Origin of the sequence: Halogranum rubrum (assembly GCF_900114455.1) — an archaeon.
Lineage (GTDB): Archaea > Halobacteriota > Halobacteria > Halobacteriales > Haloferacaceae > Halogranum > Halogranum rubrum.
The window spans coordinates 85,269-200,611 of record NZ_FOTC01000004.1; the positions used below are offsets into that span (position 1 = coordinate 85,269).

Annotated in this window: 86 protein-coding genes and 1 pseudogene (1 of these 87 only partly in view); 55 read left to right on the forward strand and 32 right to left on the reverse strand. The window is 61.1% G+C overall.

Going from position 1 to position 115,343, the window contains the following annotated elements; all coding sequences use genetic code 11:
* The first annotated feature begins 2 nt into the window (after positions 1 to 2).
* From BM083_RS16450 to BM083_RS16475, 6 genes are all read left to right on the forward strand, one after another.
* Positions 3 to 1,088 carry a mandelate racemase/muconate lactonizing enzyme family protein gene (locus BM083_RS16450; RefSeq protein WP_089870698.1) on the forward strand — a complete coding sequence of 362 codons (1,086 nt, stop codon included), beginning with the start codon at positions 3 to 5 and terminating at the stop codon, positions 1,086 to 1,088.
* Between the two features lie 128 nt (positions 1,089 to 1,216).
* Positions 1,217 to 1,948 (forward strand): aspartate/glutamate racemase family protein, encoded by a 732-nt coding sequence (locus tag BM083_RS16455; RefSeq protein WP_089870699.1) that lies wholly within the window; start codon positions 1,217 to 1,219, stop codon positions 1,946 to 1,948.
* 138 nt (positions 1,949 to 2,086) lie between these two features.
* Positions 2,087 to 3,043: an ABC transporter permease gene (locus BM083_RS16460; RefSeq protein WP_009377289.1), complete on the forward strand. Its 957-nt coding sequence runs from the start codon at positions 2,087 to 2,089 to the stop codon at positions 3,041 to 3,043.
* A gap of 2 nt (positions 3,044 to 3,045) precedes the next feature.
* Positions 3,046 to 3,930, forward strand: a complete 885-nt coding sequence (locus BM083_RS16465; protein WP_089870701.1) for an ABC transporter permease — start codon at positions 3,046 to 3,048, stop codon at positions 3,928 to 3,930.
* Positions 3,930 to 4,994 (forward strand): ABC transporter ATP-binding protein, encoded by a 1,065-nt coding sequence (locus tag BM083_RS16470; RefSeq protein WP_245756915.1) that lies wholly within the window; start codon positions 3,930 to 3,932, stop codon positions 4,992 to 4,994. Before BM083_RS16465 ends, BM083_RS16470 begins: the two co-directional genes overlap by 1 nt.
* On the forward strand, positions 4,991 to 6,028 hold the full coding sequence (locus tag BM083_RS16475) for an ABC transporter ATP-binding protein (RefSeq protein WP_089870703.1): 1,038 nt from the start codon (positions 4,991 to 4,993) through the stop codon (positions 6,026 to 6,028). The genes BM083_RS16470 and BM083_RS16475 overlap by 4 nt, the downstream gene beginning before the upstream one ends.
* A gap of 7 nt (positions 6,029 to 6,035) precedes the next feature.
* Here BM083_RS16475 and BM083_RS16480 read toward each other — a convergent pair whose 3' ends face one another.
* From BM083_RS16480 to BM083_RS16490, 3 genes are all read right to left on the reverse strand, one after another.
* A complete protein-coding gene (locus tag BM083_RS16480) occupies positions 6,036 to 7,217 on the reverse strand; it encodes an amidohydrolase family protein (protein WP_089870705.1) in 1,182 nt (393 codons plus the stop codon).
* Between the two features lie 128 nt (positions 7,218 to 7,345).
* On the reverse strand, positions 7,346 to 8,092 hold the full coding sequence (locus BM083_RS16485; RefSeq protein ID WP_245756916.1) for an aspartate/glutamate racemase family protein: 747 nt from the start codon (positions 8,090 to 8,092) through the stop codon (positions 7,346 to 7,348).
* A gap of 190 nt (positions 8,093 to 8,282) precedes the next feature.
* A complete protein-coding gene (locus tag BM083_RS16490) occupies positions 8,283 to 9,935 on the reverse strand; it encodes an ABC transporter substrate-binding protein (RefSeq protein ID WP_245756917.1) in 1,653 nt (550 codons plus the stop codon).
* A gap of 234 nt (positions 9,936 to 10,169) precedes the next feature.
* Between BM083_RS16490 and BM083_RS16495 the strand changes: the two genes are divergently transcribed.
* A complete protein-coding gene (locus tag BM083_RS16495; RefSeq protein ID WP_089870710.1) occupies positions 10,170 to 11,960 on the forward strand; it encodes a M28 family metallopeptidase in 1,791 nt (596 codons plus the stop codon).
* Between the two features lie 8 nt (positions 11,961 to 11,968).
* On the opposite strand, the gene BM083_RS16500 is transcribed toward BM083_RS16495, so the two are convergent.
* From BM083_RS16500 to BM083_RS16515, 3 genes are all read right to left on the reverse strand, one after another.
* Positions 11,969 to 13,144: a dipeptidase gene (locus BM083_RS16500; RefSeq protein ID WP_089870712.1), complete on the reverse strand. Its 1,176-nt coding sequence runs from the start codon at positions 13,142 to 13,144 to the stop codon at positions 11,969 to 11,971.
* 1,691 nt (positions 13,145 to 14,835) lie between these two features.
* Entirely contained in the window at positions 14,836 to 15,747 is a 912-nt protein-coding gene (locus tag BM083_RS16510; protein WP_089870716.1) for a bile acid:sodium symporter family protein, read from the reverse strand.
* 305 nt (positions 15,748 to 16,052) lie between these two features.
* Entirely contained in the window at positions 16,053 to 18,371 is a 2,319-nt protein-coding gene (locus BM083_RS16515) for an arylsulfatase (protein ID WP_089870718.1), read from the reverse strand.
* A 466-nt stretch (positions 18,372 to 18,837) separates the two neighbouring features.
* On the opposite strand from BM083_RS16515, the gene BM083_RS16520 reads away from it, so the two are divergent.
* The 3 genes from BM083_RS16520 (at position 18,838) to BM083_RS16530 (ending at position 22,260) form a co-directional block, all read left to right on the forward strand.
* Positions 18,838 to 20,112, forward strand: coding sequence for an AI-2E family transporter (locus BM083_RS16520; RefSeq protein WP_089870720.1), 1,275 nt, complete (start codon positions 18,838 to 18,840; stop codon positions 20,110 to 20,112).
* A gap of 229 nt (positions 20,113 to 20,341) precedes the next feature.
* On the forward strand, positions 20,342 to 20,812 hold the full coding sequence (locus tag BM083_RS16525; RefSeq protein WP_089870722.1) for an LURP-one-related/scramblase family protein: 471 nt from the start codon (positions 20,342 to 20,344) through the stop codon (positions 20,810 to 20,812).
* A gap of 68 nt (positions 20,813 to 20,880) precedes the next feature.
* On the forward strand, positions 20,881 to 22,260 hold the full coding sequence (locus BM083_RS16530; RefSeq protein WP_089870725.1) for a TIGR00341 family protein: 1,380 nt from the start codon (positions 20,881 to 20,883) through the stop codon (positions 22,258 to 22,260).
* A 178-nt stretch (positions 22,261 to 22,438) separates the two neighbouring features.
* Here the strand turns inward: BM083_RS16530 and BM083_RS16535 are convergent, their stop codons facing one another.
* A complete protein-coding gene (locus BM083_RS16535) occupies positions 22,439 to 23,029 on the reverse strand; it encodes an HdeD family acid-resistance protein (protein ID WP_245756918.1) in 591 nt (196 codons plus the stop codon).
* Positions 23,030 to 23,233: 204 nt separating this feature from the next.
* On the opposite strand from BM083_RS16535, the gene BM083_RS16540 reads away from it, so the two are divergent.
* Together BM083_RS16540 and BM083_RS16545 are read left to right on the forward strand one after the other, a co-directional pair.
* Positions 23,234 to 23,698 (forward strand): DUF1269 domain-containing protein, encoded by a 465-nt coding sequence (locus BM083_RS16540; RefSeq protein WP_009377328.1) that lies wholly within the window; start codon positions 23,234 to 23,236, stop codon positions 23,696 to 23,698.
* A gap of 407 nt (positions 23,699 to 24,105) precedes the next feature.
* Positions 24,106 to 24,597 (forward strand): annotated as a pseudogene (locus tag BM083_RS16545) (class I SAM-dependent methyltransferase); the annotation flags it as partial.
* Between the two features lie 497 nt (positions 24,598 to 25,094).
* Here BM083_RS16545 and BM083_RS16550 read toward each other — a convergent pair.
* Complete coding sequence (locus tag BM083_RS16550; RefSeq protein WP_089870730.1) at positions 25,095 to 25,979, reverse strand: fumarylacetoacetate hydrolase family protein; 885 nt, start codon at positions 25,977 to 25,979, stop codon at positions 25,095 to 25,097.
* Between the two features lie 134 nt (positions 25,980 to 26,113).
* Complete coding sequence (locus BM083_RS16555; protein ID WP_089870732.1) at positions 26,114 to 27,355, reverse strand: mandelate racemase/muconate lactonizing enzyme family protein; 1,242 nt, start codon at positions 27,353 to 27,355, stop codon at positions 26,114 to 26,116.
* A 187-nt stretch (positions 27,356 to 27,542) separates the two neighbouring features.
* On the opposite strand from BM083_RS16555, the gene xacF reads away from it, so the two are divergent.
* Entirely contained in the window at positions 27,543 to 28,991 is a 1,449-nt protein-coding gene (gene xacF / locus BM083_RS16560) for a 2,5-dioxovalerate dehydrogenase (RefSeq protein ID WP_089870734.1), read from the forward strand.
* Positions 28,992 to 29,369: 378 nt separating this feature from the next.
* On the opposite strand, the gene xacR is transcribed toward xacF, so the two are convergent.
* Both xacR and BM083_RS16570 read right to left on the reverse strand, forming a co-directional pair.
* Positions 29,370 to 30,125, reverse strand: coding sequence for an HTH-type transcriptional regulator XacR (gene xacR / locus BM083_RS16565; protein ID WP_089870736.1), 756 nt, complete (start codon positions 30,123 to 30,125; stop codon positions 29,370 to 29,372).
* Positions 30,126 to 30,482: 357 nt separating this feature from the next.
* Complete coding sequence (locus BM083_RS16570) at positions 30,483 to 31,265, reverse strand: SDR family NAD(P)-dependent oxidoreductase (protein ID WP_089870739.1); 783 nt, start codon at positions 31,263 to 31,265, stop codon at positions 30,483 to 30,485.
* A gap of 291 nt (positions 31,266 to 31,556) precedes the next feature.
* Between BM083_RS16570 and BM083_RS16575 the strand changes: the two genes are divergently transcribed.
* The 3 genes from BM083_RS16575 to BM083_RS16585 all read left to right on the forward strand — a co-directional run bounded on the left by BM083_RS16575 (position 31,557) and on the right by BM083_RS16585 (position 35,831).
* Positions 31,557 to 32,951, forward strand: a complete 1,395-nt coding sequence (locus BM083_RS16575) for a GntP family permease (RefSeq protein ID WP_089870742.1) — start codon at positions 31,557 to 31,559, stop codon at positions 32,949 to 32,951.
* A gap of 395 nt (positions 32,952 to 33,346) precedes the next feature.
* Positions 33,347 to 33,793, forward strand: a complete 447-nt coding sequence (locus BM083_RS16580) for a universal stress protein (protein WP_089870744.1) — start codon at positions 33,347 to 33,349, stop codon at positions 33,791 to 33,793.
* A 544-nt stretch (positions 33,794 to 34,337) separates the two neighbouring features.
* The gene (locus tag BM083_RS16585; RefSeq protein ID WP_089870746.1) at positions 34,338 to 35,831 is read left to right on the forward strand and encodes an alpha-N-arabinofuranosidase; all 1,494 of its coding nucleotides are present in this window, start codon (positions 34,338 to 34,340) and stop codon (positions 35,829 to 35,831) included.
* A 66-nt stretch (positions 35,832 to 35,897) separates the two neighbouring features.
* On the opposite strand, the gene BM083_RS16590 is transcribed toward BM083_RS16585, so the two are convergent.
* The gene (locus BM083_RS16590; protein ID WP_089870947.1) at positions 35,898 to 36,941 is read right to left on the reverse strand and encodes a zinc-dependent alcohol dehydrogenase; all 1,044 of its coding nucleotides are present in this window, start codon (positions 36,939 to 36,941) and stop codon (positions 35,898 to 35,900) included.
* 97 nt (positions 36,942 to 37,038) lie between these two features.
* On the opposite strand from BM083_RS16590, the gene BM083_RS16595 reads away from it, so the two are divergent.
* The 3 genes from BM083_RS16595 to BM083_RS16605 all read left to right on the forward strand — a co-directional run bounded on the left by BM083_RS16595 (position 37,039) and on the right by BM083_RS16605 (position 41,877).
* A complete protein-coding gene (locus BM083_RS16595; protein WP_089870748.1) occupies positions 37,039 to 37,812 on the forward strand; it encodes an SDR family NAD(P)-dependent oxidoreductase in 774 nt (257 codons plus the stop codon).
* 622 nt (positions 37,813 to 38,434) lie between these two features.
* A complete protein-coding gene (locus BM083_RS16600; RefSeq protein ID WP_089870949.1) occupies positions 38,435 to 40,261 on the forward strand; it encodes a rhamnogalacturonan lyase in 1,827 nt (608 codons plus the stop codon).
* A 179-nt stretch (positions 40,262 to 40,440) separates the two neighbouring features.
* Positions 40,441 to 41,877 (forward strand): sulfatase family protein, encoded by a 1,437-nt coding sequence (locus tag BM083_RS16605; RefSeq protein WP_089870951.1) that lies wholly within the window; start codon positions 40,441 to 40,443, stop codon positions 41,875 to 41,877.
* Positions 41,878 to 41,882: 5 nt separating this feature from the next.
* Here the strand turns inward: BM083_RS16605 and BM083_RS16610 are convergent, their stop codons facing one another.
* Positions 41,883 to 43,805 (reverse strand): ABC transporter ATP-binding protein, encoded by a 1,923-nt coding sequence (locus tag BM083_RS16610; protein ID WP_089870750.1) that lies wholly within the window; start codon positions 43,803 to 43,805, stop codon positions 41,883 to 41,885.
* Positions 43,806 to 43,973: 168 nt separating this feature from the next.
* Between BM083_RS16610 and BM083_RS16615 the strand changes: the two genes are divergently transcribed.
* Both BM083_RS16615 and BM083_RS16620 read left to right on the forward strand, forming a co-directional pair.
* Positions 43,974 to 46,841 carry a glycosyl hydrolase 115 family protein gene (locus BM083_RS16615; RefSeq protein WP_089870752.1) on the forward strand — a complete coding sequence of 956 codons (2,868 nt, stop codon included), beginning with the start codon at positions 43,974 to 43,976 and terminating at the stop codon, positions 46,839 to 46,841.
* An 82-nt stretch (positions 46,842 to 46,923) separates the two neighbouring features.
* Positions 46,924 to 47,991: a mannonate dehydratase gene (locus tag BM083_RS16620; protein ID WP_089870754.1), complete on the forward strand. Its 1,068-nt coding sequence runs from the start codon at positions 46,924 to 46,926 to the stop codon at positions 47,989 to 47,991.
* Between the two features lie 19 nt (positions 47,992 to 48,010).
* Here the strand turns inward: BM083_RS16620 and gfo6 are convergent, their stop codons facing one another.
* On the reverse strand, positions 48,011 to 49,096 hold the full coding sequence (gene gfo6 / locus BM083_RS16625; protein WP_089870757.1) for a D-xylose 1-dehydrogenase Gfo6: 1,086 nt from the start codon (positions 49,094 to 49,096) through the stop codon (positions 48,011 to 48,013).
* 165 nt (positions 49,097 to 49,261) lie between these two features.
* Positions 49,262 to 51,091, reverse strand: coding sequence for a DUF2264 domain-containing protein (locus tag BM083_RS16630; protein ID WP_089870759.1), 1,830 nt, complete (start codon positions 51,089 to 51,091; stop codon positions 49,262 to 49,264).
* A 134-nt stretch (positions 51,092 to 51,225) separates the two neighbouring features.
* Between BM083_RS16630 and BM083_RS16635 the strand changes: the two genes are divergently transcribed.
* From BM083_RS16635 to BM083_RS16645, 3 genes are all read left to right on the forward strand, one after another.
* Entirely contained in the window at positions 51,226 to 52,167 is a 942-nt protein-coding gene (locus BM083_RS16635) for an alpha/beta hydrolase (RefSeq protein ID WP_089870761.1), read from the forward strand.
* An 87-nt stretch (positions 52,168 to 52,254) separates the two neighbouring features.
* Entirely contained in the window at positions 52,255 to 53,247 is a 993-nt protein-coding gene (locus BM083_RS16640) for an SGNH/GDSL hydrolase family protein (RefSeq protein WP_089870762.1), read from the forward strand.
* A 57-nt stretch (positions 53,248 to 53,304) separates the two neighbouring features.
* Positions 53,305 to 54,180, forward strand: coding sequence for an amidohydrolase family protein (locus tag BM083_RS16645; protein WP_089870764.1), 876 nt, complete (start codon positions 53,305 to 53,307; stop codon positions 54,178 to 54,180).
* A gap of 499 nt (positions 54,181 to 54,679) precedes the next feature.
* Here BM083_RS16645 and BM083_RS16650 read toward each other — a convergent pair whose 3' ends face one another.
* Entirely contained in the window at positions 54,680 to 55,711 is a 1,032-nt protein-coding gene (locus BM083_RS16650; protein WP_089870766.1) for a zinc-dependent alcohol dehydrogenase, read from the reverse strand.
* A gap of 111 nt (positions 55,712 to 55,822) precedes the next feature.
* A complete protein-coding gene (locus tag BM083_RS16655; protein WP_089870768.1) occupies positions 55,823 to 56,821 on the reverse strand; it encodes a Gfo/Idh/MocA family protein in 999 nt (332 codons plus the stop codon).
* 108 nt (positions 56,822 to 56,929) lie between these two features.
* On the opposite strand from BM083_RS16655, the gene BM083_RS16660 reads away from it, so the two are divergent.
* The 4 genes from BM083_RS16660 (at position 56,930) to BM083_RS16675 (ending at position 63,349) form a co-directional block, all read left to right on the forward strand.
* Positions 56,930 to 59,818: a glycoside hydrolase family 2 protein gene (locus tag BM083_RS16660; protein ID WP_089870771.1), complete on the forward strand. Its 2,889-nt coding sequence runs from the start codon at positions 56,930 to 56,932 to the stop codon at positions 59,816 to 59,818.
* 148 nt (positions 59,819 to 59,966) lie between these two features.
* Positions 59,967 to 60,938 (forward strand): Gfo/Idh/MocA family protein, encoded by a 972-nt coding sequence (locus BM083_RS16665; protein WP_089870773.1) that lies wholly within the window; start codon positions 59,967 to 59,969, stop codon positions 60,936 to 60,938.
* Positions 60,935 to 61,723, forward strand: coding sequence for a hydroxypyruvate isomerase family protein (locus tag BM083_RS16670; protein ID WP_245756919.1), 789 nt, complete (start codon positions 60,935 to 60,937; stop codon positions 61,721 to 61,723). The genes BM083_RS16665 and BM083_RS16670 overlap by 4 nt, the downstream gene beginning before the upstream one ends.
* Positions 61,724 to 61,897: 174 nt before the next feature.
* Positions 61,898 to 63,349: a family 4 glycosyl hydrolase gene (locus BM083_RS16675; protein WP_089870775.1), complete on the forward strand. Its 1,452-nt coding sequence runs from the start codon at positions 61,898 to 61,900 to the stop codon at positions 63,347 to 63,349.
* Between the two features lie 35 nt (positions 63,350 to 63,384).
* On the opposite strand, the gene BM083_RS16680 is transcribed toward BM083_RS16675, so the two are convergent.
* Positions 63,385 to 64,740 carry a rhamnogalacturonan lyase family protein gene (locus tag BM083_RS16680; RefSeq protein ID WP_089870777.1) on the reverse strand — a complete coding sequence of 452 codons (1,356 nt, stop codon included), beginning with the start codon at positions 64,738 to 64,740 and terminating at the stop codon, positions 63,385 to 63,387.
* A 100-nt stretch (positions 64,741 to 64,840) separates the two neighbouring features.
* Between BM083_RS16680 and BM083_RS16685 the strand changes: the two genes are divergently transcribed.
* From BM083_RS16685 to BM083_RS16695, 3 genes are all read left to right on the forward strand, one after another.
* Positions 64,841 to 65,737, forward strand: coding sequence for an SMP-30/gluconolactonase/LRE family protein (locus tag BM083_RS16685; protein WP_089870779.1), 897 nt, complete (start codon positions 64,841 to 64,843; stop codon positions 65,735 to 65,737).
* A gap of 142 nt (positions 65,738 to 65,879) precedes the next feature.
* On the forward strand, positions 65,880 to 67,703 hold the full coding sequence (locus tag BM083_RS16690; RefSeq protein WP_177197671.1) for an ABC transporter substrate-binding protein: 1,824 nt from the start codon (positions 65,880 to 65,882) through the stop codon (positions 67,701 to 67,703).
* 132 nt (positions 67,704 to 67,835) lie between these two features.
* On the forward strand, positions 67,836 to 68,285 hold the full coding sequence (locus tag BM083_RS16695; protein WP_089870780.1) for a universal stress protein: 450 nt from the start codon (positions 67,836 to 67,838) through the stop codon (positions 68,283 to 68,285).
* A gap of 681 nt (positions 68,286 to 68,966) precedes the next feature.
* Here the strand turns inward: BM083_RS16695 and BM083_RS16700 are convergent.
* Positions 68,967 to 71,681, reverse strand: coding sequence for a family 78 glycoside hydrolase catalytic domain (locus tag BM083_RS16700; protein ID WP_089870783.1), 2,715 nt, complete (start codon positions 71,679 to 71,681; stop codon positions 68,967 to 68,969).
* A gap of 109 nt (positions 71,682 to 71,790) precedes the next feature.
* Between BM083_RS16700 and BM083_RS16705 the strand changes: the two genes are divergently transcribed.
* Complete coding sequence (locus BM083_RS16705; RefSeq protein ID WP_089870785.1) at positions 71,791 to 73,422, forward strand: glycoside hydrolase family 28 protein; 1,632 nt, start codon at positions 71,791 to 71,793, stop codon at positions 73,420 to 73,422.
* Between the two features lie 390 nt (positions 73,423 to 73,812).
* Here BM083_RS16705 and BM083_RS16710 read toward each other — a convergent pair whose 3' ends face one another.
* Positions 73,813 to 75,030, reverse strand: a complete 1,218-nt coding sequence (locus BM083_RS16710; protein ID WP_089870787.1) for an oligogalacturonate lyase family protein — start codon at positions 75,028 to 75,030, stop codon at positions 73,813 to 73,815.
* Positions 75,031 to 75,166: 136 nt separating this feature from the next.
* On the opposite strand from BM083_RS16710, the gene BM083_RS16715 reads away from it, so the two are divergent.
* The 8 genes from BM083_RS16715 to BM083_RS16745 all read left to right on the forward strand — a co-directional run bounded on the left by BM083_RS16715 (position 75,167) and on the right by BM083_RS16745 (position 82,942).
* Positions 75,167 to 75,391, forward strand: a complete 225-nt coding sequence (locus BM083_RS16715; RefSeq protein WP_089870789.1) for a hypothetical protein — start codon at positions 75,167 to 75,169, stop codon at positions 75,389 to 75,391.
* Between the two features lie 279 nt (positions 75,392 to 75,670).
* Complete coding sequence (locus BM083_RS16720; protein ID WP_089870791.1) at positions 75,671 to 77,422, forward strand: ABC transporter substrate-binding protein; 1,752 nt, start codon at positions 75,671 to 75,673, stop codon at positions 77,420 to 77,422.
* Between the two features lie 67 nt (positions 77,423 to 77,489).
* Positions 77,490 to 78,509 (forward strand): ABC transporter permease, encoded by a 1,020-nt coding sequence (locus BM083_RS16725; protein WP_089870794.1) that lies wholly within the window; start codon positions 77,490 to 77,492, stop codon positions 78,507 to 78,509.
* Entirely contained in the window at positions 78,502 to 79,506 is a 1,005-nt protein-coding gene (locus BM083_RS16730; RefSeq protein WP_089870797.1) for an ABC transporter permease, read from the forward strand. Before BM083_RS16725 ends, BM083_RS16730 begins: the two co-directional genes overlap by 8 nt.
* Positions 79,507 to 79,568: 62 nt before the next feature.
* Positions 79,569 to 80,615: an ABC transporter ATP-binding protein gene (locus tag BM083_RS16735; RefSeq protein ID WP_089870799.1), complete on the forward strand. Its 1,047-nt coding sequence runs from the start codon at positions 79,569 to 79,571 to the stop codon at positions 80,613 to 80,615.
* On the forward strand, positions 80,608 to 81,675 hold the full coding sequence (locus BM083_RS16740) for an ABC transporter ATP-binding protein (RefSeq protein ID WP_089870801.1): 1,068 nt from the start codon (positions 80,608 to 80,610) through the stop codon (positions 81,673 to 81,675). Before BM083_RS16735 ends, BM083_RS16740 begins: the two co-directional genes overlap by 8 nt.
* 124 nt (positions 81,676 to 81,799) lie before the next feature.
* Positions 81,800 to 82,030, forward strand: coding sequence for a hypothetical protein (locus BM083_RS22910; RefSeq protein ID WP_143085758.1), 231 nt, complete (start codon positions 81,800 to 81,802; stop codon positions 82,028 to 82,030).
* 114 nt (positions 82,031 to 82,144) lie between these two features.
* The gene (locus tag BM083_RS16745) at positions 82,145 to 82,942 is read left to right on the forward strand and encodes an SDR family NAD(P)-dependent oxidoreductase (RefSeq protein ID WP_089870803.1); all 798 of its coding nucleotides are present in this window, start codon (positions 82,145 to 82,147) and stop codon (positions 82,940 to 82,942) included.
* 96 nt (positions 82,943 to 83,038) lie between these two features.
* On the opposite strand, the gene BM083_RS16750 is transcribed toward BM083_RS16745, so the two are convergent.
* The 5 genes from BM083_RS16750 to BM083_RS16770 all read right to left on the reverse strand — a co-directional run bounded on the left by BM083_RS16750 (position 83,039) and on the right by BM083_RS16770 (position 87,697).
* The gene (locus BM083_RS16750; protein ID WP_089870805.1) at positions 83,039 to 84,058 is read right to left on the reverse strand and encodes a TIGR03560 family F420-dependent LLM class oxidoreductase; all 1,020 of its coding nucleotides are present in this window, start codon (positions 84,056 to 84,058) and stop codon (positions 83,039 to 83,041) included.
* 2 nt (positions 84,059 to 84,060) lie between these two features.
* Entirely contained in the window at positions 84,061 to 85,266 is a 1,206-nt protein-coding gene (rhcD, locus tag BM083_RS16755; RefSeq protein WP_089870807.1) for an L-rhamnonate dehydratase, read from the reverse strand.
* Positions 85,267 to 85,355: 89 nt separating this feature from the next.
* The gene (locus BM083_RS16760; protein ID WP_089870809.1) at positions 85,356 to 85,658 is read right to left on the reverse strand and encodes an L-rhamnose mutarotase; all 303 of its coding nucleotides are present in this window, start codon (positions 85,656 to 85,658) and stop codon (positions 85,356 to 85,358) included.
* A 257-nt stretch (positions 85,659 to 85,915) separates the two neighbouring features.
* Positions 85,916 to 86,761, reverse strand: coding sequence for a fumarylacetoacetate hydrolase family protein (locus BM083_RS16765; protein WP_089870811.1), 846 nt, complete (start codon positions 86,759 to 86,761; stop codon positions 85,916 to 85,918).
* Between the two features lie 174 nt (positions 86,762 to 86,935).
* Positions 86,936 to 87,697 carry an IclR family transcriptional regulator gene (locus BM083_RS16770; protein ID WP_089870957.1) on the reverse strand — a complete coding sequence of 254 codons (762 nt, stop codon included), beginning with the start codon at positions 87,695 to 87,697 and terminating at the stop codon, positions 86,936 to 86,938.
* Positions 87,698 to 87,887: 190 nt separating this feature from the next.
* Here BM083_RS16770 and BM083_RS16775 point away from each other — a divergent pair, with 190 nt between their 5' ends.
* Entirely contained in the window at positions 87,888 to 89,291 is a 1,404-nt protein-coding gene (locus tag BM083_RS16775) for a glycoside hydrolase family 28 protein (RefSeq protein WP_089870813.1), read from the forward strand.
* A gap of 120 nt (positions 89,292 to 89,411) precedes the next feature.
* Positions 89,412 to 90,812: a nickel pincer cofactor-dependent isomerase, group 22 gene (locus BM083_RS16780; RefSeq protein ID WP_245756921.1), complete on the forward strand. Its 1,401-nt coding sequence runs from the start codon at positions 89,412 to 89,414 to the stop codon at positions 90,810 to 90,812.
* Positions 90,813 to 90,878: 66 nt separating this feature from the next.
* Here the strand turns inward: BM083_RS16780 and BM083_RS16785 are convergent, their stop codons facing one another.
* The gene (locus BM083_RS16785) at positions 90,879 to 92,027 is read right to left on the reverse strand and encodes a Gfo/Idh/MocA family protein (protein ID WP_089870815.1); all 1,149 of its coding nucleotides are present in this window, start codon (positions 92,025 to 92,027) and stop codon (positions 90,879 to 90,881) included.
* Between the two features lie 176 nt (positions 92,028 to 92,203).
* On the opposite strand from BM083_RS16785, the gene BM083_RS16790 reads away from it, so the two are divergent.
* Both BM083_RS16790 and BM083_RS16795 read left to right on the forward strand, forming a co-directional pair.
* Complete coding sequence (locus tag BM083_RS16790; protein ID WP_089870817.1) at positions 92,204 to 93,310, forward strand: Gfo/Idh/MocA family protein; 1,107 nt, start codon at positions 92,204 to 92,206, stop codon at positions 93,308 to 93,310.
* Between the two features lie 162 nt (positions 93,311 to 93,472).
* Entirely contained in the window at positions 93,473 to 94,240 is a 768-nt protein-coding gene (locus BM083_RS16795; protein WP_089870819.1) for an IclR family transcriptional regulator, read from the forward strand.
* Positions 94,241 to 95,643: 1,403 nt separating this feature from the next.
* On the opposite strand, the gene BM083_RS16800 is transcribed toward BM083_RS16795, so the two are convergent.
* Positions 95,644 to 96,906 carry a Cdc6/Cdc18 family protein gene (locus BM083_RS16800; RefSeq protein WP_089870821.1) on the reverse strand — a complete coding sequence of 421 codons (1,263 nt, stop codon included), beginning with the start codon at positions 96,904 to 96,906 and terminating at the stop codon, positions 95,644 to 95,646.
* 812 nt (positions 96,907 to 97,718) lie between these two features.
* Here BM083_RS16800 and BM083_RS16805 point away from each other — a divergent pair.
* The gene (locus BM083_RS16805; RefSeq protein WP_089870823.1) at positions 97,719 to 98,249 is read left to right on the forward strand and encodes a DUF7342 family protein; all 531 of its coding nucleotides are present in this window, start codon (positions 97,719 to 97,721) and stop codon (positions 98,247 to 98,249) included.
* Between the two features lie 8 nt (positions 98,250 to 98,257).
* Positions 98,258 to 98,692: a toxin-antitoxin system TumE family protein gene (locus tag BM083_RS16810; protein ID WP_089870824.1), complete on the forward strand. Its 435-nt coding sequence runs from the start codon at positions 98,258 to 98,260 to the stop codon at positions 98,690 to 98,692.
* A gap of 86 nt (positions 98,693 to 98,778) precedes the next feature.
* On the opposite strand, the gene BM083_RS16815 is transcribed toward BM083_RS16810, so the two are convergent.
* A complete protein-coding gene (locus tag BM083_RS16815; RefSeq protein ID WP_245756922.1) occupies positions 98,779 to 98,940 on the reverse strand; it encodes a hypothetical protein in 162 nt (53 codons plus the stop codon).
* 730 nt (positions 98,941 to 99,670) lie between these two features.
* On the opposite strand from BM083_RS16815, the gene BM083_RS16820 reads away from it, so the two are divergent.
* The 5 genes from BM083_RS16820 to BM083_RS16840 all read left to right on the forward strand — a co-directional run bounded on the left by BM083_RS16820 (position 99,671) and on the right by BM083_RS16840 (position 107,119).
* Positions 99,671 to 100,813: a DegT/DnrJ/EryC1/StrS family aminotransferase gene (locus BM083_RS16820; protein ID WP_089870829.1), complete on the forward strand. Its 1,143-nt coding sequence runs from the start codon at positions 99,671 to 99,673 to the stop codon at positions 100,811 to 100,813.
* A complete protein-coding gene (locus BM083_RS16825) occupies positions 100,810 to 102,234 on the forward strand; it encodes an oligosaccharide flippase family protein (RefSeq protein ID WP_089870830.1) in 1,425 nt (474 codons plus the stop codon). Before BM083_RS16820 ends, BM083_RS16825 begins: the two co-directional genes overlap by 4 nt.
* A gap of 340 nt (positions 102,235 to 102,574) precedes the next feature.
* Positions 102,575 to 104,347 (forward strand): asparagine synthetase B family protein, encoded by a 1,773-nt coding sequence (locus BM083_RS16830; protein WP_177197672.1) that lies wholly within the window; start codon positions 102,575 to 102,577, stop codon positions 104,345 to 104,347.
* Complete coding sequence (locus tag BM083_RS16835) at positions 104,347 to 105,957, forward strand: alkaline phosphatase family protein (protein WP_089870835.1); 1,611 nt, start codon at positions 104,347 to 104,349, stop codon at positions 105,955 to 105,957. The genes BM083_RS16830 and BM083_RS16835 overlap by 1 nt, the downstream gene beginning before the upstream one ends.
* A gap of 112 nt (positions 105,958 to 106,069) precedes the next feature.
* Positions 106,070 to 107,119, forward strand: a complete 1,050-nt coding sequence (locus tag BM083_RS16840; protein ID WP_089870837.1) for a lipid II:glycine glycyltransferase FemX — start codon at positions 106,070 to 106,072, stop codon at positions 107,117 to 107,119.
* Between the two features lie 607 nt (positions 107,120 to 107,726).
* Here the strand turns inward: BM083_RS16840 and BM083_RS16845 are convergent.
* On the reverse strand, positions 107,727 to 108,995 hold the full coding sequence (locus BM083_RS16845) for a M14 family zinc carboxypeptidase (RefSeq protein WP_245756923.1): 1,269 nt from the start codon (positions 108,993 to 108,995) through the stop codon (positions 107,727 to 107,729).
* A 227-nt stretch (positions 108,996 to 109,222) separates the two neighbouring features.
* Here BM083_RS16845 and BM083_RS16850 point away from each other — a divergent pair, with 227 nt between their 5' ends.
* Together BM083_RS16850 and BM083_RS16855 are read left to right on the forward strand one after the other, a co-directional pair.
* Positions 109,223 to 110,575 (forward strand): NRAMP family divalent metal transporter, encoded by a 1,353-nt coding sequence (locus tag BM083_RS16850; RefSeq protein WP_089870839.1) that lies wholly within the window; start codon positions 109,223 to 109,225, stop codon positions 110,573 to 110,575.
* Entirely contained in the window at positions 110,572 to 111,135 is a 564-nt protein-coding gene (locus tag BM083_RS16855; protein WP_089870841.1) for a hypothetical protein, read from the forward strand. Before BM083_RS16850 ends, BM083_RS16855 begins: the two co-directional genes overlap by 4 nt.
* Before the next feature lie 434 nt (positions 111,136 to 111,569).
* On the opposite strand, the gene BM083_RS16860 is transcribed toward BM083_RS16855, so the two are convergent.
* Positions 111,570 to 111,905, reverse strand: a complete 336-nt coding sequence (locus BM083_RS16860) for a DUF6788 family protein (RefSeq protein ID WP_089870843.1) — start codon at positions 111,903 to 111,905, stop codon at positions 111,570 to 111,572.
* Positions 111,906 to 112,327: 422 nt separating this feature from the next.
* Here BM083_RS16860 and BM083_RS16865 point away from each other — a divergent pair, with 422 nt between their 5' ends.
* Positions 112,328 to 112,735, forward strand: a complete 408-nt coding sequence (locus BM083_RS16865) for a TRAM domain-containing protein (RefSeq protein ID WP_089870961.1) — start codon at positions 112,328 to 112,330, stop codon at positions 112,733 to 112,735.
* Between the two features lie 465 nt (positions 112,736 to 113,200).
* Here the strand turns inward: BM083_RS16865 and BM083_RS16870 are convergent, their stop codons facing one another.
* Positions 113,201 to 113,413: a heavy-metal-associated domain-containing protein gene (locus tag BM083_RS16870; RefSeq protein ID WP_089870845.1), complete on the reverse strand. Its 213-nt coding sequence runs from the start codon at positions 113,411 to 113,413 to the stop codon at positions 113,201 to 113,203.
* A gap of 339 nt (positions 113,414 to 113,752) precedes the next feature.
* Here BM083_RS16870 and BM083_RS16875 point away from each other — a divergent pair, with 339 nt between their 5' ends.
* Positions 113,753 to 114,310 carry a hypothetical protein gene (locus tag BM083_RS16875; protein ID WP_089870848.1) on the forward strand — a complete coding sequence of 186 codons (558 nt, stop codon included), beginning with the start codon at positions 113,753 to 113,755 and terminating at the stop codon, positions 114,308 to 114,310.
* A gap of 97 nt (positions 114,311 to 114,407) precedes the next feature.
* Here BM083_RS16875 and BM083_RS16880 read toward each other — a convergent pair whose 3' ends face one another.
* Positions 114,408 to 115,343, reverse strand: the 3' portion of a protein-coding gene (locus BM083_RS16880) for an ABC transporter substrate-binding protein (RefSeq protein WP_089870851.1). It continues 306 nt past the right edge of the window; only the last 936 of its 1,242 coding nucleotides appear in the window; the start codon falls outside the window, past its right edge; it ends in the stop codon at positions 114,408 to 114,410.

Genomic DNA, 115,343 nt, shown 5'->3' on the forward strand with positions numbered 1-115,343 from the left:
CGATGGAGATAACGGACGTCGACGTCGTCGGCCGCGATATTCCGCTCGCGGACGACTTCCCGGTGAGTTACGAGGACCACCTGACGACCGACCACGCGTTCGTCCGTCTTCACACCGACGACGGAGTCACGGGATACGGCGAGGGAACCGCACTGCCGTGGTTTACCGGCGAGACGACGCGTAGCATGGTCGCATTTCTCGACGACTGGCTCGTCCCGCGCATCGAGGGAGCGACCCTGGACGACGCCGCCCGGGAACTCGCCACCTTCGGGAGCGACTTTCCGCACAACGCTGGCGGGAAAGCCGCGGTCGAACTCGCGATTCTCGACCTACAGGGTAAGCGCGCCGGCGTTCCCCTGTGGGAGCTACTCGGTGTCAGGCATCGGGAGACAGTTCCCTGCGTGTATCCGGTTCCCGGCCTCTCACCGGAGCGCGCCCGCGAGGTGACCGAGACCGGCATAGAGGCAGGCTACCGTCGATTCAAGATCAAGGCGACCGGCGACGTCTCTGCCGACGTTGCGCGGATCGACGCAGTGCTCGATCAGCTCCCACCCGACGCGACTGCTCGCGTCGACGCAAACACCGGGTGGGAGTCGTATCCGAAGGCGAAAGCGGCAATCGGAGCCATCTCCGACCGCTCGAAGATAGAGTACTTCGAACAACCCGTCGCTCCTGACCGTCCGGAGGACCTCCTGAAGCTCTGGGAGGATACCGGTATCCCGGTCTACGCTGACGAACTCGTGCACACCCCCAGCGATGTCGAACTGATCGGGCGGAAGGGCCTCACACGTGGCTGTCACCTCAAACTCGCCAAGACGGGGTCGCTCCGCATCATGGCAGACATGGCGCGGACGGCCAACCGACACCGGCTGAACGCGACTGCTGTCAGTGCCTTCGGAACCTCTCTGGAGGCGAGCGCGATTCTTCACCTCGCCGCCGTCATTCCCGCCATCCCGTTGGCGTGTGAACTCGACCCCGCGTTGCTCGCCGAGGACCCGACGGACGAACCGCTCGTCGTCGGTCCGGAGACACCCGTCCCCGACGGGCCGGGAATCGGCGTCGAACTCGACGACGACCTGTTCGAGTGACGGTTCTCGGCACGAGACAGCCGGAGCATCTGTATTCACGTCTTTCGTGGTGGAGTCGCGAGGGTGGAACTGCGGCGGGGTTCGCGAGGTGGCGTAGTTATTTATAATCGAGTTCCCCTCTCGTATCTATGGCAGATATCGCGTACCTGCTCTCTAGTGTCGGACATCACGACGAAGAGATCGAACGACGGGAACGTGTCGCGAACGAACTGGTTCCGGACGGCGACACCGTCCAACTGGTCACACCGTCGGACGCACCGCTCTCGGTCGAGTCCACAGTCGAAGAACAGTGGGCGGCCACCGAACTCGTGCGGTCGGTCGAAGCGCACGAAGACGAGTTCGACGCGTTCTTCGTCGGCTGTTTCGGTGAGCCAGGGCTCTCTGCCGTCCGAGAGATGACTCGAAAGCCGGTGGTTGGGTCGGCGACGGCGACGTTCCACACGGCCGCACAGGTGGCCGACAGATTCAGCGTGCTGACGATTCTCGACTCGACCGAACCGATGGTCCACCGGCAGATCCACGAGGCCCATCTGGACGACCGCCTCGCATCCGTCAGGGTGGTGGAGGCACCGGTGTTAGACATCGATCACTCCTCGGACTCACTGGTCCAAGACATGATCACGACGGGTCGAGATGCCGTCACGGAGGACGGAGCCGAGGCGCTCATCCCCGGATGCATGAGCCTCTCGTTCATGCAGGTCCACGACGGCATCGCCGCAGAACTCGGTGTCCCGTTTCTCGATCCCGTTCGAATCGGGCTCGGAACGGCATCGATGTGGGCTCACTGGAACGTCACACAGAGTCCCGTCACGTACCCGACCCCAGACCGGTCGAAGCTCGGGGATCTCTTCTACAGCTAACCTGGGGCCGCTCGAGACGCTCGAACACCTGCCGGGCGACGGCCGAATGTCTGACAGGCGTATTTTTGCCCCCACTGCGTTGGTGTGGTAATCGATAGCATCACAATGCTTAAGCACGAATCCCTGTAGGGAGCTAACATGGAATGGTATGAATACGTCCTCAAGCGTCTCTTGCTGTTCGTCCCCACGCTCTTCGGCGTGTCAGTCTTCGTGTTCTATCTCGTCCATCTCGTACCTGGGAGTCCGGCGGTCGCGATGCTCGGTGTCCGGGCGACCGAGGAGCGAGTGCAGGAGATCGAGCGGGAACTGGGTCTACACGAGCCTCTCCCGGTCCAGTACGTCGATTGGTTCTCCGGCGTCCTCGTCGGCAACCTGGGACAGTCCTACTCGTTCAACGGACCTGTGGCGCCGATACTGGCCGACCGCTTCTTCGTGAGTCTCGAGCTAGTGCTGCTCACGCTGCTCGTGTCGCTCTCCGTGAGCATCCCGCTCGGCATCGTCGCCGCACTGAACAAGAACAGTGCTGTGGACTACTTCAGTATGGGAGTCGGAATCACGGGCGTGAGTGTGCCGACGTTCTTCTCCGGGGTCGTGTTCATCGCCATCTTTGCGGTCGGCCTGAGCTGGTTCCCGGTCAGCGGCTACGTTGCGCCGACGGAAGACCTCGTGGAGAATCTCCGGCACATGGTGCTGCCCACGCTCACGATGACGTTGGTGGCCGTCGCGGTGGCGATGCGGATGATGCGGTCGTCGATGATCGAGACGCTGGGAGAGGAGTACATCCGGTTCCTGAAGGCGAAGGGGCTCCGCTCTCGGTCGATCTTGTTCGGTCACGCGCTGAAGAACAGCTTCATCCCCGTGATTACGGTCATCGGCCTGCAGTTCGGCTACATGTTGTCGGGTGCAGTCGTCGTCGAACAGATCTTCGCGATTCCCGGACTCGGGCGGACAGTCCTTCAGGCGGTTCTACAGCGGGATTACCCGCTCGTGCAGGGGTCGGTACTCCTACTCGCACTGTGGTTCTCGGCAGTCAACCTCGGTACCGACCTGATAATCTCGTATCTCGATCCGCGCATCATGGAGGAGGAGGCCTAACAATGGCAACAGAAATCGAAACCCAACAGACGACCGGTCGCGACGAATCACAGCTCCGTCAGTTCGCCGAGAGCTTCCTCGAGAACAAACTCGCAGTGTTCGGACTGTTCCTCATCCTGTCGATCGGCGTGATCACGCTGTTTGCGCCACAGATTGCGCCGTACGAACCACGGACGCAGAACTACGACGCAATCCTGGAAGGCCCTTCAGCGGAGCACCTGTTTGGGACCGACAATCTGGGTCGCGATATCTTCTCTCGCGTGCTGTACGGCTACCAGACTGTGATGACGATTACCCTCGGTGGGGTGATGATGGCGTTCGTCTTAGGGACGTCAATCGGGCTGACGGCCGGATACCGCGGCGGCTGGACTGATCAGGCGATGATGCGCGCAGTGGACGTGTTGATGGCCTTCCCGTCGCTCATCCTCGCGCTGGCGTTGATCTCGGCTCTCGGTCCGTCGAAGTGGGGTGTCCTACTGGTACTCGGCGTCGCGTACACGCCGATCTTCGCCCGCGTCGCCAGAAGTGAAGCCGTCTCGCTCCGAGAAGAACAGTTCGTCAAGAGTCTGGAAGTGCGAGGGGCAAGCCAGTCTCGCATCGTCTTTCGGCATATCCTCCCCAACGCAGTCGGGCCGCTCATCGTCACCATCACACTGCAGTTCGCCTTCGGAATCCTGACGACGGCCACGCTGTCGTTCCTCGGCGTCGGCGTCCAGCCCCCGGACCCGTCGCTCGGGCGGATGCTCACTGAGGGGAAGGACTACCTCGCCACCGCGTGGTGGTACAGTATCTTCCCCGGTCTGGCGATCATGATTCCGGTGATCGGCTTCAATACGATCGGCGACGGACTGCGTGACACCTTCGACCCGAGGCAGGTGAACCGCTGATGACGAGCCCACGCCTCAGTGTGCGCGACCTCCAAGTGACGTACACGACGAAACACGACGAGGTCAACGCCGTGGATCGGGTGTCGTTCGACGTCCAGAACGACGAGATCTTCGGCATCGTTGGCGAGTCCGGGTGTGGTAAGAGCACGCTCGCGAGCACGATCCTCCGGTTGCTCGACGACAACGGTGAGATAACGGGCGGCGAGATCCGGTACGGCGATTGGGATCTCGCAGCCATGTCCGAGGGCGAACTCGCCAAGCAGATTCGAGGGAGGGAGATCAGCATGGTGTTCCAAGACCCCAACACCAGTCTGGACCCGGTGTACACGATCGGTCGTCAGTTGATAGAGACGATCCGTCAGCATCTCGATGTCTCGAAACAGGAGGCCCGGAAGCGAGCGATCCAGTCGCTCGCGGACGTCGGCATCCCCAGCCCCGAAGACCGACTCGACGATTATCCCCACCAGTTCTCGGGCGGAATGCGTCAACGTGTAGTCATCGCAATCGCGCTCTCGTGTGATCCGGGCCTGCTCATCGCCGACGAACCGACGACCGGACTCGACGTCTCCATCCAAGCGCAGATTCTCGATCTACTGGAGGACATCAACGCCAACCACGACACATCGATCATCCTGATCACGCACGACCTCGGTGTCGTAGCGGAGGTCTGTGATCGCGTGGGAGTGATGTACGCGGGCAATCTGGTGGAAGTCAGCCCGGTCGACGTCGTCTACGACGACCCGAAGCATCCGTACACAGAGGACTTGCTACGGTCCATCCCGGAGACCCACGAGATGAAATCGGAGCTCACGGTCATCAAGGGGACGCCCCCGGACCTCCGGGAGCCACCTTCGGGCTGCCGCTACCACCCTCGGTGTACGAAGGTGTGTAGCGACGCTTGTGAGACCGGTGACATCCCGCAGGAGTACCGAGAGGACGGCTCGGTCGTCCGGTGTTACCTGTACGATCCAGCCGAGAACCCCGAGTACGAGGGCTCCGCAAAGGTCGACGAGGGACAACGGGACGGCCAACTCGAGAGCCCCGAACGGGGGGATCAGCTGTGACCGACCCGATACTGGAGGTCGACGGACTCACGAAGCAGTTCGCCCTGAACAGCAGCGTGCTCTCACGCCTTCTGGGGAACACCCGGACGCTCACTGCCGTCCGCGACGTCTCCTTCGAGGTCGGGAGGGGTGAGACGCTCGCGCTCGTCGGCGAGAGTGGGGCGGGCAAGTCGACCGTCGGCAACATCGTCACCCGTATCCACCAGCCGACGTCGGGGGCGGTTCGCTACCGCGGCGACGACATCCACGAACTGTCCAACGAAGGTCTGAGAGAGTACCGACAGTCCGTCCAGATGGTGTTTCAGGATCCGTACTCCAGTCTCGACCCACGCTACCGAATCGGTGCGACGATCGCCGAACCGCTGAAGATCCACACGGATCTCTCGAAAGCGGACCGTCGCGAGCGCGTCGCCGAGCTGTTGGAGACGGTCAATCTGGATCCGGACTTCGCAGACCGGTACCCACACGAACTGAGCGGCGGCCAGCTACAGCGTGTCTCGATCGCGACTGCGCTGTCGGTCGACCCGGAGTTCCTCATTCTCGACGAACCCGTCTCCGCGCTGGACGTGTCCGTCCAGGCCCGGATCCTGAACCTGCTCATGCAGCTCCAGCGCGAGCGGAACCTGTCGTACCTGTTCATCTCTCACGACCTCGGCGTGGTCAAACATCTCAGCGACCGGGTCGCGGTGATGTATCTCGGAGAGATCGTCGAACAGGGTGAAACCGCCTCCTTGTTCGAGAGGCCAGCCCACCCATACACCGAAGGACTGCTGGCCTCCGTCCCCCAGGCGAATCCACACGTCCGCCGCCGCGGACAGCGACTGACGGGAGAGATTCCGTCGCCGATCAACCCACCGAGCGGCTGTCCGTTCCACCCGCGCTGTGAGTATGCTACCGAGGAGTGTGAGAGCGACCACCCGCCGCTGGAATCGGTCTTCGAAGGGCGTGAGGCTGCCTGCCACCACTGGGAGGAAGTAAGCGCGTTCGAGCACGTCGGCGAGATGTCGGCAGAAGAACGTCGGGAAGCTAACTGACAGGTGGTCAGGCCACCCGGACGCCGTCTTTGAACACTCCGGCCGGATTCTCGAGAGCGCTGATGTCTGCTGTCGGGTCGTCGTCGAGCAACACGAGGTCTCCTCGCTTGCCAGGGGTGACGCTGCCGACCTCGTCCTCTCGATCTATCGCGCGCGCTGCGTCGAGCGTAGCGGCGTTCAACGCCCGCTCCGTCGTCGCGCCGAGCTCGACGATTTTACCAGCCTCGTAGTACATGTACCCGTGCATACTGTCGGTCCCGATGGCGATGTTCACGTCGGTCTCGAGGATCTGCTGCCAGGCATCGGCACTCTTCACTCTCGACTCTCTGAGCTTCGCCATGATCGCCGGGTTGTCGGCGTCTCCTGTCTCGATTCCGCGGGGGTGAGAGCCAATCGCGAAGTTGCCCACGACGTACTGGTCCGACCCCTCCAGCATGTCGATCTCCTCGTCGCCGAAGAGGTTCGCGTGTTCGATCGTGTCGACTCCCTCCTCGATGGCCATCCGTGCCCCAGCACCACCGTGGGCGTGGGTTGCGACGTGTTTTTCGTGCCGGTGCGTCTCGTCGACAATCATCTGTATCTCCTCACGCGAGTACTGAGACTGTCCCGGTGACCCCGTATCCGAGGAGATACCGCCTGTAGCGAAGAACTTGGTGTGCGTCGCCCCCTCTCGCATGTTCTCCCGGATGCGACGTCGGATCTCCTCGACACCGTCGGTCGCGCTGTGGACCATCCCGTGCCCGTCGGTCGGCGTGAGGTGGATTCCGCTCGGTAGGAGCCGTGGGCTCTCGATTTCGCCCGACTGTTCGGCCTCGGCCAGCCTGACGTCGAGGTAGCCTTCCTCGGCCATCAGTCGCATCGTCGTCGTTCCCGCTTCGAGATCGGTTCGGAGGTTGTTCACGGCCTTGACCGTCGCCGTGGTTCGGTGGGCACCGAGTTGTCCGATCTGGTCGCCCTCCCACGGTCGGATCGTGGCGTGAGAGTGGGCATCGACGAGTCCGGGAATCGCCACACCGTCGTGGTCGGCGACGAGGGGAACATCGTTCGGGACGTCGTCTCGAAGCTCACTCACGCGGCCCCCCTCGAACACGACCACGGTCTTGTCGTAGTCGCGGCTCTCGGGGTTGTAGATGCCCTTCGTTCGTACTGCTCGCAGTTCAGCGCTCGTCTCAGTGTCTAGGTCGTTCATGTCGATAGTGGGTGGTCCGTCGGGTAGTCGAGTTCGCACGCAGACGGTCCGGACGGACCTGACGTCGGACGCCTGCCGTGATGCTGTGATAGTCTGCTGTGCCGTGGCCGCCGGAGAGCCGTTTCCCGTCAGTCGTCCGCTGTGAGGGGTCCCGATCCCAGCAACCCGTCGAGCTTACTCCGGTCGGCACTGGGGTACGTCTCTCGACTGTGTGTCATCCCGTGTCGAGCCCACGTGCTCGCGGTTTCGAGACTGACGGTCACCGGATCGATAAACGGCACGCCCACGGCATCGGCGATTTCGTCGTGAACCTGCATAAAGGAGAGACTCATACAGCCCGGGACGAGTGCTTCCGCACCGTCGTCTGCCACCGCGTCCCGACCTGCATCGATCATGTCCTGAACGATAGCATCCGACCCGTGGTCGATATCGAGTACCGGCGCCTCCACGACCGGGACGCTCGCCAGTCGGTCGCCCAGCCCGTACTCGTGTACGAGCCGTCGTGTGAACGGTTTCGTCGACTCGAGGATGGTGAGACAGGAGAAGCGGTCGGCGAGTTGCACAGCCGTGTGAAACGACGCCGCGGCCGGTCCGACGATAGGCGTGTCTGTCAGTTCACGGGCCGCAGCCAACCCTGGGTCACCGAAACAGCCGACGACGAATGCGTCGACGTCGGCTTCGTGCTCGGCGACACTTTTCATCACGCCGACGGTGCTCCACTCCTCTTCGACCGTACTCTCGATCGAGAGTGGCCCCTCTCCTGCCTCGATGACTCGGACGTCGTCCGTCACGAGGTCGTTGGCGATCGCTTCTCGGCGGTCGAGCTCTTCGTCGTCGAGGCCGACACCTGGCACAAGGTATGCTATCGAAGGCATATGTGTGATAAACCCACACACCGGTATAAATCCATGCATAGCGGGTTCAGCGAGGGCAAATCGACAGCACGACAGACGCCGACCCGGTGGTACGAGACAAGATCGTAACTCCACCGCTTGACGAGGCGCGATAGAGACCGGTTGCGTCGAAACGACGACAAAAAAGCAGAGAGTGGTCGGCGAGCGGCTACTACATGTTCTGGTCGAGCCAGACCTGCTCGAACCACCACTCCTGGTCGAGAAGCGGGTGGTAGTTCTTGACGCGCGGATGCATCGCCTGGACGGCGTGGTCCCAGTACGGGTAGTACTTTCCGGCGTCATCGATGTACTGCTGCATGATCTGTCCGTACAACTCCTCACGCTGGGCTCTGTCGGTCGTCTGGCGTGCCTGTGGAACCAGTTGCTGAATCTCGTCGTTGACGTAGCCGCCGTAGTTGAAGAACGCCCCGTCGACCAGGTTCACGCTGAACATCTGATCGGGATCGAACATCCCGTTGAATCCGGAGACGGTGAAGCCAAAGTTGTTGTTGCTCTGTTCTTCGAAGACGACGCTCCCGTCGGCGATTTGAATGTTGAAGTTCATCCCCAGGTTCTGGTTGAGCATCTCCTGTAAGAGCTCCTGCATCGTGATTCGGATGTTGTCGCCCCGGGTGACGAAGTTGGTGAACTCGACGGTGTGATCGACCTCGGCTTCAGCGAGGAGTTCTTCGGCCCGTTCTAAATCTTGGCCCTGGTATGGGTCTTCGACGTCGAGGTCCCACCCCGCCTGTGGCGGAATCGGGAAGTTGTCGGCCCGACTCGCGACCCCATGAAACGCCACCTCGAGAACGGTATCCCAGTCCATCGCGTGGAGAACAGCCTTCCGGACGTTCGGATCACTGAACGGCGGCGCGGTCGTGTTGAACTGCATGATGCCCATGAACGCCCCCTGGCCGCTGTCCTGTGTGACCAGCGTGTCGTGGTTACGGATGCGTTCGACTTCCCGGCGGGGCACGAGGTCGATCCAATCCAGTTGGTCTTGTTCCAACGTGGTGAGTTTCGTGTTGACGTCGGGGTAGATGGTGAACTCGATGCGGTCCAGATACGGGAGTTGGGTGCCCTCCTCGTCTTCCTTCCAGTAGTCGTCGAACTTGTTCACGTAGACGTGGTCGCCGTCGACCCACTCCTCGAACACGAACGGGCCGGATCCGACGGGATCTGTCGACATGTCGCCTTCCTTGTCGGCTTTCTCGTTGATGATGCCGACGATGAACCCCAGCGTCGACTCCAGCGAGGCGAACGGCTGCTCACCAGTATCGAACTCGACAGTGTGTTCGTCTCGGGCAGACACCGTAACGTCCTGAGCAAAGAGCAGAGAGGCGGTATACTGCGGCTGATCGTACAGCGTGTCGAATGTGTAGGCCACGTCGTTGGCGGTTACCGGTTCGCCGTTGTGGAACACGGCATCCTCGTTGAGAGAGACCACGAGTGTCGTGTCGTCTTCCCACTCCCACTCGGTCGCCAAGTCACCCACTAACACGAGTTCGTCGCCGTCACGCCGCCACCGCATCAGCTTCGAGTAGATGTTGTAGAAGACCTGGAACGACTGGAGTCCGGTCACGGACCGTCCGTCCATCGTCTCGATACCGACTTTCATCCCCGCGTTCAACGTGCCGCCGGTCTGCGCCTGTGACGAGGACTGTGTCGTTGTCGATGCGGTGTCTCCATCGCCGCCACCACCACCGTCGCCGCCATCTTCACCACCATTCTCTCCCCCGAGACATCCCGCCAGTCCTATCGCCGCCGCCGCGGGACCAAGCGTCTTGATTACGTCCCGGCGAGACATCTCTGAGAGGTTTACCATTGTCTTCTCCATCGGCTTCTCGGGCATGACTACTGCGATGGGGGTAACGGGGAGATATAAATCCTGTGGTGAAATACCATACCAAGGTCAGTTATTCTCGGCAAATCACCGGCAGAATACGACAAAATGCTGGAGCACTACCACTTAGCGGGTAGATAGTCTCCAATCGAGCGGACCGGTCTGTCGGCTGCCGCTTACACAACGTCTTTATACTCTATTCGGGTCCACTACGGCATGAGCCACCGAATTGCCAACGAGTCCGCACTGTCGGATCTGGAGCGGCGTGTCGTCGAGGACATCGACGACGAAGAGCCGTGGGCGCTCTTGGAGCGGTTCGCCGACCTCGAACGCATCTCCGGAAGCGACGACGAGGTCGCTGCTGCCGAGTACATTACCGACCGTCTGGACGCGTTCGGCGTCGAGTACGAGCGATACGACCCCGAACTGTACCTCAGCCAACCCCACGATGCGTCGGTCAGCGGCGTCGATCGCGATTTCGAGGGGAGTTTCGTCAAGACCGTCTCGTTCGCGGCCGACGCGACGGTTACAGGGTCGGTAGAGTACGTCGGCTCGGCTGGTCCGAGCTTCCTCGACGATCCGGACCCCGACGAAATACAGTCGGAACCGTACGCCGACGTCGGTGACCTCACTGGGAACGTCGCCTTGACCGCGGCTGGCAGCCTGTCGATTCGGGCAACTCGAACGCTCGAAGACAAAGGTGCAGAAGCAGTCATCGCGATCCACCAGCACGAACGAGAGCCGCACAACGGCATCGCGACGCCGATCTGGGGTGGCATCCCGGAACTCGACGAGCAGGACCTCATTCCGGACATCCCGATAGTTCACGTCACTAAGCCCGACGGTGCCCAGTTGCGCGAGTGGGCAGAGTCGGACGACGGAGTGACGGTCGAAGTCTCGACGAACCTGACGACCGGCTGGTTCGAGTGTCCACTCGTCGTCGCCGAGATCGCCCCGTCAGACGTTGATACAGACGAGTTCGTCCTGCTCCACGGTCATTACGACTCGTGGCACGTAGGGATCACCGACAACGCGACGGGGGATGCGGGTCTCCTCGAACTGGCGCGGGTGCTCGACAGTCACGCCGACGAGTTCCAGCGGAGTATCCGGATCGCCTGGTGGCCCGGACACTCCACGGGCCGGTATGCGGGTTCGACGTGGTATGCCGACGCGTTCGGTCTCGATTTGGCACGCAACTGTGTGGCTCACGTGAATATGGACAGTCCCGGAGCGAAGGACGCGACGGAGTATACGGACATGTCCTGCTGGACGCCGGAGGCGCACGGCCTCGTGACGGATGCCATCGACGACGTGACTGGCGCCCCCTCACAGGAGCGGTTCCCGTTCCGAGCAGGCGACTACTCGTTCGACAATCTCGGTATCACCGGCTTCTTCATGCTGTCTTCGAACATTCCCGAAGCAGTCCGCAAAGAGCGAGGCTACCACACGGTCGGCGGATGCGGCGGCAACTCCGACGCGTGGCATCTTACGACGGACAGCCTCGACAAGGCCGGTCGCGAGGAACTCGTCCGCGACATCCGCGTGTACGCCGTGAGTCTCCTACGAGTCCTCACGGCCGACGTCCTCCCGTTCGATCACGGACGCAACGCTGCGAAGATTCACTCGGCAGTGCAGCGGTACGACGACGCTGCGGGTGAGCACTTCGACTTCTCGCCGACACTCGAGACGCTCACTCGGCTTACGACAGAAATCGAGGCGTTCGAGACCGCCGTGTCGTCCGGTCAGGTCGCCCCCACCGTCGCCAACCGAACCATCACGGAGCTCTCGCGGGTCCTCACCCGGTTGAACCTCGTCCAAGAAGGCCAGTTCGAACAAGATCCTGCAGTATCCAGACAGCCCGTACCGCGCTACGCGCCGGCCGAGCAGTTCGACACCGGCACACTCGATGCAGACGAGCGTCGCTTCCTGACACGCCAGTTGCAGCGCGAACAGAACAGCGTCGTCTACGAGATCGAACAGGCGCTCGAAAAGATTCCGACCGTCTGAATCGGTACCTACCAGACTTCGTCGAGTACGCGGATGACGTTGCCACCGAGCACCTTTCGAATGTCCTCGTCGGAGTACCCCTCTCGCACCAGCCACCGGGGGATGTTGTTCCAGGCCTCCGTGGGATTCTCGAGTCCCTTCACGTAGGGGTTCTGCATCGTGCTCTCCGGTAGTTTGACACCGTGGAACTCTCCCAGTACCTCGAGTAACGAGGTGTGGTCGCCGTAGAGCACGTCCGGCCCGAACGCGACGTGGTCGATTCCCACCAGGTCAACTACGTACTCGAAGTGCTCCATGTAGGTCTCGATGTCTGGTAGGTGGGTCGAACAGAGGATTCCGATGACGCCGCCGGTGTCGGCGATGGCACGTAGCTCTTCGTCCGAGGAGCCACGCTGGCCCATTCCGCCGGTCTGAGCGAGCGCGTGGGTGTCGAAGATCGGTCGCTCGGTGACCTCACACACGTCGAGGGTCGTTTGCGGGCTGGAGTGGCTGGTCGAGACAGCCATCCCGACCGCGTTCATCCGCTGGACGGCGTCGACCCCGAAGGCGGTGAGTCCGCCATCACGCTCGTAGATATCACCCTGTCCCGTCCCGAGTGAGTTCGACGCGTTGTACGTGATTCCCATGCAGCGGACACCCATTCCGTAGAGGAGTTCGATCCGATCGAGTTCGTTTTCGATCATCGCCGCCGACTCCAGTGCGGGAACGATAGCGATCTTCCCCTCTTCGTGTGCACGGAAGATGTCGTCGACGTCGCTACACCGCATCGCGTAGTCCGAATGGGCGATATCGCACGCCCGCATCGAAACGTCGTGGACGATGTCGTCCCACTTCCACCCGTGCTTCGAGTGGATACCCGAAAGTCCGTCGAGATGCATGTCGAACGCCGCATCGAGCGGCGTCTGTGCGAGGAATTCGTAGGCGGTGTGGACTCTCCCTTCGCGGACGTAGTCCCAGAGGTTCTCGTGGACGTCCTCGGGGAAATAGAACGGGTGGTCGTGGAGAGAGACTACGACCTCGTCTGCGACGAGTGACTCCATTCGTGCCTGCTCGTCTTCCGAGAGCGGTATTTCGTGTGCGTCGTATCCGGAGAACATCTCCGCCAGTTCGAAACTGGCGTAATCCTCGTCTTCTTCGAGGTAGTCGTACGACTGGTAACCGTCATACTGCTTGTCCGAACCCATGCGCTAACAAGGAGCACCCGCTGTAATATACTTTGACGTCGGCTCTGTGTTCCTTCTGAGTGAGAGACCATCTCAGGAGTTCGCGATTACAAATCGTCTCGCACAGGACGAGTGGCAGTGGCCACTCGTGAACTATCTCGACGAGATTACTGTCGAGGAACTTCGGTGGACGATTGACGAACTCGAAGAGGATGAGCCAACACAACGGTGTACCACAGCGATTACGCACAAACGATGTCACAGAGACCGAACTTGTCGAGTGGTACAGTGTCCAGAGGCGAACGTGTTACAGTCAGCTCAATCGACTCGAAGGGAGAACTGTTCGAGCAGGCTGTGCAGGATGGTCATCGCTCCGAAGTGCCGTGCGAAATATAGGTCATAATTAACTAGATACATTCAAACACTGACTAACTGAGACGAGAGTCGACGCGCTAGCGTGGGCGCCGGTACTTCTCGACGATTCTTCTCGGTGAGAAACCGTCGACATCAAGTCCTCACGCGCCAGTTATCGTCGGTTGGTGAAAACATGGATTAGTTCGCGTAAAGCCCCCTCGAACAACTGTCGAAGCAGAGTCGGAAGACTGAGGCGAGTTCCACGGCGAACTCGCAAACTGAGAGTGAACATAGGTAGTTCGTATCGACTAGAACAAGAGAAACGTACGATTCGGGCCGTTTACTGGGTGTTTTCTACACTCCAGGCACCCATCGGTCGAACGTTCTAGCCAACGTGACGAGTACTGGGCCTGACCGTCTCTTGTCACGGTTTGAAGGTGTGCGACCGCCGGTCACGCGAATCCGTCATTCTCACGCGACGCATAAGTCCAATTAAATGCGATTCCCACACTCGACGGGACACAATCGTCAGCGTCAGAGATAACCCAACAGCTACGGGGATGTTTCCAGAGTATAGCGTGCTATGGATAATTAGGGTTTATCTGTCGAGAGATGTGTCGAATTCGCTCGATGGATGAGTGAGCTACGGACTCCTTCGATGTAATCGAGAGTAGCCTGCCACTGTGTCCACGCTGTGGGCTCAGTGAATGAGGTGAACGGTGGCGTCCGTTACCCGTTCGACTCGGTTATTATCGAGTCGATAGGTGTTCTGTTCGCGTGGGTCTGCCCATCCGAGTTTATCTAGTAGAGTGTCTCTGAACTCGGAGTCTGGGTTGACGTACGCGCCTCCCGGTATGACTTTGACAATCCGACCGACGTCGTTTCCGCGAGCACTTATCACACGCTTCCCCTCGTCAGCCTCAGTGAGCACGGCTTTCTCCGTCATCGCATCGAACGATGGTTCGGAGAGAGATGAGCGTGTTCCTTGTAGGACACCGTCTGAACGAGTCTGTTTGGCGTCACGTGAGATATCTCCGGTCTCCAACTGAAGACGTGTCAGCAAACGATTCGCCAACCGACGCTCTCCGATGCCTAGTACGAGGTCATCGAGAAACCCTCGACATAGGTTACTTCACTTCCGAACACCGCGTCGCCGGTGAGTGTCCCCAGTCGTTGGTGGGCGTGGCAACGAAGAAGAGTTGATAGTCACGTATGAAGACGACTGGAAGCGAATCTTTTCCTTCGAGTCAGCGGGAGGCCAAGGCGGACCCACCCGACGAATATCGACAGGGTGGCAAACCGCTGGCGAGACGACCCCGACAGTCCCTTTTGACAGGTCCTCGCCCGAGACGAACCGGTCAATCTTCGGTGGGCGCCGGAGAGAGCGATGCCGTCTCCTCTTCTCCGGTCCCTTCTCCGGCCCCTAGTCGGCTGACGCTTCGCTTCCCGAACTCGCCGCCGGCGACCAACAGTACCACCAACATCAGTAGCGCCCCAACCAACAGCGTGACCACCACGTCGGGGTCCGCGAAGTTCCCCGCGCCGACGACGAGCGCCGCGGAGATGTTTCGTTGGGCGGTCCCGAGTCCGACGACGGACTTGGTCTCTCCGGTCGGGCCACCCAAGAGATACCCCACGACGAGTGAGAGAACGACGAGCGACAGCAGCGCGACTATCAGTCCCGTCCCGACGACGCCAACGATGTTCCAGAAGTTCAGTACCAGCATGAGCACGACCAGAAGTACCAACGCCGTGTTCGACGTCTGTGCCATCTTCGGCTGGACCGTCGCCGCCACGTCGGCGTACCGCGCCCTGACGGCCAGCCCTACCGCCAGCGGCAGGAGCATCAGCACGACGAGAGAGCCAGCGATGTCGAGCGGGTTCACTTGCACACCCGGAAGTAACAGCGGCAATACCAGTGGAACGTACGCCACCGTCACCACCATCAGCAAGACCATCAGTCCGACGCCGAAGGCCACGTCGCCCTTCGCGGTCTGTACCAACACCGGGAGAAATGGTGCGCCGGCCGCAGTCGCGAGCAGTACGAGACCAACTGACTGAGGCTCCGAAAGAGGGACGACGAAGAGAATCACGAACGCAATCACCGGGACCACGACGAAGTTCGCGAGGAGCGCAGTTGCGACCCGCCTCGCATCCCGGAGCGGACCGAGTATCTGGCTCACAGTCAGGTTCAACCCCATCGCGAGCATACTCGTCACGACGAACACGAGCACTGCCAGCGTGGCCACCGATTCGAGAACGACTGCCATCGTTCGCTACGCTCCTCGGAGTCCGTCAGTAGAGTGGTCAGTCGGGCGGTCTGTCGTCTCCTCTCGGTCGTCAGATGTCATGGGTTGGTCCTCCCCTCCGCTGCAGGAGTCGATACAGGAACTACGGCGTCGAGTCGTATAAACACGACTTCGACTTGGTCTGAAATCACCGCCCCGAGCGTCGACGTGCTCGCTCCTTCACCGCAGTCGAGTCAGCCTCCGACGATAAACTTCAGTTCCGTGCCGATTCACGGTCGTCGATAGGTGTTCGACTCGCTTCGGTCAGGGACAGTGGTTCCCGCTCGTCACTCTCGTGCCATGAGGATGTCCATCTCGGCTTCCTCGTGGACGAACGGTTCGCCGCTGACGTCGACGGTCACCCGAGAGATGTCGCCGGTGAACGCGAACGGCGTCTGCTCACGGTACTCGGCAGCGACCGCGTTCAGGGCATCACGGCCACAGCTCAGTCCGGCCGTGAGACCGGTCGTGATGGGCAACGTCACCGGAATCTCGCCCTCGCCGACCTGCTCGTCACCGTGGTAGAGCCGGACGACACCGGGGGCCCCCTTGCCCTCACCCGGGGTTGCCTCTCCGGTGGTCTCGAACTCCATCCGAAGCTGCACTGCTCCCTCGGGGATTGGCTCGTCGGCGACGACTTGGTACTCCTCGGCGCCGACGTAGTTGTGGACGTACCGAAGTCGGTCGCCCATCACGTACAGCGAGTAGCCGCCAGAGCGCGACCCGTGTGCGAGGAGGACGCCTTCGGCCCCGCCGTCGGGGACGGTCACGTCGGCGGTGATACTGTGGTCGCGGTTGAGTACCTTGACCGCCGCGTTCTCCGGGATGTACTGACCACCCGGGTAATAGACGTATCTGTCGCGGGGTTTGCCGGGCTGTGGCCGTGGCTCGGCGAGCCGCTGGGTGGCGCGACCATCGAGCGGTAGGACGTCGTGCTTGCCCGCCTCCGTCCACCACAGTTGGGCGAGTTCGAGCACCTTCTCGGGATGCTCGCTCGCTACGTCGTGGGCCTCAGAGAAGTCTTCGGCGACGTGGTACAGCTCCCAGCCGGAGTCGTCCAGCGTGGTCGCTGAGAGGTCCGCGGCCGTGATGGGCTTGCCGAGCGGCCAAGGGTGAACCGCTCGCCAGCCGTCGTTGTAGATGCCACGGGTGGCGAGCATCTCGAAGTACTGTGTAGTGTGCTGTTCGGGGGCGTCAGGTTCGTCGAACGTGTACGCGAAACTCGTCCCCTCGATGGGAGACTGGGCGACGCCCTTCACGTCGTCGGGAGTGTCGATACCGATGACTTCGAGCACCGTCGGGACGAGGTCGATCGCGTGGACGAACTGTGTTCGAATCTCGCCGCGGGCGTCGATGCCGTCCGGCCACGAGACCACCATCGGGTCACTCGCGCCGCCGCGGTACGTCTCGCGTTTCCAGCGGCGGAACGGGGTGTTGCCGGCCCACGTCCACCCCCACGGGTAGTGATTGAAGTACTTCGGACCGCCGAGTTCGTCCATCGCCGCGAGGTTGTCTTCGAGGTCCTCCGGGACGTTGTTGAAGAAGCGGTTCTCGTCGACCGACCCGGTCGGACCACCCTCGGCACTCGCACCGTTGTCCGAGACGAGCATCACGAGCGTGTTGTCGAGTTCGCCGAGTTCTTCGAGGTAGTCGAGAATCTTCCCGATCTGCGCGTCGGTGTGTTCGAGGAAGCCCGCGAACACTTCCATCATCCGGGCGTAGAGTTTCTTCTCGTCGTCGGACAGCGAGGCCCACTCCGCTACGTCCTCGTTGTGTGGAGAGAGCTCCGTGTTCTCGGGGACGATACCGAGTTCTTTCTGTCGTTCGAGTATCCGCTCGCGCGCTTCGTCCCAGCCCATGTCGAACTTCCCGCTGTACTTGTCGGCCCACTCTTTCGGGACTTGGTGGGGCGCGTGACACGCGCCGGGACAGAAGTACGTGAAGAACGGCTTGTCCGGGTCGACCTGCTTTGCATCCCCGATGAACTCGATGGCACGCTGGGCAAGATCTTCGGTCAAGTGGTACCCTTCCTCGGCGGTCGCCGGGGGCTCGACTTGATGGTTGTCGTAGATGAGCGACGGTGTGTACTGGTCGGTGTCGCCGCCGAGGAAACCGTAGTACCGTTCGAAGCCTCGGCCCAACGGCCACTGGTCGTACGGTCCCGCGGCGCTGTTGGACTCGGCGGCGGAGAGATGCCACTTCCCCAGAGCGAGGGTAGTGTACCCTCGTTCGACGAGCGTTTCCGAGAGGAAGCCGTTCTCGTGGGGGATGTGACCGTTGTATCCGGGGAACCCCGTCGAAATCTCCGTGATGCCGGCCATCCCGTTGGAGTGGTGGTTCCGACCGGTCATCAGACAGCTTCGCGTCGGCGAGCAGAGCGCAGTCGTGTGGAAGTTGCGATACTGTAGACCGTTCTCGGCGATTCGGTCGATGTTCGGGGTGTCGATTAGGCCGCCGTAGCAGCCTAACTGGCCGAAGCCGACGTCGTCGAGGGTAATCAGCAGGACGTTCGGGGCGTTCTCGGGGGGCCTGATCTGTTCTGGCCACCACGGTTCTGATTCGTCGTACGTGCGGCCGATTCGGCCGTGGAATTCCTTTGTTGTCATCTGTTGGCTAGTTGCTCGTCGGTTGTGGGGTCGACGTGACCTGACGGTTCTCGGATAGAAGGAGGCTCTTCTGCCGGATGCGAGTACGTCGCAGTTCATCGTCGAACGGGGGCCGGAATCGCCTTCGTGGTGTCGGGTTCCAGTGCAATTCGGCAGGCCATTCGACCTGAATCACGACACTGGACCGCTTCTCTCCGATACGTATCAAACCACTGTATCGGATATAGCACTAGCCATTGGTGAGTGGAGCTGAACGTCCGAATTTCGGGACGATACTGGGCCTCTCGACGGTTTCGGCGGACACGAAGTCGACCGGAAGCCCGGGACAAAGAGACGAAACGATGCCGTCACAGCCCGAGGGAGCTAGGCGTGACTCTCCGACGACGAGGCGAGCGAAAGACTATCTTTCGACGCGGCTCTATATCGTAGTACGACTGGCCGAGAGCGAGTCGGCGGAACAACTGCCATGGCCGAAGAACCCACCGAGACATCGCCGGTAGCGGACCCGACAGAGAACCCCACCGTCCAGCATACCACGACGACACTGGAGTGGGTCCCGCTGGACCGTAAGCGGGCCGCGCTCTGGGGTGTCACTGTGGTGTTTTTCCTCGTGCTTCTCTACGTCGGGTGGCGATACGTCGGGACTGCAGTCATGGGTATCTTCGTGTACTACGTCGCACGCCCCGTGTTCCGACGCATCCACACCCGAATCGCGAGCCGGACGCTCGCCGTCGGAGTGACCCTGTTGGTGGTCGCTCTCCCACTGCTCGTCATCGTCGGCTGGGCGTTCGCTATCCTGGCCAACGCGCTGGGCGACCTCCTCGGGTCGGATGCGTTCGTGGAGGTCGAAACGTTCCTTCAGCCGTACATCGGTCTCTTCTCGGAGGTCGAGGCGTTCGTCGACGACGTGCTCGCAGACCCCACTCGACTGGCTGACCTCGAGTTCGGACCGCTTCTCAACGACCTGCTGAACTCGTTAGTCGTCTGGGTGGGTGCCGCGTTCAACGTCGGTATCCACGGATTCATCGTGCTCATCGTCGTCTTCTACCTCCTCAGGGACGACTACCGCCTCGCCCGCTGGGCGCGCAGCACGTTCGTCGAGGAGGGTGGAGTACTGGAGTCGTACTTCACGACCGTCGACCGCGACCTTCACAACGTCTACTTCGGGAACATCCTGAACGCACTCATGACCGGTCTGCTCGCAGCGGTAGTGTACACCGTCCTCAACCTGTTCGCACCGCCGGTCAGTCGAATTCCCGAGGCAGCCTTCCTCGGGATGCTCGTCGGCGTAGCGAGTCTCGTCCCGGTCGTCGGCATCAAGCTCGTCACGTGGCCAGTCGGAGCGTATCTCTTGGGCCGCGCGCTCTGGCTGGCTCCCGAAGCGGTGTGGTTCCCCGTCGTGTTCCTCGTCGTCTCGTTCGTCATCGTGGACTACATCCCGGACCAACTGCTCCGGCCGTACGTCAGCGGTCGAACGCTCCACGTCGGAGCGGTGATGCTCGCGTACACCCTCGGACCGCTGCTGTTCGGGTGGTACGGCATCTTCCTCGCGCCGCTCCTGTTCGTAGTCATCTTCGAGTTCGGTCGCATCGTGTTCCCGTGGCTGCTCGACCCGGACCGATCCGACGCGACACTCGCAGACCGCACGACAGACCCGGTGGAACCGGAGATGGAGGCGAGTGAGCAACAGTCGGTCGACACCGACGACTGGAGCCCGAACGAACGCCTCGAACCCCGCTAAACGTCCGTGTGTCCGCTGGTCGGCACACCTCGCCAGTCGGTGCGTAACCGCACGGCGTACTATGGTCGTAGACCGGTCCGCCGAGGAGACCGTTCCAGCACTAGTGATACGAGTAGATATCCCGAGAGAGTATATTGTACTCATGGCTCCAAGAGCGGACCGGCGAAAGCACCGTCGCGGCCCCCTCGGACGACGAACCGACGAGGCAGGGAAGCCTGAGCGATACCAGATGACACAGAAGCTCGTCTCTATCGGCGACGATTACTTCGTCGAGAACGCGGCCGGCGAGCGAGCGTTCCGAATCGACGGGAAGGCACTCAGAGTCCGTGAGACGCTCCTGATGGAGGACTTACAGACCGGCGACGAGTACCGACTCCAAGAGAAACTGCTCCGCGTCAAGGACTCGATGACGGTAACGAAAGACGGGCAGAGAGCCGCAGTGGTCAAGAAAGCTATCGTCAGTCCCATCCGTGACCGATTCACCGTCTCTATCTCGGGCACGGGGGATCTGAAAATCAAGGGAAACGTGCTCGACCACGAGTACCGTCTGATGCGGGACGGTGACCGGGTTGCCGAGGTGTCGAAGAAGTGGTTCCGGGTCCGAGACTCCTACGGCATCGAAGTGGAACCCGGGATGGACGCCGGCCTCGTCGTCGCCTGCACCGTCGCACTCGATATGATGGCCCACCAGGGTCGCTGAACGATAGACTCCGGTCGTAGTGGCTAACCTGTCATCCTGTTCATATTCTTGTGCGTTGTACACATGGTATGCGCTTAGTGCAAGTGTTGATTCCGGAAGGGACGCGCGCGAGCGTCGTGGCCACACTCGACGAGCAGGGTATCGATTACGCGATTTTCGACGAAGTCGGCCGCGGTGATTTCGAGGCGATGGTACAGTTTCCCGTCCCGCCGAGCGGCGTCGAGTCGGTGCTGGAAGAGCTAACGGCGGCAGGGATCCGAGAAGAGGCTTACACTATCGTCCTGCCGACCGAGACTGTCGTCTCGGAACGACTCGCCGCACTGAACGAACGCTTCCCTGGGCTGCGAATCTCGCGTGACGAACTGTACGCGCGAGCCCAAGACCTCGCACCGGCGAACTCCACCTTCTTCGCGTTCCTCCTGTTGAGTACCGTCATCGCGGCCACCGGTCTCTTGCTCGACTCGGCGGCGACCATCATCGGAGCGATGGTGGTCGCTCCGCTCATGGGACCGGCCATCTCTGCGAGCGTCGGGACGATTCTCGACGACCGCGATATGGCCGCCCGAGGGGTACGGCTCCAAGTCGTCGGCCTACTCGCCGCAATCGCGACTGCGGCGGTTCTGGGTTGGTTACTACAGCAGACGTTTCTCATCCCGCCCGGTCTCGATATTCGAACCATCTCACAGGTCGCAGAGCGAACCAGTCCAAACTTCCTGTCGCTGTTCCTCGCGCTCGGTTCGGGCATCGCGGGGGCCATCAGCATCATGCGCGGGTCCGGGTCGACACTCGTCGGAGTGGCCATCGCCGTAGCCCTCGTTCCGCCGGCGGCAACCTCTGGACTCGGCCTCGCGTTCGGTCTGCCGGGTGTCGCACTCGCCGGCGCCGTACTCGTCGTCGTCAACCTGCTCGCGATCAACCTCTCGGCGCTCATCCTCTTCTACGTGGCTGGGTTCAAGCCGCTCGACGCCGGGAAGTACGAAGGCGTCAGGTCGTCGCTCGTCTCCCGCGTCACCACCATCGCAGTCGGCATCGCGGTCCTCTGTATCGTCCTCGGAGCGGTCACCGTCTCGACGTACCAGACACAGTCCTACGAACGGCAGACACAGGTAATTCTCGAACAGGAGTTCGAGCAGGCGAACGTCGAAGGCGTCGTGCTGGTGAGTGTCACTGTCGACTACACGCCCGTCGACTTACTGATCGATGAAGACCCGGTCGTCGACGTACTGGTCGGTATTCCACGCGACCTTCAGGCCCCGCCGGACCTCGCGCAACGATTCGACGATACGCTGACCGAACAGCTCGGTCGAGACGTCGTCGTTCGCGTCGGGTTCGTCGAGGCGCAGGTGTCGGACGGGGAGACGCCGACCAGCCCGCTCGCGTCCAGTCCGCGAATTACATCGGGAGGAAGTATCGCCCTCGCTTCGAGTGCTCCCGCTCTGAGTAGCTAACCCTTTCTGGGTGTCGCGTTCGTCGCCGATAACTTGGACGAGTGTGGGCTCAAGGCTCGGAGCCGGGAACGCAGCGACTCCGCGCCGTCAGTCCCCCTACCAACTATCCAATTGCAACAAAGAGTAGCACGAACAGGGACAGTAACAGTATCTCCCTACGACGGTCACGGACGTCCGATTAGACGCCGCCAACCCCGGTTGCAGGCTCCGCGTCTGACGGGGTGGCGAGACCACGTGCACCGAGGGCGAGTGCAATCATCGAGCCACCGGTGACGAGGAGGTTGACACCGAACAGGACGCCGACGGCCCACAGAGCAGTCGAGGGGAATCCGATCCACAGCATCACGGCGAGAGCGATACCGATGAGCCCGCTCACGATGCTCAATCCCCAGTACCTCTCACCACGGAGCTGTATCCCCATCACGACCTCGACCACACCGGAGGCGAGGAGATAGCCGATGACGAGCAGCGTCAGCGTCATGAGACCGAACATCGGGTTCAACAGGACCGCTGCGCCAGCGATCAACGTGACGACACCGAGCGCGATCTGCCAGACGAACCCCTTCCATCCCCGTCCCCTGAACGCGCCGATGAAGTGGAATACGGCGCTCCCGACGAGGAGGACACCGACTAACAGCGCGATCGAAATTCCGACGAGGAACGGGGCGAGCGTCGCGACGAGTCCGAGTACCGTGACGGCGATTCCCGCGATGAGTAGCATCCGCCAGTTAGACTGGAGCGTACTCGTTAGTGAGTCATTCGATCCCATGATATCCGCGTCACTTGTGGCCATAGTACGAGTGTAGAGTCGCTGTGTGCCAGCATAAAGTGCTGTTCGTGCCCGAGCAGAGGGTCCCACCGTTTGGAGACTCCATCGTTCCCGAATTCCCGACGTTCCGTGAACTGCATTGATGTTTCTCCACGGCAATATACTGCTGCGATGAGTAGTTTAGTAGTACTTGCCTTCGACAACATGACCGGCGCAAAGGACGTACGTGACAAACTGTACGAACTGCAGAAAGAGGAGCTAATCAAGCTAGAGGACGCCGCGGTGGTCGTCCGCGACGAGGACGGGAAAGTAAAAGTCGATCAAGCCGTCGGCCTCGTCGGCAGCGGTGCTCTCGGCGGCGCCTTTTGGGGGATGCTCATCGGACTCCTCTTTTGGGCGCCGTGGCTCGGGATGGCCATCGGGGCGGTGACCGGCGCCATCTCCGGGAAGTTCGCCGACATCGGTATCGACGACGACTTCATCGAGAGCGTGAGCGAGTCCATCGGACCGGGTAACTCGGCGATCTTCCTGCTCATCCGCGACGTTCAGAAAGAACGTGTCATGGAGGAAATCGAGGGGTACGCACCCACCGTCCTCCGAACCAACCTCTCTCCCGAGCAGGAAGAGAACCTTCGCGAGGCCTTCGGAACGGAAGCCCCACCGGCCTGATCGGTGCTCAACCGCCGAGTGCGCCACTGCTCAACAGCGGTTGCGCTCGGAGGTATTCACATCGACTCTCACACGGCGGACTGAGTCTCACGATGAGAACAGAGAGCGTATCGACCAAGTGTTCGACCAGCTGGACGAGTGCCTGAAAAGAGGAGGAAACAATCCCGCCAACAGGAGTTTGTCATCCTCACATCTGCGGAGTGTATGAGAAAATTGCTGTCGGAAGTGCGCGTTTAATTGGACAATATTCTCGTACATCTCCAAATACAGTATCGAGTACGGTATTATCCGGTCGTTGTAGAGCCTCTGACGTTGTGGTTCGTCGGTGCTCACGGACGCAGGAGTAGGAACTACTGATCTAACTCGGACGAGCGGCCCTCACCGTACGTATCTCGAAATCCCTGAATGGTCTGGTCGCACTCGCGTTGGCCGAAAGTACCGGACACGTCGTCGGCCGTGACATCAGTGACGGAATGATCACCTAGACGCGGTCGAAAGCGGCCGACAGCGGTATCGAGAACGTTGAATTCGGCTACGGTGAGTTCCGAGATCCGAAGTACGACGGCAAAGTGGACATTGTCGTCTCGAACTTCGCCCTCCATCATCTCCCTGACGACGAAAAACGCGAGGCTATCGAGGTCATCGCCGACCTCGGTCCGCGTCGGTTCGTCCTCTGTGATGCGATGTTCTTCGGGTCGACAGATTCCGACGAACCACTGTTCGGCCACGGCGTCGATGGGGCGACCGTCGGGATGCTCGTGGACGTCCTCACCGACGTCGGGTTCGTGATCACTGCAGTCAAGCGCGTACACGACCAAGTGGGTGTTCTCGTCGCCGAACGGGTCGGTGACGAGGCGGGTACAAACACACTCTCCTCAGAGGCCATATCCGAGCGATAGTCTAACATTACAATCGTATTGTTGTAATATCTCAGTCAGTCACGCTTCAACAAAGTCTCTGGATACAGACTACTCGCTGGTAGCTATGTGTTCTGCAATAGAGAATAGATTCATTCTTGGAACGAAGGACAGGACGCGGTAACTGAGATATGCAGAGAGACGACGGCGTTTCAGAGGCAGACTGTGCCACAGTCGTGGCTTCATCGACTGCTCAGTAGCAACGGTTCGGATCGAACAGGCGACAGTTCACTGTCTATTCGTTCCCAATGAGAGAATATCGACAGACCAGCAGCAGATCCAGCTTTCGACTGGGTCGAGTCGGTTCCTGGACGAGTAATGCTCACGTATCTATACGGACGAGCTACAAGTCAGACGAATGATTGTTTCCTCCTCGAGAACAGGTTCATCCTGTCGAATGCCAGAAGTCGGGTGACGTACAGGAATTGCTAGTTCGGCACGGTCAGGGGCCGGGACTACAGAGACGTCGGTCGGACTACTCAGACGACGATTGTATCGTTGGCAAGCCGGCCGATGTTGTCGATATCGATGGAGACCCTGTCGCCTGCTTCGAGTGTGAACGTCTCTGGCGGAACGAGTGCCGTCCCAGTGAGTAACACGAGCGTCTCGGGGAGGTCGTTGTGCCGGCGGAGATACGCGACCAGTTCTTCACATGAGGTAGCCATCTCACTCGTCGAAGTCGAGTCTTCGTAGACGACCGCACCGTCGCGCTCGATGGTGAGCAACATCGTAAGGTCGTGGGGGTCCTCGACGGTTTCGGAAGTCGAGACGCAGGGACCGATCGAGCAACAGCGGTCGTAGACCTTCGCCTGCGGGAGGTACAGTGGATTCTCGCCTTCGATGTCACGGCTCGACACGTCGTTGCCGACGGTGTATCCGACGACCTCGCCGCGGTGGAGAACGATACCTAGTTCGGGTTCCGGCACGTCCCAGTCCGAGTCACCGCGAACACCGATCGCGTCGTGCGGCCCGACCGTCCGCGAGGGTGTCGCCTTCAAGAACAGTTCGGGGCGCTCGCTCTCGTAGACGTCGATGTAGACCTCCGGTTTTCCGCTCTCTGCCTTCCGAGCCTCCTCACTGATACTGTAGGTGACGCCTGCAGCCCACACCTCGTCCGGGACGACCGGTCGAAGCGCGTCGGCCTCGACGTCGTCGAGGTCACGTGGCTCCGCCTCGGGGATTCGATCACGAGCGATAGCGTCTATCGACTGGTTGCTGGCGTTGGCCGCCCGCGCGAGTTCGGTGAACGAACCGAGGTCCTCGGACGCTGACGTCAGGTCGTACGCGTCGCCCTCGTCGTCGATAACGACGAGTGAATCCGACGACGACTGCTGCTCTCCGCCGGGAAGTCTGTAATACTGCATATCCGTTGATGATTACCGGTCAGTAAAAATGTACCGTCCAAAGAAGAACGAGAGAAAGAGAAGAATTCGTGTCTGTGTGGCTTACGCCTCGTCGAACAGCGCAGCACTCCGTACTGCTGGCTCGACGAGTCGTTTCACTCCTCGTCGAACAACGTATCACCCTCGACCATGTGCTCCTCGACGACGTCGAGGTCGAGCGTCAGACCAAGACCGGGCTTTTCGGGAATCTCCATGCGACCTTCGCTGATGAGGTTGTCCTCTTCGACCAGGTCTTCCCACCAATCGAGTTGGTAGGAGTGGTACTCGACGGCTAGCGAGTTCGGGATGGCGGCGGCGACCTGTGCGGATGCCATCGTCCCGATGGGCGAGGAGACGTTGTGCATCGCGACTGGGACGTAGTAGGTGTCGGCCATGTCCGCAATCTTTCGCGTCTCACGCATTCCGCCGACGCGGGGGAGGTCGGGTGCGATGATGTCGACGGACTGCTCTTCGAGGAGTCGGCGATGGCCGTGTTTCCGGTAGACGTTCTCCCCCGCTGCGATTGGCGTCGTCGGTGCCGAAAACGTCACTTCACGCTGGACGTCGTGATTCTCCGGCGGGACGGGGTCTTCGAGCCACCACACGTCGTAGTCGGCGATGGCCGCCGCGAGACGCTTCGCGCTTCCACCGGCGAACGACCAGTGGCAGTCGAAGGCGACGTCGGCGCGGTCGCCGACGGCCTCGGTGACCGCCTCGACGATTTCGACCTTGTGGTCGATCTCCGGGCCGCGGAGGTGACGGTTCGCTCGGTCTTTCTCGTGGCCCGATGGAACGTCCAGGTCGAACTTGATGGCGTCGTAGCCGAGTTCTTCGACGACGCGTTCACCCTCGGCAGCACAGGCTTGGGGGTTAGCCTCGTCTTCTGTGTGGAGGTCACAGTAGATGCGAACCTCGTCGCGGTACTTCCCGCCGACGAGTTGGTAAGCCGGGATGTCGAGTAACTTGCCAGCGACGTCGTGGAGGGCGATCTCGATACCCGAGATGGCCGAGACGGCCTTCCCGGAGATAGACCCTTCACCGGACATCTTCTGGATCAGGTGCTCGTAGAGTCGGTCGATGTCCAGCGGGTTCTCGCCGACGAGGAACGGCTTCATCCGCTCGATGATAGCCGTGTCACCACCGCCCCAGTACGACTCACCTGTGCCGACGACGCCCGCGTCCGTGTAGACGCGAACGAGAATCCACGGATAGTTCCCGTCGACCATCGTCGTCTGAATATCCGTGATCTTCGCGTCGCGGACGCCGCCGCGTTCGTTGGTGATACCCATCGTCTCCGACGACAGGTCCCGCATCGTGTACTCTGCGTTCGGGTCGCTAAGCTTCGCGTACTCGACCATTGCGTTCGTATATCCCGAAACCCGATACTAAAGCTTGCGGGTCGGTAGCGACACTACTAGCCAGAGAAGTGAGACGGGAGGAGAACTCAGACCAGACGACTGCTCGGACCAGCCCGTCGTAACGAAAGGCTAGCAGAGAGGTAGGGAACCGTAAGAATAGTATGTGTGAACGGTGAATAGATATCCGATGACGGAGACAAAGGCTAACTACGTTAACGGAGAGTGGGTCTCCTCGGAGACGGGAGAGACTATCGACGTCGAGAATCCTGCAAACCCGAGTGAGACCGTCGCACGCTATCAACAGTCTAACGCTGCCGACGCGGCCGAGGCGGTCGAGGCTGCCGTCGACGCCCAAGACGACTGGGCGACGACACCCGGGCCGGAGCGTGGCCGTATCCTCCGAGAAGCGGGGAACGTTCTCGCCGACCGCAAAGACGAGTTGACGGATGCACTCGTCGCCGAGGAAGGAAAAGCGCACGCTGAGGCCGCTGGTGAGGTCCAGCGAGCGATCGATATCTTCTACTACTTCGCCGTGAAGGCTGCCGACCTCGGTGGAACGACGAAGTCACCCAGCGGCCGACAGAAGAACCTCTATATCCGGCAGGAACCCGTCGGTGTCGCCGCACTGGTCACACCGTGGAACTACCCCATCGCCATCCCGGTGTGGAAGCTCGCGCCGGCGCTGGCAGCAGGGAATACGGCCGTCTTGAAGCCCGCATCGCAAGCGCCGGGAGTCGCCGTCGCCGTCGCTGAAGCGTTAGACGAGGCAGGCCTCCCGGACGGCGTGTTGAACGTCGTCACCGGCCCCGGTAGTACAGTCGGAACCGAGTTCATCGAGAACGAGGGAACGGATGCCGTCTCCTTCACTGGTAGCAGTGAGGTCGGTGAACTCGTCTACGAACAAGCGACCGACGCAGGCAAGCGCGTCCAGACCGAACTCGGTGGCAAGAACCCGACGCTCGTCACCGACTCGGCCGACCCCGCCGAGGCGGCCGACATCGTCGCCAACGGGGGCTTCGGGACGACAGGACAGTCGTGTACCGCCTGCTCCCGCGCCATCGTTCACGAGGACGTCTACGACGACTTCGTCGCGGAGCTAGTCGACCGGGCAGAGTCCGTCGACATCGGTCCCGGCGACGACCACGAGATGGGGCCACAGGTCAGCGAGAGCGAACTGGAGTCGACTCTCGACTACATCGACGTCGCCGAGAACGAAGGAGCAACGCTCGCCGCGGGCGGCGAGGTTCCCGAAGGTGAGGCAGTCGACGAGGGCTACTTCGTCGAACCGACCGTCTTCACAAACGTCGACCACGAGATGCGTATCGCCCAAGAGGAAGTCTTCGGCCCGGTTGTCGCCGTGCTGAAGGTAAGCGACTTCGAGGAAGGTCTCGAAGTCGCGAACGGCGTCGACTACGGTCTCTCGGCCAGTGTCGTCACCGACGACCATACCGAGGCGAACCGCTTCGTCGACGAGTCGGAAGCCGGCGTCGTGAAAGTCAACGAGAAGACGACCGGTCTCGAACTCCACGTCCCGTTCGGCGGCTTCAAGCGCTCCTCTTCGGAAACCTGGCGTGAGCAGGGCGATGCTGGTCTCAACTTCTACACCATCGAGAAGACGGTCTACGACAACTACTGACCGTCTACTTGATCGTTGGTGACGTCCGTCACCAACGAGGTTAGCGTCAGACCATCGTACTGACCATACTTCGCTCACGGTCGTCGTGTTACGGTCAGTGTCTCTCTCTTTCTCGTGTTCATCGAAGTCTCGGTAGCGGGTTTTCGACGCTCGGTCCGTCGTCGGACAGAGTCAACTGCTACTAACTGCTACCGATGGCCGGTTCGTGAGAACGACAGATGTGTTCTCACGCTCAGAACAGAGAGAAGGAACCACGTCGTAGTCGTTACAGAGATAGCGTTGTAACGAATATGGCTCGAACGCGTGGAAGGCTGGTGTAGTGGAGTTCACGACGACGACGCGAGACGGGACAGCGATATTCTGAAGTAGAGAATGGAGTCAGTAGTTGATGTTGAGTTCGACGACGTTCGCCGCACTGAGGACGCGTTCGGGGAGCGCTCCGTGGAGATCTTCGTCGCTGACGCGGCTTGCAGGGGCTGAAACGCTAATCGCACCCAACACCGCTCCAGAGGACGCCTTGACTGGCGCGGCGAGACACCGTAATCCTTCCAGTCGTTCACCGTCGTCGATGGCGTAGCCACGCTCGCGGACGTCGTCAAGTACGTCGAACAACTCGTCGCGCGTCCCGACGCTCTTCGGCGTCTTTGTCTCGAGTCCGTGCTGGTCGATGATCTCTTCGACTCGCGACTCGGGAAGGTTGGCGAGAATCACCTTCCCGAGTGCAGTCGTGTGGAGGTTCGTCCGCAAGCCCGCGTACGTGTCGAGATCGACGGCGTCGTCACCCTTCGCCCGCATGAGGTAGACACCCACTCCCTGCTCTTCGACGAGGAGATTGGCTAACTCGCCTGTTTCGGCCGCTAGCGCCTTTACCTCTGGTTCGGCAACCTCGTAGAACTCCATCGACTTGCGGATATGTCCCCCAATTTCGAGAAACTTCAGCCCGAGTCGGTACTCGCCGTCGGCCTTCAGCACGTAGCCGTGGCTCTGGAGTGTCGTCAAGTGATTGTGTACTGCACTCTTCCCCATGTCGAGTTCGTGCGACAGTTCTGTCACCCCGTACGGGCCCCCCTCGATCAACTGCTCGATCAGCGCGAGCGTCTTCTCGGTGGTTTGCACCGGGTGCTTGGCGTCCATGATACCAGCTGTCAGTGTATATTGATAAGCGTTCTGCCTTAGAGAACAGAACGTCAGTTTGAGAATGTCAACCAGTTCACTCTCGACAAAGCGTTCAGTACTAGAACGGGAGGTTCTTGTGACTTTGTCGAACAACAATCATCGTCCCGTCTAAGCGTCGCTACTACCGACAGCGCCCGCCTTCCTCGGGTAGTAGTCGTTGAAGTGTTTCTCGAGCGCTGTTTGCTGTCCAGTTCTGAGATAACAAACGCACAACACGGGCCACGTTGAGAGTCACTCAACTCTACGTGTGGTACCCGAGCTACGAAAACGGTAGTACCGAGTCGAATACGCGAGGAGAAGACCGGACCCCGCCGATTACGACTTACTTCCCCACCCGAACGAGAGCCATCCGCCGTCGGGGTGGAGGATTTCGCCGGTCATGAAGTGGTCTTCGGCGGCCAAGAACCGCACGCAGTTCGCCACCTCTTCGACGGTGCCGTACCGTCCTTTCGGCGTCCGGTCGACGACGTCCTGTTCGTCGAAGCCGATTTGGTCCTGTGCGTCACCGACCATCTCCGTCTTGATGTAGCCGGGTGCAATCGCGTTGACGTCGATATCGTGTTCCGCCCACTCGACGGCCAGACAACGCGTGAGGTTGTTGACACCCCCTTTCGAGGTGTTGTACGGGGTACGGCCGGTCTGTCCCTGTTCGCCCATCATACTGGAGATGTTGACGATACTGCCGCCGATTCCGTGTTCGATCATCTTCTTTCCGGCGACCTGCGCCCCGTAGAAGGTTCCAGAGAGATTCACGTCGAGCACCTGATGCCAGTCCTCGATAGCCATCTCTTCGGCAGGGCCCCGAATGTTGATTCCAGCGTTGTTTACCCAGACATCGAGCGAGCCAAAGCGGTCGATAGTCTCGTCGGCCAGTGCTTCGAGCGAGTCGTAGTCGGTCACGTCGGCTTCGACGCCGACGATGGAGTCGTTGTCCGTCTCGGATGTAATCTCCTCTGCGGCCGCCACCGCTCGCTCGTGTGAGCGCGAATTGACGACGACGTTCGCACCCTGCGCGGCGAACTCCCGAGCGATGCCGAATCCGATACCGCTACTTGAACCAGTGACCACTGCGGTCTTGTCTTCTAGTTGACTGTCCATACGAAAGGGGAAGCCACGAGAGTCTTATTAATGTGACTGTCTTGGTGTATTTTTCACCGCACACGTGTGTCGAATAGTCGGGCGACGTGAGAGAGTAGAACTGGGAGATGAGTGAGAGAGCACACTGCAGGTACTGAGACAGAACCTACAGTTGCACCATCTATTCTCCCGACGATCTGGCGTTACGATATCGCTAGCCGACATAGTGGAATGTTGGGATATCTCGCAGATAAGTCATGAGCGCCATGGAAAATATTTTTAATGGATGACCATGATGTGCGCATGTAACACATGGCAATCGAGTTCGCACATAGTCCACTCCTTACGTTCGCGATTGGACTGACATTAGTTGTATTGCTGCTCGTCGTGTGGGACCTCCCGGCGTTCGTCGGGCTGGCTATCGCCGCGTTTTCCGTCGGCGTAGTCAACGCGGTGTTCGTTCCGGAGTTCACTCTCGGGCAGGCAGCGACACAGACGGCAACTGCGTTCGGAAACGGGATGGCCGGTATCGGGATTCCGATACTGATGGCGGCAATCGTCGGAAAGTCGATGCTCGAAAGCGGTTCCGCTCAGCGAATCGTGAGAGGGTTTCAGTCGCTCGTCGGGAAGAACAACAGTGAGTTCGCACTGTGGGGAAGCAGTACCGTCCTCGCGATTCCGGTGTTCTTCGACAGCGTCTTCTACCTCTTGGCGCCGCTGGCGCGCTCGATGCGCGCGCGAATGGGAAAGAACTACGCGCTCTATATCGTGGCCGTCGGTGCTGGTGGTGCGACTGCTCACGTGTTCATCCCGCCGACGCCCGGACCGCTCGCCGTTGCTAGTGAAATCGGTGTCGACCTCGGCATCACGATGCTTATCGGTGTCGCCGTCGCGATTCCGTCGGCGACGATGAGTGGTCTCGTCTACGGACACTGGATCAACAACCGCCTCGACATCCCGCTACGTGATTCGATGGGGACGACGAAGGAAGAGCTTGAAGAACGTGCGAGTAGGAGCGCCGAGTCCCTTCCGGGGGTTCTCGAATCGATCGCACCGATCGTTCTCGCGGTCGTCCTCGTCAGTTCGCTCACGCTCGTCAACGCCCTGGAATCGTTCTATCCTGCGCTGGCGAATGTGACGCCCGTCGTCACCTTCATCGGTGACAAGAACGTTGCGCTCACGATTGCAGCAATCGCGGCCGCGCTCACGTACCTTCGCTGGAGTAACCTCTCGCGCTCCGAGTGGGAAGGCGAACTCACCGAGGCACTGAAGAGCGGTGGGAATATTGCGGCAATCACGGCGATGGGTGGGGCGTTCGGTGCACTCCTCGCCGCATCGGGAATCGGTCCGTACTTCGCAGATGGACTCGAAGGAATCGGCATCGGTCTGCTCGTCACGGCGTGGCTGATTGCCGCAATCGTTCGTATCGCACAAGGTTCCGCGACAGCAGCGATGCTCACCGCGGCCGGTATCATGGCTCCGTTGGCGAGTCAACTCGCCGTGCATCCCGTCTACCTCGTGATGGTCATCGGTGCAGGTGGGAACATCTGTTCGTGGTACAACGACTCTGGCTTCTGGCTCGTCAAGGAGATAGGAGGACTCACGCAGACAGAGACGTTGAAGACGTGGACTGCCCTGACGACGATTATCTCGATAACTGGGTTAGTCTCCGTCTTAGTACTCTCTACGCTGTTCCCACTGGCGTAAGCCGGCGACGTACCGTCTCGCGTTCGTCTTCGTTCGTCGACGACGTCACGGACAGTTCACCCACCAAACGAGTGGACGGACGCTATCAAAATCGCGGTGGATTTTTCTTGTTCGTATCATACAATATAGTACAACACGGCGATGATTCTCGACATCGCGTCGTTCGAACATAGAGTGTATCACGAGGACGTAAGAGGCCCCACCAGTTGCTCGGCCGTCAAACACCATTGTGAAGAAAATGGCTGGGCGAAGACGGAGAGATTTGTCCAGAGTCCGGATTTCTATCCGATAATCGATAACGCCCTCGGAGGTTGTACGAAGACATTCAGAAACGAATGTGTTAGATTAACTGAGACTCCCATAGATTCTTGTGAGTGGAATCGGGTGGTGGAAGCATGGAACGTGTACTAGCCGTTGTCGATCCGACCGAGGTGGCGAAGAACGTGGTACGGGAAGCAGGCGAAATTGCCGAAGGGATGGATGCAGAAGTCGTTCTCATCCACGTGACGACTGACGAAGAGTACAGCGCACGGCGTAGAGCGATGGAAGCACTCCCGAAGATGAACACGAGTTACACGCACGACGACGCGAAGAAAGGAGCCACAGAGTTCGCTCGCGATATCGGCGACGAAATCCTTACCGAATTCAACGTGGAGTACGAAGCAGTTGGCTCACTCGGAAACAAGGCAACCGAAATCCTCGACACGGCCGCAGAGTGCGATTGTGACCACATCTTCCTGCCCGGACGGCAGCGCTCGCCGACCGGGAAGGCGCTATTCGGTGACACCACGCAACGCGTCATCCTCCGGTTCGACGGGTTCGTCACCGTGGCGACCAGTTAGAGGAGGACACCGAACGGTTGTCGGCGTTCACCGCTCGTACAGATAGGCGCGAAGCACCGAAACGTCGAAAACGGGTTTATCGCCGGTGTGGTCGGTTCTCTCTTCGATTCTCTCCAGCTCATTACAGACGTAGTGACGTAACGAAATCCAACCGGAGACCGGTGTAGTTCTGAGATAGAGAACGCATCTCGACCGACAGCTGTCGCCGAAACGACCTCACAGAGAACTACTGGCGTCACAGAACCTCGATCAGAGTAGCGCGGTTGTCGTGTATCCAACTGCGGCCGAGGCCGAAGCGAGCTTCGAAACCTCGCTTCGAATCGAGAAGAGAGAAGATACTCGGACATTCGACGTAGACGCTGGTCGAATCTTTGTACGGTATCACCGGACCCGGAGTACCGATGGTACACCCGGTGACTGGAGGCTACCGACTTGAACGAAGTTCTGGTGAGAGAGTTCGAAACCGTCTGCAGGCATCGTGGTATGTTGGCACGCCCCAGGTACCGAATCACTTATGCCGTCTCTGCTATCAACGCTAAGACGTATGAGTGACTCCCGTGTGACAGTCCACACAGAGGCCAGAATCGACAGAATCGAACCCGAAATCCACGGACACTTCGCCGAACATCTCGGCCGATGTATCTACGACGGAGTCTGGGAAGACGAGAGTTCCGAAGAAAACGGATACCGCGACGACGTGGTCTCACTCCTCAGAGAACTGGAGATGCCGGTACTTCGATGGCCCGGTGGCTGTTTCGCCGACGACTACCACTGGGAAGACGGTGTCGGACCGCGTGAAGAGCGGCCTCGACGTCGGAACCTCTTCTGGGCGCAAGGAACCGAAGAGCGGCCGGAAGAATCGAACGCATTCGGGACAGACGAGTTCCTCCAACTGTGTGAACACCTCGGAACGGAAGCGTATCTCGCTGCGAACGTCGGGTCGGGAGATCCACAGGAGGCGGCCGACTGGGTCGAATACTGTAACTACGACGGCGACACCGACTTGGCCGAGCGGCGCCGTGAGAACGGCCACGACGAACCCTACGGGGTTCGCTATTGGGGACTCGGTAACGAGAACTGGGGCTGTGGTGGTCGCATGTCTCCCGAACAGTACGCACGAGAGTATCGTCGCTTCGCGACGTACGTCGGGTCGATGGACAACCTACTGCTCGACCACGACGTCGAACTCATCGCGTGTGGGTTCGAGCACCACGAGTGGAATCGTCGGTTCATGGAAGAGGTCGGAAACAACGCGTGGGGGGCAGACTTCCCGCTCGACCACCTGACGCTGCACCACTACTACGGCGGGACGATGAGCGTCGCAGAGGCCGACGAGGACCAGTACGACCAGTTCCTCGTCGACGCCCTCGAGATGGACCGCCACATCGAGCGTATCGCCGCCGCAATCAACGCTGTCGCGACAACGCGAGATATCGGCGTCATCATCGACGAGTGGGGGGCTTGGCACCCGGAAGCGGTCGCCGAAAACGGACTCGAACAACCGGGGAACGTCCTCGACGCGCTCTCTGCGGCCGCCGTCCTCGACATCTTCAACCACCACAGCGACGTGATGACGATGTCGAATATCGCACAGACGGTCAACGTGCTCCAATGCCTGGTCGAGACCGACGGTGACGACGCGTGGGCACGGCCGACGTACCACGTCTTCGACCTCTATGCACCACACAAGGGGAACGAAGCCATCCGGACCTCTGTCGACACCCCCGTCAGGGCAGTGGACGACGACGAACTCCCGCTCGTCGGCGCCTCTGCATCGGTCGGTGACGACGAAACGTACGTCACCCTCACGAACCTCGACTGCCGTGATTCGCAGACGGTCGAAATCGTCCTCGAGGGTACGACCGACGAACCGACTGTCGACGCGACGGTCCTCTTCGAGGGACGTGACGTGGACGTAACGGTCGACGCCAGCAACGCACACCAGTACGAACCCGAAGAACTCGACGTCGAGGTAGACGAGAGTCGGTTGACCGTAGAACTAGCTCCGTCGACTGTAGCAGGTATCTCTCTCTCCTAGGTACGTGGCCAAACGGCCTATTTGGTTGGCATCGACGTTCGATAGCCTGTGAAAAACGTGACTCGCTCAGTCGTGGAGGACAGAGACGTCGAAGACGGGTTTACAGGTCTCGCCGGCGACGAACGCCTCGAACGCTTCGTCGGCGTCAAGTAGCGAGAAGCGGTCGTCGATGAACGTCTCGGCGTCTACGTCGCCGCGGTCGATGAGTCTGAGCGAGCGTTCGAAGTCCTCGTACATCGAGGCGTAGGAACACTGGAGGTCGATTTCCGCTCTGACGAGCGGAGAGTACTCCATCGTCGTCTCACCCGTTTGACCGACGAGAACGATCTGGCCGCCTTTCCGGACCGCTTCGGCCGCCGACGTGAGACCGGACGGGTGGCCAGTCGTATCGAAGACGACGTCGTATCCGACCCCGTCGGTCAGTTCGTCACGACGAGCGTCCACGTCGTCTTCGGTGACGTTGATCGTCTCGAACCCGAGTTCCTCCGCGAGAGGGAGTCGGTAGGAGCCATCTTGTCCAACACCAGCGACGACGACAGTTCCACCCTGCGAATCGGCAATCTGTGCCGTGAGCAGTCCGATAGGCCCCGGCCCTTCGACGAGGACTCTATCGCCGGACGTGACACGGGAGTTCTCGATGACCGCTCGGGCCCCGATACTCGTCGGTTCGACCACGGCAGCGTGCTGTTGGTCGACCGAGTCAGGGACCGGATGCAGCGCGTCCTCCGGGACGGCGACGAACTGTTCGTAGGCACCGTCGTGGTCAACTCCGGTAATGACGGCGTTCTGGCAGACGTTCGACTCCCCAACGTTGCACTGATAGCACTCGCCACAACCGCGTATCGGTCGTTCGACGACGCGGTCTCCGACTTCGAACTTCGTGACGTCGTCTCCGACTTCGACCACATGGCCTGCGTACTCGTGTCCAATGACCGTCGGGAGGTTCATTCGCTCGAACGCCGACTCGAACTCGTAGATACCTGCATCACTGCCACAGAGGCCAGCGTAGTCGACTTCCACTAGTGCCTCGTCGGCGGCGGGTTCCGGACGAGTGCGGTCGACCAACTCCATCGCTCCGTGGCTCCGTCGGACCTTAGCTAATCCACGCATACGCGTTTCGACCCGTTGAAGAGTCATAGTTCTATGGTTAGAACGGTACGGTTCGGCTTCCACAAGCATCATATAGTCACACAGTAACACAGTTGCCATGGATTCGTACGAGCACACTCCCGTCACCGTGAGTGACAAACGGGCCGTGGTAATCGGGGGAACCAGCGGTATCGGACAAGCAATCGCACTCGGATTCGCAGCAGAGGGTGCGGACGTCGTCGCGACCAGCAGACGAGAGAGCGCCGTCGACGAGACGGCGACGGCCATCGAAGAACGCGGGGCGAACACCACCCGAGTCACGTGCGACGTAACGGACGCCGCCTCGTTAGAGGACGTTCGGGAGACTGCCGTCGAGACGCTCGGTGGTATCGACGTCGTTGTCGCCTCGCAGGGGGCGATATCGCGCGACGAGGTTCTGGAGATCGAGGACGAAAGCTGGGACTTCGTCACCGACGTCGCTCTCGACGGTGTGCGACGCGTCACGCAAGCGATGGTTCCGGGCATGGACGAGAACGGGTCGATTATCAACATCTCTTCGCTTGCCGCTCGACTGTCGATGTCGAATCTTCCGGCTTACTCGGCGGCCAAAGGCGGTGTAGAAGCGTTCACTCGTGCGTCGGCGAAGGAACTCGCGCCGTCGGTTCGAGTCAACGCCATCGCACCGGGGTTCGTCATCACCCCACAGAACGCCGAAACGTACGCCGAGGGAACCGAGAAGCGAGCGAAGATAGACGACCGAACGCCACTCGGTCGCGTCGCCGAACGCGAAGAAGTGGTCGGGGCAGCCGTCTATCTGGCTAGTGACGCCGCTTCCTACGTGACCGGCGAAGTACTCACCGTAGACGGGGGGTTCGCTGACAGCGCGTTCTGAGCCTCTCGCTCGGCCTTTCGTCTCCTCGGGAGTCGCAAACGTTCTTGGCGACGACTCGTCGAGACGGGAGGGAGAGTACTGTCCTCGCGTGATTCGTGTCCGGCATCTCCGGATAGTCCGCGGTGTTTGACGCGGGATTCGTCGCTTACAGCGCAGATAGATTCGAGGTATTTCCGAGAGAATACAATAGCTATCGACCGACCGAACACCAATCGGCATCTCGCCAGTCAGTTCGGCAACCGTTCTCGACTACCACAGAACAACTATTCAGAGATAGACGAGTACGGTAATGTCGTACGTACGTCGACAGCGACCGGCGGCCGCGCACGTCGAGGTGCACTTAGCGGACTAGAAGTATGCTCTCGTCTCAGGATAGTGAGAGACGACAAGGCCCTAATATACATTTAAGTTTGGCCCATAATTTTATATTGGTTAGTTAAGAATAGCGGATGGTGCTCGAGAGACAATGACAAACTCGAACGACAGACAGTATCGAAGTTATCGACGCGAGTTCTTGAGTGGTGTTGCAGTGGGAACGGGAGCGCTCGCAACGGGCGCTGTCGGGTCCGTAACGGCAACTGGCCCCGGCAACTCCGAAGAGAACGGGTCGTCCACGCGCCAGATGGAGTCCCTCGACCGGGGAGTCGTAGCAGTTCCCGTCGATGGTGGGGTTCTCGTCCGGTGGCGGCTGTTCGGTACAGAGCCGACTGATCTGGGCTTCCACGTCTTCCGTGACGGAGACCGAGTGAACAACAAGCCGATTACCGACAGCACGAACTACCTCGATAGTGACGGAACGACAGAGTCCACGTACGCGGTCCGACCGGTCGGCGTCGGCCGAGCAGGTGGCGAAACAGGCGGTGGGCGCACCCACAGCGCCAAGCCGGGGATGTCGAAGTCCGTCGAGGTCTGGGACGAACAGTACAAAGAGATTCCACTGAACAAACCGGACGCCGTCGAAGGAGAGAACGGTGATAGGGTCACGTACCACGCGAACGACGCGAGCGTCGCCGACCTCACAGGCGACGGGACGCTCGACATCGTCCTGAAGTGGTCGCCTTCGAACGCGAAAGACAACTCGCAGACCGGCCACACGAGCGACGTCCTCCTCGACGGGTACACGATGGAGGGGGAACAGTTATGGCGCGTCAATCTCGGACAGAACATCCGGGCTGGTGCACACTACACGCCGTTCCAAGTGTACGACTTCGACGGCGACGGAAAGGCCGAACTCGCCGTCAGAACGTCGGACGGAACCACCGATGCGACGGGAACCGTCATCGGAGACCCGGACGCAGACTACGCCAACGAGAACGGGTACGTCCTCGAAGGGCCGGAGTATCTCACCGTCTTCGACGGAGAAACGGGTGAGGCACTGGCGACGAAGCCGTTCGAACCAGCACGCGGTGACGTCTGCGACTGGGGAGACTGCTACGGAAATCGCGTCGACCGATTCCTCGCGGGAACGGCGTATCTCGACGGCGAGCGTCCGAGCATCGTCATGACGCGCGGCTACTACGCGAAGACGATGTTGGCGGCGTGGGACTTCCGCGACGGCGAACTCACCTCTCGCTGGATCTTCGACAGCACGGACGGCTATCCGGAGTACGAAGGGAAGGGTGCACACAGTCTCGCGACGGCGGACGTCGACGGCGACGGAAAAGACGAAATCGTCTACGGTGGAGCGGTCATCGACCACGACGGTAGCGGACTGCACACGACGACGATGGTCAACCCCGACGCGCAACACTGTGGGGACTTCCTCCCGGACCGCGAAGGGTTGGAGATATTCGTTCCGTCGGAGTACCCGCCCGAAGGTGCGCCGAGTGCGTCGATGCGCGATGCGGCCACGGGTGAGTACATCTGGGCTGCCGACGGAGACGACGTGGGTCGGGCGATGGTCGCCGACGTCGACCCCGCGTACAGAGGGGCCGAGGCGTGGGCGTCCGGCGGTGTCGGGACGTGGACGGCGAACGGCGAACAGATCCGCGAAGAGCCGATCAGTTCGATCAACTCCGCGGTCTGGTGGACCGGTGACCTCCATCGAGAGTTACTCGACCACGACTGGAACACAGAGCAGAACTACGGCGTCGGAAACCTCGCGAAGTGGAACCCCGAGACCGAAACGCTCGACCGATTGAAGACGTTCGACGGGACACGCTCGAACAACTGGACGAAGGGGAACCCCTGTCTCTCCGGCGACATCCTCGGCGATTGGCGTGAGGAAGTGCTCTGGCGTCGCGAAGACAGCGAGGCGTTGCGTCTATACGCCACGCCCTACGAGACCGACCACCGTCTGTACACGCTGCTACACAATCCGCAGTACCGGACCGGAATCGCGCGACAGAACGCGGGTTACAACCAACCACCGTGGCCGAGTTACTTCCTCGGTCACGAGATGGAAGAGCCACCGATGCCCGACATCGAACTCGTCTCGACCGACGACTGAACGACGCTCACTCGCCGTCGCACCACCTGCTCGACGACGGAACCGTGTTCGAGGAGGGGCCGCGAGGTAGACGACGGGGCGATAGCGACGGCGACGTTCGGGCGACCCAACTTCTGCGAGACGGCCGAAGTACCGCAGTGTGACTGGTCTTTATGCTCTCGGTATACGAAGCGGGGACGATGCGTTCTGCCAGCCCTAACGTCCTGTTCGTGATGACGGACCAACAGCGGTTCGACACGATTCGGGCACTCGGTAACAGCCGAATCTACACGCCGAACATCGACCGCCTCGTCGGACGAGGCGTCTCGTTCACGAACGCCTACTCGGCGGACCCGATCTGTATTCCGGCTAGACACACCATCCGAACCGGCTGTGAAGCGGTGACGACTGGCTATCTCGGAAACGAGAAACGCGATGCGACACACCTCGAAGACCGCTGTGGTCCCTTCCTCGCACGCGCGATGGGTGCTCGTGGCTACCGGACGTTCCTCGTCGGAAAGTACCACGCCCACCCTCGTGATATCGACCTCGGCTACGACACTCGCCTCAGCGTCGAAGCGTACAGAGCCGACACCGGTCACGAGGTCAAGACGACTGCCCGTCAAGGGGCGATGGTGCATCTCCCCCAGCAGAATACGCTTCCGAGAGACTCGAACTACGAGGCGTGGATGACCGACCGCGCGGTCGAGTGTATCGAACGAGAGAGCGAAGAGCCGTTCTTCGGACTCGTCTCGTACGAACCACCGCACCCGCCGTTCGCACCGTCGGCACCGTTCGACCGGATGTACGACCCCGACAGGCTCTCGAACCCAGTGAAAGGGGACCCGGACGTCGACCACATGGACGAGAAGATTCCAGCCCAGAACGATCACTTCTGGACCACACGCGACGGCGGTATCGACGACACGATCGTCCGGGTCATCAAAGCGTACTACTACGGGATGATTTCGGAAGTCGACCGTCATATCGGCCGTCTAATCGACGCTGTCGAGGGACGCGAGGACGGTGACAACACCCTCGTCTGTTTCTTCTCTGACCACGGCGAACTTCTCGGTGACCACCGTGGATGGGAGAAGTCGTCGTTCTTCGAGTCGTCGTGTCGCGTCCCGTTTCTCGTGAGTTGGCCGGCGGAACTCCCGCGCGGAGAACGGCGCGACGACCTCGTCACGCTGACCGACCTGTTCGGAATCGCGACGACGGCCGCCGGAGAACCGAATCTACGGGACGGTGTCGACGTCCTCGGCGTGATACGCGGCGACGCCGAACCGCGTGAGCGGCTGTTCGGCTACCACCGTACCCCACGGTTGCCGCCGAACTTCACCGCGATGGTTCGAGAAGAAGACTGGAAGTACGTCTTCATGCGCAACGGCGGCCGAGAGCAGTTGTTCGACCTCTCGACGGATCCCAACGAACTCGACGAGTGCAGCGACGCGTTTCCCGAGAAGACGGCCGCTCTTCGGGCGGCACTCGTGGAGAAACTGACCGCCGAAGGACAGACCGAGTTCGTCGAGAACGGACGGCTTCGTCGTGCGCCCTACCAGCAAATCGACATGGGGCGGTTGGTCCGCAAGCCGTATCCGGAGGCCCCGGAGGACGTACTGGCAGAGTTAGAGTGAGGCTGTCAGTCCGACCGCGCGACTCGGTCGACGAACGCCTCGGGTAAGTCGTCGACTTCGCCCGCCTGCACCTTCCAGAGGTTCGCGTACAGTCCGTCCGCCTGCAGTAGCTCCTCGTGGTCCCCGCGTTCGACGATTTCACCGTTCTCTAAGACGAGAATCGTGTCCGCCCCTTTCACCGTCGAGAGACGGTGAGCGATGAGAAACGTCGTCCGGTCGGCCGTAATCCGATCTAGCGACCGTTGGATGAGCATCTCCGTCTCGGTGTCGACGTCGCTCGTCGCTTCGTCGAAGACGAGCACTTCGGGGTCCGTGAGAATGACGCGGGCGATGGCGATGCGCTGGCGTTGGCCACCCGAGAGCTTCACGCCCTGCTCTCCGACCTCCGTCTCGTACCCGTGTCTCAGGTCGGTGATGAACCCGTGGGCTTCGGCCGCCTTCGCGGCTTCGACGACTGCCTCGTCCTCGGCGACGGCGAACGTCCCGTAGGTGATGTTCTCGCGAATCGTGCCGCCGAAGAGGTAGTTCTCCTGGCTCACGTAGCCGATGGCATCGCGGAGACTCGACAGTGAGAGCGTCCGGACGTCGTGGCCGTCGAGTGCGACACGTCCGTCGTCCACGTCGTACATCCGCATCAGCAGTTGCAGGACGGTCGACTTCCCGGCCCCCGTGGGACCGACGAGCGCAACCGTCTCTCCAGGGTCGACTTCGAAGTCGATGCCCGTGAGTACGGGGTCGTCTCCCGCGTCGTAACCGAACGTCACGTCGTCGTACGCGACGCGTCCGTCCGGAGCGGTCAGGTCTCGGGCGTCCGGCGGGTCGTCGACGCCGACGGGCATCTCCTGCAGGCCGACGACGCGCTTCCCGGAGGCGCGGGCGTTCTCGTACTGCTCGATGAACACCGCAATCTGTTTGAGCGGGCCGGTGAATCGCTGGCTCATGAAGAGGAACGTCACCAGCGCGCCGACGGTGAGCGTCCCCGAGAGCAACGGAGGCGGCCCGACGACGACCCAGTAGCCGCCGACGAGGAACGTCACGGCGAACGAGGCGTTCGTGACCAGGCTACTCCCGGGGTGATACACCGTGGCGAGTTTGATTCGGTCCCAGTTCGTCTCGAAGTAGCGGTAGGAGACGTCGGCGACTCGTTCGGACTCGTAGGGTTCGGTGGCCATCGTCTTGATGAGGTCGATACCTCCGAGGTTGTTCTCCAATCGAGTGTTCATCGCGCCGACGCTCCCGCGAATCGCGTCGTAGACCGGTTCCACTCGGCGCATGAACCAGAGGGTGAACAGCGTGAGCAGCGGCACGGCGAGAAGTGTGATGACCGCGAGTTGCCAGTTGAGATAGACCAGAAACGCCGTGATGCCGACGAGCACGGTGACGATTCGCACCGCCCTCGTGAGCGCGTCGTCGAAGAACTGCTCGAAGTTCGAGATATCGTTGTTGAGGATGCTCATCAGCTCGCCTTTCTGCTGGTTGTCGAAAAAGGCCATATCCAGCCGCTGCAGTTTGTCGTACGTGTTCGTCCGCACGACGTACATCAGGTGGTGACTGTAGTAGTCCGTCGTGAGCATCCGGACCGTAGAGAGCACCGCCGTCAGCGCGAAACAGCCGAAGATGAGCGCGAACGAGAACCATAGTTGATCGATTCTCGCGGAGGGAATCCACGCCTCGGGAACGAACGGCAACTGATACGCCGTCTGCTGGGTGAACACGGCGTCGATAGCGACACCCAAGACGAACGGCGGGACGAGCGACGCCAACCGCTCGAACAGCCCCGTGAAGAGTCCGACGCCGAAGTAGCCGAGTCGGTCGGTCCCAAACGCCGAAAAGAGCCTCCAAAGAGGTCGCTCGACACCGTCTCGGTACCACTCGAAGGTATGGCTCTCGTCGGTCACGTCCCGTCTCTCGATGTGGGATGGTGACATATGGCTTTACCTTCCCGCTATTTTCACCGTAGTCTCGTAGTCGTACCGCTTCGGTCCGGCCGACAGCCGACGGAACTCGACGACGAGTCGTCTCTGACCTCGGAGCTGTACGACCGGTGGTCCGAGAACAGGGAGAAGCTTTGTGTGCCCGCTGAGAGAGATGCGTGTATGATTAGCAACACTCCCGTCTCTGACGGAGTGCAACTCGTCTCAGACGGCGTTACAGCGGACGTATACGTCGACGAGAGCGACGCCGACGTCGTGAACATCGCCGCCGAAGATTTCCGAGCGGACGTCGAGCGAGTCACAGACTATCGACCCGAACTCGTCACCACACTCGACGACCTCTCGTCTATCGCCGTTATCGTCGGAACGGTCAGAAGCGCCGAGGGCATCCATCGCTGTCTGGACGACTGTGACGGCGTCGACGTCGAGGCGTTAGCCGACGAACGAGAGAGTTTCGTCATTCAGACGGTCGAGGACCCGCTTCCGAACGTTCGTTCTGCCGTCCTGATTCTCGGGAGCGACCGACGCGGAACCGCGTTCGGCGTCTACGAACTGTCGAAGCAGGTCGGTGTCTCGCCGTGGTACTGGTGGGCGGACGTCGCTCCCGACAGTCAGGAGACGGTCGTCGTCGAACCCGGTACGTATCGCTACGGCCCGCCATCGGTCGCGTACCGTGGAGTCTTCCTCAACGACGAGGACTGGGGCCTCCGACCGTGGGCGTCCGAGACGTTTGCGCCGGAAGAGGCCGCCGAGCGACCCGGACTCGGGCCGACGACCTACGCCAAGATTTTCGAACTCCTGCTCCGACTCAAGGCGAACACGGTTTGGCCCGCGATGCATCCGGGGACGAAGGCGTTCTACCGCTACCCCGAGAACGCCGACATCGCCGACCAGTACGCTATCGTCGTCGGGACCTCACACTGTGAGCCGATGCACCGGAACAACGTCGACGAGTGGGAGGAGTCGTTCGGCGAGTGGAACTACGCGACCAACCGCGGCCGCGTGCTGGAGTACTGGCGCACACGGGTCGAGTCGGTCTCGGCGTACGAGAACGTCTTCACGCTCGGGATGCGCGGCATCCACGACTCGGGGATGCCGGGCGGCGACACGGAACCGGAGACCCGCGAGTTACTTCAGGCGGTCCTCGACGACCAGCGACAGCTGTTGGCGACGACGCACGACCGCCCAGTCGAAGCGATTCCACAGGTGTTCTGCCCGTACAAGGAGGTCCTCGACCTCTATCGGAGCGGGCTCGACGTCCCCGACGACGTCTGTCTGATGTGGCCAGACGATAGCCACGGCTATCTCCGTGAGCTCCCGACCGAAACAGAGCGGGCGCGAGCCGGCGGGTCGGGTGTCTACTACCACCTCTCCTACTGGGGCCGTCCACACGACTACCTCTGGCTGTCGAGCGTCCCGCTCGGCGTCGTCTCGACGGAGATGCAGAAGGCGTACGACGCCGGGGCGCGGGAGTGCTGGGTGGTGAACGTCGGCGACATCAAGCCGACCGAGAAGGAACTGGAGTTCTTCCTCGACCTCGCGTGGGACGTCGACCTCGGTGGTCACGAGTCACCAACCGCGTGGCTGTCCGACTGGGCGGCCCGTGAGTTCGGCGACGCCCACGCCGGCGAGGTTGCCGACATCCTGTCCGAGTACTACCGACTTTCGCTCGCCCGTAAACCCGAGCACATGGGTTGGTCGAGAGTGTATCCCGACACACAGCCCGGCGACCCCGAGTTCAGCTTCACCCACGCGGGCGACGAGGCTCACCGTCGACTGCGGGCGTTCGCCGACCTTGCCGAGCGGGCGGAAGCAGTCTACGATGCACTCCCGGCGGCACGACAGCCGAGTTTCTACCAGTTGGTGCTGTACCAACTGCGGTGCAGCGCCGCGATGTCCGAGAAGTATCTCCACGCGGCGCGAAGCCGCTTCTACGCCGACCACGGGCGTGTGAGTGCGAACCGATACGCCGACGCCGCGTTGGATGCGCACGACCGAATCCGAGCGGAGACCGACCACTACAACGAGACGCTGCTCGACGGTAAGTGGGACGGGATGATGTGCGCCTCACCGCGGGACCTCCCCGTCTTCGACCCACCCGAGGTGGACCGGGTCACACCGAACGAAGGTTCGGCACTCGGCGTCGCCGTCGAAGGACGTCGCCACCCACTCGACGGTGGCGCAGAGCCCGATGGAGTCCACGGGAAGTTGCCGACGTTCCACGCCGACGTCGAGCGTACGCACTTCGTCGACCTGTTCAACCGCGGTGACACACCGTTCGGATGGGCGGCGGCGACGAGTCACGACTGGATCGACCTCGGCGACGAGACGGGGACCGTCGCCGACGAACGTCGCCTCCGGATCAGCGTCGACTGGGAGGCGATGCTCGAAACTCGGGAGAAGGGGACGATAACGGTCACTGGCGCGGGTGCGACGTATCGAATCGGCGTCGAGGCAAGCCGATCGACACACGACTCCGAGCGAGACGTAGCCGCAGACTTCGTCGAGGTGGACGGCGTCGTCGCCATCGAAGCCGAACACGCCAGTCGGACGACGACGGGGTCGCCCGGGCGGTGGGTGTCCTGTGACGCTCCCGGTCGGCTCTCGGGGGCGACCGTGTGCACCGAGCCGACGCGCTTTCCGAGTCACGACTCACGCGCCACCGCTCCGTGTCTCGAATACGACGTCGCACTCGACTCGTACGGGACGGCGACCGTCGACGTGCAGTGTCTCCCCACACAGGCGCTGAACGACCATCGAGACCTCCGGTACGCCGTCGCGTTCGACGACGGTCCTCGAACTGTCGTCTCTGTCGACCCGGAGGGCGACGAACACCACCCGGAGTGGCAAGCGAACGTGTTGCGCGGCGCTGCAATCGGCACGTCCGAACACGACGTCGACGCCGCCGAAGCACACACGCTCCGGCTGTGGGCGCTCGACCCCGGACTCGTCGTCGACCGAGTCGTCGTCTACACCGACGCCGAGCGAGCGACGTACCTCGGTCCGCGCGAGACGGCCATCGACGACTGAGTTCGTTCGAGTCCGCCCGTTCACCGCACGGAGACGAGCCCCGAACCGGAGCTTTTTGTCCCCGCTCGACGGTCATACGAATATGACACAGCCCACGTCTGACTCGGGAACGGCGGCCGGTTCGAACGTCCGCGTCGGTGTCCGGACCCGCTCGCTCGCCGATGCTCGACTCCAGTTCGTCCGCCAACTCGGTGCGACGGACGTCTTCGTCGACCACGCCGACGTCGAGGAGGAACCCGACGACTTCAACGACCGCGACGGCGGGGAGACGCTCGCCGTCGGACGCGACAGGATTCCGACGGTCGAAGAACTCGTCACCGCTCGCGAACGAGTCGAAGCGGCCGGTCTCTCGCTGACGGGTATCCAGTCGCTCCCCTACTCGCTCTACGGCGACATCATGTTCGGTCGCGACGGGGCCGACACGGCGCTCGACCAGATCACGACGCTGATTCGGAACCTCGGGGAAGCAGGGGTCCCGATTCTCGGCTACCAGTGGAACCCGCGTGGCGTCGTCCCGATGCGAACGACACCGGTGACGCTCCGCGGTGAGGCGGTCGGAACCGCCTTCGACCTCGACGAACTCGACGACCCCGACGCGCTCGCACCGGGTCTCGACAGGGCATACACCGAGGCAGAGTTCTGGGACAACTACGAGCGGTTCCTCGAAACCGTCCTCCCGGTCGCCGAGGAGGCGGGCGTGCGACTCGCGCTCCACCCCGTCGACCCTCCGGTGCTGGAGTCGTTGGGTGGCATCCCGAGACTCTTCCGCAACGTCGAGAACTTCGAGCGGGCGATGGATCTCGTGCCGAGCGACAACCACGGCCTGAAGCTCTGTCTCGGTTGTTTCTCACAGATGGGCGAGGACGTCGAGGCAGTGCTCAGACGCTTCGGTGAACGCGACGACATCGTCTTCATCCACTTCCGCGACGTCGTCGGGACCGTCCCGAAGTTCCACGAGACGTTCGTCGACGAGGGGAACTTCCACACCGCCGACGTCGTTCGGACGCTCGACGACATCGGCTACGACGGCGTCGTGATTCCAGACCACGTCCCGAAGATGGCCGGGGACGACGACTGGCGACATCGAGCGCGTGCGTTCACCGTCGGCTACCTCCGCGGTGTCGTCGACAGCGTCGCGTCCGAACGCTGAGGCCGGACCTCCGAGACCGTTAACGCGTCTCGATTTCGACCCGTTCGCCCGTCTCGTCCGACCGGTGAATTGCCTCGACGACCGTCATATCGAAGAGGCCGTGTTCGCCGTCGGGATGAATCTCGGCGTCGCCGAGTAGTCGGTCGGCGAAGTAGTCGAACTCGTACTCCATCTCGTCGACTTCGTCCAGTTCCGTGTGTTCGACGTCGACCGAGAGGTCGCCCTTCTTTACGTGCAGTTGACACTCACCGTGGAACGCGGGACTGAGCTCCAACTGACCCTCGGTTCCGGTTATCCGGAGCATCGTGTCCTGTTGGGCGTTCTGTGAGGCCGTCGAGACCATCTGTATCCCGTCGCCGAAGTCGAGCATGAACGAGGCGCGTTCGTCGTCCAACCCCTCGAACGCCTCGTGTTCGGAGTAGAGTTGGGCTTGGACAGAACGCGGGTCTCGGTCGAGGAGGAAACGGGCCGTGTTGATGGAGTAGATTCCGAGGTCCATCACCGACGTGCCGTAGCCCGTGAGGTCGGGGTTCAGTCGCCACTGGTCGGGGTCCGGGATCATCTCCAGCAACGGCTGGGAGTTGTTGCCGTAGACGTACACGGGGTCGCCGATGAACCCCGACTCGACGAGTTCGCGGGCGCGGCGAACCGCCGGTTCTGTCTGCATCCGATAGGCGACCATCAACGGAACGTCTGCCGTGTCGCAGGCGTCGACCATCCGCTCGGCGCGCTCGACGTCGGCCTCCATCGGTTTCTCACAGAGCACGCCCTTGCCGAGTCTCGCCGCCGTCTCGGCGTATTCGAGGTGGTAGGCGTTCGGCGTCGCGATGTACACCACGTCGTACTCGTCGGCGGCGACACCGTCGTGGAACTCGTCGTACGTGATTCCGGTCTCGACGTCGCTCGTCTGGGCGATGCGCTCGGCTTTCTCTTTCGAACTACTCACCAGCGTCGTCACTTCGCAGAGTGACGAGGCCTCGATGGCCGGAATCGCCACGTCGGTCGTCCACCACCCCAGTCCGACCAGCGCGTAGCGAACCGTCCCCTCGGACTGGGTCTTCCAATCTTGCTCGTCGTACCGTTCGAGCCAGTTGTCGAGTGTCATACGCCCCCATCACCACCGTAGGGCAAAAGGATTCGGTGGCGAAGCGCCCGACTAGACCGCGACTGTCGGCTGTAGTCTCCCTTCGCCACGGTCACGAGACGAACTCGGCCGCCCACACGGGGATGACGACGCTCTCGCCGCGTCGGGCGAAGGGTAGAAGAGCGGTCACAGAGCATCTGTCCGACAGTTCAACAGTGTCTCACCGTCGGACGTCTCGGCTACGACGCCGTCGTCGACCCGTTCGAACGTCGGCCTTCCTCGCCAGACCGTCTCACTGTCGGGACTGGCGACGACTGCCGAAGCGAGCCAGTGTTCGCCCGGTTCGTGCGTCGCCCGCAGCGTCGGGACGACCGTTCGGGGACGAGTGAAGTTGGTGTTCGGATTCTGGGTGACGACGACAGGTGTCCGGTCGCCGAACCCGTCGGTAATCTCGCTCACGCCGTTCGGATAGCGAGCGAGTGCTGTCCCACTCTGACAGACGTGTGTGACGTTCGAGTCGTCGTCGTCACCGGTCTTGTCCGATGCGAACCCGCCTTCTTCGCTGTGGACGAGGCGGTCCGTCTGCAGTCGGTGGACGCGCACGTGCCACGGGAGATTCGGGGCGAGCCACGTCTCGACGCTCACGCCGTCCCACGGGTCCCAGCGAGACCGGAGGGTCGTGCCGTCCATCGCCGTTCTCGTCGCTGAGGCGGGAATCGTGTACTGGTCGCCGTCGAGGCTAAGCGCGAGGGCGCTGTCGTGACCCGCCTGTCCCACTCCGGACGTTCGGTCGGCCACGGAGAAGCCGAACTGCGTCGAGTAGGCGAACTTCGTGTACTTCTCGCGTCCGTGGACGCTGGCCTGTGGGAGCGAGAGCGCGAAGTGGTGGTCGTCGCCTCGGCAGATGACTTTCTTCGCTTCGGGTTGTGCCGTCGTGTCCGGCAGACTCGGGAGTGGCTCCTCGTCGGCCCGCCAGAACGGATGGTCTCGGTCCAGCGCGAGGGGGAGGAACGCTTTCATGGCCCAGTACGGCGAGTTCGGTGAGTTGTACGGCTCGGAGAGTTTCAACGACGGATATCGGTACCCGACCGACAGCAACCCGCCGTCGGTGAATATCGGTTGGTCTAGCCACCAGCGGACGTTCCGCGCCCAGAGTCCGCGAACGACACCCCACGGGAGCGCTTCGACGTCAGCAAACGCCAGCCCGCCCCAGAACGACGCCTGTGCGAAGCGGTAGGTCAGACTCCGTCCGTACGGAAGCGCCCGTCCGTCCTCGTCGAACCAGTGAACGTGCGCAGTCGCAAACGTTTCCGCTCTCGCCCGGAGTCGGTTCGCTCGTTCAGGGTCCTCGTCGCCGGCGACCGTCGCATAGATGAGTCCGTAGAGATGCATCGCCCACGGAAGGTAGTAGTCGACCGGGCTCTTCGCCTCCTCCGGGCCGTCTGCGTACCACCCGTCGCCGAGAGAGAACGTTTCGAGTCGGTCGAGCGTGGACTGGGTGAGTTCCCAGTCGTGACGCGCCCCCACCGACCGGAGTCCTACGTTCACCATCACCCGGAAGAACAGCCAGTTGCTGTCGTGGAGTTCGGCGTCGTTGATCTGGTTCAACCACGTGACCAGTCGTGCCCGTTCGTCCTCCGAGAGCGGGTCCCAGAGGTGCTCCGGCGTGAGCGCGAGGCCGACGCCGATAGCGGCCATCTCGACGTGCTTCTGTGAGTAGTCGTCCGCACTACCCCAGTACTCCTCGTGGGACGGGTCCGTCCCGTTGACGAGTCCGGTCCGAAACAGCGACCACTGGTCGAATTCGCCGTGAACGCCTAACGGAACCAGACCCCACAGCGGCCGTGCGAACCCCTCCAGTTCGGCCGCGACGTCCGGGAACTGAGCCCCGGTCGCCGTCGGTCTCACTCGCGCCCTGCCAGGGCTGACGTGCGTAAGCAGCGGTTCGACGAGTTGGCGCACTGCCCGTTCGAAGTCACGTCGCGTCTGGAGCGGATTCTCTCTCGCTGGATTCATCGGGTGAGTATGCCGACTCCACTCGTAAATATCGTTCTCCAGCCTGAATCCGACGCCGCTCGGTCAGCCACCAGAAGTCACAGAACAGCTATGTCGGAGGCTGTCCATCGTGCGGACGAAGCTGTCACACTCACATGGCCACTCTCCATCCAGAGATACAGACTGTCCTCGAGGAGCACGACGCAGACGGTGTTCCACGACTGAGTTCGCTCTCGGTCGCCGGCGCCCGAGAACTGCAGGCAGAGCTGTTCCAACCCCCCGAAGAGCCGATGCCCGTCGGAAGCATCAGCGAGTACCGCATCCCCGGCCCCGAGTCAGAGATTCCGATTCGCGTCTACGAACCGACGGGGTCGGGACCGTTTCCCGTCCTCGTCTACGTCCACGGCGGTGGCTGGGTCGTCGGTGACCTGGAGGGCGTCGACCCCATCTGTCGGCTCCTGACGGAAACCGTCGGCTGCGCCGTCGTCTCGGTCGACTACCGACTCGCGCCCGAACATCCGTTTCCGGCACCCGTCGAGGACTGCTACGCGGCGACGCAGTGGATAGTAGCGAACCCGGAGGTCGCCCACGCGGACCCGACGCGAGTCGCGGTCGGGGGCGACAGCGCCGGTGGCAACCTCGCCGCGGCCGTCGCCCAACTCGCTCGTGACCGCGGCGGCCCGACCCTCGACTACCAACTCCTGCTCTATCCGGTCACGAACCACGCCTTCGACACCGAGTCGTACGAGGCGAACGCCGAGGGGTACTTCCTGACCAGACGCGACATGCGGTGGTTCTGGGACCTGTATCTCGACGACGAACTCGACGGGAGAAATCCGTACGCCTCCCCGTTGCAAGCACGCGACCTCTCGGGGCTCCCACCGGCGACGGTGATTACGAGCGAGTTCGACCCGCTCCGAGACGACGGCGTCGCCTACGCCGAGCGGTTGTCAGCGGCGGACGTGCCGGTCGAACACCGTGAGTACGAAGGGACGATTCACGGGTTCGTCACGATGCTCGTCGACCCCGACTTAGACGTCGCCAGAGACGCTATCGCCGCGTGCAGCGCGGACCTTCGAGATGCCTTCAGCCGATAGCCAACAGCCGGAGTCGTCTCTCGAGGGCGCACTGTGCGGTACGTCACCAGAAAACGTTTTACCACCCTCCGTGGCAGTAGTTACTAGATGGAGTACGACGACGTCTCGTTTCACAACGTCGGAGAGTTACGGCCCGTCGACGGTAGCGACGGACGAAAGCTGCAGCGCGTCCCCGAGTCCGTTCGACAGTCGCTGAACGAGAAGGCACAGGACGTCATGTACCGACCGGCCGGAGCGGAGATACGATTCGTTCCTACCGACGGGTCGGTCGACGTGACGCTCTCGTCGCCCGACGGAACCTGCGAGGTGGTCCCATTTTGGGGACCGTTCATGAGTTCCGATCACCGTCACCTCGGGACGGAGCCGGAGACGTTCACGTTCGAGGTTCCGGACCGAGTGACCCACCTCAACCCCGACGACTTCGCGTTCGCACCGGGTGTCTGTCGACTCGCGCTCTGGGGCGGGTCGGTGGTCGTCCACGACGTCGAAGGCGCTCGCCGTCCACCGACCGAGGCCGAACTCCCCGACCGGCAGTATCTGGCGTACGGGACGTCCATCACCTTCGGGAGCAACGCGACCGGGGTCAACCTCTCGTACCCGTGGCGACTCGGGGAGTCGCTCGGTGCCGACGTACTCAACCTCGGCTGTCCGGGGTCGGCTTTCTGTGAGCCGGAACTGGCAGACTACGCCGCGAGTCTCGACTACGACGTGGCGACGCTCGCGCTCTCGGTGAACATGATAGCCGTCGGGTTCTCCACAGAGACCTTTCGAGAACGGGCGCGCTACTTCGTCGAGACTGTCGCCGAGGGAAATCCGGACGCCCCCGTCGCCGCCATCACGCTGTTTCCCTTCTTCGCCGACGTCGTCGACGACCCCGAGGCCGACGAGATGGTATCGACCCCGACGGCGTACCGGGAGGCACTCCGCGAGATAGCCGCCGAGGCACCGTCGAACGTCGCCGCGGTGGACGGACCCGACCTCCTCGGCGTCGAGGGACTGACGACGGACCTCGTCCACCCGTCGGACCGCGGGATGGGGCAGATTGCGGCGGGGTTGGCCCGCCACTTCGGCGTCGAGTGACCGGGCGCACCGGCGGAGGAAGATTTAGTACGTCGGTCGGTGGACGTGCATACGACAATGGTACTCGATTCACACACCCACTCGTGGGGGCCGCCGAGTGCGGACCACCCGTGGGTTAACGGGCCAATCGTCGAGAACGACGTCGCCGACTACTCAGTCTCGACGGTCTTTCGGAACGAAGCGCTGTTGGCAGAGATGGACGCCGCAGGTGTCGACGAGGCGGTCGTCGTCGGTTATCCCGTCTGTGAGTGGACGGACAACTGGTACACGGTCGAGGCGGCCGAAGAGCACGACCGACTGTACGGCATCGTCATGGTCGACCAGTTCGCCGACGACGCCGCGCAGACGCTCAGAGACGCGATGGCCGTCGACGACGTACTCGGCTTCCGACTCGGCGGAATCTGTCCGTACGACCGCATGTGGGAGACGTTCGATACGAGCGTCACGTGGCTTCGGGACGCTATCCACGAGACCGAGTTCTGGAACGTTGCCGTCGAGACTGACGCCGTCGTACAAGTGCTCGTCCACGTCGACCAACTGGACCAAGCGGTCGAACTCGTCGAAGCGTATCCCGAGTTGACGTTCCTGTTCGATCACTTCGCCTATGCGGATCCGGAGACGCCACTCGACGAGGGGGGCTTCGACCGGTTCGCCGACCTCGCCGAATACGACTCCGTCGGGGTGAAGATTTCGGAGGTCGTCCACCAGTCGAACACGGGCTACCCGTACACCGACATGCACGACCACGTCCGCTGGTTACTCGACGCGTTCGGCCGCGAACGAGTCGTCTGGGGTTCGGATTTCCCCAACGTCAGCGACGAAGCGAGGTACGAAGAGACGCTGACGTGGCTCGACCACGTCGACGAACTCTCCGACGTCGACCGTGAGTGGCTGACTGGTCGCTCGTTCCGCCGTCTCACGGGTCTCGAATAGCGTCGTCCAGCCCGTTTTAGGTAGTGCGACCATCGCCGAGCGAACAGTCTCTACCTCTAGTCGTCGTGTGCTGAACGAGATTTTGGCGCGAACGTCCGGCATCGTCGGACGAAGAAGCGAAAAACGCAGCCATCCACCGCACTCACGCACGAGACGAACTGTATCTTCCGAATACAGGCAGTGTGGCAGTCTAAGTCGCGCCTATTTCAACCGCACGATTACAGCACTACGGACGTAACACTCTACGCGACGAGGCCGAGCGACGCTTCGACACGACGTTCAGTGTTCGGGAATACCGGACGTGTAGCCTCTCCGCACATGGTCACAGTGGCGCTGTGAACCACTCCGTGGGCAGTTGGACGTATCTGTGGGTGTCACGTTCTATGCGCTATCGAGTGACGTCCGGTAATATCGGATAGTGAGGAGTGTACCGAGTCGGTCGTCAGTGGCCCGTCTGGGGGTCGAGTCCTGTCTCGTAGTCGCTCTCCCGGACTATTGGTTAGTCGGCGAAGCTGAACACGGGTTTGATGACTTCCGAGTTGAGAAACGCCTCGAACGCACGTGCGGGGTTGGACGTCGAGAACGACGTGTCGACGATGTCGTCGGCGTCGATAGTTCCGTTCTCCATGAGACGAAGCGCCTGCTCGAAGTTCGACCACGTCGAGCCGTAGGAGGTGTTGATGTCGATCTCCCCGCGAACGACCGGCGTCATAAACACGTTACTCGGTTCGCCGGGGAGTCCGACGACGACGACCTGCCCGCCTTTTCGTGTGACGTCGATACCTGTCTCGACGCCGCTTCGGTGACCCGTCGTATCGAAGACGACGTCGAACCCGCCGCCGTTGGTCCGACTGTCGACTTCGTCTTCGAGTGAGTGAGACTCGACGTCGATGGTGTCGATGCCGAGACGCCGCATCTGAGGGAGTCGCGACTTCGCGTCTTGTCCGAGACCGGAGAGGAGAACGTTCGCACCCATCGAATCGGCGATAGACGCGACGAGAACACCGATCGGACCGGGGCCTTCGACGAGAACCTGGTCGCCAGGTGTGACGTCCGACTGCGAGAACACTGCTCGAGTCGCGATACTCGTGGGTTCTGTAATCGCAGCGTGACTCAGTGAAACGCTGTCCGGAATCGGATGCAAGTGGTGCGGTTCGACCACCGTGTACTCGGCGTACGCACCGTCACGATGCATCCCAGTAATCGAGAAGTTCTGACACACGTTCTCTTGGCCGTTTCGGCACTGAAAACACTCTCCACAGTGGTGAATCGGTTCTTCGACGACACGCTGACCTTCTCGAATACTCGTTACCTGGTCGCCGACCTCGACGACTTCGCCGGAGTATTCGTGTCCCATGATACGAGGGATGGGAATCCACTCGTATCCACCTTCGTACTTATACGCGTGTGCGTCGCTTCCGCAGAGTCCTGCGGTGTGTACACGTACCAGTACCTCGTTGGGACCGGGTGTCGGTTGTTCGCCTTCCTGAACTTCGACAGCTTCTGGACCGGTTTGGACTATCTGCTTCATACACAAGTAGCTCCTTTCGAGCTTTCGCTACTGCAACTGTGCGCACTAGGTATAAAGATGTTGGGGGGGAACACGACCGAACGGTCCGGAATTCGTCCGTTTCTGGCCCTCTCAGAGCGTGACGTCGACTGTAGTCCCCGTTCGGGCGGCCTCGTACGCCGCTTCGAGCAGCGCCGTCACTCGAAGTGCGTCTTCGGCCGTCGCGGGAGGTTCCGAACCCGTCTCTATCGCCTCGACGAGTGCCTCGAACTTCGTCTGTGTCGCCGCGTCGTCCACCTCGGGCCACGTCCGCTGGCCGTCCTCGTCGACGAGCGAGAGTTCCCGTGGCTCCCACCCTTCGCCTTCGAGATACACCCCGCCCTCCTCGTCCCACAGGTGGATATGTTCCATCGTCCCGGGAGCGATGCCCGAGTCACCGAAAGCGGCGATAGCGCCGTTGTCGAACGTGACCGTCATCGCAGACCGCTTGTCGATACGCTGGTCGTCGTCGTCGAACTCCATCTGAGCCGTGACGGACACCGGCGTCAGTCCGGTCAACCAGAGGACGGACTCGACGACGTGCGTACCCACGCTGAACAGATGTCCGCCACCACCGACCTCCGGGTCCATCCGCCAGTTCGTTCCTCGGTCGTAGTGGTGTCGCCAGTCTTGCGTGAGCGAACCGGTGATGAACGTCGGTTCGAGGTCGCTGTCCTGCCATCTGCGCCGAGCGGCGACGAAACTAGGGTTCAGATGCCGCTGGTAGCCAGCCATCAACACGTTCGACTCGTCTCGAACCCACTGCGCGACTTGCCTCGCTTCCTCGACGTCGACGACGACGGGTTTCTCACAGAGCACGTGGAGACCCCTGTCGAAGGCTTCCCGAATCTGGTCGAAGTGAAACCCGGGCGGTGTCGCGATGATGACGACGTCGAGCGACTCCTCGGCGTACATCGCCGCTTCGTCGGTGTAGAGTGACGATTCGTCGACGTCGAACTCCTCGCTCGCTCGTGAGAGGTTGTCCGTGTTCACGTCGACGACGGCTTCGATTACCCCATTCGAGTGTGCGCGAACCTCGTTCGCGAGGTGGTAGCCGATACCGCCCATGCCGATGATACCAGTTCGGAACATCTCGTGTACCGGCTTTCGCGCGTGCTAATGAGCGTTTTCCTTCACGAGGTCCGACCACCGGCCGGGAAACGCTTATCTTGTGACCGAAAGGACCTGTGAGTAGAGTCGATGACAGAGCACACCAAGACCGTCTCGGAAGCGTCGCGCTCGCTGGCGGGTGAGTGGCGGTTCTCGCTGGATGCCGACGACGTGGGCCTCGACGAACGGTGGTTCACCTCGGCGTTGGGCGACACGATACGCTTGCCCGGGACGACAGACGAAGCGAAGAAGGGCGAACCGAAGTCGACACGCGAACCGAACCACCTCACACGAACTCACCCGTACGAGGGTCCCGCGTGGTATCAGCGACGAGTGACGGTTCCCGAGCGATGGGCCGGGAGGCGACTCACGCTGACGCTCGAACGAACCCGGTCGACGCGAGTCTGGGTCGACGACACCGAAGTCGGCCGCTGTGACTCGCTCTCGACGCCACAGGAGTACGACCTCACCGACGCGCTCGAACCCGGTGAGCGGTTGCTGACGATTCGCGTCGACAACGACTCGTCGGTCCTGTCGTTACCGGGCGTCCAGCGGTCGCATATGGCGACGGAACACACGCAGACGAACTGGAACGGTATCGTCGGCGACATCCGACTAGCGGCGACGCCGCTCGTGTGGGTCGAAGACGTGCGTGTGACGCCAGACACTACCGGTGTCGCACAGGTCGACGTCACGCTCGGAAACCGAACCGACGAGGCAGTCGACGGCCGTCTCTCGCTCGCCATCGCCGACAAGTTCGACAGAGAGAATGCACCGACAGACTCGGACGAACCGGGTGAATTACTCGAAACGAGTACGGCGGTGACCGTCGAGGCGATGTCGACCGAGACACCCGAATCCGCGGCGTCAACCACAGTCTCGCTGACGTGTGACCTCGGCGACGACCCGGCCCGCTGGGACGAGTTCGCACCCGTGTCGTACAGCCTGTCGGTTCGACTGGAGGCGACGCTGCCTGCCAGCGACGGCGAATCGCGAGTGACGCACTCGAAGACGACGCCGTTCGGTGTCTGTGATTTCGACACCGAGGCGACGAAGTTCGTCGTCAACGACCGGACGACGTTCCTGCGCGGCAACGTCGACTGCTGTATCTTCCCGGAGACGGGCTACGCGCCCACGACTCGGGCGGCCTGGCGTGACGTGTTCGAGACGGCGCGCGAGTACGGTCTCAACCACTACCGCTTCCACAGTTGGTGCCCGCCGGCGGCCGCCTTCGAGGCTGCCGACGAACTCGGCGTCTACCTCCAACCCGAACTACCCTTCTGGAACAGTGAGACGGCTCTCGAAGACGAGGAGTCGCGCGCGTTCTACCGCGCCGAGGCCGAGCGCATCCTCGACGCGTACGGCAACCATCCCTCGTTCGTCATGTTCGCACTCGGGAACGAGTTGTGTGGGAGCCACGAGGCGATGGTCGGACTCGTCGACCACTGCCGTGAGTACGACGGCCGGCCGCTGTACGCGATTGGCGCGTACAACTTCCTCAGCGAGTCGACGGTGACGGAGACGGACGACTACTGGATCACCGCGTCGGCACCGTCGGTCCGAGACGACGCCGACAGCGAACGGCGACTCGTCCGTGCGGCCGAACTCGACGAGCGGTCGCCGTCGACGACCCGAGACTACGACGACGTCGTCGACGATATCCCGATTCCCGTCGTCTCACACGAGATCGGACAGTACCAGTTCTATCCCGACTTCACCGAACTGCCGAAGTACACCGGCGTGCTCCGTGCCCGCAACCTCGAACTCGTCCGCGACCACTTGGAAGCACACGGGATGCTCGACCGTGCGGCCGAGTTCGCGCACGCTTCGGGGCGACTCGCGCTTCGGTGTTACCGCGAGGACGTCGAGGCGACGCTCAGAACGAAGCAACTCGGGGGGTTCCAACTGCTCGCGCTCCAAGACTTCCCCGGCCAGGGGACCGCACTCGTCGGCATCCTCGACTCGTTCATGGACTCGAAAGGTGTCGTCACGCCCGAGACGTGGCGGAACTTCTGTGGGCCGACCGTCCCGCTCGCACGGATGGACGCACGGACCTGGGAGACAGACGAGATGTTCGTCGCGACACTCCAACTCGCACACTACGGACCGTCGGCGCTCACGGGTATCGACACCCGCTGGTCGCTCCGTACTGCAGACGGTGAGACTGTCGCCTCGGGGACGGTCGTCCCGACGGACGTCCCGCAGGGGACACTGACCGACCTCGGACGAGTCGAAGTCGACTGCGGCGGCGTCGACGCTCCGGAGTCACTCTCGTTCGAGATGTCGGTGACGTGTGCCGAGTGTGACCTCGACGTTCAAAACCAGTACGACGTGTGGGTCTACCCGGAGGACGCATCGGAACCTGTCGTCTCGGAACCGAACACCGACGAGCCAACTGCCGACGAGTCGAGCGTGGGAGGGCCGAGCGACGGCGGAGACGGAGTCGTCGTCAGCCGAGCGTTCGACGACGCGACACGGGCGCTGTTGGCGGAGGGAGAGAGCGTCCTCCTCGTCCCGGAACACGACGACCTTCGGTACGCCGTCGACGGGACGTTCCAGCCGGACTTCTGGTCGTACGCCCTGTTCAAGCGGCGAGCACCGCCGGGAACGATGGGGCCGACCTTCGACGCGACACACCCACTGTTCGCCTCGTTCCCGACCGATGACCACGGCGACTGGCAGTGGTGGCATCTCCTGAAGCACTCTCGGCCAATCGTCCTCGACGACGCACCCGACGAGTACGACCCGCTCGTCCAGATGGTCGACAACATCGAGCGCAATCAGAAGCTCGGACTCGTCTTCGAGACGGCCGTCGGCGACGGCAACCTCCTCGTCTGTGCTATCGACCTCTTCGACTGTGGAGACGAAGCATCTGCCCGGCAGTTCTACGACGCGTTGACGAGTTACGCGGCGTCGCCGGCGTTCGACCCGGACGACACCGTGCCCGAAGCGGTGTTGACGAAGCTCCTCACCTCGTAGGTCACCCCGCGGTCTGTCGCCACGTAAATATTCGACCGTCGATAGGGGCTCACCGCAGGACGGGTCAGAGAGCCAACTAACGTTCGTTCGACGGCCGATAGTCTGCGATGCAGTAACTTGATAACGTATCACGGGATAGTAGTCGACGATGACGGTCAGACTCGCGTTTATCGGTGCCGGCGGTATCGCTTCGACTCACCTCGACCATCTCGAATCACACGATGGGGCAGACGTCGTCGCAATCTGTGACATCGACGAAGACGTCGCGGCGGCCGCCGCCGAACCACACGGCGCGTCAGTGTTCACCGACCACCACAGCATGTACGAAGCGGGCGGCTTCGACGCCGTCGTCGTCGGAATTCCGCCGTTCGCACACGAAGACCAAGAGCGCCTCGCGGCCGAACACGGCGTCGACCTCTTCGTCGAGAAACCGCTCGCACTCGACAGCGAGACGGTTCGCGAAAACGCAGAGGCGATAGCGGAAGCCGAAATCCTCACGCAGGTAGGCCACATGACGCGGTACGCCGACTCCGTCCAACGGGCGAAGAGCCTCATCGGCGACCGGACGGTCGCACTCGTCGACGGCCACTGGTGGTGTGGCATCCCCGGAAACCCGGACCACTGGTGGCGACGGAAGGAGCTCTCGGGAGGACAGGTCGTCGAGCAGGCGACACACACGTACGACGTCGTTCGATACTTTGCCGGCGACGTCGAGTCGCTGTCGGCGGTCGGTGGCCACGAAGTCAACGCCGACGAACTCGACTTCGAGGACTCCACGTCGGCGTCGATGCGACACGAGACGGGCGCTATCAGTCACGTCTCGGCCACGTCGACCTCGGCGCGGTTCGGTCACGGGTTCCGCCTGTCGGGCGACGGGTTCTCACTCGAACTCGACATCGGCGAGGACACGCTCGTCGGAACGGTCGACGGCGAACCGGTGGACTTCGAAGGCGACGGTGAGATGTACGGCCCCGAGATGGACGCCTTCGTCGACGCAGTCGAGACGCGAGACGCCTCGTTGCTCGAATCACCCTACGACGACGCACGAAAGACGTTCGAGACGACGCTCGCAGTCGAGGAATCGCTCGCGACGGACGAGCGGCAGGTGATGACGGAGTGAACTTCACCATCAGCGCGAACACGAACATGGTGTTCGGTGTCGACGACCCCGTCGACGCCGTCGCGACGGCCGCGGACCTCGGTCTCGACGCCATCGAGTTTTGGGGTATCGACGGCGTCGACACCGAGGCGCTCCGCGAGCGATGTGCCGAACACGACGTCGCCGTCTCGGCCTCGACCTGTCTGGGTGTCGCAGCCAACACGCAGGGCGAGGGCCCCGGTATCACCGACCCCTCGCTCCACGACGAGGCCGTCGACGACATCGAACGCTCGCTCGAACTGGGGCGAGAAGTCGGCGTCGACGCCCTCGTCGTGACGGTCGGTCCCGAACAGGACGACCTTCCTCCCGGTACGGAACACCGAGCCATCGTCAACGTCCTCCGCGACGCCGCACCGGCCGCAGAGGAGGCGGGTATCGACCTCGTCGTCGAACCGCTCAACCATCCGGTCGACCACGGCGGCTACTATCTGGACTCGTCGTACGAGGCGTACGAAATAGTCGACGCAGTCGACAGCCCAGCAGTCTCGGTGCTCTTCGACATCTACCACCAACAGATCACCGAGGGGAACGTCATCCAGAACCTCACCGAACACGTCGAGTTCGTCGGCTACGTCCACGTCGCGGACGTCCCCGGCCGTCACGAACCCGGTACCGGCGAACTCAACTACGAACGTATCTTCGAGGCGCTCGACGACGCCGGCTACGACGGCTACGTCGGATTAGAGTACGCCCCGGTCGACGACGCCGCCGAGACAGTCGAACACGTCTACGATATCGCGCCGTAGTCCGCGGGAGCGTTCACGGGTCCTCTCCGTTCTCGTCATCTCACCGCTCCGACGTCGAGGCCGGGTGTACGCACTTGCGGAACTGTTAGCGTGCGAAAGGCGAGGTAGACGAACCTAGCACGAGAGACTCCCAAGCAACAGCTATTTTACACCGCTCCGAAATGTGACAGGCGTATGCATCAACTCCAGCGGCGCGAGCACGCTGGCTCGGACACCGCGACGGGCGACGTCAAAATCGGGTACGTCGGCGGCGGAAGTCAGGGCTGGGCGCACACACTCATCAACGACCTCGCACAGTGTGAGGACGTCTCGGGGACGGTCGCACTCTACGACGTCGACCACGAGGCGGCGGCGAAGAACGCCGAACTCGGCAATCGGGTCGTCGAGCAGGAAGGCGCGTCGGGCGAGTGGACGTTCGAGGCACACCGGAGCCTCGAGGAGGCGCTCGACGGCGCAGAGTTCGTCATCTGTTCGATTCAAGACCCGCCCGACGAGACGTTCGTCCACGACATCGACGTCCCCGCGACGTACGGCATCTATCAGACCGTCGCCGACACCGTCGGCCCCGGCGGCGTGTTTCGATCACTTCGTGCTATCCCGCAGTACCGACGAATCGCGGCGACGGTCCGAGCGCACTGTCCGGACGCTTGGGTCATCAACTACACCAACCCGATGACCGTCTGCACGCGGGCGCTCTACGAGGAGTATCCCGACATCAACGCCATCGGCCTCTGTCACGAAGTCTTCGGGACCCAACGCCTGCTCGCCGAACTGGCCGAGAAGTACGTCGCGGAGGCGAACGATGTCTCGGCCGAGGATATCGACGTGAACGTCAAAGGCGTCAACCACTTCACGTGGGTCGACGAGGCGTACTGGCAGGGACACGACGTCTTCCAGTACCTCGACGAGGAACTCGCCGCGCGGAAACCGCTCCCCGGCAACGACCCCGGCGACTTCGACGGCGAGTCCTACTGGATAAACAACCACCAAGTCGCCTTCGACCTCTACGACACGTTCGGCCTCCTCGGCGCGGCGGGCGACCGTCATCTCGCGGAGTTCGTCCCGTGGTATCTCGATATCGACGAACCGAGCGAGATTCAACGCTGGGGGATTCGACTTACGCCGAGTTCGGCCCGTGTCGACGACGGCGACGGTCCGGCGAAAATGGAGCGCTACCTGAGCGGCGACGAGACGTTCGAGTTCAAGGAGTCCGGCGAGGAGGCAGTCGACATCGTCCGCGCGCTTCTCGGTCTCGAACCCCTCAAGACGCACGTCAACTACCCCAACGTCGGGCAGACGCCCGACCTGACGGACGGCGCAGTCGTCGAGACGAACGCACTCATCACGGGTGACCGAGTCGCACCGGTGACCGCCGGGACGTTGCCACCGGAGGTTCGGTCGATGGTTCAGACGCACGTCACCAACCAAGAGACGCTCGTGGCGGCTGGCTTCGCGGGCGACCTGGACCTCGCGTTTCGGGCGTTCTGCAACGACGCGCTCGTGACCGTCCAACCGGACGAGGCGAAGGCGCTGTTCGCCGAACTCGTCGCCCTCGAACGCGACTACCTGACCGACTACGACCTCGACGATGCGGCCGTCCTCGACGCCGTCGCCCTCGACGACTGACCGACAGACCAGCGACCGTCACGGTCCGGTTACGTTTACAGTCCGGCCACGTTTCGCCAGTTGTAGCCGACGGCCGCGAGTCGCTGTGCCTTCCGATAGTACGGGTGGGCGTATCGCTGGTGAGCGACGTCGCCGTCGGTGGCGTTCGAGTCACCCCACAGCCTGATTCGACCGTCTTCGGTGTACGTGAGGAACTGTTCGCCGGGGAGGTCGAACAGTTTCGACGGCGGGAACCGAGCCACCCGGTCGTCGACGTCGCCGAGTACGTCGCCGCGATGGTCGACGACTCGCCCTTCACGGTCGAACATCTCGTAGACGAGTTCGTGGACGCCGTCGCCGTCGAGGTCAACCGGCAACGTCGAGTAGACGGGGTAGTCGAGCGTGCGTTCGTCGCCGGTGAACACGTCCCACGCGTACTCGCGCATCTCGTCGTACGCGGCGTGTTTGTTCGCGCCGGCCATCGCGACTCGGCCGCGGTCACCGAGGCGTGCGGTCCACCCGGTGTGCATGTGTCCCTCGTCGAGAGCAGACCAGACTCGCTCACCTGCCGCATCGTACGTCACGACGCGCGGTGGTTCCTCGGTGTGTGACTCCCGGCAGGTGTAGATGTACCACGTGTCACGCTCGTGGTCGAGCGTCGGTTGGACGATGTCGGAGTGTCCCGACCAACTGTCGCGGTCTGCACACCACAACTCCTCGCCGCCGTCGAGTTCGAGCAGTCGCTCGCCCCACAGCACCTCGTCGACGCCGTCGTCGTTCACGTCGAGCACCGGACAGAGGTGACTCCCACGGGAACCGGGGTCGTCGCGTGCGAACGTCGTCTCCCAGCGCGGACTCAGGTCGGGGTTCCACCCCTGAAGCCGCATCTCGCGGTACGTCCCTTGGGCGGTGACCAAGACCGGTTCGCCGTCGGCGTGGCCACCGAAGATGAAGTTCCGGTACGCCATGCTCATCGGTTCGTAGGGGTAGTCGGGCCACTCCCACATCCCGGTGCGTTCCCCGGTCGTCGCGTCGATTCGACCGAGGCGGTGGCCCGTGAGGCTGAACGGGTGGCTCGGGTCCTCCGTGTCGACGTACCAAATCTCGTCGACGCCGTCCCCGTCGAGGTCGAAGGGGAAGACGGGACAGAACCACACGCCGGGAACGATACCCTCGCCTACGTCGTGGGTCCACCGTACGTCCTCGTCGGCCGTGACGAGCGTCAGTTTCAACGTGTCCGTCGGGAGCGTGAAGTGGTTCTGTCCCGGGTCGACGCCGGGATGGGCGCTGTGGACGCAGAGCAGCGCGTCTTCGCGACCGTCGCCCAGTCTGACCGGTGCTGCCCGCAGTTGTCGGAGTTCGTCTGCCACCCGGACTTCGTACAACGAATCGAGTGAGATATCGTCGGTCATCCTCTTCCCGTCGGTGCTCCGCGGACGGTGATATACCTTCCCCACGCGGTGCCCGCGAGACAGGGGCTACGTTGATATGGCCACCACGAAAACGAATGGCATGGTACGAATCGAGCGGGTCGCCGACGTCCACGCCGAGACAGGCGAAGGGGCGCTCTGGCATCCGACCGAGCGACGACTCTACTGGCTCGACATTCCCCGCGGACGGCTCTACCGATACGACCCGGAGACGGACACGAACGAAGTCGCACACGAGACGGCGGACGGGTCGGCCGTCGGCGGGTTCACCGTGGAGACGGACGGTGCGCTACTCCTCTTCGGTGCCGGCGGCCGCATCCAGCGTTGGGACCCGGCTACCGGCGAGGTGAGCACAGTACTGGAGGGAATCGCCGCCGAGTCCGAGAGCCGGTTCAACGACGTCATCGCCGCCCCCGACGGGAGCGTCTTCTGTGGGACGATGCCGTCCGAAGACCGCCTCGGGTCGCTCTACCGACTCGGCACGGACGGGTCGATACAGACCGTCGTCGACGACGTCGACATCGCCAACGGGATGGGGTTCTCGCCCGACGAACGGACGTTCTACTTCACCGAGTCGAACGCACGCCGTATCTACGCGTTCGACTACGACACGGCGAGCGGCGAACTCTCGTCTCGTCGGACGGCCGTCGAGACACCCGTAGACGAGGGCGTACCCGACGGGATGACCGTCGACGAAGCGGGTGCACTCTGGTCTGCCCGCTGGGGCGGCGGCGTCGCCGTCCGATACGACCCGAGCGGCGAAGTTCTCGATAGCGTCGACTTCCCCGCGCGGAAAGTCTCCTGCGTCACGTTCGGCGGCCCGGAGTACGACGACCTCTACGTGACGACCGCACTCGGAGATGGACGTCGGGCGACCGAAGGCGACGGTGCGGGGGCGCTCTTTCGAGTGCCGGGAGTCACGCCGGGCGGCACCCCGCCGTCGCTATCTGCCGTCGCCTCCCGCGACGAAGCCCGGTGAGCCGTCACCCGACGATGCGGTCGAAGCGCGAGGACGGCACGTCCTCACTCCCCACCTTCGGCCATCTCCGACTTCGCGGACTGGTCGTACGCGGTCGATGTTGCAAAAGAACTATATGGTAGATTGTGACACATAGACATGCATGACACGTGGCAACAGACAGGTCACTCGCCGCCAGTTGCTCGGAGCCGGCGGCGGAGCGCTCGCCGCCGGACTGGCCGGATGTGCGGGTGGACAGACAAATAGCGGGTCGAACCAGAGTGAGAGTGCGGGGTCGGGGGGGTCGGGTTCCGGACAGGCGTTGACCATCATGGACGCCCGGCAGTTGACGAAGATTCACTTCAACCCCTTTAACGCGGCCAACTTCGCGAACTCGTGGAACGTCATGACGCACGACATCGTCGCGGCGGGACACTCCGACGGCGCCGTTCGGACGGACCTCGCAGAGGAGTTGACGACGGACGGCAAGACGCTGACCATCTCGTTCCCCGAGGACCGAAAGTGGTGGAGCGGCGATGACCTCACCGCCGAGGACTTCTTCATGGAACTCGAAATCACTCGGCTACAGGACCCGGAGAGTTCTGCGTACGAGTCCCACGAACTGGTAGACGACTACACCATCGAGCGGACGTTCAAAACTGAGACGACGCCCGAACTGATGCGAGCGAGCGTCGCCGGATTCGTCGTCGACACCCCGCGGTGGATCTTCCGAGACTACTACGAACGGTACCAGGAGGCGAGTACACAGGACGAACGCGACGCTGTCACCGAAGAACTCCTCGGGATGACCATCTCGGCCCAGCAACTCGTCGACGAAGGACTCGGCAACTCCCTCTATCGACTCACGCGGTTCAACTCCTCGGAGGGAGTCCTCGAAAAGTTCGAGGACCACCCGCACGCAGACCGGACAGACGTCACGGAGACGCGGGTCATCCCGTGGGAAGCCGCCGACCCCGAGTCGTTCATCGTTCAGGACAAAATCGACTTGGCCTTCGGTGACTACATCACCGAGTCCAAGCGGGACCGGTACCCGGACAACCTCGAGAATCAGTACGAGTTGGAGTGGTTCCGGACGCAGAAATTCACGTTCAACTACAAGAACGAACATCTCGCGAAGCGGAACGTCCGACGAGCGGTCGCCTGCGCGGTGGACCTCAACTCCATCGTCGCGGCCGCGAACCAAGCCGGCATCGTCGGGACGCCGACGCAGGTGCAGACGGGTCTCCGGTCGTCGATTCACGACCGGTATCTCGGCGACGGGTTCACCGACAAACTCATCCAGTATCCGGTCGGCAAAGACCTCGAACGGGCGACGCAGTACATGGAACAGGCCGGGTACTCGAAGTCGAACGGGCAGTGGGTCGACGACAGCGGGTCGTCGTTCTCGTTCACCATCATCGCCGACTCGAAGAACGCACAGACGCAGGCGACGAAGGTGTTCTCCGACCAGTTGAACGCCTTCGGTATCGGCACCGAAGTACAGTCTATCGGGCTGGACTACTACACGAAACTGCAGGAGTACGAGTTCGACATCGCGTGGATTTGGCATGTCGCGAAGGCGCTGTGGCATCCGACGGCGTACTACTCGAACAACTTCTACGGTGTCGAAGTCGGCGACCCCGCCAGCGACGACGACACCGGACCGACCGGCATCCCCTTCGAGACGACGATTCCGAACCAAGTCGGTGCAGAGAAGACGTCCGGCAGCGGCCAGACGATTCAGCCGGCACAGTTGATGACCGACCTCCCGGTCGCTTCCTCCACCGACGAAGTGACGGAGATGACCCAGACGCTCGTCCAGTGGTTCAACTACGACCTTCCGGCACTCGTCTACGTCCAAGAGAACAGCGGGTACTGGGGCGATACGGCCAACTTCTCGTTCGAGATGCCCGAAGACGAGACGCTGATGTCGCGGACGAAGCCCGGCCGCGTCGCGTGGCTTCACGGCTGGGTCAGCAGCAAGTAATCGTCGGTTCGTCGGACAAGACGGGAAACGACGGGGCGAACAGTATCGGGGGTGGAGAGCGGTCGGTGCGTCGCCTTCTCTTCGTAGCGCCGTCGATGGCTTTATACCGACTCGAGAGGTGGTTACGCTAAGATGAAACAAGGATTAGTCGTCGTCGAAGAGTCCGACCGTTACCGCAATCTCCTCGAAGAAGCCGCCGAACACGCCGCAGGGGCCGGGTCGGACCTGCTCTTTCTCGTGACGCTCACGGACGAAGAGTACGAAGCGGACGCCGAGACACTCGAGTCCGTCAAGTCGGTCGAGGACGTCAGCTACGACGTCTTCGCGACCACCGAAAACAGCGTCCGCGATACGGTCGACGAAGTGCTCTCGGCCTACGACGTCGACTACGACGTCCTCGTCCGAGTGGTCGACGACGACAAACGCGCCCGAGCGGTCGTCGAAGTCGGCGACGAACACGGCTGTGACCACGTGTTCATCCTCGGACGGCAGCGGTCGCCGACCGGGAAGGCGCTGTTCGGGGACTTCGCACAGAAAGTCATCCTCAACTTCGACGGGTTCGTGACGATCGCGACCGCCTGAGTTCGACCGAAGTCCCGCGACACACTTGTCGTCTGGACCGCCGCCGACGTTCTCGGCGCGGGCGACGACACGAGAACACCACCGTGTGCGTCACCGGCAGTCGTATCCGAACTCGTGTGAGGCGGCCCGTGACGCAGGCATTCACCCGCTACAGCCCCGAGCGTCGAGATAACGCGCGTCCGACTCTACTGACGCTACAGAACGCGGAGCCGACCGTCTGCCTCGCTGTCGGGTCTTTCTATCACGCTACTTTCGAGACTCGGACGCACGCGTGTAGAGGTCCGGACAGGCATCTCAGAGGTCCATCCGACATTATCGGACGCACGAATAGACTCCGCCGAGAACGGTCGAACGGCCGTCTCAGTCCGTAATACGCCTCAATACGCCGAATACTGAGCTTGCCGCTCGGCCCGACGGCCGCTCTCGCACAGGACGAGAGCAGTGAATTCTGACTCAGCCACACATCCATTACAAGTCTAATTGTGTAATTGGCCGTTCTTCCAACGAATACGAGGGTAGACGCAGTTGTCCGGCAATATCGGACGAGATTAACCAGGATATCGAGAGACGGGCGGTAGAGGGTGTCGGTAAGGTGAATTCGCCGTTCCAGGGTGGCGCTGCGAGGCCGGAGAGATACCCGTCCGGTGATACCGGACAAAATGCGAACAGAGTTCCCTCTCGCTACTCCGACGAGAGGACGAAAGTCCCTGCATCGACGAGGACGGTGGCCGTGTGCCCGGTTGTCTCGGTCTTCCGAACACCCGCTACCGGCGGGTCGTCAGATGCGGCCGAGGGGACCACCGTCTCGCCGTCGACGCTGAGTTCCCCGTCGGGGCCGAGGGGGAGTGAGAGAGTCGCGCCGGCGTTCCACGGAACCGTCACAGTCATCTCGAAGCGGTCACCGTCGCGTCGCCACGCGGTCTTCAGCGGGCCGTACTCGGTTGGCACGCGCCCCGTCGCCGAGTCGAGAGCCTCGTGGGGCGGGGCGACTCGAAACGTGCGGTCGGTCGGTCGGCCGTACCGCACTCCGAGGAGCGCTCGTTGAACGTAGGTGAACATCGTCGCACCCATTGCGTGCGATTCGCTTCGGTTCCGTCGCTCGTCGTCCGGCATCTCTTCGTCGCGGCAGTGCCACGACTCCCACGTGAACGTTCCCCCCTGTTCGAGGATGTTCGCCCAACCGTCCTGTGACGGGTCCGTGAGGAGGTCCACTATCGCCTCCGGGCGATCGCTCGCTTCGAGCGCCTCGAGCAGCCACGGAACCATCATCGGCCCCATCTGCATCCCCATCTCGGCAACGTGAGTCGCCACCCGCTCGACCGACCGCTCCGGGACGACCCCGAACGCCAACGCGAGAGCGTTAGCGTGCTGCGAGGCGTTCGCACTCCGATTCTCGGCGTTACAGCCGTCGACGAACAGTTCACCGTCGTGCAATCGGTCGACGACAGCGGCTTCCAACTCCCGGCGACGTGTTCGGAAGTACGCCAGTTCCGGTTCCGGTCGGTCGAGTGCCGCGCCGATGTGCTCCGCCCGACGTAGCGCGTTCACGCCCAAGAGGTTGACCGTCGTCCGGGCGGGCCACTCGCGGTCGTAGCCGTACCGCATCTCTCGTGGCCAGTCGACGATACCCTCCTCGTACGGGCCGCCGTCGCCGCCGCTGAGATTCGTCACGAGACCCGTCTCGTCGTCGACGTGGCGGACGACGTAGTCTACGACTCCACGGACGACCGGGTACGCAGTCTCGAGTATCCGCCTATCGTCGGAGACGAGGTAGTAGCGCCAGATCCACTCGGGGAACGACTCGGTGAAATCGGGGATGTCTCGTCTCCCGTCGCCGTTCGGGTAGACCGCGTTCAGACGACCGTCTTCCGCCCAGTACCGGTAGTGCGACTGGACGAACTCGTCGATAGCCTGTCGACTCAGTCGGCGCTCGCCGAAGGCCCGAGTCGTCACCTGCGAGATGTTGAACGCGTCCATCAGGAACTGACCTTTCTCTCGGGTCGGAGTGTCGACGAACTGCTCTTGACAGCCGTACAGTGCCGAGTGGCGTGCGAGTTCGACGACGTCGTCGACCGTCTCGTTCGAGGACTCGAACGTGCCTGCAGTCGGGTTCGGAACCTCGTTGTGACGAGCGACCATCGACACCTGTTCCAGGGAGAGATGCTCGCCGGGGTCGTCGATCTGGAGGTAGCGGAAGCCGAGGTAGTTGAACGGGCGGAACGTCTGTTCGCCGTCGCGCTGGAGGTACGCGTAGCGCATGTCTGTCCACTGCGTTCCTTCGTCCGCCGAGACCGTTCCGTCGTCTTCGCGACGGTATCCGGCCCGGAGTTCGACGCGGTGTCCGTCGGTCCCCGACTCGAACGAGACGACGGGGACGCCGGCGTAGACGCGGCCGAAGTCGAACACGAGCGACCCGTCGTCGAGTCGGTTGACCGCCTCGGCTTCGACCGTCTTGCGGGTAATCCCTCTCTGCTGTGCGATTAGTCGGTCCCACGGGTCGGTCGGGTGGATGCCGACGACTTCGACGGGGTCCCAGTCGGTGTCGTCGAAAGCCGGGGTCGCCCACCCGCACATCTCTCGTCGGGCGTCGACCGTTTCGACCGGTTCTGCGATTTCGCCGTTTCGAAGCGGTGCCTCGACCCACGGTGCCGAAGCGGTCCGCCACGACCCGTCGGTCACCACGACACGGGTACTGCCGTCGGCGAGGTCTGCGACGAGTCGGAGGATGAACCCCGGTTCTCCCTCGGGTCGGCCCTGCCCCTCGCCGTTCCACGTGTGTAACGCGCCGACGACGTTGTCGCCCGCGTCGAGTGCGTCGGTTACGTCTACAGTCTTGTAGTAGTGGTAGTCGGGGTACGCGAACGACTGTCCGCGGTCGACGACGTCGCCGTTGACCGAGAGAGCGTACTGGTGGCTGGCCGAGACGTACGCGCGAGCACGTTCGACGTCCGCTTCGAGCGTCATCTCCTTCCGGAAGTGCGAGAACCGGCCTCGCTCGAAGTCGCCGTCCTCCGGTCGTCGAATCCACGACGCCTCCCAGTCGTCTGCGTCGAGAAGTCCCGTCTCCCACGTCGCGGCGTCGCTCCACTCGCTTTCTGTGCCTGATTCGTCCCAGAGGCGAACCTTCCAGTGGTAGCGTTCACCCGACTCCAACGGGACACCGCCGTAGTCGGTCGCGGGTCGGTCCGACACGCGCGTACCGGAATCCCAGAGGTCGCCGTCGTCGGCGTCGAGTTTCGCTCGCGTCGAGGCGACGAGCACGCGAAACGCGGTCTGTCGGGCGCCGCGTCTGTCCGTGTCGACGCGCCAGCGCAGACAGGGGTTCGTCTCGTCGACGCCGAGCGGGTTCGACGCGTACTCGGTTCTCAAGTCAATCGGCTGCTCCATCGCGGTCATCTGACTCGCTTTTGAGCTGTGCGGGTGATAAACGTGTGTCATCGTCGTGGTGGCGTGTCGCACGGAGACCACCGTAATCTCTATCCGGACCCCTCGTGAGACACTCGCTATGGACGCGCAGTCGACTGTCTCGGTTCGGCAGTACGTCGACGACAGCACCGACACCGACACAGCGGCGTTTCAGCGAGCGGTCGATACGTGCGCCGAGTCGGGTGGCGGAACCGTCGTCGTTCCGGCCGGCGAGTACGTTATCGGGACGCTCCACCTCCGGAGTCACGTGACCCTCGAACTCGTCGCCGGTGCGACGGTCTTCGCCGCAGTCGACGAGGCGGCTTACGACGACGACCGTATCGGGCCGGACGGAGAGCGGCCGTTCGTCGTCGCCGACGGCGTGAAGAACGTCTCCATCGAGGGTCGAGGGACGTTCGACGGCCGTGGGACGGACATCATGCTGATGGAGACACCGATTCAGGGTCACTCCAACGAGAGCGGTGCGCACCCGCTCGTCTCGAACGGTCGACACCGGGCGCGACAGGGTGAGGCCTACCTCGACCGCTCGGCGGGAACCGACGGGTGGCCAGTCGCTAAACCTGACTTCCGCCCGGGACCGATGTTCCTCTTCGAGGGCTGCGAAGACGTGCTGCTGCGCGGAATCACGCTCCGAGACATGCCCGCGTGGACGGTCAGCGTCCACGACTCGGCGGAGGTAGATATCAGTGGAGTCGACATCGACAACCACATGCGGATTCCGAACTGCGACGGTATCTCCGTGATGAACTCGCGGAACGTCCACATCTCCGACTGTACCATCCGCGCGTGCGACGACGCAATTACGGTCGGCACGCTGGCCGAGAGCGACCGACCGACCGAGGGAATCACCGTCAGCAACTGCACGCTCTCTTCGAGTGCGTGTGCGATCAAGTTCGGGTCGGAGACGGCCCGCGACATCCGAAACTGCACGTTCGAGAACTGCGTCGTCACCGAGTCGAACCGCGGACTCGGCATCCAACATCGCGACGGCGGCGACGTCGAAAACGTCCTCTTCTCGAACGTCGTCGTCGAGACGCATCTGTTGCCCGGCCCGTGGTGGGGAAAAGCCGAGCCAATCTACGTCACGTCCGTCCCCCGAGACGCCTCGACGACCGTCGGGTCGGTCAGAAACGTCCGCTTCTCGAACGTCGTCGCTCGCAGCGAGAACGGGGCGCTCGTCTACGCCCACGAGGAGGCGGACGTCAGCCGCGTCCGGTTCGACGCCGTCGATATCGAGATTCGAGACAGTCTGCACGCCGATGCCGTCGGTGGAAACTTCGACCTACAACCGACGTCGGTCTTTCCGCCGATACAGAAGCGAGCTATCGCGGCCCTCCACGTCGAGAACGTCGAGGACGCCGAACTGTGCGACGTCTCGGTGCGCTGGAGTGAGACGGTGCCGGACTACTACGAAAACGGACTTCGCTGTGTCGGCGTCGACGGTCTCGTCGTCGACGGGTTCTCCGGTCGGCAGGCCCACGACGGCGCGACGGCGGCGGCGATAGACCTCCGAGAGACGGCGACGGTTAGCGTCCGGAACTCGCGTGCGCAACCCGGGACGGAGGTGTTTCTGTCGGCGACGGACCTCGGCGACGCTCGACTGTTCGCTGGAAACGACCTCGGAGACGCGACGGTCGGAATCGAGGGCGAGGCTGGATTCGAGACGAGCGGAAACTACCCCCTGAGCCGTCCGACTGACGAACTTCTGTAACAACGTCTCGGTCGGCCAGGTCGTGAGTCGAGACGGGATGAAGGAAATCATGTTGCTCACCGCTCGCAACGCGTCCATCGCGAGGTTAACAACGTCGGCGACGGCGAAGCCAGCGGCACGGCGACACTCGTCCTCCGGTCGAAGGCGGTAGACGGGCCGGACGCCGCGTTCGCGTGGGAACACTACTTCGAGTGGAAACCGAGCGGGGAGGGGTGGGACCTCGTCTTCGAGTGGCGGTCCGACCCCGGTAGCGACCTGACGGTAGACTACCTCGTCGACCGCCCGCAGGCAAACCTCGACAGGCGGCAGTTCGAGGATACGTGGGACGACTTCGCGCGAATGGAGTGACGAACAGCGTACGGAGCGTGGCCAGACGAGTCGACGAAGGCGCTACGACTGACGCTTGACCCCGTCGTCGAGTATAGGGAGCGTTGACAGGTCGTCGTACACTGGAAGGTCCGAGAGGTCGTCGGGAATCTCGACGAGATAGACCTCGGAGCCGTCTCCGGCGCGCGTGCTGTCGAACGCGACCGCGTCGCCGTCGGGGCTGAGACGCGAGTGGGGGTGCGCGTCGGCGTCGCCGCTCCAACCGTGCGAGACGAGTTTTCGCGGCGTCTCGTAGGCGTTCGAGTCGTCGTCCCATCGCCAGACGAGGTCGGACGGAAGCCCACGATAGGTCCCGTCGCCGACGACTAACTCCCGGGTGTTGCTGTGAAAGTGCGTGTAGATGTCGGGTGCAGGCGCCTCTCGTCGGTCCGTGTCGTCGTAGCGGACCTGACCGAAGAACGCGTCGGGGTCGTCTCGGTCGCCGCGCCATCCGTGGTACCCGACGTACTCCCCGTCGGCCAGCCAGTACTCGTGTCCGACGGCCGTCCCCACTTCTGTCGGCCGGATTCGCCACGTCTCGTTCGTCTCCAAGTTCAGTCCCCAGATACGGTCGACCTGCTCCCAGATTCCCTCCTCACAGTAGGTGACGAGTTCGGGTCGCGTCGGAGACGCGTTGACGTGGTTGAGCCATCGATTTTCCTCGATGTGGACGGTCGGGTCACCGCCGTCGACCGGCACGGAGATGACCCGCGACGTGGCGTCGGCGTTCATCCGGGCTTCCATCCACCGCTCTCGATTCTCGTCGTCGCGTTCCAGTTCGACCGTCTCCGACATCGCCGTGACGACGCGTTCGCCGTCTGCGGTCACCGCCGCGTGGCTTCCGCCGTAGCCGTCGGGCAGGTCGTACAGTGCCGTGAGCGTCAACGTGTCGAGGTCCAGTGCGGCGAGCGTGCGACCGACCCAAAAGTACGCGTCGCCGGCGTCGGGGTCGCAGGTCACCCCGGTGACGTCGACGGGGAGGTCGGTCAACTGCCGTATCTCGCCCGTCGCCAACTCGATGGAGTAGAGGTCGATGCCACCCTCGCCGCGCGTCGAGCGGACGAGGAGGCGTCGGTCGTCGTCGTACCACGACGGGTCGGTGAAGTAGAGGTGCCAACTCTCTCCGTCGGAACTGTCGGTGAGTTGGGTGACTCGGGCGCCGGTTTCGGGGTCTTCGTAGCTTCGCCACTCGGCCGGGAACTCTCTTCCGGCGCCGGGTCCTTGAACGAGGTCTTCGGACATCGATCGTGTGTTTTTCCCACGGATACATAAAGCCGAGTCGATCCGAGGAGTCCTCTCGCTCGCCGAGTCCAAAGAGGGATCGTCGAACTCCCTCGCCGGTCGCACCTTTGATAACCACCCGCGATGAAAGAGAGCTATGACCGAGACGCAATTCGTCGACCTGCTGTGTGAGTATCGAACGAAGTTCCGCCTCTTGGCGATGGTCTCGACGCTCTCGATTCTCGTCCTCTCGGCCTCGCTTTTCTACGTCGAGTCCGGCACCGCGACGTACGTGATTGCGGTCGTCCAGATAGTCACGTTCGCTGCGATACTGCTGCTCTCGGGAGGACTCATCGTCGTGTGCGAACGCCGGAGCGTATGAGTCGGTCGGCTTCTCCGAACCCGTAATCAACTCGCTGCCATCACGTTCAACCGTCGGGTTGCGTTTGATTCACCACTTCGTAGCAGTATTGGGCGACAGTAGACGTCGGATCAGAGTTTTTCTTGCACGAACGGTCACAATCCGTATAAACAATAAGTATATATACAATGAGTGATACCATTTGGCATAGCGGCTATGAGCTATGACAGTGAACGCTGGAACCGGCGCGCCTTCTTAGGAACCGGTGCCAGCGTCGTAACAGCAGGACTCGCAGGGTGTATGGGTGGAAACAGTTCCGACGGTGGGGCTGGGAACGGCTCCGGAAACGGTTCTGGTGGCGGCGGCGGGGGAGGTGGCAGCGGAGGCGAAGAACGACTGGACTTCGTCGGCGGTCGGCCGCCGACACAGATACAGTTCAACAAGTGGAACCTCGCCAACTTCGGTCACTCGTTCAGTACCTACTTCTGGACCCCGGTTGCGACGGCGTACTCCGACGGGACCATCAGTTCGGACTTCTTGGAAGACATCTCTATCGACGGCAAGGAGATGACGCTGACGTTCCCGACGGGATGGACCTACTGGAACGGGCGGGACGTGACCGCCGAGGACTACTACGTCGGGTCGGAAATCGACCGTCTGCAGGACCCAGAGGCGTCGAACTACGCCGGCCACGAACTAGTCGACGACCGGACCATCAAACGGACGTTCAAGGGTGCAGTGACGCCGACGCTGATGAAAGCCAGTCTCGTCGGCACCGCCGTCAACACGCCGCGGTGGATCTTCCGCGACTACCTCACCCGATACGAAGAGGCGTCGGGGGCAGACGATCGCGACGCGGTCACTCAGGAGCTCCTGAAGATGACCATCTCGACGGACCAGTTCATCGACGAGGGGCTGGGGAACGGACTGTACAAGATCACGCAGTACAACTCCGCGGAGACGATCACCGAGAAGTACGAAGACCACCCGTACGCCGACCGAACGGACGTCGCCGAGACGCGAATCGTCCCCGTCGGCGACAACACGGATTCGCTCGCGACGAGCGACAAGTTGGACATGGCCCTCTTCGGCTACATCAAGGAGCCGGAGCGGTACCCCGACAACATCAAAAACCAGTTCGAGCTGAACTGGTTCCGCACACAGAAGTTCATCCTCAACTGGAACAACGAACATCTCGCGAACAGGAACGTTCGTCGTGCGGTCATCAGTGCTATCAGTCTCAACGATATCACCGACTCCGCCGTCCGAGCGGCGTACACCGCGGAACCGACGCAGGTGCAGACGGGACTCCGCTCGTCGATTCACGACGAGTTCCTCGGTCAGGAGTTCGTCGACAGCCTCATCAAGTACCCCGTCGACGCCGACACCGACACCGCCGCCCAGTACATGGAACAGGCGGGATACTCGAAGCAGGGCGGGACGTGGACCAGTTCCGACGGGAAGAAGGTCAACCTGAACATCCTCACGCGGACCAACATCGGACAGGCCCAACCGACCAAGATTCTCAGCGACCAGCTGAATCAGTTCGGAATCGAGACGTCGCTGAACGCGGTCGGCGACAACTACTACACGAAGCTCCAAGAGTACGAGTTCGACCTCGGGTGGGTCTGGCACGTCGCGAAGGCGCTGTGGCATCCGACGGCGTACTACTCGAACGACTTCTACGGCGTGCTCGCGGGCGACCCCTCGTCCGGCGACGACGTCGGGCCGACGGGCGTGCCGTTCGAGACGACGATTCCCAGTCAGGTCGGCGCAGCGGAAGTCTCCGGAAGCGGGACGACCATCCAACCGGCGCAGTTGATGAACGACCTTCCCGCGTCGACGTCGAAAGAGCAGACGAAAAACCGGACGAAACAACTCGTCCAGTGGTTCAACTACGACCTTCCGGCCATCGTCTACATGCAGGAGAACAGCGGCTACTGGGGTGACGAGGCGAACTTCGACTTCCCGACGGGAGAGGGAGACAGGAAAATCGACGCCAACAATCCGGGACAGCACGCTTGGATGCGCGGCTGGGTAAGCAAAAAGTAACAGATATAGATAGCAGTCCAATTTCAGTAATAGTTTTACAGTACCACAGAAAAGATTGTGTAAATCAATGGCAACACACTATTTGGTAAAACGGTTCGGGCAGGCGGTGTTGACGCTCGTCGCGACCGTCACGCTGTCGTTCTTCCTCTACCACGCGATGCCGGGGAGCCCTGCGGAGTCGCTCAAGAACGTCATCCTCTCGCAGGCCGCCACCGGCGGGACGACCGTCGACATCGAACGGCTGAACCAACTCGTCGCGCTGTACACGAACGTCCAGCCCGACCAGCCGCTGTACGTCCAGTTCTACCAGTACTTCAGTAGCATCATCCTCGAACAGGACCTCGGGACGTCCATCTACGAGAGCAAGCCAGTGACGACGCTCATCTTCGAGCGTATCCCCTGGTCGATGTTCATCAGCGTCTACGCGATGGTCATCGGTTACTCGCTCAGCATCCTCATCGGTGCCGTGATGGCGTTCAAAGAGAAGTCTCGGTTCGACTCGGTGAGTTCCAGCATCCTCATCGCACTCAACTCCATCCCCTACTACATCGTGGGGATCTTGCTCATCTACTTCCTCGCCATCCAGAACTCGTGGTTCCCCTACGGCGGGCGCGTCTCTTCGAGTGTCACGGCCGGGTTCAACATCCCGTTCATGCAGAGTATCGTCTACCACGCGGCGCTTCCCGTTCTCTCGATGAGCATGCTGGGACTCGGCGGTGCGCTCACCATGCGCGGGAACTCGGTCCGCATCCTCGGAGAGGACTACCTCCGAGTGGCGCAACTCCGCGGCCTCCGCGATTCACGAATCGCCACGCAGTACGTCGGTCGGAACGCCATCCTTCCGATGTACACCCAGTTCATGATCGGCATCGCCGGCATCTTCAGCAGCGCCGTCATCGTCGAGCAGATCTTCTCGTATCCCGGCGTCGGGTTACTGATGTACAGCGCCATCCAGACCCAAGACTACCCCCTACTGATGGGGTCGCTGATAATGTTCACGACGGTCACCGTCATCGCCATCTTCATCGCCGACATCACCTACGGTTTCGTCGACCCACGAATCTCCGCAGGAGGCGACAATGAGTAATCAAGAACCCGACGACAAAGTCGACCTCGAAGAGTTGTTCAACTCCAGCGGCGGACACGAACCGACCCCGCTAAAAGAGCGACTGAAGCGCACCGCCGACCTCACGCTCGTCGCACCCGCACGCGTCGCGCTGACCGACTGGCGTGCCGTCGTCGGGACGGTCATCCTGTTCGGGTTCTTCATCGCCGGCACCGTCGGCGTCATGCTCGTCGACCGGCCGACCAGCGGGGACGCGCCCATCCTCGCCCAACCGTTCGAGAACCCCAACTACATCCTCGGAACGGACACGTTCGGTCAGCCTATCGGCGCGCAACTCATCCACGCGACGCCCGACATGTTCAAGATGATCTTCGCCGGTGCCGTCGTCAGCGTCGGCCTCGCCGCGCTCGTCGGCCTCCTCTCGGGGTTCATGCGCGGGACGGCCGTCGACACGGTACTGATGTCCGTGACCGACGTCGTCATCACGATTCCCGGCCTGCCGTTGGTCATCGTCCTCATGGCGATTTTCGCGCCCGAGAACCCTTACATCGTCGGCGTGCTCCTCGGTCTCGACAACTGGCCGGGACTCGCGCGGACGGTGCGCTCGCAGGTACTCAGTATCCGCGAAGAGTCCTACGTCGAGGCGTCCCGCATCATGGGTCTCTCGACGGGGACGATTCTTCGTCGTGACCTCCTCGGGCAACTCATGCCGTACATCACCATCAACTCGGCACTGGCCTCCCGACGCATCATCTTCGAGTCCGTCGGGCTGTACTTCCTCGGAATCCTGCCCTTCACGACGTTCAACTGGGGCGTCCTGATGAACCTCGCGTACAAGGGCGGCGCCCTGACCCGTCCGGAGATGCTCCACTGGCTCGTCTTCCCGATGGTGACTATCTTCCTGATGTCGTTCGGCCTCGTGCTCTTCTCGCAGGGCATGGACAGCGTGTTCAACGTCCGACTCAGAGCGCGTCACGCGTCGACGACGAAGAACGACGGCGGCGCGGGGGACGCGTGAGAACAAATGACGATGACGATACTACTATCTACGACCGTCCGAATGGACAGCTTAGGTGACCGATGAGTACTTCAGACAGAATATTCGAGGTTCGTAACCTCGACGTGTCGTTCGAGTTGAACCGCGGGGCGTCTCGCGTCGTCCGTGACGTCGATATGGACATCTATCGAGAAGAGACGCTCGGTATCGTCGGCGAGAGCGGCAGCGGGAAGTCGATGCTCGCGTCGTCGCTTCTCAACGCCGTCGTCGAACCCGGTATCTGTAGCGGTGAGGTGACGTACTACCCGCGGAACGGCGAACCGGTCTCCGTCTTAGAGCTCTCCGAGGCCGAACTGAAGCGGTTCCGCTGGGAACAGGTCGCGATGGTGTTCCAGGGGGCGATGAGTTCGTTCAACCCCGTGATGCGAGTTCGGACGCACTTCAGAGAGACGCTCCAGGACCACAACCGCGACATTCCGGCGGGGATGGACCGTGCCCGTAGCCTGCTCGAGAGCGTCTATCTCGACCCGGACCGCGTGCTCAGCGCGTACCCGCACGAACTCTCCGGCGGGATGAAGCAGCGGGCGCTCATCGCGCTCAGTCTCATCCTCGAACCGGAGGTGCTCGTGATGGACGAACCGACCGCCGCGCTGGACTTGCTGATGCAGCGGTCCATCGTGTCGCTGCTGGACGAACTCCAGGCGGAACACGACCTGACGATTATCTTCATCACCCACGACCTGCCGTTGCTGACGAAAATCGCCGACCGTCTCACCGTGATGTACGCGTTCGGGCTCATCGAGAGCGGGACGGTCGACGAGATTCTCTACAACTCGTCGCACCCGTACACGCGCGCGCTGCTCGCGGCGACGCCGGACCTGGACGTTCCGGTCGACGAGATGCACGCCATCGAGGGGTCGAAACCGGACCCGGTCGACCGCATCTCGGGCTGTTCGTACCACCCGCGATGTCCGATGGCGGATATGCACTGCGAGAACAACGACCCGCCGATGGAACAGATCAGCTCGACGCACAGGGCGGCGTGTTTCTACCACGAGGAAGCAGCGGAGGCGATTCCCCTGCGTGGCGACGGCAACAACCCGAAGCAGAAAGGAGCGGTTCATGAGTAGCAGCGACTCCGTCGTCTCGCTAGAAGACGTCACGGTCGAGTTCGGCAACGACGGTGGCGTGTTCGATTTCTTCGGCGAGTCGAATCCCGTCCGAGCGGTCAACGACGTCTCGCTCGATATTGGCGAGCGCGAAATCGTGACGCTCATCGGTGAATCGGGCTGTGGAAAGTCGACGCTGGGGAAAACGGCTATCGGTGTGCAGAAACCGACGTCGGGGTCGGTGAAGTACCGTGGGCAGGACATCTGGGAGGCGCGCAACAACGGAAAGAACGCCTCCATTTCGTTCTCGGAGATTCGCCACGCGTTGCAGATCATCCACCAAGACCCCGGAAGCGCGTTGAACCCGAACCAGCGGGTCATCACGTCGCTGTCGCTGCCGTTGAAGAAGTGGAACCCGGACATGAGCCGAGAGCGCCGCGAAGAGCGCATCTACGCGCTGTTCGAACGCGTCGGCATGACGCCGCCCGGCGACTTCCTCAACCGATATCCGCACCAGCTATCGGGCGGAGAGAAACAGCGGGCAGTGCTGGTCCGAGCGATGCTCCTGAATCCGGACCTCATCTTGGCCGACGAAGCTATCAGCGCACTCGACGTGTCGCTGCGCGTCGAGATGATGGACCTGATGTTGGAACTGCAGGACATCTTCGACACGTCGTATCTGTTCATCAGTCACGACCTCTCGAACGCGCGGTACATCGCCGAGAAATCCGGCGGACGCATCGCGGTGATGTATCTGGGCGAAATCGTCGAAATCGGGACCGTCGACGAGATTATCGACAACGCCCAACATCCCTACACGAAGGCGCTTCGGTGGGCGACGCCGAATCTCTTCGACGACAGGGACGACAGCGACGAGTTCCCGATTCGAGAGATCGACGTGCCGGACCCGACCGACCTGCCGAGCGGTTGTAACTTCCACCCCCGATGTCCGGAGGCGCGCGAAGTCTGTCAGCGCGAACATCCGGGCGTGTTCCAATCGGAGACGGGCGGCCACCAGTGCCGGTGTTTCCGCGCGGACGACAGCCACGAGTACTGGAACAGTTCACCTCTCTACGACTGACCTCCCGAAACCGTCTGTCCCTTTCGTCGTATCGTAGAAAACACGGCCGTAGCGCCCGCTTCGAGAGCGTCGAGAGTCGCGGGAGGCGCAATAATTATATACGGTGTGTCCGCATATCACGAGTATGGCGAGTGTGACTCAATCACAATCAGAGTCGAGTGGCAGAGCCGTCTCGATTCCGCAGAGCATGCTGTTTTGGACGTGTATCGTGCTGTCCGTCGTCCTGTTTCTGCTCGGGATGTTCGTCTTCACGGGGCCGATGTCCGGCATCGCCGGCGTCTGGGCGGCGAGTCTGTTCGTCGGAGCCATCCTCGGTTACCTCGGCTACCTCGTGTGGTACCGCTTCGAGGCGTGAACGCGACTCGCCAATCGCAGACGGCTCACTTCGACGGCTGACAAGAGCGGAGTACGGCAATCGACAGCACAGTTTCTCCAGTACGTACAAGTAGTGCTCACCCGCAGTGGGAGTATGGGAACAGCGAGCTACTCGTTTACTGACGAGACGGTCATCGTCACCGGCGGCAGTTCGGGTATCGGTCGAGCGGTCGCACGCAGATTCGGCGAGGCAGGGGCGAACGTCGTCGTCGCCGACATCAGAGAGACGCCGAAAGGAGAGGGTGAGTCAGACGAACAGCTACCGACACACCTTCGCATCCGTCGCGCGGGCGGGACGGCTTCGTTCGTGCAGACGGACGTCAGCGACCCGGACGAACTCACCGCCGTCGTGGAAGCCGCGCGCGAGTTCGGCGGCGTCGACGTGATGGTCAACAACGCAGGGGCCTACCGCGGCGCACCGCTGCTCGATACCGACGCGGAGACGCTCGATGCACTCTACGGAATCAACGTCAGGAGCGTACTCGTCGGGACTCGTGCGGCCGCACGCGACATGCTGGAGCGAGACGCGACCGGAACGATACTCAACACCGCCTCGATCAGTTCGCAACTCGCACAGCCGAATCACGCGGCGTACGACGCGACGAAAGGAGCGGTGATGATGTTGACACGAGTCGCCGCACTCGAACTCGCACAGCGCGGGATTCGCGTCAACGCCGTCGCACCGGGCACGATCGACACGCGAATCAGCGACGGAGACGGCGGAGACAGTTCCTTGAGTGGCGCAGCAGTCGACCTCGGCAAGGACATCCCGATGGGTCGTCAGGGCGACCCCGAAGAACTCGCCGGGAGCTACCTCTATCTCGCCAGTGACGACGCGTCGTACGTGACGGGACATCTCCTCTACGTCGACGGCGGATACACGATACTGTAAGCTGTCGAGTGAGCAGTAGCGCGAGACGAGAACGCGAAAATCCGAGCGAAACGAAAAGTAAGACAGCAGTGTTGGTTGACGGTGACGGGGATGTGGTTAGAACTGAGACATCACCTCGTCGGCGAACAGTTCCATCCCGCTCGTGTCGGGGAAGTCGACGAACCAACACTGGAACTTCGTGACACCGACCTCGATTCTGCGCTCGATGGCTTCGGCGCACTCCTCGGGCGTCCCCATGACGAAGAACTCTCTTGCGTCGGCTTCCGTCTCGATAGGCGCTTGGTCCTGATACTCCTCTTCGAACTGGATGGGAGTCATCAAGTCGAGCAGTCGGTCGTACTTCTCCTCGTCGCGAGTGCAGATGACGTGGCCGTCCCACGAGTACTCGATGTCGTCCGGGTCGCGCCCGACCGTCTCACAGTGGTCTTCGATGACGCCGATCTTGTGTTCGAGCGTCTCGACGTCGCCGTTGAACACGTCCGTGTTCCAGATGTCGGCGTGTTTGGCGACCAGTTTGAGCGTGACCTCTTCGCCTTGCCCGCCGACGAGGACCGGCGGATGCGGGTCCTGTACCGGTTTCGGCTCGCAGTAGGCGTCGGCAATCTGGTAGTGCTTCCCGTCGAACGTCGGTTCGTCGGCGGTCCACATCTCCTTCATCAGCCGGATGCCCTCGTCGAGTCGCATGAGTCGCTCGAAGCCGTCACGCCACTCCCAACCGTAGGCTTCGTACTCGGGTTTGTGCCACCCGGCACCGAGTCCGAGTTCGAGTCGGCCGTCGGAGACGACGTCGAGCGTCGCCGCCATCTTGGCGACGAGCGCGGGATTGCGGTAGTCGTTCGAGAGGACGAGCGATCCGAGACGGATGTCTTCGGTCATACCGGCGAGTGCACTGAGCAGCGTCCACACCTCGTACTCGGCGTGGTCGCGTCCGAGCAAGAGGTGGTCCGGTGCCCACGCGGCGTCGAAGCCGAGTTCCTCGGCTTTCAGAACCCCGTCTCTGGTCGTCTCCCAGTCCAACGACTCGTAACACGGGGTATCCCGGTGAGTGGGTTCGGTCCCCTGTTTCGGTGCACCTGCGAAGACGGGCACGTTGTACTCGAAACTAATATCGGACATCGTCACTCGATTGCGAAGTGTTCGAGTGCCTCACGGTTCAGCTGCGTGCTGACGCCGGGTTCGTCGGGGAGCGGAATCGACCCGTTCTTGGGAGACGGTGGATTCTCGAAAATCGCGTCTGCGTAGGTCGACTCCCGTTTCTCCTGTCTCTCCTCGAACCACTCGGGGGTCGGGAAGTATTCTGCCATCGGCATATTTGTGTGCCCGGCGATGGCGTGGAGTGTCGGGTTCGTACCGGCGTGGGGAATCACGGGCACGTCGTGGACTTCGGCCATGTCTGCGACCTTCTGAAGTTCGGTGATTCCGCCGACACGGCCCACGTCGGGCTGGAGAATGTCGACGGCGCCCTCCTCGAGGAGGTCCTCGTGACCCCAGCGAGTGAACTCGTGCTCGCCACCAGAGATGGGCATCGGTGCAGCCTCGCGAACCTCGGCGTACCCGGAGATGTCGTCGGCGATGACTGGCTCTTCGACCCACGCCATGTCGTACTTCCCGAGTCGCTGGGTCATCTCTTTGGCGTACTTTACCGACCAGCCCATGTAGGCGTCACCGGCAATCTCGATCTCGTCGCCGACGGCGTCGCGGACCGTCGCGACGATCTCCTCGTTCTTCTTCATCCCCGCCCGTCCGTCCTCGGGACCGTGGAGGAAGCGGAGTTTCATGGCGTCGAACCCCTCCTCGACGTACTGGATAGCCTCGCGTTCGAGTTTCTCCATGTCGACGGGGTGGAGGTTCGACGCGTACGCGGGAATCTCGTCTTTGGTGGGGCCGCCGAGCAGTTCGTACACCGGCTTTCCGGCGTCTTTGCCAGCGATGTCCCACAACGCCTGGTCGACCGCGCTAATCGCCATGACGGCGACACCCTTCCGGCCGAACGGGAGCGTCGCACGGTACATCTGCTCCCAGAGGAGTTCACGCTGCGTGGGGTCTTTGCCGATCACGATCTTCGACAGCGTCTCTTCGACGACAGTGGCGATCGCACCGGTGCCCCAGTTGCCGACGCCGATACCGGTGATACCGGCGTCGGTTTTCACTTCGACGACGACGTCGCCGACTGGACCCATCCACTTACGACGGGCCTGCGGGTTCTCGCCGTCGACGTTGCGGTACTCGTCGTACTTCGACATGATTGTGACGAGAGGGAACTCGATGAACTCTCCCCACGACTCATTGCTGATTTTCGTCGCTGAGACGTCTGTGATTTCCATGGTAGGTAATCGCTGTTAGCGTAGTGTGGTGTGGGTTCAACACCCACATAAGTGTTTATCCAAGTCGTGCCGTGTCGTGGACGTCGGGACTACACCATCCGGTACACTTCGTCCATCCAGATGTCGTCGTCGTCGACGAGAATCGGGTCCATGACCACTTCCCACTCGGACTGTGCGTCGCTCGCTTCCATGACGGCGCGAATCGCATCGGGGTCTTCGACTTCCATGAACCCGAAGACGTGGCCGTCTTTCTCGAAGACGCTGTAGGTTTCGAGTCCGGCGTCGGAGTCGAGATACGCTCGCTCCAACGCCTCGGGAACGGCTTCGTGGTGTTCTCGATACGCGTCGCGCTGTCCGTCGGCTATCCGGTGATGAAAGGCGATTCGTGCCACAGTTCGTACTCGAAGTGCGGATAGATAATCATTTGCCACACCGGCCGCTCACCGACGACTCTGGACGACTCTGGACGACTCTGGACGATTCACGAGAGTGAGAGTGAGAGTGAGAGACTCACGACACAAGGGGAGAGACGTCTGACATCGAACGCCCACATCGTTCGGTGTCTGTCGGGGTGGTCGACCTCTACGGCAGACACCCACTCGCCAACTGTCGAGACGGACACGCTGGGAGTGCCGACTGGACGAACAGCCTACTTCGAGACGACCGGGTTGGTGAGCGTCCCGATAGCCTCGATTTCGGCCTCGCACACGTCGCCGGGTTCGAGAAGGTCGACCGGTTCGCGGAAGATACCGACGCCGCCGGGCGTACCGGTGGAGATGACGTCACCCGGTTCGAGCGTCATCGACTTGCTGATGTACGAGAGGAGGTCCTGCACATCGAAGATGAACTGGTGCGTGTTCGACGACTGCTTGACCTCGTCGTTGACGCGGAGTTCGACGTCGAGAGAGTTGGGGTCGATGTCGTCGCCGGCGACGAGCGTCGGTCCCATCGGCGAGAACGTGTCGTAGCTCTTCCCACGGAAGTACTGACCGTCGGAGAACTGCGCTGCACGGCCGCTCACGTCGTTCAAGACGGTGTAGCCCGCGACGTGGTCGTCGACTTCCTCCGGTTCGATGTCCTTCGCCGTGCGCCCGACCACGACGCCGAGTTCGACCTCGTAATCGACTTCCTCGTCGTTTCCGGGGTGGACGATCGGGTTTCCGGGGTTGGTGACCGTCGTCGACGCCTTCGAGAACAGTATCGGATTCTCGGGGATTTCTTCGTCCTGTTCTTCGGCGTGGTCGCGGTAGTTGAGTCCGGCACAGATGATCTTGCCCGGATCCGGTACCGGTGCCAGAAGCGAGACGTCGTCGACTGCGAGTTGCGTGAGACTGCCGTGCTCGACGAGGGTCGCGACCTTCGACAGATAGCTGGGGTTCGTGAGGTCTTCGACGGACGGTTCACCCTGTGGGAGGCCCGCCAAGGAGTGAATCGTCTCGTCGGTCTGTACTCCCCACGCTGTGCTGTCTCCGCTATTGTAGCGTACGAACTGCATCAACAGAACCAGTTTCGCCCGTTCACTTAAATCTTGAGTCCGAGTCAGTTCGTGCTCGACGAGAGCGCGGCGGTTCCTCGTGAGGGGAGTGGTACGTCGCCGCGAGACGGCTGGTACAGCCGTCGTCGGCCCGGTGAAACCGAACGACCGAGAGTTCGCTGTTGGGAGACCTCCTCACGAGTAGGTCATGTTGACTTCGATGACGTTGGCCGTCCTGAGGACGTGGTCGGGGATTTCGCTCTCGAACCGTTCACCCTGCATCCGACTCGCAGGACCCGAAACGCTGATTGCACCCAAGACTTCGTCGTCACGCAGAATCGGCGCTGCGACACATCGCATCCCTCTCACTCGTTCCTCTAAGTCTCGCGCGAACCCCTGACTGCGAATCTGCGCTAACTCCTCGAACAGTTCTTCCTCGTTGTCTACCGTGTGTTCCGTGACTGTCGGCATGCCGTGGCGGTCGAGGATGGCTCGGACTCGTTTCTCGGGGAAGTGTGCGAGGATCGCCTTTCCCATCGCCGTCGTATGAAGGTGAACACGATAGCCGTTGTAGGTGTCGAGTTGAACGGCGTTCGTCCCCTCGGCTTTGTAGAGAAACACTCCGCGTCCGTGTTCTTCGACCATGAGGTTCGAATGTTCGCCCGTCTGCTCGGCGAGTTTCCGAATCTCCGGTCGCGCGACGTTGTAAATCTTCATCTGCTGTCGAGCGTAGCCACCGAAGTCGAGAAACCTCGTTCCGGTTCGGTATCGTCCGTTCTCGTTGACCACTAACTCCAACTGTTCGAGCGTTCTGAGGTGGTCGTGAGCCGTGCTCTTCGGGATGCCGAGGTGGTTCGAAATCTCTGCTGCACCAGCCTCGTCTAGCTCTTGGAGCGCCTCTACGACGTCGAAGCTTACCCGCGTCGCCTTCACTGGAATCGTTGTCGAGTCTGTCATGGTCGTTCCCACAGTTAGACTGCTGCCGAGATTACTTAAATCTGTCCGATAATACCGGATGGGCAGCGAAACCAGCCGCCGGTCCGGTGGGAGGCGGTCACCGGTCCGGGTCGACGAAACGGAGACGCAGTGCGGACTGGTGATAGTCACTCCCGAACAGCTTTATCCAGACTGAGCCGAGAAGAGAGTCATGAGCCCACCGCAGCGAGAGCGCTCCGAACTGGTCGGAGACCTCGAAGAGACGTTTTACGACGGCGAGTTCGCGACAGTACCCGACCGTGAGTTCGACGCGGCGGAGTTTGGAGCAGAAGGCGACGGACACACTCGCTGTACCGAGTCGATTCAGGAGGCTATCGACGAGATAGCCGCCGCCGGAGGGGGAACCGTCACACTCTCCGACGGGACGTACCTCAGTGGTGCTCTCTTCTTGAACTCCGACGTCGAACTTCGAATCGCGGAGAGTGCGACACTCAAAGCGGTCACCGACGAGAGCGCATACCCCAGCCAACAGACTCGCGTAGCCGGAATCGAGATGGACTGGCCGGCCGCACTGCTCAACGTCTACGGCGAGACGAACGTTCGCATCACCGGCGATGGAACCATCGACGGCAACGGAGAGCACTGGTGGGAGAAGTTCGCCGACATGCGAAGCGAGTACGAAGCGCGTGGTTTGCGGTGGGCAGTCGACTACGACTGTGAACGGGTTCGTCCGGTCGTCGTCTACGATTCCACGGACGTACTGCTGGAAGGGTTCACCGTCGAGCGACAGGGGTTCTGGGCAGTGACGATGACCTACAGCGACCGTCTCCACGTCGACGGCGTCACCGTCCGTGGCAACGTCGGAGGGTACGGGCCGAGTACGGACGGAATCAACACGGACTCCTCACGCAACGTCCTCGTAGAGAACTGTGACATCGACGGGAACGACGACTGTCTCTGCATCAAAGCCGGTCGCGATGCCGACGGGTTACGCGTCGGAGAACCGACCGAGAACGTCGTCTATCGCAACTGTATCACTCGGGAAGGAGGTGGACTCGTGACGATTGGAAGCGAGACGGCAGGCGACGTGCGGAACGTCGACGTCTACAACATCCGCGGAGAGGGAACCAACACAGGGATTCGGTTCAAAGCTGCGAAAGTTCGTGGTGGCGTCGTCGAAGACGTCCGCTTTCGTAACCTCGAGATGGACGGTGTCCGAACGGTGTTCGAGTGGGAACTCGATTGGCACACGGACTACAGCTATCCGACGGTTCCGGACGGCGTCTCCGAAGACGAACGTCGACCCCACTGGGAGACACTGACGACGCCCGTCGAACCACCCGAGCGAGGGATACCCGAGTTTCGCAACGTGACCGTCGAACACGTCAGAGCGCGAGAGACGACAGACCGAGCGTGGGACGTCAACGGATACGAGGAGCGACCGATTCACGACGTTCGCTTCGAGGACGTCGCCATCGAAGCGCCCTCTGCGGGTGAGATACGTCACGCCGAGAACTGGACGATGGAGAACGTCACAGTACGGGTCGAAGATGGGGCCCAAGTAGAGTTGACCGACTGCCAGAACGTGCAACTGCCCGAGATAGAGCGTATGTGAACGGCAGCAGATCCGGTGTGGAGAGTCGACTGGAGAGTACGGAAACGTGGCAGCGCCACAACCAGTCCACGAGGGTAGCGTCGGGGGCAAATTTATACCGGAACCTGAAGAGCCTACACTATGGACCTCAACGAGACTCGAGATACGCTCGTCGTCCCGGAAGCGTCGATACGTGATGCCTGTGGGGAGACGCCGCTTCCCGACTTCGGCGTCATTGAGCAGGTGTGGGAGACAGACCCGATTCCTCGCGACGAGATAGCCGACCGCGCCGGCGACGCCTTCGGCACGCTCCCACTCGACGACGTCCCTGCGGGTGGGGAAATCGCTCTCGGCGTCGGGAGTCGCGGTATCGGCAACCTCGAACAGATCGTTGCCGGTGTCGTCGCAGAAGCGAAATCACGTGGATACGAGCCGTTCATTTTTCCGGCGATGGGAAGTCACGGCGGAGCGACGGACGAGGGACAGCGCGAGATGTTGGCCGACCTCGGCGTCGACGAGTCGACAGTCGGCTGTGAGATTCGGTCCAGTATGGAGGTCGTCGAAGTCGGTCGAACGGCCGACCGAGACGTGCCAGTCGTCGCCGACGCCAACGCCGTCGAAGCCGACGCCATCGTCCCGATCAACCGTATCAAACCTCACACGGACTTCGACGGGACCGTCGAGAGCGGTCTCTCGAAGATGCTCGTCATCGGGATGGGGAAGCAGCGCGGCGCGAAGATTGCCCACGACTGGGCCGTCAACTGGTCGCTCCGGAACATGATTCCCGAGATCACCGAGCAGCTACTCGCCGAACTCCCTGTCGTCGGCGGCGTGGCTATCCTCGAAGACCAACGCGACGAGACGGCGCTTCTCGAAGGCGTCCCGCCGGAGGGCTTTCTCGACCGCGAAGCCGAACTGCTCGAAACCGCCTACGACGTCATGCCGAAGCTCCCGTTCGAAGACATCGACGTACTCGTCCTCGACGCCCAAGGCAAAGAGATCAGCGGGCAGGGGATGGACACGAACGTCATCGGTCGACGCCCGTTCGCGATTCAGGAACCAGAGCCGGAGTCACCCGACATCAAACGAATATACACGCGGTCGCTGACCGAAACGACTCACGGAAACGCGATGGGGATGGGGTCGGCCGACTTCGTCCACGCGAGCCTCCTCGGAGAGATAGAGATGCCGACCACACTCATCAACGCCCTCACGGCGAGTACGACGAGAGGGGTTCGCATCCCGCCCGTCGTCGAGACGGACCGGGCAGGGATGATCGCGGCACTGTCGACGATCGGAATCGTCGGCACCGACGACGTCCGAGTACTCCGTGCGGCGGATACGATGCATCTCCAGCGACTGTACGCGTCGACGGCACTGGTCGAAGAAGCTCACGAGCGTGACGACCTTCGCGTCGTCGAAGAACCAACACCGATCGAATTCGAATCGGGTGACTTCGTGGCACCGTCACTACACACGGCAGACGAGCACGAAGACGAGACTCGAACTGACGAGAACGGTGGCGGATGCAGCGGACCGTAGACCGACGTCTGCCACATCTTCACCGCTTCAGTTCACTCGTTCCGACCGAGGGTCGTCACTGAATCGTCAGAGCTCTAGTTCGTCGAGCGTGACCCGTTTCCCTTCTTCCGAGGACCGATAGCTGGCCTCGGTGAGTTGGACACCGCGCGCACCGGAGGTGAAGTCCCACGGGAACGGCTCGTCTGCAACGACGTGACGGATGAATTTCTCCCACTGGAGTTTGAACGCGTTCTCGAACTCCTGGTTGTTCGGAACTCGTGTCCAGTCGTCGTAGAAGTCGTGTTCCTTCGGTGTGTCGGGGTTCCACTCGGGTTTCGGCGTGTTCGAGTGGTGCTGGGTCTTACAGTCGCGTAAGCCCGCGACAGCGGTTCCGTCCGTCCCGTCGACTTGGACCTCCAAGAGGTCGTCACGGTTGACGCGAACCGTCCACGAAGAGTTGAGTTGTGCAACGATGTCGTCTTCCAGTTCCACGATTGCATACGCCGCGTCGTCTGCAGTCGCGTCGTAGCGGTCACCGGACTCGTCGACTCGTTCGGGGATGTGGGTCTTCTGTAGACACTGTACCGATTGGATGCGGCCGAAGAGGTTCTCCAGGACGTAGCTCCAGTGTGAGAACATGTCGTCGATGATGCCGCCACCATCTTCTGCACGGTAGTTCCACGACGGTCGCTGTGCGGCTTGGACGTCCCCGGTGAACACCCAGTAACCGAACTCGACTCGAACGGAGAGAATCTCTCCGAAGAAGTCCTGGTCGATGAGTCGCTGCAGCTTCATCAAGCCAGGGAGCCAGAGTTTGTCCTGAACGATGCCGTGTTTGACGTCGCTCTGTCTAGCTGTCCGTGCGAGGTCACGTGCCGTCTCGAAGTCGCCTGCGAGCGGTTTCTCGCAGTAGACGTGCTTTCCGGCTTCGATCGCTTTCTTGACACCTTCGGGACGCCGTGTCGTTATCTGGGAGTCGAAGTAGATCTCGTCGTCGCCGTCGAGACACGTCTCTAAGTCCGGGTCTGCGCTCCAGCGCTCGACGCTGTACTCTTCGCTCAGTTCCCGGAGTTTGCGTTCGTTTCGACCGACGAGAAGCGGATTCGGCATCACCCGTTCGCCGCTGGGTAGTTTCACGCCGCCTTCGTCTCGTAGCGCGAGAATCGACCGGATGAGGTGTTGGTTCGTCCCCATCCGCCCGGTCACGCCGTTCATAATGATGCCTATCTCTTGCATGGGCTGCTCCGTTGCTCACAACTCTTGGTGGGGGCATAATAACTGTTTGGTCGGTCGAGCTGACGTCTCGAGTGTGAGTTCGGCTTCACGTTGGGGCTCCGGAGTACCCACGGTCGACGAGATAGATTCTTGCCGGTTACCGTACACATATATAGTGAATTGCTTGAATCCGAAGTATGGGAGTCAATATTGGATACGTCGGTATCGACCATCACCACCGTGACCCGTACTTCGCTGTGGCGAGTGAACTCGATGTAACCGTCACCGCGGTCTGCGAACCCGGACGGCAGGTCGACATCAGGAACATTTCCGCGATGGACGAGCGGCCAGACGAAGTGACAACAGAAGGGCAAGACGCCTCCGAACTCGTCGCTGGCGCATCGGTGTACGAAGATCCACACAACCTCGTCGCCGACGAGACTATCGACGTCGTTTGGATCACGTACCGAAGTGACGAGACACCGTCGATCATCGAAAGCGCCGTCGAGAACGGTGTTCACGTCATCAGTGAGAAACCGATCGGACGGACTGCCGCCGACCTCGAAGGGATTGCCGACCGAGCCAACGAGTTGGGAGTCACGGTCTCACCCACGATGTACTACCGGCGTAATCCCGTCGCGATGGAACTCCGGAACCGAGTTGCCGACGGATTTTTCGGCGACGTCTGGACGGTTGACGGCCGATTCAACGCGAGTCAACTCTCGTACCGAGACACCGACCACTACATCTACGACGCGGAGACGAGTCGCGGCGGCGCACTCCAGTGGGTCGGCCCCCACTGGGTCGACATGATGCCGTGGATTCTCGACGATCCGATCGCTCGGGTGAACGCCAGATTCCACGATGCGGACGAAGCAGACGTCGAAGCAGGGGCCGTTCTCCAGTTCGAGACACGTGACGGCACCCTCGGAACCTACCACACTGGGTACTATCTGAGTGACCGTGGAAAAGACACACATCTCGGTCTCTACGGAACGGATGCGCAGGCGCTGACACCGCTACATCACGACTCGCTTCAACACGAACCGACCGTTCCGCTCGACATGACGTCCGAAGACTCCGAGTGGACTGCTGCGCCGAAGCGAACGATCGAATTCGAGTTCACCTACGACCGGTTTCCTGCCTGGGGGGACTTCGTACAAGACTACTTCGAGGCATACTTCGACGGGTACGAAACCGGAGACGTGCCCGCTACAGTCGACGACGCTGTACAACTCCTCAGAGTGCTCGATGCAGCGTACGAGTCCGGCGAACGCGGTGAGTGGGTGGAAGTAGCACGCTGACTCCGAGTGTTCTGGTCGTTCGCGCTCTTCTTTCGTTCGCTACGTACTATCGCGCCGTTCTCTGCGCGGCAAAACACTCGGTAAGTCGAAACGTCGTGCCGGCCTGGACAGGTCTCGTTCGGCCATAGTGAACTTTATATGTGTAGAGGCGAGTTACGAGTCATGACAGCCGAGGACGACCCGAAGATGCTCAAGACGACTGCCACGTCGATTGCGGTCCTCGAGTACCTAGAAGAGACCCACGGTGCGAGAGTCTCCGAAATCGCAGAGAGCATGGGGCTACCCAAGAGCACCATACACGGCCATCTGACTACGTTGAAACACAAGCAGTTCGTCATCCAAGAGGGTGATTTCTACTCGCTCGGACCAGAGCTACTCAGATTAGGAAACAAGGTCCGAACACGTGACTCCGGGTACGTCTTGGCACGGAAGTTCACCGAGCAACTGTTCGAAGAGACCGGCCTCAGATCGATTTTTGCCGCCGAGATGGACGGCAAAGCCGTCTTTTTACACACGGCGTCGGGGAACAAGATGGGATGGGCACACGAGCAACTCGGAAACAGGTTGTATCTCCATAGCACCGCTGTGGGCAAGGCGATATTGGCCGAACTGCCGGAGCAGAGAGTAGACCAGATCATCGAGAAGTGGGGACTACCTGCGGAGACAGAGAGTACGATTACGACGCGTGAGGGTCTGTCTGCCGAGTTAGAGGAAGTGCGGAACCGTGGATATGCCGTCAACCGAGGTGAGAACTTCAGGGAACTCTACGCGATTGGCGACGCAGCGGCTCGGCGTCCGGGAGACGTAATTGGAGGCTTTAGCGTTACAGGGCCAGCACACGCTATCGTCGAAACGGGAAAAGAAGAGGAACTCGCACGGCAAGTGACAGACATCGTCAGGGAGTTCGAGTTAGAGCTGTCACTCGTGTAGCCGCATCAGACACGTCTCAACGTGAGAGGGTCGTTTTGTTATCTCGAACATTATATCGAAAAGTGTGGCGTTACATAGATAGAAGTGTAATGAAAATCGCGAATATCGTCGAACAACCCTATTCGGAGCGAATCACTATTCGAGATATGCGAATTATATATGTCGCGTCGGTCAGTGACTCTCTTCTCACTCAATTTCGTGTATGTTCTGCACTCGAACCGCTAGTTTCGGGTCAATTCATCGTCGCCTGTTCGTCGTGAGCGCTGAGACGCTGAGTGCGCGAACGTCGGTGCTACAGAGCAGAGACGAATTCGGTCCAGTCACGGTTGAATCGCCGGTGTTCGTCGGTTCGTCGTGCTCGTAGATGAGACACTCCACGTCGCGAGCGGCGGCAGACAACCCTGGATGTCCACGCTACCGTGGCCGATCTCACGGAGACCCCTCAAACAAGCTTACAGGTACTCCATATGAACCCTCTCGAGATTGGAGAGTAACTGTACAGTACGGTGTTCGTCTGCGCCAGTGGAAAGATGTACAACAAGAACTGTGACGAGTAGTTTCCAGAACGTTGTCTGGATCGTAGAGAGCGAGTGAATCGACTTCGTCTGAGAGACCATAGGAGAGTCTAGCGAGATTTCTGAGACACGAGTTCAAGTTTGGGTGTTTGTAAGGATATATCGAGAGAGTATCACTAGTACGACGAAGTGGGAGGGTCTTAAGAGGAATAGAACGAGTAGCACGAGGCTATCAAAAGAATACGAGAGAAAGCTAGAGGACCGATCGCGATAACTGATTGGATTCGAGAAGAGAAAGCAGACGTAAAGTCTCAGAGAAAGTGCGTACAGTTTAAGTAGGAATCCACGCTAAATTCCACGGCGAGAAACAAGACAGTGCTCTGGTATATTTCCCAACAATCGACAGTAGCGAACAGATAGATTCATTATTACACCGTAGAGTACATAGAACGCCCGAGAAAATAGTCACCACATCACGCACTGTGACTGACCAAGACGGGCATCACGACGGGAGGCGTCAGTTCGTCTGTCCACAACATCCTACTCCTCTCGTTTCCTGAGAATCAGTTGTGGAGACAGACCACACGACGGACGTCACGGACCTCGTCTACGACCCCTAGTTGTAAGTGTAACTCTTCAGTAATCGGCCTGTAGTCGTCGATATCAACAAAAGACCGGGTAAGCGAAGCAAAGCGAGGCTGTCGCTAGCTTCTCGGTGGCTCCCCACCGAATTGTAAGTGTATTCAGGTCTCTCAATCGTTATCGAGCGCTAATTCTGCCAGCGTGAGCGAGAAGACGAATTTTCGGAGTAAGAGTCGGTCGATAAACTACTGAGAGTCTTCTCGTAGAGAGGTCGAAACCTCACCAGGTTGTAAGTGTATATGCCTGTCAGAGGTCTAGTTCACTTTGAAATCCCGACTTCGAGGATTCCTCGTACTGAGATAGAAGCTGGTCTGTCGACGCCGGGAATCCAGCCTCTAGTTGGGCATCCTCTCGGAATGTGTCAAGTACGATACGTGGTTCGTCGACGAGCGAGTAGATGAACGTTCGGCCACCACGTCGACCGAGGTTCTTCTCGGAGGATTCGATCAATCCGAACATCTCCAGTGTGCTAATGTGATCACGGATTCGGCTTTCGGAGAGCGTATCGGTTCCGATCTTCTCACAGAGATTCTTGTATAGTGAATAGATGTGTTTGATCTTCGTGTCGGTTCCCTCGTCGAGGACTAAAAACGTAGTTGCCATCAACGTCAACTGCATCTGTGTCGTCAATCGTTCGGTGATGATATCGCGGGTGTTGGCACGGTCGACCTCACTCCGGGCGAGACGAACGTGTTCCTCGTCGACGAGTTCGGAATTCTCGTGACGAGCGATATCACCTGCAGTTTCGAGTAGATCGAGTGCCATTCGTGCATCACCGGTGTCTTGAGCAGTGTACGCAGCGCAGAGCGGAATGACATCGCTAGAGAGAACATCGGGTTTGAACGTCAGATCAGCGTAGTAGTTCAAAATAGTCTGCAGTTCGGTCGCATCGTACGGTGAGAACTGGATTTCTTTCTCACAGAGGGTACTCTTGACACGGCCAGAGAGGTTCTCTCGGAATTTGAAGTTGTTACTGATGCCGATGATTCCGACTTCGGCGTTCTCTAGTTCACCCATCGAGCGTGAACGGGGGAACTCGTACAGTAGTTGTTCGTCTTCACCAAGCTTGTCGATTTCGTCGAGAATAAGAATGACATCACCACCGATACGGTCGATTTCGGAGTAGATGACCGACCAAATCGTGTCAGGGTGTGTCCCCTGTTTGATCTCACGGCTCGGATGAAGTTTGTTTGCTACGTGCGAGATAACTTGGTAGGTCGATGTCCGTTTGTTACAGTTGACGTTGATGACAGTGAGACTCTGGTTTTGTGCACCTGCTTCGGCGTTTAGATACTCCATCATCTTCGTGGTCGTCGCTGTCTTGCCGACACCCGTCTGTCCATAGATAAACACGTTGGGAGGGCCAAACCCATCGAGTACGTCCTGCAGCGATGCAGCGTACTCTTCTATGATATCGTCCCGTTCGAGGATCTCCTCGGGAGTATACTCTTCCTTGAAGGGGTCTTTGTCCTTGAAGATTTGATTTGGACCTTTGAACGGGGATTCCATTTCACGCTGAACGTTACACTACGAGATAATAAACCCTCGGTTGAAAGTGTTCTAACTGTTGTAAGTGTTGTCGGCTGTTTATAACCCACCCCCCCTCCAGATTGTAAGTGTTCCACGTTTCTACGAGAGAGGTTGTCATTCTCTGGTAAACCTAGGTAGAGAGAACGTTCTTCTCCGATTGTTGTTGTTGTCGACTAACTAGTTACTAGTCATAACTATATTATATACCTTATGCTAAAGGAAATATAGGAAATGCTCTATTAGAGATAGGGCGTCTATAGCACGACTTTACACTTACAATCTGGCGTGTCTGACGGTAGTCGGCCTATATATTTATATACTCAATTCTACTAACCGACTGAGGCACCATCTCGCAGAGTGGAAGAACACTTACAATCTGGGGTGTGGGTGTTCTGACGCCGAGAAAGAAGTTGGCAGATTCACATTTCCCGCGCTTCTTGGTTCCGACATCACGTCTCTACCATTCATCTGAAACAGCATAACGCTGCTACGCATGGTACCAGGAGTCTTGTGAGCGTCGAGAACACTTACAATCTGGGGTGTGGGTCTCATCGTCGACTCCGAGTTCTCTTCTTCTGTCTCTGTAGTTGATTCTCGTTTGTCGGTGAGTCCAGACTGGGTATAGTTATACACTATAGTTATTTGGTATAGGTAAAGTGGGTCCTTCGGGAACCTGCTACGATTTGCCGCTCAGGGTATGCACCGCCTCAGTGACAAACGAGACTGCGTACGACGAACAGACATTATTCCTCGAAGTAAGAATTATGTACTCAACCGTGTAATCGTACAGTATGCCCAACAGCGAGTCTCCGGATAGTCCACCGCCGTTCGAGGATGCCTTTCGTGGTGACGACGTCGAGCAGCGTATCTACGGTACGATTCTCCAGACTCGTGAACCGACGGCGGCAAGCACCATCGCCACGCGGGCCGACTGTGACCCGAAGACTGCTCGGAAGTATCTGGGCTGGTTCACCGACCTCGGTATCGTCACACGTCACGACGGTCATCCAGCCACGTACGAGCGCAACGACGCGTACTTCGAGTGGCGCCGCATCAACCAGCTTGCGGCCGAACACTCCGTCGAAGACCTCCAGCAGCGCGTCCAAGAGTTGATGGCGCAGATCAACGACTACGAAGCGATGTACGAGGCGTCGACGCCTGCTGCCGTCGACGCCGTCGCCATCTCGGAGACGACCAATCGAACGATAGACGACGTGTACAGCGACCTCGCCGACTGGGCGACGGCGCGCGAAGAGCGCACGCGCTACGAGCGAGCTCGCCAACAACTCGCTAGTGGCGAGACCGAGCAAGCATCCGGGTAGCTGTATCGATGGTCCCACCAGCAGGAGACGGAGCGAGCCCTGCACCTATCGATCTCCCGACTCTCGAGTTTCTTCAGACGCGTCTCCGAGCGACGGCGCAGGTTGCACAGGCGATAGTTACGGACGAGAGCGGGCATCTCGAACTCAGCGTCACACTCACACCGTCGTACTATCCGGAAGCCGTCGAGGAGGCGAGTCTGACCGTCCGCTGGTACACGAACGACGACTTCAAAATTCACTATCGAGAGGTCCATCCAGAGTCGAGCTGGGAGTGTCGGTGGGACCGTCACCCGAACCCTCACAATACTCGAGACCATCTCCATCCTCCACCCACTGCTCCGACGCCCGGCGACGATGCCTCGTGGGCAACTGACTATCGGGACGTGCTTCGGCTCGTCCTCGACGAGATCGAAGAGCGCGTCGCAACGCTGTGGGATGAGTAGACAAGATACCTTTCGCGTGTCTAACGAAATTTGCCTGCCAGTAAGACGGTGAGCGCTCTGTGTCTTGGTCGATGGCCGTCGACGTTTCACCCGGTGAGTCGAAGCTCATCTGTCGATTCGTCGATGTACCCTTTCAGTAACAACTGTTCGAGGAGGTCCCATGCTTCTGGTCGCTCGAAACCGCCTGCAGCGAGGAGGTCGGTTGCTGTCTCGTGCGTGATCGTCTCGTCGCCATCGGCACCTTGCATGACAAGCCCAAGTGCAGCCTCTTGTGACGGCGTTAGTGGAGTCGACGAGTTCTGCATCGGTTCAAGTGCCGTGGGCGACCACCGAGACTGTTGGGACTGTGTCGGTCCCTCGTCTCTCGAAGCTCGTCCGATTTGACGCAGTTATCCTTTCACACCCTGTTCGGCACACGCTGTTTCACAGTTGTCCTGGCTACTCGTCCGTCCGAATCTGCGTCATCGGCGGCTGATCGAAATGAACGTGACAAGGCATCCCCGGTACTCTCGATATCTTTCGACAAGGCGTTCCGTCTGCGCACTTCCGATAACAGAAGTAGTTTCCGTCGGCATCTTGCGGTGGTCTCGTCTCCGTATCGGTCCACTGGAGCATACCCCTTTCTTGTGCCGTCCTCTCAATAGTCATTTTGGCACACTGCTTGAAAATATATGATCGAAAAAGTGTCCACTGTACTCACCGATGTGACGCTACCAACGACGATTCGAGAGCAGAGATGGTGCCAAGAGTCTACTTCTTGTCTGAGGGGGTGACTCCCGACGTGAACTACACGGCGTACTTCTATCTCGTTTCGCTTCACTCTTAGATAGAGCTAAACTCGCAGGTTTCTGAGCCAGACCTCCGAGGCAGCTTACCAAATAAATCGAGACAGTAATCGAAAAACGAGATGTTTACCCACTCTTGACAGATGTGCAACATTCCGTAACAACCATAAGAAAGAGCATCGTCCAACTGAGCATGACTCTCTCTCTTGCGACCAGCGGGTCGAACCGAGCGACTTCGTTCGTGGCCGGGTTCGCTCGATTGTTCGGCGGCGGCGAGTCGGTGGAATACGGCCACTCTGTCACCGAAGTTTTCGCCGACGCATCACCTACTGCGGACTACTGTGGGGCTGGAAAGGTTATCGTTCGAGCGATACTCGACTCCCTGGGTGGCAACCCCGGTGACAACGTCGTCCTCCCCGCGGCGGTCCCTCACGGCCTCGTCGAACCATTCCGTGAACGCGGTGTCGAACCACGATACCACCGTATGACTCAGCGGTTCGGGGCCGACCTTGACGACCTCATAACTCGTATCGACGAAGACACTATCGCCGTCGTACTCGTCCACTACTTCGGGTTCGAGCAACCGGACGCCGCGGCGATTCGAGAGATAGCGGCCGACGCTGGCGTGCCTGTCGTGGAAGACAACTCTCATGCGGCGTTGAGTGCCCCCGGCGGCCGACTGCTCGGCACGACTGACGCGTTTGGGTTCACCAGCCTCCACAAGAGCCTCCCAGTTCCGAACGGAGCGGTGGTGTTCTCGGAATCGACGACAGCACTCGACGACTCGTCGTTCGGCGTCGCAGACCGACCCTCGCTCACCGACGCATGTTTTCTCACTAACTGGATTACCAACCCCTCACTCCAACAGTCCGAAACCACCCACGAGCCTCGACCAGAGATAGCTCGATCGAACCCCGCGTCCGGTGACTGTGAGGAGACGACGTGGCCGGCCCCACCGACACCGTACGAGTCGATGCGGGCCTACGCGGCCGACGACGAACCACTGTCGTGGTTGACCGCCAAACTGCTCTCCGTTCTCTCGGCCGAGTCGATCGTCCATCGTCGCCGCGACGGATACGAACGGTGGTCGGCGACGCTTGACACCGCGCCGATGTACGACCTCACGCCCGGTGTCTGCCCGTGGATATTCCCGGTGGTCGTCGACGACGCTTTGCAACGCGCACGAGAAGTTCCCGATGCGTTCGTGTGGCCACGACTCCCGCGTGACGTGACGCCCGACGACTTTCCCGTCGCTACCGACCTCGCACGTTCGGTTCTCGCCCTTCCCGTCGATCGTCCGAACCAAATTGCCCGACTCGCCAGCGCAGTAGAATGAGCGTCTCGTCTTCGTCGGTTCGGCTGTTCGTGGGCCGTATCGCGACGATGGTCCTGAACTTCGCGGCGCTGGCGTACTTTGCCCGCGCACTAGGGAGCGCCGACCTCGGCGTATTCTTCCTGTTTCAGGCGGCGTTGTCGATGCTCGTGTTGGTCTCAGACATCGGTCTTTCGACCGCCGTCGAGAAGCGCCTGAGCGCGGGCAGCGGCCGAAGTGTCTTCTGGACGGGGGCGATGTTGATGGGCGGTATCGCCAGCGTCCTCTCGCTCGGCCTCGTCCTGTTTCGAGACGTCGCCGCAGGGTTTCTCGGGGCCGACCTCGCACTCACACTCGTCGTCGCTCTGGGTCTCTCTGTCGCCCAACGACTCCTGAACGCCGCACTTCGCGGAGAACTCCGAACCGGCGAACTCGCGAGCCTCACTATCGCCGAGACTGCGGTCCAATACGGCGTGGCCGCAGTCCTCGTCTGGAGCGGATTGGGTGCCGAAGCGCTCGTCGTCGGGGTGCTTCTCGGACTGACCGTTTCGGACCTCTGGGCGCTGGTGAAGGTTCGTCCGGCACCTGCGACCCCGACGAAGGACGACGCCGACTCGCTGTTGGAGTACGCGAAGTACAACGCGATACCCACCGTCGGTCTCCAGGTTCACAACTGGATGGACGTACTGATCATCGGGGTGTTTCTCGCCCAGAGCGACGTCGGAGCGTACGAGGTGGCTTGGCGTGTCGCCGGGGCGACGACGCTGCTCGCCGGCTCTATCGGTCTCGCCATCATGCCACAAGCGAGCGCGTGGGACGCCGAAGGAGCCGGAGACCGTGTGGGCCGACTGGTGAGTGCGACGTTCGTGCCGGCGTTACTGTTCGTTATCCCCGCCGTCGTCGGGGCGCTCGTCATCGGGGCCGACGGTCTCCGGCTCATCTTCGGTAGCGAGTTCGAGCGAGCCTCGCTCGTCCTCGTCGTCCTCATTGCAGGGCAGGCGCCCGCGGCGGTGCAGTCAATCGTCGGCCGGACACTGCTCGGACTGGACCGTCCGAACCTCGTCGCCCGTGCGACTATCGTCTCGATTGTGCTCAACCTCGTGTTGAACGTCGTCCTGGTCGTCCAGATCGGTCTCATCGGTGCGGCGTTGGCGACGACGCTCTCGTTCACCGTCGGGACGATTCTCCGGGTCTGGTATCTCGATGACCTCGTTCCGTTGACGGCTCCGACTCTCGAACTCGGCTGGTGTGGGGTCGCTGCGACGGTGATGGGCGTAGTTCTCTTCGTACTCGACAGATTCGTTACTATCGAATCGATTACTGTTTTACTCGGGTTCGTCCTGCTAGGAAGCACGATATACGGACTCGTCTTAGTTGCACACCCGTCGGTTCGTCGTACACTCCTCCGATACGCACGGTCTGTCGTTCCTGGAGTGGCTGGATAACACTTACAGCGTGTCGGAGGTCTGTGAATCACGTCGATTACACCGCCTCCGAAATCCTCTCTATATCGAATCTGTTCTCCCACTAAGTCGGTAGAAGCGAACGAAACAGTGGGGAACGGTTCTATAAGAGACGTATAACAAAGCCTCTCTTGGTGGTTGTCGGAGAGGTATGGTAGACAGCCTCTCAACTGCTGTTGTCGGAGACGTAGGCTTGTGTGGGTGCTTCGGCACCGAAGACCCTATCGTCCGAGACTCGCTCTCGAGTCCGAGGTGGACGGGTGCCACACGGACCGCGACTGATGACGGCGAACTCACCGTGGCGAGCACGACTCATCGGAGGATGGAGACTGACCCCCCCGCCACCACAGCCGACGACACGGCTTCACTGTGGCTCTGGGGGACGGTCTGGGGCTACGAAGCCGAGCGGTACGTCGCGACGGACCCGTCGCGTTCGGTGGAGGTGTGTGCGGACCTCTACGACAAATACGGCACCGAATTCGTCGACCGTCTCAACGGTCGGTTTCTGGTGCTGGTCTACGACCATCTCGACGGTGATTTCCACGTCGCCACGGATAACCTCGGCAGCCATCCTCTCTACACGGCGTCGAGTGGCGACGGCGTAGTGTTCTCGACTGACCTCCAGCATCTCGCTCGAATCGCGGACGCCCCGGTCGACGGGCGACTGATGGCGGAGTATCTGACGACGGGCCGTGTCAGTGGCTGTCTGACTCCTTTCACCGGTATCGAGGAGGTCCCACCAGGAACTGTCGAGACGTACGTCTCTGGGGAGCAGCCGACACGCCGGCGCTACTGGAAGCCTCGGTACCGACCGCTCGACAAGCCGTTCTCGTGGTTCGTCGACCGATTCGTCGAGCGATTTCAGACGGTGATGGACGACTACAACCGCCCGGACAAGCGACACGGCGTCCTCTTGAGCGGCGGCAGCGACTCGCGCCTCCTGGTGGCGTCGCCTCCGTCGTCCGCCACCGCTTATCACATGTCCGACTGGGAGGGCCCCGAGACGCGAGTCGCAAAGCAGTCCGCAGAGATCGCCGGCGTCCCCTACGTCTGGTTACGTCGTGAACGCGACCACCACCGTCGCGCACTCGACGTCAACCCGGCGATGATGAACTTCTACGGTCGATTCGACCAGGCACACACGACCGGCTTTCACACCAAACTCCGCGAGGAGTGTGACGTGTTGGTCTCCGGGCTGTACGCCGATACGTTCTTCAAAGGCGGGGCGATTCCGAAACAGTCGGTTCAGTTCGGCCCCCTGGGTGACTTGGACCTTCCAGTAGAGACATCCATCGAGAGCATCGAGGATTTCCTCGACGTCGTCGATCAACCGTTTCCCGAGTACCTCTCGGAGAGCGGGTCGCTCGCAGACGTGATCCGTCCGGACCTCCGCAGGACCAGCGAGGGAATCGAGTACCGAGGCGTGTGCTACCCCTCGTTGTCGGAACTGGCGGCGTGCTGGGAGTTCTATCCGATGTCGAACGACCCCGACCTGTTCTACTACGGGTTGACGAAGACGATGCCACACTGGACCCCGTTTCTCGACAACCGTCTCATCGAACTCTCGCTGGCGATGCCGTGGCGCTACCAACTTCGACGGAACATTATCAACGCCGCACTCAGCCGTATCGCGCCGGACCTCGCCAGTATCCCCAACGCACGAACCGGTATCGCAGTCTCTTGGCCGTTCCCAATTCAGTACGCCGCTGCCCGAGCGACATCGCTCCGTCGCCAACTGCTGCCCGGCGAACCGCCGAAGCAGTACCTCGGCTACGGTCCGTGGACACCGCACGCCAAACTCCTCCAGACCGAGAGTTTCGGCATCGAGACGCTCGTCCAGAACTGGGCGGTCATCGAGTCGCTCCCGTATCTTTCCCGCGAGGGGGTGTTGGAGTGCTACCGCGACCACATGGTCAACGGGAACCGACAGTTCGAGCTATACATCCTCCTCGGCATGCTTCGGATGCCGCTCACCACGCATCTCGCTAAACGGTACGCCGGTCAGACATCGGTCCTCGACGACGACCACGACGGGATAGAACGGTTGCCCGAGAACTTCTCGAATATCTCTCTCGACAACGTGGAGGACCAGTGATGGATACGTTACTCGTCGGTATCGACGCCGCCTGCGGACCGGTGTTGGACCCGCTGTTCGAAGCAGGTGCGCTGCCTGCTCTCGCATCGCTCGTCGAGGACGGGACGAGCGGTCCACTCGAATCACAGTTGCCACCGTGGACGCCGAGTGCCTGGCCCTCGCTCTACACAGGGACAAACCCGGGACGCCACGGCGCGTACAGCTTTCTCACGTACGACGGCTACGATTGGGACGTCGTCGACGCCCACGCCGTCCGTGAACCGTCGCTCTGGGAACTCCTCGATGCACACGGTCTGTCGAGTGTCGTCGTCAACGTCCCCGTCACCTGTCCGCCTGCCACAATCGACGGGGCGGTGGTTCCGGGGTTCACGGCACCGGAAGACCCGCCGTGCCACCCCGAGGGCATCCTCGACGACGTTCGGGAGGCCATCGGTGAGTACACCGTCTACGGGAGCACCGAGTTCGCCGACGCCGACCGCGAGGAACGACGTGCGGAGTACACCGCACTCGTTCGTTCGCGAGGGGCGGCGTTTCGATATCTCGCCGACCGATTCGACCCCGACTTCGGATTCGTCCAGTTCCAACAGTCCGACACCGTCGTCCACGACTTCCCCGGTGACCGTGACCTGTTGGAGACGGTTTATCGCGCCATCGACGACGAACTCGGCGAGACGCTCGCCGCCTGTGACCCGAACCTCGTCGTCGTCGCCTCCGACCACGGCATCGGTCCCTACGACGGTTACGAGTTCTGTGTCAACGAGTTCCTCCGGCGTGAGGGATACGTTGAGACGACTCGCGAAGGGGACTCGCCGTCGTGGGTCCCCATCTGGCGAGACAACTTGCGTGCCGACGCGGGCGAGTCGACGACGTCGGTGGACCCGAGTCTCACCACACGGGCGCTCGACACGGCCGGTGCGGTCGGTCTCTCGCCGGCACGAGTCGCCACCCTTCTCGACCGTGTCGGCTTACTCGAAGCGGCGATGCGGGTCGTCCCTGACAGCGTCCGCCGACAGACGGGCGCGAACGAGACTGTCGACTTCGCGGCGTCGACGGCGTACTGTCGACTTCCGGTCGAACTCGGCATTCGACTCAACGTCGCCGGCCGAGAACCCGAAGGTGTCGTCGACCCCGCTCAGTACGAGTCTGTCCGTGCCGAGTTGATGACGACGCTCCGAAACGTCGAGACGCCGGACGGAGAGTTAGTCTTCGAGTCGGTTCTCCCTCGCGAGGAGGTGTTTCACGGTCCAGAACTCGACGACGCGGTGGACATCGTCACCGTCCCGAGTGAGTTCGACCACCTCGCGAGTGCACGAGTCGGGGGCGACGTGTTCGTCCCACCACACGAACCGTGGAATCACAAGCGCTACGGCTTCGTCGCCGTCGGTGGCCCCGACGCTCCCGCGACCAATCTGACCGACACTCACCTCCTCGACGTTGCGCCGACGGTGTTGTCGTCGCTCGGTGTCCCGTTGTCGGACCGGATGGACGGCGACGTCCTCCCCGGGTTCACCGCTCCCGGCACCGAGACGTACCCACGGGCGGCCCACGACTCACACGGACGGTCGACGGCCCACGTCAAGAACCGACTCGCCGACCTCGGTTATCTATGACCGGGAGCGCTCACAGCATGTCACACGCCACTCGGTACGAACCTCGACACCGTCCCCGAACTATATTAGCATCGTCTCCGAACATCGATATGTCCGACACACACAACCCACAATGAGTATCTCCATCTCCCGCATCGACGAAAGTGAATCAACGACTTGGAACGACTACGTAGACCGGTTCCCCGGTACCAACCCTTTCCATCGCTGGGAGGGATTACAGACCGTCGCGGACTACTCGGGGTGCCGACTCCATCCGCTCGTCGGTTACAACGGAAACCAACCCGTCGCGCTCGTCCCACTGTACGAACGTTCGGCGCGGGGAAGGACACTCGTCAGGAGTCCACCGCGACTCGTCGAGAGTTTCCCGCTCGGGCCGGTGTTCGCCCCACCGGGTGGGATGAAACGACGAAAGACCGAACGGAACAGAACCGAGTTCGTCGACGCCGTCCAGACGTGGCTCGACGAACACGTCGACCCATCGTACGTCCATATCCGTGCAGGACCAGTGGTTAGCGACGTACGTACGTTCCAGTGGAACGGCTACGACGCTACGCCGTTCTACACGTACTTCCTCGACCTCACGCCGGACCCGGACGATTTGCTGGCGTCGTTCAGCCGCGACGCACGGACGAACGTCCGCGACGCCGAGGAATCCGGTGTGACGGTTCGAGAGGGTGACAAAACCGACGTCAAACGAATCATTCGGCAAGTCGAGCGTCGACATCACGAACAGGACGAATCGTATCCGATGCCGGTACCGTTCGTCGCCGACTGCTATAGCCGACTTCCCGAGGGCGCTGTCCGCGCGTACGTCGCCGAGATGGACGGTGAGATGGTCTCGGGAATTGTGACGCTCGAGACCGAGGACGTCATCTATCGGTGGCAGGGCGGCGTCAAGTACGGTGGGGACGCTCCCACGACGGACCTCTTAGACTGGCACATCATGCAGGCCGCCCGTGACCGTGGTATCGAGCAGTACGACCTGGTCGGAGCGAACATGCGACGCCTCTGTGGGTACAAGGCGAAGTTCTCCCCGGAACCAGTCGTCTACTACAACCTCACACGACACGACCGTCTCCACCAGTTCCTCACCGACGCGCAGTCACTGGCCGATGGTCTCGTACACGGCTTCGAGACGCTTCGCCACCGGGTAGACCGATAGTCGGCACCGGTACCGGTGACGGTACCGACGCCGTTCGCTCTATCTCGTCGGTCTGCTCGAATTCACAGCAGACGTCTCATCGTTCGATAGCTTCTGACCGATTGTAGACGGCAGCGGCGAGTGAATCTCGTGAGACGGTTATTAGTACTGCTCTATACTCCACTTTTATTCGGATAAGTGTACCATTAATAACTGACAATGAAACAAGAAATTGCTCTGACTTTTGTAATTGATATTATTAAAGAGAAGAACTCTGTTCACATGATATCTCTGCTCGGACTGTGGCGTAGGCTACTAACTTACGAGAACTGGTAACAAACTCTGTAATCGACCACCGCAGACTCGCAGATAACTATACGAAATTTAACACGAATCCACTCGTATCCGCCTGGGAGTTAGAACACATATCCCGAATGTTTACAAAAATAGGACTGTAATTGTAAATTGAAAGTCACTACTCGCTACTCGTCCGGTGCGGTCAGACTATAGTAGTCCGACTCTTATTCGGCTAGCGAAAGCGACTCAGTGTGTACTATCGGATGTCGAGCGGGTGGTCTCCTGATTGGGAAGTGACTACGCTCGAAGAGTGAAATCGGTCGAGAGAGGCCTACTCTACGTAGCGGTCCGCTTCACCCTCGACGGTCACGCTACTTCCACGACCCGGAATCTCTTCGACCTTCGAAGGGTCGACGTCGGTCAGCGAGCCATCGGCCGTCGCTTTCACCGCTGTGAGGAACGCCTCGGCGACGTGCTGAATTCGGTAGAGACGATCACCGAGCGTCCCCGCAGAGACTTCGAAGAGGACGCTTCCCATACCCCGAAGACCGAAGCCGTTTCGCGCGATACCGGCGTAAGTCCCGCCAGGATACCACGTCGAGTTCGGAGTGTGCTCGTCGCCAACTGTCAGCACGTCGGTGTCGCTCTCGGTCGTTATCGCGTCGTACATCGTATAGACGAGTTGCTTCGAGAGATTTCGTGCATCCTCTGGCACGTCTTCGTTGATCGGCCAGAACAGCGACGACGTGACGATGTGACCGGCACCCGGGTCGTTAGGGTCTGGGGGGTACATCTCTTCCTCACCGAGTTCGCCGTCGATGTACTGCTGACGGTCGACGAACTTCAAGTCCTCGTCGACGACGTACTCGCCTTGACGGTGGAAGTCGATGATCCACTCGGTATCGAGGTCTTCGACCCGACTGTCGACGGCCACTGCCTCCGGAACGGGATTTTCGGGGAACTTCTCGGGATAGCTCTGGTACAAGTCGCTATCCTCCCACTCGGGCCAGTGATACCGATTGACGTCCCAACCGACGAACGGGGTGTCGGCGGCGAAGATCCCGATATCCGCTCCGAAGATGTCGGCACCGGCCGCCGCAGGTGCGTCCGTATCGACGTTGTATCGCTGTCGAGCGACGAAGCCGTCCGGATTCACTCGAGGGACCAGATGGACCGTCAGTTCCTTCCGAACTTTCTTGACTGCAGTGGTGTCAGCACACGCCAGATACTGCAACGCCGCGATGGTCCCCTCGGCCATTATCAACTCGTCGCCGTGCTGTTGTGCGATCACCATCACGTCGGTCGGTCCGCTTCCGACGGATGCCTCCCAGAGCGGTCGACCTTGATTCGATTCGCCGATCGTCGTGACAGAGACGTTCTCGATAGACCGTAGGAGCTTCTCGAGTTCGTCGTTGTCGAGGAGATCGTCGTTCTGGAGGAAGTCCGGATCGTACTCGGTATCACCGTCGAGGGCGTCCGGAAGAGCTGTCTGTTCGTCTTTCTCGTCGTTGTTCTCGTGACCGCTGGCCTGTGAGCTGAAGACGCTTGCGCCTGCGAGGCTTCCGAGCGTCCCCAAAAACTTTCGACGTTCTATTGTCATCTTACCACAGTATCATGTGCAGCACAGTTGGGTTATATCTAGGGTTATATGGTGATAATTATATTATTAACGCGGACAGTAGCTAACTCAATATTTTTCGACCCCGAGTAACTCGTAATCGATTCTAGCCACGTGCTCTCGATGACTCTCACGAAGAAACAGGTGTGATTACTTGGTAATATTCTCAACCGATAATGCTATTATAGTAGACCGACGAGTCGATATCCATGAGCGAAGAAACGCGGTACGATGTGTGGGCCTCCACCCGTGGCAGACTCGGTCACCATCTCACCGAGATGGGTCCGTCGTGGGTTGCCGGCGCCGTCGCCGCCGGTCCAGCGACGATGGCGAGTCTCCTCACAGCGGGTGCGACGTTCGGCTACGACCTCCTCTGGGTCGTTATCCTCTCTGCGATTCTCGGTGCAACCGCACAGTATCTCGCGATGCGACTCGGGCTCCTAACCGAGTCGGGAATCGTCTCGGTCGTCGAGTCGGCGCTCGGTGGAAAGTGGGCTTGGCTTCTCGTCGCCGACGTCGTCCTTGCAGCTGGGCTCGCACAACTCGTCATCATGAAGACGGTCGCCAGTGTCTCTGAGACCGTGACCGGTATCGACGGACGACTCTGGGCCGTCGCGTGGGCGGTCGTGCTTGCAGTCGGCCTCGCTGGTCGCGGCTACCGTGTTATCGAGGTCGGCGCCAAGGTACTCGTCAGCATAGTCGTCGTCGCCTTCCTCGCTTCAGCGCTCATCGTTCCTCTCGACTCGGGTGCAGCAGTGAGCGGGCTGGTTCCGACCATCGACGGCGGAGTCGACAAGGCACTCGTCGCAGCAGGTATCCTCGGTGGTGCCGTACATATCACGCTCGTCACGATGCAGTCGTACACGATGCGAGCGCGCGAGTGGACTCGCGAGAACTACGGTCTCGCGACGTTCGATATCGGAGCCTCGATGCTCGTCGCATTCGGCGTCTATAGCCTTGCCATCTTCCTCGTGGCTGCGGGCGTCCTCCACACGTCCGGGGTCCAAGCGGCGGAGTTGACTGCGATCTCAGCGTCGCAAGCGCTGGGGCCACTGGTCGGTGCCAACGCAGAGTGGTTGTTCCTCCTCGGTCTCTGGGGAGCGTCCGTCTCCACGCTCGGAGGTAACACCGTGGTGCCGCCGTATCTCGTCGCTGACAAACTCGGCTGGGAGACTGACGTCTCGGACTATCGATACCGGAGTCTGCTCGCCGCTGTCGCGCTGCTCAGTGCGGGCGGTGTGTTCGTCGGCGGTTCGTTCTTCCCGCTTCTCGTACTCGTCTTGGCGTTCGGACTCGTCGGGACGCCGTTCGCGCTCGTTCTCGTCCTCTATCTCCTGAACAAACCCGACGTCGTTTCAGTCCAGAACTCTCGGGCAGCCAACGTCGGTGGTCTGGTTCTCGTCGGGGTCACGTCCGTTCTCGCAGCATCGTTCGTTCGCGAGCAGGTCGCAAGCGGGGTCGGCGACCCAACGACGCTGTTCGTCCTCGTGTTCACCGTCGTACTCGGTTCGCCCACGGTCGGTCTCGGTGTCAAGTTTGGCCAGGAGGAAGTCTTCGCATGAACGACGGTCTGCCGTTTCCACTCTCTGGGTCAACACTGGTGACCGGTCCGTCCAACGTCGGTAAGACCCGATTGACGGCTCGTGCACTCGACGAGTGGGTCTCTGCGCACTCTCCCGATGCTGTCGTAGTGTTCGAATTCGGCCCGGAGTACGAACACGGCGGGCGAATCCTGGGTCGACGGCTCTCACGATTCACCGACATCCCCGACGAAGTGTGCTACAGCGTCTTGGACGCACGCGCACCGAGGGCCGAAAGCACGAGTGAAACAGAGCTACTTCAGCTTGCGAGAGAGAACGCCACCGGTGCCGAACGCCTCCTCGACCGTGCTCCACAGAGTCCCGTTGCCGTCTTCGTCAACGACACCACCATCGGGTTTCAACACGAAGAGAGCGACGTCAACCGGCTCCTTGCGTACTGTGCCAGGGCACGATGCTCGGTCCTCAACGCGTTCGAAAGCGACGAACTCGGCACCGATGACCCTGTGTCTCGTCAAGAACACGCTACTCTGGAGTATCTCAAAGCGTGTACCGACCGAACAGTGACGCTCGGAACAGACTGACCCCACTCGTCGCTGCATCGTCAGATGCGTCTCTAGCGAGCAACCACAGAAACAGGAGGGGCCGCTCGTCGAGGAGTGTGAGTTGTGAGGATACGATCGAAACACGCGGCGAGGGGAAGACGGTATCGCAGAGGTCGAACACGGCTACGTCGTCGTCGACAGCGACTCGACTCAGCTTGGGGAAGCCATCGTGAATAGACACTCCTGCTACGAGACTGAAATAGTTGGACTTCTTGGGTCAGTTGTCTCTCGTTCGCAGTGGTAGGAGAGATGACCTTTCACTTACTCTCGCTACCGAGTGGCTGCACACGTGGACTACCGAACGTGGCTAGTCTCTCCGCAGACGATACCGTCCACGATGTACTTTCGGACGACTACGAGTAGCGCGTTGCTCGAGAACCAGGTGAAACTACACTCCTACACATCTTCGCCAACTACCTCTCCGACCCAACCGGTCCTTTGTACTTCGACTTGACTTTCTCTCCCTCGCGCCACTGCCAGTAGTAGTAGCGGTTGTCGTTGATGTCTTTCACCGTGATTGTCGCTTTCGAGGGAACGTCGTCGGGGAAATCGTCTGATTCCGCTTCGACGTATTCATCTTGTCCGTCCTGCCCGTCCCATTCTGTGAGTTGCGCTTCGCGTTCGCGATGCTCGGCGAATTCGTCGGCGTATCGAGCGATATCTCGAAGCACGTTCGGAGACTGGTCGGTAAGTTTCTCGGCGATACTGCCTGGTATCTCCTCCGGAAGCGTTGGTAGGGAGTCGGACATGGTCACGTCGTGTTAACCAACACAGACGCCGACGGCAAAGATTCGTTGGTTAAGTAGGCCGTGCCAGTGTCGACCGAACCTTCGAGTGGTCCAATTACCTCTGTCGAGCTGTTGTTGCTCGGTCAAGTGGCTCACGCCTTACAGCTGTATCGTCCGATTCCCGCGTAGCGAGGTGGGACGCCGACCCACTCGCATCGAGAGGCCTGGACGTCGACGAGGCGTACTCGCTGGTCAATTCCAGTATAGTCCCTGAAACACACGTCTCCAAGAAGAAATCGACCCATCACTCCAAGTTCATCCGTCGCGTCAGTCAGTTATCGGTTTCGTGGTGACCGTTCTTGTATCCGAATTGTACTTTCGCGTGCTGCTAATCACCAGATTAAGATATGAGAACGACAAAATTCTACGGACGAGAGTTACAGATGCAAATTCCAGACAACTTACTCTGTCTCTTCAGTGCTCGTGTAGATGAGCAGCGAGACTCGTACGTTCTCGAAGTGCCGAAACAGGAAGTGACAACAGGCGGTGTCCAAGTGGGGGATGTTCACCGCGTGGCTGTCTTTGCGACTGACACTACCGACGACACTCCAACATCCCACGAAACGGTGCAGAATCGGGAGCGTCTCGCACCGGTCGAGAAAGGCGACCAGCGAACTGTAGATATCGAAGATATCGGAGAACAAGGCGATGGCATCGCCCGTACCGACCGTGGATACGTTCTTATCGTCCCGGACACTGAACAAGGTGAACGAGTCACTGTCGAAGTCACTGACGTGAGCGAGTCAGTCGGTTTCGCAGACGTGGTCGAGCGAAAACCCTACTACGAATAGCCGAAACTGGATACCGATTTTGATACATATGTGACGCTCAGAGAGACTGTTGACTTCTTCGAACGCACTCCTCGAGAGCACTCGGTCTGTATCCTGTCAGAGTCGAATCAACGACCGCTCGCTTGTGAGGTCAGTCGTGCTTTTGAGTACCCGGTGACAGCAAATCCGTGCTCAGACCCAGCGCAAGCGGGGAGTACTTCCTGAACATCATCGGTCTACTCTATCAACCGATTACGGGGCCAGTCGTCAACGTTCGAGGGGATAACTCGTCGCACTCAGTGAAAGTAGAGCAACCAGAGATGGTGTTAGAGTTCTTCGTGTAGCCAATCTGCAAGGTTCTCTATGACGAACTGGCAACTCGAACCGCGAGGAGAGCGCACACATCGGTCCGGAGAACGACCTCAGCGAGCACAGATTGTAGTGCCGCACTGTCAGAACGCAGCGGTCGGCGTACGATGGTCGAGGTTACTCTATCTCGTATCCAAGGTCGTGGACGGCCCTCGTGACTGCCTCTTCGGAGGTCAAATCGTGGTCGAACCGAATGGTCGTCTCGCCACTCTCGTCGTCGACTTCTATGCCCATCACTCCTTCCACGTTCTCCAACTCCGTTCGAATCCTTCGACTCTCGTCCTCGGACTGCAGTTCTCGGACGGTGAAGGTCACTTCGTTCACGGCCATAGTCTCCCTTCGTGTTCCGCTGCAATCACTCTACCTGCGGTGGCATCGGCGGACGTCCGTCGAAGGAACACCCGGTACGGGAGTGTCGAACGAATACCGCAAAGAGTCCGAAACGGAGTCGACCGGGCCCTGCGGACTTTCGGGTGGCACTTCGACACGACCCAAACACCGACTGTCCCCATGCAAGCCGGAGGAGTCAGAAGAACAGACAACAGTAGTACTCTAGAAACGTCAACGCGCTCCGAAACCACTGTTTCCAGATGCTTCGCTTAGTCCGACAACCGTCTAGGACGCACCGTGGCGGCAGAGCTAACTACTCACCCGACGACTGACCGCGAGATGAAATCTCCACCCCACGAGGTCAACCGCTCGGACGTCCACCCCCGCGCCGACCACCGTTTCCTCTCGCCCGGAACGCTGATTCGGGCGTGTCTCCGAGGTTGCACGGGCGGCCTCATTGCTACCCTCGTGATGACGTTGTACCGAATGCCGATATTCCGGGCACTCCCGCCCACCGCGGAGTTCTGGGCACAGTACCTCGGCGGCGGCGAGGCCGAACAGTACCCGCTCGAAGGCTTCGCTCTCCATCTTCTCTACGGCACGGCCGCAGGTGCGGTGTTCGGGCCGGTGTTTACCGTTTGCAACGCCCGAACGACGGTCAACCGCGACGCAGTGGGCGTCGCCGTCGGGTTGGTGTACGGACTCGCTCTATCAGCGTTCGGAACGCGAGTCGTCTTCCGACACGTACTGAATCAGGAACTGGAACCCGAACACGTCCTCGTCTTCCACGTCGGCCACGCCATCTACGGATTGACACTCGGGACGTGGCTGAGTTCCAGAGAGCGACTTGGCGACGTGTACGAGAAGGCGGAACCGTCACCTACGTCCAAGCGTTGATTCGAGCGACGGGCGCACGACAGCGCGACCCTTCACCATCGCGGATAGTCACACCGCGTCGGGGCCTTCTCGAATACGTCTGTCTGTTTACGCATATTCAGATATCTCCATTGATGATCTCTTCGACCCGCTGGTGGTCGAACAGCTGTTCGTCGGCAGCGAACTCCGGATAGAGGTCGCCGTCCGTATACTCCGGCCACGCGCCGAACTGCTCGGGATACAGTTCCTTGGCAGTCATTTCGAGTTGAAAGAGGTTCATGAGCGGTCCTTGCCACCGCGTTCCCTGTGGGTACACCCGGTTGTTCTGGACGGCGGCTAACTCGCTTCCGACGGGGTCGTCTTCGAGGTTTTGCTTCAGTGCACCGAAATCGAAGGTTTCCGTCACCGTCCACAGTGCGAGTATCACGTCCGGGTCGGCTTCCAGCAACGCCTCCATATCGACTTGCTTGAACGGCCCCGAAATCTGGGCATCGCCGAACGCGTTGACTGCGCCGAGCGGTCGAGTGTGGGAGTTCCAGTATCCGGGAGCGTTCAACCTGAGCAGATAGATGGCCGACAGGTCCGTCGAAATAGAGATGTACGCGACAGTCGGTCGTTCTGACTCCGGCGGCAGTCCGTCTTCGATAGTTCCGAGTAAATCGTCGTGGACGGACGTGAGCGCCTCGTACCGCTCGCGTTCTCCGTACAGCGTTGCGACACGGTCGAACAACTCCCACAGGCTGTAGTACTCGTAGCCCTCGGCCCACTCCTCTGGCGGCGAGGCGCGATAGCTGCTGTAGTAGTTTCCGAGCCACGGCCCGACGTTGTTCGCTATCTCGTCGATGTCGGATCGGGTCCAGTTGTCCTGCGACGTCACCCACGCGGGGTCCACGAGATGGAGGTCACTGTCGAGTTCGTACAACTGTTCTTTCGCGAAGCCGTACTCTCCTGCCTTGTCCGCCCACTCGATTTCGAACTCGTCGAACCCAGCGGTGAAGTACTCGAGTCCCGCCACGGTTCCGTCCCACCAGAGGTTGTTGATGGTGTCACCCTG

What these genes read in the sequence shown, in the direction of transcription:
- BM083_RS16690 (WP_177197671.1), top strand. Translation starts at nt 65,880, where the DNA reads ATGACACGTGGCAACAGACAGGTCACTCGCCGCCAGTTGCTCGGAGCC.
- BM083_RS16515 (WP_089870718.1), bottom strand. Translation starts at nt 18,371, where the DNA reads ATGACAACAAAGGAATTCCACGGCCGAATCGGCCGCACGTACGACGAA.
- BM083_RS16700 (WP_089870783.1), bottom strand. Translation starts at nt 71,681, where the DNA reads ATGACCGCGATGGAGCAGCCGATTGACTTGAGAACCGAGTACGCGTCG.
- BM083_RS16530 (WP_089870725.1), top strand. Translation starts at nt 20,881, where the DNA reads ATGCGCTTAGTGCAAGTGTTGATTCCGGAAGGGACGCGCGCGAGCGTC.
- BM083_RS16815 (WP_245756922.1), bottom strand. Translation starts at nt 98,940, where the DNA reads ATGCAAGGTGCCGATGGCGACGAGACGATCACGCACGAGACAGCAACC.
- BM083_RS16510 (WP_089870716.1), bottom strand. Translation starts at nt 15,747, where the DNA reads ATGGCAGTCGTTCTCGAATCGGTGGCCACGCTGGCAGTGCTCGTGTTC.
- BM083_RS16470 (WP_245756915.1), top strand. Translation starts at nt 3,930, where the DNA reads ATGACGAGCCCACGCCTCAGTGTGCGCGACCTCCAAGTGACGTACACG.
- BM083_RS16655 (WP_089870768.1), bottom strand. Translation starts at nt 56,821, where the DNA reads ATGTTCCGAACTGGTATCATCGGCATGGGCGGTATCGGCTACCACCTC.
- BM083_RS16865 (WP_089870961.1), top strand. Translation starts at nt 112,328, where the DNA reads ATGCAAATTCCAGACAACTTACTCTGTCTCTTCAGTGCTCGTGTAGAT.
- BM083_RS16735 (WP_089870799.1), top strand. Translation starts at nt 79,569, where the DNA reads ATGAGTACTTCAGACAGAATATTCGAGGTTCGTAACCTCGACGTGTCG.
- BM083_RS16790 (WP_089870817.1), top strand. Translation starts at nt 92,204, where the DNA reads ATGGGAGTCAATATTGGATACGTCGGTATCGACCATCACCACCGTGAC.
- BM083_RS16675 (WP_089870775.1), top strand. Translation starts at nt 61,898, where the DNA reads ATGCATCAACTCCAGCGGCGCGAGCACGCTGGCTCGGACACCGCGACG.
- BM083_RS16595 (WP_089870748.1), top strand. Translation starts at nt 37,039, where the DNA reads ATGGATTCGTACGAGCACACTCCCGTCACCGTGAGTGACAAACGGGCC.
- BM083_RS16825 (WP_089870830.1), top strand. Translation starts at nt 100,810, where the DNA reads ATGAGCGTCTCGTCTTCGTCGGTTCGGCTGTTCGTGGGCCGTATCGCG.
- BM083_RS16685 (WP_089870779.1), top strand. Translation starts at nt 64,841, where the DNA reads ATGGTACGAATCGAGCGGGTCGCCGACGTCCACGCCGAGACAGGCGAA.
- BM083_RS16680 (WP_089870777.1), bottom strand. Translation starts at nt 64,740, where the DNA reads ATGACCGACGATATCTCACTCGATTCGTTGTACGAAGTCCGGGTGGCA.
- BM083_RS16830 (WP_177197672.1), top strand. Translation starts at nt 102,575, where the DNA reads ATGGAGACTGACCCCCCCGCCACCACAGCCGACGACACGGCTTCACTG.
- BM083_RS16555 (WP_089870732.1), bottom strand. Translation starts at nt 27,355, where the DNA reads ATGGTCGAGTACGCGAAGCTTAGCGACCCGAACGCAGAGTACACGATG.
- BM083_RS16480 (WP_089870705.1), bottom strand. Translation starts at nt 7,217, where the DNA reads ATGAACGACCTAGACACTGAGACGAGCGCTGAACTGCGAGCAGTACGA.
- BM083_RS16640 (WP_089870762.1), top strand. Translation starts at nt 52,255, where the DNA reads ATGGAGTACGACGACGTCTCGTTTCACAACGTCGGAGAGTTACGGCCC.
- xacF (WP_089870734.1), top strand. Translation starts at nt 27,543, where the DNA reads ATGACGGAGACAAAGGCTAACTACGTTAACGGAGAGTGGGTCTCCTCG.
- BM083_RS16540 (WP_009377328.1), top strand. Translation starts at nt 23,234, where the DNA reads ATGACCGGCGCAAAGGACGTACGTGACAAACTGTACGAACTGCAGAAA.
- BM083_RS16490 (WP_245756917.1), bottom strand. Translation starts at nt 9,935, where the DNA reads ATGGTAAACCTCTCAGAGATGTCTCGCCGGGACGTAATCAAGACGCTT.
- BM083_RS16855 (WP_089870841.1), top strand. Translation starts at nt 110,572, where the DNA reads ATGAACGACGGTCTGCCGTTTCCACTCTCTGGGTCAACACTGGTGACC.
- BM083_RS16535 (WP_245756918.1), bottom strand. Translation starts at nt 23,029, where the DNA reads ATGGGATCGAATGACTCACTAACGAGTACGCTCCAGTCTAACTGGCGG.
- rhcD (WP_089870807.1), bottom strand. Translation starts at nt 85,266, where the DNA reads ATGGAAATCACAGACGTCTCAGCGACGAAAATCAGCAATGAGTCGTGG.
- BM083_RS16635 (WP_089870761.1), top strand. Translation starts at nt 51,226, where the DNA reads ATGGCCACTCTCCATCCAGAGATACAGACTGTCCTCGAGGAGCACGAC.
- BM083_RS16805 (WP_089870823.1), top strand. Translation starts at nt 97,719, where the DNA reads ATGCCCAACAGCGAGTCTCCGGATAGTCCACCGCCGTTCGAGGATGCC.
- BM083_RS16810 (WP_089870824.1), top strand. Translation starts at nt 98,258, where the DNA reads ATGGTCCCACCAGCAGGAGACGGAGCGAGCCCTGCACCTATCGATCTC.
- BM083_RS16850 (WP_089870839.1), top strand. Translation starts at nt 109,223, where the DNA reads ATGAGCGAAGAAACGCGGTACGATGTGTGGGCCTCCACCCGTGGCAGA.
- BM083_RS16750 (WP_089870805.1), bottom strand. Translation starts at nt 84,058, where the DNA reads ATGTCCGATATTAGTTTCGAGTACAACGTGCCCGTCTTCGCAGGTGCA.
- BM083_RS16570 (WP_089870739.1), bottom strand. Translation starts at nt 31,265, where the DNA reads ATGGACAGTCAACTAGAAGACAAGACCGCAGTGGTCACTGGTTCAAGT.
- BM083_RS16500 (WP_089870712.1), bottom strand. Translation starts at nt 13,144, where the DNA reads ATGGGTTCGGACAAGCAGTATGACGGTTACCAGTCGTACGACTACCTC.
- BM083_RS16495 (WP_089870710.1), top strand. Translation starts at nt 10,170, where the DNA reads ATGAGCCACCGAATTGCCAACGAGTCCGCACTGTCGGATCTGGAGCGG.
- BM083_RS16780 (WP_245756921.1), top strand. Translation starts at nt 89,412, where the DNA reads ATGGACCTCAACGAGACTCGAGATACGCTCGTCGTCCCGGAAGCGTCG.
- BM083_RS16525 (WP_089870722.1), top strand. Translation starts at nt 20,342, where the DNA reads ATGACACAGAAGCTCGTCTCTATCGGCGACGATTACTTCGTCGAGAAC.
- BM083_RS16520 (WP_089870720.1), top strand. Translation starts at nt 18,838, where the DNA reads ATGGCCGAAGAACCCACCGAGACATCGCCGGTAGCGGACCCGACAGAG.
- BM083_RS16645 (WP_089870764.1), top strand. Translation starts at nt 53,305, where the DNA reads ATGGTACTCGATTCACACACCCACTCGTGGGGGCCGCCGAGTGCGGAC.
- BM083_RS16610 (WP_089870750.1), bottom strand. Translation starts at nt 43,805, where the DNA reads ATGTCACCATCCCACATCGAGAGACGGGACGTGACCGACGAGAGCCAT.
- BM083_RS16835 (WP_089870835.1), top strand. Translation starts at nt 104,347, where the DNA reads ATGGATACGTTACTCGTCGGTATCGACGCCGCCTGCGGACCGGTGTTG.
- BM083_RS16820 (WP_089870829.1), top strand. Translation starts at nt 99,671, where the DNA reads ATGACTCTCTCTCTTGCGACCAGCGGGTCGAACCGAGCGACTTCGTTC.
- BM083_RS16605 (WP_089870951.1), top strand. Translation starts at nt 40,441, where the DNA reads ATGCGTTCTGCCAGCCCTAACGTCCTGTTCGTGATGACGGACCAACAG.
- BM083_RS16800 (WP_089870821.1), bottom strand. Translation starts at nt 96,906, where the DNA reads ATGGAATCCCCGTTCAAAGGTCCAAATCAAATCTTCAAGGACAAAGAC.
- BM083_RS16730 (WP_089870797.1), top strand. Translation starts at nt 78,502, where the DNA reads ATGAGTAATCAAGAACCCGACGACAAAGTCGACCTCGAAGAGTTGTTC.
- BM083_RS16550 (WP_089870730.1), bottom strand. Translation starts at nt 25,979, where the DNA reads ATGCAGTATTACAGACTTCCCGGCGGAGAGCAGCAGTCGTCGTCGGAT.
- BM083_RS16665 (WP_089870773.1), top strand. Translation starts at nt 59,967, where the DNA reads ATGACGGTCAGACTCGCGTTTATCGGTGCCGGCGGTATCGCTTCGACT.
- BM083_RS16775 (WP_089870813.1), top strand. Translation starts at nt 87,888, where the DNA reads ATGAGCCCACCGCAGCGAGAGCGCTCCGAACTGGTCGGAGACCTCGAA.
- BM083_RS16600 (WP_089870949.1), top strand. Translation starts at nt 38,435, where the DNA reads ATGGAGTCCCTCGACCGGGGAGTCGTAGCAGTTCCCGTCGATGGTGGG.
- BM083_RS16465 (WP_089870701.1), top strand. Translation starts at nt 3,046, where the DNA reads ATGGCAACAGAAATCGAAACCCAACAGACGACCGGTCGCGACGAATCA.
- BM083_RS22910 (WP_143085758.1), top strand. Translation starts at nt 81,800, where the DNA reads ATGGCGAGTGTGACTCAATCACAATCAGAGTCGAGTGGCAGAGCCGTC.
- BM083_RS16650 (WP_089870766.1), bottom strand. Translation starts at nt 55,711, where the DNA reads ATGAAGCAGATAGTCCAAACCGGTCCAGAAGCTGTCGAAGTTCAGGAA.
- BM083_RS16460 (WP_009377289.1), top strand. Translation starts at nt 2,087, where the DNA reads ATGGAATGGTATGAATACGTCCTCAAGCGTCTCTTGCTGTTCGTCCCC.
- BM083_RS16770 (WP_089870957.1), bottom strand. Translation starts at nt 87,697, where the DNA reads ATGACAGACTCGACAACGATTCCAGTGAAGGCGACGCGGGTAAGCTTC.
- BM083_RS16870 (WP_089870845.1), bottom strand. Translation starts at nt 113,413, where the DNA reads ATGGCCGTGAACGAAGTGACCTTCACCGTCCGAGAACTGCAGTCCGAG.
- BM083_RS16840 (WP_089870837.1), top strand. Translation starts at nt 106,070, where the DNA reads ATGAGTATCTCCATCTCCCGCATCGACGAAAGTGAATCAACGACTTGG.
- BM083_RS16875 (WP_089870848.1), top strand. Translation starts at nt 113,753, where the DNA reads ATGAAATCTCCACCCCACGAGGTCAACCGCTCGGACGTCCACCCCCGC.
- BM083_RS16580 (WP_089870744.1), top strand. Translation starts at nt 33,347, where the DNA reads ATGGAACGTGTACTAGCCGTTGTCGATCCGACCGAGGTGGCGAAGAAC.
- BM083_RS16620 (WP_089870754.1), top strand. Translation starts at nt 46,924, where the DNA reads ATGACACAGCCCACGTCTGACTCGGGAACGGCGGCCGGTTCGAACGTC.
- BM083_RS16615 (WP_089870752.1), top strand. Translation starts at nt 43,974, where the DNA reads ATGATTAGCAACACTCCCGTCTCTGACGGAGTGCAACTCGTCTCAGAC.
- BM083_RS16795 (WP_089870819.1), top strand. Translation starts at nt 93,473, where the DNA reads ATGACAGCCGAGGACGACCCGAAGATGCTCAAGACGACTGCCACGTCG.
- BM083_RS16725 (WP_089870794.1), top strand. Translation starts at nt 77,490, where the DNA reads ATGGCAACACACTATTTGGTAAAACGGTTCGGGCAGGCGGTGTTGACG.
- BM083_RS16450 (WP_089870698.1), top strand. Translation starts at nt 3, where the DNA reads ATGGAGATAACGGACGTCGACGTCGTCGGCCGCGATATTCCGCTCGCG.
- BM083_RS16695 (WP_089870780.1), top strand. Translation starts at nt 67,836, where the DNA reads ATGAAACAAGGATTAGTCGTCGTCGAAGAGTCCGACCGTTACCGCAAT.
- BM083_RS16710 (WP_089870787.1), bottom strand. Translation starts at nt 75,030, where the DNA reads ATGTCCGAAGACCTCGTTCAAGGACCCGGCGCCGGAAGAGAGTTCCCG.
- BM083_RS16705 (WP_089870785.1), top strand. Translation starts at nt 71,791, where the DNA reads ATGGACGCGCAGTCGACTGTCTCGGTTCGGCAGTACGTCGACGACAGC.
- BM083_RS16715 (WP_089870789.1), top strand. Translation starts at nt 75,167, where the DNA reads ATGACCGAGACGCAATTCGTCGACCTGCTGTGTGAGTATCGAACGAAG.
- BM083_RS16660 (WP_089870771.1), top strand. Translation starts at nt 56,930, where the DNA reads ATGACAGAGCACACCAAGACCGTCTCGGAAGCGTCGCGCTCGCTGGCG.
- BM083_RS16455 (WP_089870699.1), top strand. Translation starts at nt 1,217, where the DNA reads ATGGCAGATATCGCGTACCTGCTCTCTAGTGTCGGACATCACGACGAA.
- BM083_RS16720 (WP_089870791.1), top strand. Translation starts at nt 75,671, where the DNA reads ATGGGTGGAAACAGTTCCGACGGTGGGGCTGGGAACGGCTCCGGAAAC.
- BM083_RS16845 (WP_245756923.1), bottom strand. Translation starts at nt 108,995, where the DNA reads ATGACAATAGAACGTCGAAAGTTTTTGGGGACGCTCGGAAGCCTCGCA.
- BM083_RS16485 (WP_245756916.1), bottom strand. Translation starts at nt 8,092, where the DNA reads ATGCCTTCGATAGCATACCTTGTGCCAGGTGTCGGCCTCGACGACGAA.
- BM083_RS16765 (WP_089870811.1), bottom strand. Translation starts at nt 86,761, where the DNA reads ATGCAGTTCGTACGCTACAATAGCGGAGACAGCACAGCGTGGGGAGTA.
- BM083_RS16575 (WP_089870742.1), top strand. Translation starts at nt 31,557, where the DNA reads ATGGCAATCGAGTTCGCACATAGTCCACTCCTTACGTTCGCGATTGGA.
- BM083_RS16630 (WP_089870759.1), bottom strand. Translation starts at nt 51,091, where the DNA reads ATGAATCCAGCGAGAGAGAATCCGCTCCAGACGCGACGTGACTTCGAA.
- xacR (WP_089870736.1), bottom strand. Translation starts at nt 30,125, where the DNA reads ATGGACGCCAAGCACCCGGTGCAAACCACCGAGAAGACGCTCGCGCTG.
- BM083_RS16740 (WP_089870801.1), top strand. Translation starts at nt 80,608, where the DNA reads ATGAGTAGCAGCGACTCCGTCGTCTCGCTAGAAGACGTCACGGTCGAG.
- BM083_RS16785 (WP_089870815.1), bottom strand. Translation starts at nt 92,027, where the DNA reads ATGCAAGAGATAGGCATCATTATGAACGGCGTGACCGGGCGGATGGGG.
- gfo6 (WP_089870757.1), bottom strand. Translation starts at nt 49,096, where the DNA reads ATGACACTCGACAACTGGCTCGAACGGTACGACGAGCAAGATTGGAAG.
- BM083_RS16590 (WP_089870947.1), bottom strand. Translation starts at nt 36,941, where the DNA reads ATGCGTGGATTAGCTAAGGTCCGACGGAGCCACGGAGCGATGGAGTTG.
- BM083_RS16745 (WP_089870803.1), top strand. Translation starts at nt 82,145, where the DNA reads ATGGGAACAGCGAGCTACTCGTTTACTGACGAGACGGTCATCGTCACC.
- BM083_RS16860 (WP_089870843.1), bottom strand. Translation starts at nt 111,905, where the DNA reads ATGTCCGACTCCCTACCAACGCTTCCGGAGGAGATACCAGGCAGTATC.
- BM083_RS16585 (WP_089870746.1), top strand. Translation starts at nt 34,338, where the DNA reads ATGAGTGACTCCCGTGTGACAGTCCACACAGAGGCCAGAATCGACAGA.